Source organism: [Mycobacterium] manitobense (assembly GCF_025821665.1).
In the GTDB taxonomy this organism is placed as follows: Bacteria; Actinomycetota; Actinomycetes; order Mycobacteriales; family Mycobacteriaceae; genus Mycobacterium; species Mycobacterium arseniciresistens.
Window position 1 is genome coordinate 1 of record NZ_JACKSJ010000098.1, and the last position, 88,222, is coordinate 88,222.

81 protein-coding genes and 3 pseudogenes are annotated in these 88,222 nt (G+C 66.9%); 46 read left to right on the forward strand and 38 right to left on the reverse strand.

The genetic code is table 11. The features are described 5' to 3' along the window. Positions 1 to 242 (reverse strand): annotated as a pseudogene (locus H7I41_RS12775) (hypothetical protein); the annotation flags it as partial. A 68-nt stretch (positions 243 to 310) separates the two neighbouring features. Beyond that, a complete protein-coding gene (locus tag H7I41_RS12780; RefSeq protein ID WP_264012958.1) occupies positions 311 to 907 on the reverse strand; it encodes a M15 family metallopeptidase in 597 nt (198 codons plus the stop codon). 191 nt (positions 908 to 1,098) lie between these two features. On the opposite strand from H7I41_RS12780, the gene H7I41_RS12785 reads away from it, so the two are divergent. Beyond that, on the forward strand, positions 1,099 to 2,349 hold the full coding sequence (locus H7I41_RS12785; protein ID WP_264012960.1) for a KasA/KasB family beta-ketoacyl-ACP synthase: 1,251 nt from the start codon (positions 1,099 to 1,101) through the stop codon (positions 2,347 to 2,349). A gap of 38 nt (positions 2,350 to 2,387) precedes the next feature. After that, complete coding sequence (locus H7I41_RS12790) at positions 2,388 to 3,323, forward strand: NAD-dependent epimerase/dehydratase family protein (RefSeq protein WP_264012962.1); 936 nt, start codon at positions 2,388 to 2,390, stop codon at positions 3,321 to 3,323. Here H7I41_RS12790 and H7I41_RS12795 read toward each other — a convergent pair. Both H7I41_RS12795 and H7I41_RS12800 read right to left on the reverse strand, forming a co-directional pair. After that, complete coding sequence (locus H7I41_RS12795; RefSeq protein ID WP_264013039.1) at positions 3,316 to 4,167, reverse strand: cyclopropane mycolic acid synthase family methyltransferase; 852 nt, start codon at positions 4,165 to 4,167, stop codon at positions 3,316 to 3,318. The two genes, H7I41_RS12790 and H7I41_RS12795, sit on opposite strands and share 8 nt — an antisense overlap. A gap of 89 nt (positions 4,168 to 4,256) precedes the next feature. Further along, a complete protein-coding gene (locus H7I41_RS12800; RefSeq protein ID WP_264012963.1) occupies positions 4,257 to 5,189 on the reverse strand; it encodes a cyclopropane mycolic acid synthase family methyltransferase in 933 nt (310 codons plus the stop codon). Between the two features lie 342 nt (positions 5,190 to 5,531). On the opposite strand from H7I41_RS12800, the gene stpK7 reads away from it, so the two are divergent. Next, complete coding sequence (gene stpK7, locus H7I41_RS12805; RefSeq protein ID WP_264012964.1) at positions 5,532 to 7,346, forward strand: serine/threonine protein kinase StpK7; 1,815 nt, start codon at positions 5,532 to 5,534, stop codon at positions 7,344 to 7,346. Between the two features lie 23 nt (positions 7,347 to 7,369). Here stpK7 and H7I41_RS12810 read toward each other — a convergent pair whose 3' ends face one another. The 7 genes from H7I41_RS12810 to H7I41_RS12840 form a co-directional block, all read right to left on the reverse strand. Next, positions 7,370 to 7,507: a hypothetical protein gene (locus tag H7I41_RS12810; RefSeq protein WP_264012965.1), complete on the reverse strand. Its 138-nt coding sequence runs from the start codon at positions 7,505 to 7,507 to the stop codon at positions 7,370 to 7,372. Between the two features lie 91 nt (positions 7,508 to 7,598). Continuing rightward, on the reverse strand, positions 7,599 to 8,834 hold the full coding sequence (locus H7I41_RS12815; RefSeq protein ID WP_264012966.1) for an oxygenase MpaB family protein: 1,236 nt from the start codon (positions 8,832 to 8,834) through the stop codon (positions 7,599 to 7,601). Then, entirely contained in the window at positions 8,831 to 9,238 is a 408-nt protein-coding gene (locus tag H7I41_RS12820) for a DUF2628 domain-containing protein (RefSeq protein ID WP_264012967.1), read from the reverse strand. Before H7I41_RS12820 ends, H7I41_RS12815 begins: the two co-directional genes overlap by 4 nt. A 44-nt stretch (positions 9,239 to 9,282) precedes the next feature. After that, complete coding sequence (locus H7I41_RS12825) at positions 9,283 to 9,648, reverse strand: nuclear transport factor 2 family protein (RefSeq protein ID WP_264012968.1); 366 nt, start codon at positions 9,646 to 9,648, stop codon at positions 9,283 to 9,285. A gap of 34 nt (positions 9,649 to 9,682) precedes the next feature. After that, positions 9,683 to 10,069 carry a DUF2237 family protein gene (locus tag H7I41_RS12830; protein ID WP_264012969.1) on the reverse strand — a complete coding sequence of 129 codons (387 nt, stop codon included), beginning with the start codon at positions 10,067 to 10,069 and terminating at the stop codon, positions 9,683 to 9,685. Position 10,070: 1 nt separating this feature from the next. After that, positions 10,071 to 10,544, reverse strand: a complete 474-nt coding sequence (locus H7I41_RS12835; protein ID WP_264012970.1) for a hypothetical protein — start codon at positions 10,542 to 10,544, stop codon at positions 10,071 to 10,073. Between the two features lie 48 nt (positions 10,545 to 10,592). After that, entirely contained in the window at positions 10,593 to 11,750 is a 1,158-nt protein-coding gene (locus H7I41_RS12840) for a N(5)-(carboxyethyl)ornithine synthase (protein ID WP_264012971.1), read from the reverse strand. Positions 11,751 to 11,998: 248 nt separating this feature from the next. On the opposite strand from H7I41_RS12840, the gene H7I41_RS12845 reads away from it, so the two are divergent. Continuing rightward, on the forward strand, positions 11,999 to 12,196 hold the full coding sequence (locus H7I41_RS12845) for a hypothetical protein (RefSeq protein ID WP_264012973.1): 198 nt from the start codon (positions 11,999 to 12,001) through the stop codon (positions 12,194 to 12,196). 19 nt (positions 12,197 to 12,215) lie between these two features. Here H7I41_RS12845 and H7I41_RS12850 read toward each other — a convergent pair whose 3' ends face one another. Beyond that, positions 12,216 to 12,725 carry a DUF5994 family protein gene (locus H7I41_RS12850; protein WP_264012974.1) on the reverse strand — a complete coding sequence of 170 codons (510 nt, stop codon included), beginning with the start codon at positions 12,723 to 12,725 and terminating at the stop codon, positions 12,216 to 12,218. Between the two features lie 315 nt (positions 12,726 to 13,040). On the opposite strand from H7I41_RS12850, the gene H7I41_RS12855 reads away from it, so the two are divergent. Next, a complete protein-coding gene (locus H7I41_RS12855; RefSeq protein ID WP_264012975.1) occupies positions 13,041 to 13,244 on the forward strand; it encodes a cold-shock protein in 204 nt (67 codons plus the stop codon). A gap of 111 nt (positions 13,245 to 13,355) precedes the next feature. Then, positions 13,356 to 14,285 carry an NAD(P)/FAD-dependent oxidoreductase gene (locus tag H7I41_RS12860; protein WP_264012976.1) on the forward strand — a complete coding sequence of 310 codons (930 nt, stop codon included), beginning with the start codon at positions 13,356 to 13,358 and terminating at the stop codon, positions 14,283 to 14,285. On the opposite strand, the gene H7I41_RS12865 is transcribed toward H7I41_RS12860, so the two are convergent. Next, on the reverse strand, positions 14,282 to 15,064 hold the full coding sequence (locus tag H7I41_RS12865) for an aminoglycoside phosphotransferase family protein (RefSeq protein ID WP_264012977.1): 783 nt from the start codon (positions 15,062 to 15,064) through the stop codon (positions 14,282 to 14,284). The two genes, H7I41_RS12860 and H7I41_RS12865, sit on opposite strands and share 4 nt — an antisense overlap. 78 nt (positions 15,065 to 15,142) lie before the next feature. Between H7I41_RS12865 and H7I41_RS12870 the strand changes: the two genes are divergently transcribed. Next, positions 15,143 to 15,805, forward strand: coding sequence for a protein kinase domain-containing protein (locus H7I41_RS12870; RefSeq protein WP_264012978.1), 663 nt, complete (start codon positions 15,143 to 15,145; stop codon positions 15,803 to 15,805). 76 nt (positions 15,806 to 15,881) lie between these two features. Next, positions 15,882 to 16,760 (forward strand): formylglycine-generating enzyme family protein, encoded by an 879-nt coding sequence (locus H7I41_RS12875; protein WP_264012979.1) that lies wholly within the window; start codon positions 15,882 to 15,884, stop codon positions 16,758 to 16,760. Between the two features lie 38 nt (positions 16,761 to 16,798). Here the strand turns inward: H7I41_RS12875 and H7I41_RS12880 are convergent, their stop codons facing one another. After that, a complete protein-coding gene (locus H7I41_RS12880) occupies positions 16,799 to 17,674 on the reverse strand; it encodes an LLM class F420-dependent oxidoreductase (RefSeq protein ID WP_264012980.1) in 876 nt (291 codons plus the stop codon). Between the two features lie 431 nt (positions 17,675 to 18,105). On the opposite strand from H7I41_RS12880, the gene H7I41_RS12885 reads away from it, so the two are divergent. Beyond that, entirely contained in the window at positions 18,106 to 18,609 is a 504-nt protein-coding gene (locus H7I41_RS12885) for a DUF5994 family protein (RefSeq protein ID WP_264012981.1), read from the forward strand. On the opposite strand, the gene ppk2 is transcribed toward H7I41_RS12885, so the two are convergent. Beyond that, entirely contained in the window at positions 18,606 to 19,490 is an 885-nt protein-coding gene (gene ppk2 / locus H7I41_RS12890; protein ID WP_264012982.1) for a polyphosphate kinase 2, read from the reverse strand. The two genes, H7I41_RS12885 and ppk2, sit on opposite strands and share 4 nt — an antisense overlap. Before the next feature lie 113 nt (positions 19,491 to 19,603). Between ppk2 and H7I41_RS12895 the strand changes: the two genes are divergently transcribed. From H7I41_RS12895 to H7I41_RS12915, 5 genes are all read left to right on the forward strand, one after another. Continuing rightward, complete coding sequence (locus H7I41_RS12895) at positions 19,604 to 19,762, forward strand: DUF6307 family protein (protein WP_264012983.1); 159 nt, start codon at positions 19,604 to 19,606, stop codon at positions 19,760 to 19,762. Positions 19,763 to 19,855: 93 nt separating this feature from the next. Beyond that, the gene (locus H7I41_RS12900; protein ID WP_264012984.1) at positions 19,856 to 20,053 is read left to right on the forward strand and encodes a hypothetical protein; all 198 of its coding nucleotides are present in this window, start codon (positions 19,856 to 19,858) and stop codon (positions 20,051 to 20,053) included. A gap of 294 nt (positions 20,054 to 20,347) precedes the next feature. After that, entirely contained in the window at positions 20,348 to 20,797 is a 450-nt protein-coding gene (locus H7I41_RS12905; RefSeq protein WP_264012985.1) for a DUF5994 family protein, read from the forward strand. 31 nt (positions 20,798 to 20,828) lie between these two features. After that, positions 20,829 to 22,262, forward strand: coding sequence for a wax ester/triacylglycerol synthase domain-containing protein (locus tag H7I41_RS12910; protein ID WP_264012986.1), 1,434 nt, complete (start codon positions 20,829 to 20,831; stop codon positions 22,260 to 22,262). Between the two features lie 15 nt (positions 22,263 to 22,277). Continuing rightward, positions 22,278 to 22,841, forward strand: coding sequence for a YceI family protein (locus H7I41_RS12915; RefSeq protein ID WP_264012987.1), 564 nt, complete (start codon positions 22,278 to 22,280; stop codon positions 22,839 to 22,841). On the opposite strand, the gene H7I41_RS12920 is transcribed toward H7I41_RS12915, so the two are convergent. Continuing rightward, positions 22,801 to 23,760, reverse strand: a complete 960-nt coding sequence (locus H7I41_RS12920; RefSeq protein ID WP_264012988.1) for an alpha/beta fold hydrolase — start codon at positions 23,758 to 23,760, stop codon at positions 22,801 to 22,803. The two genes, H7I41_RS12915 and H7I41_RS12920, sit on opposite strands and share 41 nt — an antisense overlap. Before the next feature lie 106 nt (positions 23,761 to 23,866). Here H7I41_RS12920 and H7I41_RS12925 point away from each other — a divergent pair, with 106 nt between their 5' ends. Further along, entirely contained in the window at positions 23,867 to 25,150 is a 1,284-nt protein-coding gene (locus H7I41_RS12925) for a threonine/serine exporter family protein (RefSeq protein ID WP_264012989.1), read from the forward strand. A gap of 81 nt (positions 25,151 to 25,231) precedes the next feature. Here H7I41_RS12925 and H7I41_RS12930 read toward each other — a convergent pair whose 3' ends face one another. The 4 genes from H7I41_RS12930 to H7I41_RS12945 all read right to left on the reverse strand — a co-directional run bounded on the left by H7I41_RS12930 (position 25,232) and on the right by H7I41_RS12945 (position 29,402). Beyond that, positions 25,232 to 25,558, reverse strand: coding sequence for a contact-dependent growth inhibition system immunity protein (locus H7I41_RS12930; protein WP_264012990.1), 327 nt, complete (start codon positions 25,556 to 25,558; stop codon positions 25,232 to 25,234). Between the two features lie 81 nt (positions 25,559 to 25,639). Beyond that, positions 25,640 to 27,031 (reverse strand): NHL repeat-containing protein, encoded by a 1,392-nt coding sequence (locus tag H7I41_RS12935; RefSeq protein ID WP_264012991.1) that lies wholly within the window; start codon positions 27,029 to 27,031, stop codon positions 25,640 to 25,642. Between the two features lie 11 nt (positions 27,032 to 27,042). Further along, the gene (locus H7I41_RS12940; RefSeq protein WP_264012992.1) at positions 27,043 to 27,699 is read right to left on the reverse strand and encodes an esterase; all 657 of its coding nucleotides are present in this window, start codon (positions 27,697 to 27,699) and stop codon (positions 27,043 to 27,045) included. Between the two features lie 47 nt (positions 27,700 to 27,746). Then, a complete protein-coding gene (locus H7I41_RS12945) occupies positions 27,747 to 29,402 on the reverse strand; it encodes a DUF7937 domain-containing protein (protein ID WP_264012993.1) in 1,656 nt (551 codons plus the stop codon). A gap of 121 nt (positions 29,403 to 29,523) precedes the next feature. On the opposite strand from H7I41_RS12945, the gene H7I41_RS12950 reads away from it, so the two are divergent. Beyond that, positions 29,524 to 31,260 (forward strand): DUF7159 family protein, encoded by a 1,737-nt coding sequence (locus H7I41_RS12950; protein ID WP_264012995.1) that lies wholly within the window; start codon positions 29,524 to 29,526, stop codon positions 31,258 to 31,260. Positions 31,261 to 31,506: 246 nt separating this feature from the next. Here H7I41_RS12950 and H7I41_RS12955 read toward each other — a convergent pair whose 3' ends face one another. Both H7I41_RS12955 and H7I41_RS12960 read right to left on the reverse strand, forming a co-directional pair. Further along, positions 31,507 to 31,953, reverse strand: a complete 447-nt coding sequence (locus tag H7I41_RS12955) for a hypothetical protein (protein ID WP_264012996.1) — start codon at positions 31,951 to 31,953, stop codon at positions 31,507 to 31,509. 141 nt (positions 31,954 to 32,094) lie between these two features. Beyond that, positions 32,095 to 32,509, reverse strand: a pseudogene (locus H7I41_RS12960) (SbcC/MukB-like Walker B domain-containing protein); the annotation flags it as partial. Between the two features lie 650 nt (positions 32,510 to 33,159). On the opposite strand from H7I41_RS12960, the gene H7I41_RS12965 reads away from it, so the two are divergent. From H7I41_RS12965 to H7I41_RS12975, 3 genes are all read left to right on the forward strand, one after another. Continuing rightward, positions 33,160 to 34,545 carry a PIN-like domain-containing protein gene (locus H7I41_RS12965; protein ID WP_264013040.1) on the forward strand — a complete coding sequence of 462 codons (1,386 nt, stop codon included), beginning with the start codon at positions 33,160 to 33,162 and terminating at the stop codon, positions 34,543 to 34,545. Between the two features lie 339 nt (positions 34,546 to 34,884). Beyond that, the gene (locus tag H7I41_RS12970) at positions 34,885 to 36,048 is read left to right on the forward strand and encodes a DNA cytosine methyltransferase (RefSeq protein ID WP_264012997.1); all 1,164 of its coding nucleotides are present in this window, start codon (positions 34,885 to 34,887) and stop codon (positions 36,046 to 36,048) included. 317 nt (positions 36,049 to 36,365) lie between these two features. Further along, positions 36,366 to 37,913: an ATP-binding protein gene (locus H7I41_RS12975; RefSeq protein WP_264012998.1), complete on the forward strand. Its 1,548-nt coding sequence runs from the start codon at positions 36,366 to 36,368 to the stop codon at positions 37,911 to 37,913. Positions 37,914 to 40,224: 2,311 nt separating this feature from the next. On the opposite strand, the gene H7I41_RS12980 is transcribed toward H7I41_RS12975, so the two are convergent. Next, positions 40,225 to 40,455, reverse strand: coding sequence for a hypothetical protein (locus H7I41_RS12980; RefSeq protein WP_264012999.1), 231 nt, complete (start codon positions 40,453 to 40,455; stop codon positions 40,225 to 40,227). Between the two features lie 417 nt (positions 40,456 to 40,872). On the opposite strand from H7I41_RS12980, the gene H7I41_RS12985 reads away from it, so the two are divergent. From H7I41_RS12985 to H7I41_RS12995, 3 genes are all read left to right on the forward strand, one after another. Then, on the forward strand, positions 40,873 to 44,370 hold the full coding sequence (locus H7I41_RS12985) for an ATP-binding protein (protein ID WP_264013000.1): 3,498 nt from the start codon (positions 40,873 to 40,875) through the stop codon (positions 44,368 to 44,370). A gap of 74 nt (positions 44,371 to 44,444) precedes the next feature. Continuing rightward, complete coding sequence (locus H7I41_RS12990; protein ID WP_264013041.1) at positions 44,445 to 44,867, forward strand: very short patch repair endonuclease; 423 nt, start codon at positions 44,445 to 44,447, stop codon at positions 44,865 to 44,867. A gap of 938 nt (positions 44,868 to 45,805) precedes the next feature. Next, complete coding sequence (locus H7I41_RS12995) at positions 45,806 to 48,046, forward strand: P-loop NTPase family protein (RefSeq protein WP_264013001.1); 2,241 nt, start codon at positions 45,806 to 45,808, stop codon at positions 48,044 to 48,046. 1,269 nt (positions 48,047 to 49,315) lie between these two features. Here H7I41_RS12995 and H7I41_RS13000 read toward each other — a convergent pair. Then, entirely contained in the window at positions 49,316 to 50,329 is a 1,014-nt protein-coding gene (locus tag H7I41_RS13000; RefSeq protein ID WP_264013002.1) for a TIGR03617 family F420-dependent LLM class oxidoreductase, read from the reverse strand. 39 nt (positions 50,330 to 50,368) lie between these two features. Here H7I41_RS13000 and H7I41_RS13005 point away from each other — a divergent pair, with 39 nt between their 5' ends. Next, entirely contained in the window at positions 50,369 to 50,698 is a 330-nt protein-coding gene (locus tag H7I41_RS13005) for a hypothetical protein (RefSeq protein ID WP_264013003.1), read from the forward strand. A gap of 65 nt (positions 50,699 to 50,763) precedes the next feature. Here H7I41_RS13005 and H7I41_RS13010 read toward each other — a convergent pair whose 3' ends face one another. Next, positions 50,764 to 51,090 (reverse strand): hypothetical protein, encoded by a 327-nt coding sequence (locus H7I41_RS13010; RefSeq protein WP_264013004.1) that lies wholly within the window; start codon positions 51,088 to 51,090, stop codon positions 50,764 to 50,766. Positions 51,091 to 51,329: 239 nt separating this feature from the next. On the opposite strand from H7I41_RS13010, the gene H7I41_RS13015 reads away from it, so the two are divergent. Beyond that, complete coding sequence (locus tag H7I41_RS13015) at positions 51,330 to 51,668, forward strand: PASTA domain-containing protein (RefSeq protein WP_264013005.1); 339 nt, start codon at positions 51,330 to 51,332, stop codon at positions 51,666 to 51,668. Between the two features lie 82 nt (positions 51,669 to 51,750). Here H7I41_RS13015 and H7I41_RS13020 read toward each other — a convergent pair whose 3' ends face one another. Next, positions 51,751 to 54,081 (reverse strand): AAA family ATPase, encoded by a 2,331-nt coding sequence (locus tag H7I41_RS13020; RefSeq protein ID WP_264013006.1) that lies wholly within the window; start codon positions 54,079 to 54,081, stop codon positions 51,751 to 51,753. A 50-nt stretch (positions 54,082 to 54,131) separates the two neighbouring features. Here H7I41_RS13020 and H7I41_RS13025 point away from each other — a divergent pair, with 50 nt between their 5' ends. The 3 genes from H7I41_RS13025 (at position 54,132) to H7I41_RS13035 (ending at position 55,333) form a co-directional block, all read left to right on the forward strand. Next, positions 54,132 to 54,536 (forward strand): hypothetical protein, encoded by a 405-nt coding sequence (locus tag H7I41_RS13025; protein WP_264013007.1) that lies wholly within the window; start codon positions 54,132 to 54,134, stop codon positions 54,534 to 54,536. Between the two features lie 141 nt (positions 54,537 to 54,677). Then, on the forward strand, positions 54,678 to 54,938 hold the full coding sequence (locus H7I41_RS13030) for a type II toxin-antitoxin system Phd/YefM family antitoxin (protein WP_264013008.1): 261 nt from the start codon (positions 54,678 to 54,680) through the stop codon (positions 54,936 to 54,938). Further along, on the forward strand, positions 54,935 to 55,333 hold the full coding sequence (locus tag H7I41_RS13035; RefSeq protein ID WP_264013009.1) for a type II toxin-antitoxin system VapC family toxin: 399 nt from the start codon (positions 54,935 to 54,937) through the stop codon (positions 55,331 to 55,333). Before H7I41_RS13030 ends, H7I41_RS13035 begins: the two co-directional genes overlap by 4 nt. 34 nt (positions 55,334 to 55,367) lie before the next feature. Here the strand turns inward: H7I41_RS13035 and H7I41_RS13040 are convergent, their stop codons facing one another. The 4 genes from H7I41_RS13040 to H7I41_RS13055 form a co-directional block, all read right to left on the reverse strand. Next, positions 55,368 to 56,966 carry an MFS transporter gene (locus tag H7I41_RS13040; protein ID WP_264013010.1) on the reverse strand — a complete coding sequence of 533 codons (1,599 nt, stop codon included), beginning with the start codon at positions 56,964 to 56,966 and terminating at the stop codon, positions 55,368 to 55,370. Between the two features lie 48 nt (positions 56,967 to 57,014). Then, a complete protein-coding gene (locus H7I41_RS13045) occupies positions 57,015 to 59,876 on the reverse strand; it encodes an MMPL/RND family transporter (protein WP_264013011.1) in 2,862 nt (953 codons plus the stop codon). Next, the gene (locus H7I41_RS13050) at positions 59,873 to 60,319 is read right to left on the reverse strand and encodes an MmpS family transport accessory protein (RefSeq protein WP_264013012.1); all 447 of its coding nucleotides are present in this window, start codon (positions 60,317 to 60,319) and stop codon (positions 59,873 to 59,875) included. Before H7I41_RS13050 ends, H7I41_RS13045 begins: the two co-directional genes overlap by 4 nt. Before the next feature lie 132 nt (positions 60,320 to 60,451). Beyond that, positions 60,452 to 61,024, reverse strand: a complete 573-nt coding sequence (locus H7I41_RS13055; RefSeq protein ID WP_372503737.1) for a TetR/AcrR family transcriptional regulator — start codon at positions 61,022 to 61,024, stop codon at positions 60,452 to 60,454. Between the two features lie 234 nt (positions 61,025 to 61,258). Between H7I41_RS13055 and H7I41_RS13060 the strand changes: the two genes are divergently transcribed. The 3 genes from H7I41_RS13060 to H7I41_RS13070 are packed head-to-tail and all read left to right on the forward strand — an operon-like array spanning position 61,259 to position 62,950. Continuing rightward, the gene (locus tag H7I41_RS13060) at positions 61,259 to 62,266 is read left to right on the forward strand and encodes a hypothetical protein (RefSeq protein WP_264013014.1); all 1,008 of its coding nucleotides are present in this window, start codon (positions 61,259 to 61,261) and stop codon (positions 62,264 to 62,266) included. A gap of 43 nt (positions 62,267 to 62,309) precedes the next feature. Then, positions 62,310 to 62,555 carry a type II toxin-antitoxin system VapB family antitoxin gene (locus H7I41_RS13065; RefSeq protein WP_264013015.1) on the forward strand — a complete coding sequence of 82 codons (246 nt, stop codon included), beginning with the start codon at positions 62,310 to 62,312 and terminating at the stop codon, positions 62,553 to 62,555. Further along, positions 62,552 to 62,950, forward strand: coding sequence for a type II toxin-antitoxin system VapC family toxin (locus H7I41_RS13070; protein WP_264013016.1), 399 nt, complete (start codon positions 62,552 to 62,554; stop codon positions 62,948 to 62,950). The genes H7I41_RS13065 and H7I41_RS13070 overlap by 4 nt, the downstream gene beginning before the upstream one ends. Before the next feature lie 244 nt (positions 62,951 to 63,194). Here the strand turns inward: H7I41_RS13070 and H7I41_RS13075 are convergent, their stop codons facing one another. Together H7I41_RS13075 and H7I41_RS13080 are read right to left on the reverse strand one after the other, a co-directional pair. Then, a complete protein-coding gene (locus tag H7I41_RS13075) occupies positions 63,195 to 64,529 on the reverse strand; it encodes an RNA-dependent RNA polymerase family protein (protein WP_264013017.1) in 1,335 nt (444 codons plus the stop codon). Then, positions 64,519 to 66,594, reverse strand: coding sequence for a hypothetical protein (locus H7I41_RS13080; RefSeq protein WP_264013018.1), 2,076 nt, complete (start codon positions 66,592 to 66,594; stop codon positions 64,519 to 64,521). The genes H7I41_RS13075 and H7I41_RS13080 overlap by 11 nt, the downstream gene beginning before the upstream one ends. A 126-nt stretch (positions 66,595 to 66,720) precedes the next feature. On the opposite strand from H7I41_RS13080, the gene H7I41_RS13085 reads away from it, so the two are divergent. After that, positions 66,721 to 67,482: a ribonuclease T2 family protein gene (locus H7I41_RS13085; RefSeq protein WP_264013019.1), complete on the forward strand. Its 762-nt coding sequence runs from the start codon at positions 66,721 to 66,723 to the stop codon at positions 67,480 to 67,482. A gap of 57 nt (positions 67,483 to 67,539) precedes the next feature. On the opposite strand, the gene H7I41_RS13090 is transcribed toward H7I41_RS13085, so the two are convergent. Further along, on the reverse strand, positions 67,540 to 68,460 hold the full coding sequence (locus tag H7I41_RS13090) for a DMT family transporter (protein WP_264013020.1): 921 nt from the start codon (positions 68,458 to 68,460) through the stop codon (positions 67,540 to 67,542). 87 nt (positions 68,461 to 68,547) lie between these two features. Between H7I41_RS13090 and H7I41_RS13095 the strand changes: the two genes are divergently transcribed. Continuing rightward, complete coding sequence (locus tag H7I41_RS13095) at positions 68,548 to 68,982, forward strand: nitroreductase family deazaflavin-dependent oxidoreductase (protein WP_264013021.1); 435 nt, start codon at positions 68,548 to 68,550, stop codon at positions 68,980 to 68,982. A gap of 85 nt (positions 68,983 to 69,067) precedes the next feature. Here H7I41_RS13095 and H7I41_RS13100 read toward each other — a convergent pair whose 3' ends face one another. Further along, positions 69,068 to 69,589 carry a YdcF family protein gene (locus H7I41_RS13100; protein ID WP_264013042.1) on the reverse strand — a complete coding sequence of 174 codons (522 nt, stop codon included), beginning with the start codon at positions 69,587 to 69,589 and terminating at the stop codon, positions 69,068 to 69,070. Between the two features lie 174 nt (positions 69,590 to 69,763). Here H7I41_RS13100 and H7I41_RS13105 point away from each other — a divergent pair. Then, positions 69,764 to 70,186 (forward strand): annotated as a pseudogene (locus H7I41_RS13105) (pyridoxamine 5'-phosphate oxidase family protein). A 3-nt stretch (positions 70,187 to 70,189) separates the two neighbouring features. Here the strand turns inward: H7I41_RS13105 and H7I41_RS13110 are convergent. Beyond that, positions 70,190 to 70,942: a DUF3060 domain-containing protein gene (locus H7I41_RS13110; RefSeq protein WP_264013022.1), complete on the reverse strand. Its 753-nt coding sequence runs from the start codon at positions 70,940 to 70,942 to the stop codon at positions 70,190 to 70,192. Between the two features lie 151 nt (positions 70,943 to 71,093). Here H7I41_RS13110 and H7I41_RS13115 point away from each other — a divergent pair, with 151 nt between their 5' ends. The 3 genes from H7I41_RS13115 (at position 71,094) to H7I41_RS13125 (ending at position 72,987) form a co-directional block, all read left to right on the forward strand. Further along, a complete protein-coding gene (locus H7I41_RS13115) occupies positions 71,094 to 71,312 on the forward strand; it encodes a hypothetical protein (RefSeq protein ID WP_264013023.1) in 219 nt (72 codons plus the stop codon). A 45-nt stretch (positions 71,313 to 71,357) separates the two neighbouring features. Further along, positions 71,358 to 71,816, forward strand: a complete 459-nt coding sequence (locus H7I41_RS13120) for a carboxymuconolactone decarboxylase family protein (protein ID WP_264013024.1) — start codon at positions 71,358 to 71,360, stop codon at positions 71,814 to 71,816. Between the two features lie 115 nt (positions 71,817 to 71,931). Beyond that, the gene (locus tag H7I41_RS13125; protein WP_264013025.1) at positions 71,932 to 72,987 is read left to right on the forward strand and encodes an LLM class flavin-dependent oxidoreductase; all 1,056 of its coding nucleotides are present in this window, start codon (positions 71,932 to 71,934) and stop codon (positions 72,985 to 72,987) included. On the opposite strand, the gene H7I41_RS13130 is transcribed toward H7I41_RS13125, so the two are convergent. Beyond that, a complete protein-coding gene (locus H7I41_RS13130) occupies positions 72,959 to 74,179 on the reverse strand; it encodes an acetyl-CoA acetyltransferase (RefSeq protein ID WP_264013026.1) in 1,221 nt (406 codons plus the stop codon). The genes H7I41_RS13125 and H7I41_RS13130 overlap by 29 nt on opposite strands. Before the next feature lie 52 nt (positions 74,180 to 74,231). Between H7I41_RS13130 and H7I41_RS13135 the strand changes: the two genes are divergently transcribed. The 3 genes from H7I41_RS13135 to H7I41_RS13145 all read left to right on the forward strand — a co-directional run bounded on the left by H7I41_RS13135 (position 74,232) and on the right by H7I41_RS13145 (position 77,482). After that, positions 74,232 to 75,713 carry a carotenoid oxygenase family protein gene (locus tag H7I41_RS13135; protein ID WP_264013027.1) on the forward strand — a complete coding sequence of 494 codons (1,482 nt, stop codon included), beginning with the start codon at positions 74,232 to 74,234 and terminating at the stop codon, positions 75,711 to 75,713. Further along, positions 75,710 to 76,654, forward strand: coding sequence for a winged helix-turn-helix transcriptional regulator (locus H7I41_RS13140; RefSeq protein ID WP_264013028.1), 945 nt, complete (start codon positions 75,710 to 75,712; stop codon positions 76,652 to 76,654). The genes H7I41_RS13135 and H7I41_RS13140 overlap by 4 nt, the downstream gene beginning before the upstream one ends. Before the next feature lie 72 nt (positions 76,655 to 76,726). Next, entirely contained in the window at positions 76,727 to 77,482 is a 756-nt protein-coding gene (locus H7I41_RS13145) for an SDR family oxidoreductase (RefSeq protein WP_264013029.1), read from the forward strand. A gap of 3 nt (positions 77,483 to 77,485) precedes the next feature. Here H7I41_RS13145 and H7I41_RS13150 read toward each other — a convergent pair whose 3' ends face one another. Both H7I41_RS13150 and H7I41_RS13155 read right to left on the reverse strand, forming a co-directional pair. Beyond that, on the reverse strand, positions 77,486 to 77,914 hold the full coding sequence (locus H7I41_RS13150) for a PPOX class F420-dependent oxidoreductase (protein WP_264013030.1): 429 nt from the start codon (positions 77,912 to 77,914) through the stop codon (positions 77,486 to 77,488). 38 nt (positions 77,915 to 77,952) lie between these two features. After that, a complete protein-coding gene (locus tag H7I41_RS13155; protein ID WP_264013031.1) occupies positions 77,953 to 78,921 on the reverse strand; it encodes a LysR family transcriptional regulator in 969 nt (322 codons plus the stop codon). Positions 78,922 to 79,014: 93 nt separating this feature from the next. Here H7I41_RS13155 and H7I41_RS13160 point away from each other — a divergent pair, with 93 nt between their 5' ends. From H7I41_RS13160 to H7I41_RS13190, 7 genes are all read left to right on the forward strand, one after another. Next, positions 79,015 to 80,352, forward strand: coding sequence for a CitMHS family transporter (locus H7I41_RS13160; protein WP_264013032.1), 1,338 nt, complete (start codon positions 79,015 to 79,017; stop codon positions 80,350 to 80,352). A gap of 19 nt (positions 80,353 to 80,371) precedes the next feature. Beyond that, positions 80,372 to 81,682 carry an acyclic terpene utilization AtuA family protein gene (locus tag H7I41_RS13165; RefSeq protein ID WP_264013033.1) on the forward strand — a complete coding sequence of 437 codons (1,311 nt, stop codon included), beginning with the start codon at positions 80,372 to 80,374 and terminating at the stop codon, positions 81,680 to 81,682. Further along, positions 81,679 to 82,023 carry an AtuA-related protein gene (locus tag H7I41_RS13170; RefSeq protein ID WP_264013034.1) on the forward strand — a complete coding sequence of 115 codons (345 nt, stop codon included), beginning with the start codon at positions 81,679 to 81,681 and terminating at the stop codon, positions 82,021 to 82,023. Before H7I41_RS13165 ends, H7I41_RS13170 begins: the two co-directional genes overlap by 4 nt. A 40-nt stretch (positions 82,024 to 82,063) precedes the next feature. Continuing rightward, on the forward strand, positions 82,064 to 84,847 hold the full coding sequence (locus H7I41_RS13175) for a helix-turn-helix transcriptional regulator (protein WP_264013035.1): 2,784 nt from the start codon (positions 82,064 to 82,066) through the stop codon (positions 84,845 to 84,847). Between the two features lie 8 nt (positions 84,848 to 84,855). Further along, positions 84,856 to 86,289: a purine-cytosine permease family protein gene (locus tag H7I41_RS13180; RefSeq protein WP_264013036.1), complete on the forward strand. Its 1,434-nt coding sequence runs from the start codon at positions 84,856 to 84,858 to the stop codon at positions 86,287 to 86,289. A gap of 54 nt (positions 86,290 to 86,343) precedes the next feature. Continuing rightward, positions 86,344 to 87,009 carry a nitroreductase gene (locus H7I41_RS13185; protein WP_264013037.1) on the forward strand — a complete coding sequence of 222 codons (666 nt, stop codon included), beginning with the start codon at positions 86,344 to 86,346 and terminating at the stop codon, positions 87,007 to 87,009. Positions 87,010 to 87,055: 46 nt separating this feature from the next. Then, on the forward strand, positions 87,056 to 88,222 hold a 1,167-nt coding region (locus tag H7I41_RS13190; RefSeq protein ID WP_264013038.1), incomplete at its 3' end, for an AAA family ATPase.

The window sequence follows — 88,222 nt, forward strand, 5'->3', positions numbered from 1 at the left end:
CCCGCCGCGCCCGCCGGTCCGCCCGGAATGGTGCCCGCGCCCGCCGCGCCCGCCGGTCCGCCCGGAATGGTGCCCGCGGCACCCTGCGGCCCCGCGACTCCGGCCGGTGCGGGTGCCACCGCGCACCCCGTACCCGCCGGGTCATAGCACCCGGGCGGACCGCCGGCCGGGAACATCGAGGTCGCGGAGGCGACGGGGGCGACGGCGATCGCGGCGCCTGCCACGATCACCGGGAGACTCATTTTCAGCTGCGTCAACATGGCGCGGCTGTACCACGTCTGACCCAATTCAAACCCGCAGAGTAGAACTTCTACGGCCGTTCGAAGTGCTGGTAGTCCTTATGGCGTCGCCAGTACCCGCCCCCGGCCCAGCCGCGGTCGGTGAACGCGCGCACCGCCGGGTCGCCGTCGTGCAGCACGCCGGGGTCGGTGCGGCCCCGGTCCCGATAGGCTCCGGCGTTCGCCGGTTCGAACGCGCCGTCGCGGCGGACATACGGGTTGAACAGCGGATTGATGTCGACAGCGCGGCCGTACGCATGCGGCGACCAGCGCCCGGTGCCGGGGATGTCGCGGCAGTTGAACGCCGAGGAATTGTTGTCGGCCATCGACAGCTGATCGTCGGCGCCGGGGTAGCGGGCGGCGGTCTGCATCCGTGCGATCGGGTAGCGCAGCTGCTCGAGTTGTTCGAACACCGCGATGACGTCAGCGACGACGTCCTGATGGACCACCAGCTCACCGCTGTGGATCCGGTCGTCCAACCCGACGAACTTGAGTTCGACCCGCCGCAGAGCCTCGGGCCCGACGGGACACCCCGGCCGCCACGTCGCGCCGAGTTCGGCGGCGGTGACCGGGTGCACGGTGGCCGCCGCGGCCGGTGTCGCGAAGACCAGCGAGACCGCCAGCGACATCGCCGCGGCCGGCGCGGTGAGACGGGTGCGGTGGCGTTCGGCGATCGGACCTGCCCTCCTGATCGGTGGCGTCGAGGCTACCCGCGCACTTCCTGTCAGGCGTTGCAGTGAACGCGTCCATCGATAAAATTGACGGCAGCTCCGCCTCCATGACGCAACGACTCGACATTCGAGCGGGGGGATCAGCAGGCATGGCACCGTTGAGAACCGGCGAGGGACTGCCCGACGTCGTCGTCACCGCCGTCGCCTCCACCACGGCGCTCGCCGCCGACGCGGAGGAGACCTGGAAGCTGCTGCAGCAGAGCGGTAGCGGCATCCGCGCCCTGGACAGCTGGTTCGTCGGCGAGCTCGATTCGCCGGTCCGCATCGGCGGCCAGCTCGTCGAGGACTTCGACGAGCACCTCAATCGCGTCGAACTGCGCCGGCTGTCCTACATGCAGAAGATGTCGACTGTGCTGGGCCGCCGGCTGTGGCAGACCGCAGGATCGCCCGAGGTGGATGTGCGGCGCCTGCTGGTCTCGGTGGGGTTGGCGCTGGGCTCGACCGAGGAGATCCTGCACGCGTACGAGGAGTGGCGGGTCAAGGGCATGCGGGCGGTGTCGCCGCTGGCGGTGCAGATGTTCATGCCCAATGCCCCGGCGGCGGCCGTCGGACTCGACCACAGGGCCAAGGCCGGGATCATCTCGCCGCTGATGGCCGACGCGTCGGGCGCCGGCGCCATCGCCCAGGCGTGGCGGCACATCATCCTCGGCGAGGCCGACGTCGCGATCTGCGGGGGAGTGGAGACGAGGATCGAAGCCGTTCCCGTCGCGGCGTTCGCGTCGGCGGGCATGCTCTCGACCGACAACGACGACCCGGCCGGGGCGTGCCGGCCGTTCGCGAAGAACCGCAACGGCACGGTGCTCGCCGAGGGCGGCGCGCTGCTGCTCATCGAGACCGAGGAGCACGCCAGGGCCCGGGGAGTCACACCGCTGGCCCGGCTGATGGGCGTCGGGATGACGGCGGACAGCTTCGACGCCATCCGTCACGACCCGACCGGCGAGGTCGCCGGTGACGCGATGGCCCGTGCCATCGACCTCGCGGGGCTGGTCCCGTCGGACATCGACCACGTCAACGCCCACGCCTGCGGAACGATCGACGGTGACCTCGCGGAGGCGTGTGCCATCCGGCGCGCGCTCGGCGACCACGCCGCGGCGGTCTACGCGCCGAAGGCCGCGCTGGGCCATTCGCTGGGCGCGGCGGGCGCCGTCGAGGCGGTGCTCACGGTGCAGGCGCTGCGCGACGGGGTCATCCCGCCGACCCGCAACCACGAGCAGATCGACGACGAGATCGGTCTCGACGTCGTCACCGGCGCACCGCGCGAGGGCGACTACCGCTACGCGGTGAGCAACTCGTTCGGTTTCGGCGGCTTCAACACAGCACTGGTGTTCGGCGCGATCTGAGCCGCCGAATCGGGTAGTCCCGATGACATGGTGATCACATGACCGATGAGCAGAGCAGTCCCGTCGTCGTCGTCACCGGCGCAAACGGATTCGTCGGCGCACGCACCTGCGCGGCGCTCGCCGAACGCGGCGCGACCGTACGCGCGGTGGTCCGCCGGGCAGGCGCGGCGCCCGCGATCGACGCGGTCGAGGAACGGGTCGGGGACTTCGGCGACCCCGACTTCGCGGCCGAGGTGGTCACCGGCGCGAGCGCCGTCATCACCACCGTGCACCCGATGGGCACCTCCCGCGAAAACCAGCACCGGGTGGGCGTCGAGGCGACGCCGGTGATCGCCCGGGCGGCCCGTGACGCGGGCGTCGGCCGTCTCGTGCACATGTCGACCGCAGCGGTCTACGACCGGTCCCCGGGCGTCGGCGACGTCGACGAGTCGGCGGCACTGGTCGGCGACGACGCAGGCGACTATCCGGTCACCAAGCGCGACACCGACGCCGCGCTCGCCGAGGTCGACGGCATCACCCGCGTGCTGGTGCGACCACCGGCCATCCTCGGGCCCGGCGAGAGCTCCATCTGGAACACCCTGCGCCCGAACGACATTGCGAAGAACGAGTCCGCGCGCCGCACGGTCCCGGACAAGTCGTTCGCGTGGGTGCACGTCGACGACCTGGCAGATCTGCTCGCCGACCTCGCCACCGGCCGCATCGCGGCCGCCGGCGATCCCGAACGCGGGCCGACCGACGGCGGATGCACGGCGGTCAATGCCGCCGGCGGGCCCGCCACCCAACGCGACTACTTCGGCACCGTCACCGAGGCGCTTGGCGTCGAGCCGGCGTGGCAGGACGGACCCGCGTGGACCGGGCAGATCGTCGCCGACCGGGCCCGCCGATGGGGGTGGACCCAGCGCGTCACGCTGGGGCAGGCCCTCGACGAACTCCGGCGCGGACTAGAGGCCTCGCCACCCGGACCGACTACTTGACGAGCGTGAACTGTCCGACGTAGCTGACGTTGCGGTTGAAGAAGTCCGAGCACCCGAGCAGGTACTTCATGTAGCGGTCGTAGACCTCCTCGGAGGTCACCGCGATCGCCTCGTCACGGTTGGCCTCAAGCGCTTTGGCCCAGGTGTCGAGGGTGCGCACATAGTCGGGTGTCAGGTCGTCGCGCTTCTCCACGGAAAAGCCTGCGGCGCCCGAGTATTCGACGACGTCCTCGTCGCACGGCACCGACCCGCCGGGGAAGATCTCCCTGGCGATGAACTTCATGAACCGCAGATCGCTCATGGTGATCGGGATGCCCATCTCCGGCCACCGCTTGAGCGGGTGTCCCATGATCGTCTGCAGCACCATCCGGCCGTCGGCGGGCATGCTGCGGTAGCACAGGTCGAAGAAGGCTTTGTAGCGCTCCTTCGGGAAGGCCTCGAACGCCTCGATGCTGACGATGCGGTCGACGGGCGCGTCGAACTCCTCCCAGCCGCGCAGCAGTACCTGCCGCGACCGGTCGGTGTCGATCTCGTCGAGGATCTGCTGGCTGAGCGCGCGCTGATTGTGGCTCAGCGTCAGGCCGATGACGTTGACGTCGTGCTTCTCGACGGCGCGCTTCATCATGGCGCCCCAGCCGCTGCCCACGTCGAGCAGCGTCATGCCCGGCTCGAGGCCGAGCTTGCCCAGCGCGAGGTCGATCTTGGCCAGCTGTGCTTCCTCGAGCGTCATGTCCGCACGCTCGAAGTAGGCCGAACTGTACGTCCGTGTGGGGTCCTGCCACAGCCCGAAGAATTCGTTCGAGATGTCGTAGTGCGCCTGGACGTCCTCGTACGCGACCTTCATGTTCGAGCCCCCCGACCCGCTGTTCGTCACTCCGCCGTCCTCCATTCCCGAGATCATGACCTGTGTATAGCCCAACTTGTCTAGATCTGCTAAGCGGGCGCCTTCTCCAGGGTGAACTGAGCGACGTCGGTGTAGCCCTCGCGGAACAGGTCGGCACAGCCGTCGAGGTACTTGAGGAACCGCTCGTAGATCTCTTCGTTGGTGATCGCGATGGCCTCGTCCTTCTTGGACTCGAGGTTGCGCGCCCAGGTGTCGAGGGTCTTCACGTAGTGCGGCTGCAGGTGCTGCTCGCGGGTGACCGTGTAGCCGGCCTTGACCGCGTGCTCCTTGACCATCGACGCCAGCGGCAGACGGCCACCGGGATAGATGTAGTCCATGATGAATTTGATGAACCGCACGCGGGACATCGTCAGCGGCAGGCCCTTGGCCTTGATCTCCTCATCCTCCGGGATGATGATCGTGTGCAGCATCTGCACGCCGTCCTCGGGCAGCCAGTCGTAGGTCTTCTTGAAGTAGTCGTCGTACTTGTTGAAGCCGAAGTGCTCGAACGCGCCGATCGAGACGATCCGGTCCACCGACCCGCTGAAGTCCTCCCACGGCTGCAGGCGGACCTCCATGTTGCGCTTGCTGGTGGAGTTCGCGAACCAGTGGTTCTCGATGTGCTGCTTCTGGTTCTCCGACAGCGTCAGGCCGATGACGTTCACGTCGTACTTCTCGACGGCGCGCATGATCGTCGCACCCCAGCCGCAGCCGATGTCGAGCAGCGTCATGCCGGGCTGCAGGCCCAGCTTGCCCAGCGAGAGGTCGATCTTGGCCATCTGGGCCTGCTCGAGGGTGTAGTCGTCCTTCTCGAAGTAGGCGCAGCTGTAGACCTGGTTGGGGTCCTGCCAGAGCTTGAAGAACTCGTTCGAGATGTCGTAGTGGAACTGCACTTCCTTCTTGTCCGAGCCGCGGGTCTGCGACGCGGACTTGGAGAGCCACTTCGATTCGGCCTTGGGCTTTGCGCTGGTGGTGTCTGCCACGGGTGCGTCCTCTCGGTACTGGTGATTGGTACTCATGGTCGCGATGTCTTCTGCTTCCACACTTGGGTGCGACGATACGCCAGCCCAGGGCGGGTGGTTACGCCTGTCACCAGCGCAGCAGTGCATCCGACTGGGTTGACGCACGGAACAATTGGGCCTCGGAAGGCAATTCGCGCCGCGGCGTGACCGCAGTCCGGCAAGGCCGCCGGGCGTGTCATGGCGGTCGCCCAGCACGCGGTGTGCGCGGGCGGTTTCCCGCGATATTGACGCTCCGGCTCAACACACTGGCAAACGTGCGGTAGGTTCGGTCGACACACCGATTGGACGCTGGGGAGTTGACCGGTGGAAGCAAGACCATTCGGGCACTACCAGCTGCAGAAGCTGATCGGCCGGGGCGGGATGGGCGAGGTCTACCAGGCCTTCGACACCAGGACCGACCGCGTCGTCGCGGTCAAGGTGCTGCCGCCGCATCTGGCCGAGGATGTCACCTTCCAGCAGCGCTTCCGCCGCGAGTCGCAGGCCGCCGCGGGCGTGAACGATCCGCACGTCGTGCCGATCCACGGATTCGGCGAGATCGACGGCCGGTTGTACCTCGACATGCGGCTGATCGACGGCCGCAACCTCGGCACGATGCTGGGCGAGAGCGACAAGCCGCTGGACCCGGCGTTCGCGGTGACGATCGTCGAGCAGGTGGCCTGTGCACTCGACGCCGCGCACTCGTCGGACCTGATTCACCGTGACGTGAAGCCGTCGAACATCCTCATCACCGATCGCGACTTCGTGTACCTGATCGACTTCGGCCTGGCGCGGTCGGCGGGCGAGTCGGGGATGACGACGGCGGGCAGCACGCTGGGCACGCTGGCGTACATGGCGCCCGAGCGGTTCGAGGGCGGCAAGATCGACTCGCGCGTAGACGTGTACGCCCTGGCGTGCGTGCTCTACGAGTGCCTGACGGGTTCGCGGCCCTATCCCGCCGACAGCCTGGAGCAGCAGATCGCCGGGCACATGGTGTCGCCGGTGCCGAAGCCCTCGGCCATCGATCCGCGGCTGGCGGCGTTCGACGACGTGATCGCCAAGGGGATGGCGAAGAAGCCGGCCAAGCGGTTCCAGACCGCCGGTGAGCTGGCTGCGGCGGCGCGCACGGCGCTGAGCGTGCCGGTGCGCACCACGCGGTCGGGCCGGCATGCTGCGCGGAGGCCAGCGGCGGCGCGGCGACCGGTCGTGCCACGGCGCAGCGTGTCCAAACGGGTGCTGGCGGTGGCGAGCGCGCTGGTGCTGGTGGCGGCCGCAGGCACCTTCGGGGTGTGGCAGTGGCGTGGGTCGTCGAACGAGGCGCGGCCGGCCAGCGTCGCCGAGCCGACGGTGCCGCCCGGACCGCAGCTGGGCGCCGTGCCGGAGATCGCGGCGACGGTGCCCGACGACATCAGGTCGACGGGCCGGCTGGTGATCGGCGTGAACACCCCGTACGCGCCGATGGAGTTCAAGAACGCCGACGGGCAGATCGTCGGCTTCGACGTCGACCTGATGAACGCGGTCGCCCGGGTGCTCGGCCTGGTGCCGGACTACCGGGACACCGCGTTCGAGAGCATCATCCCGTCGGTGCACGGCGGCAGCTTCAACGTCGGCATGTCGGCGCTCACCGACACCACCGACCGCGAGCAGATGGTCGACTTCGTGACGTACTTGCAGGCGGGCACGCTGTGGGCGCAGCGGCCGCAGTCGTTCCTCGATCCGACTTCGGCGTGCGGGCTGCGGGTCGCGGTGGCGTTCGGGACGCTGCAGGAGACCAAGGAGATCCCGCGAAAGAGCGACGAGTGTGTCGCGGCGGGGCTCCCTGCCATCGAGAAGGTCGTCTACACCAGCCAGGACGAGGTGACGGCGGCACTGGTGAAGGGCGAGGTCGACGCGATGTCGGCTGACTCGCCGGTGACGGGCTTCGCGATCAAGCTCAGCCGGGGTGACCTCGAGGCGGCCGGTGACGTGTTCGACTCGGCGCCCTACGGCTGGCCGGTCGCGAAGAACTCGAAACTCGGGGAGTCACTGCGATTGGCGCTCGAGCACCTGATCGGCACCGGCGAATACCGCGCCATCGCGACGATCTGGGGTGTCGAGCGGGGGATGATCACCCAGCCGGTGGTCAACGGCGCGAGCGGCTGACCCCCGGGCGGAGACGTCCTGCGTCAGCGCTTCTTGTTGTCGAACAGCGCTTCGGCCGACGAGGCTGAGCGTGCCGCCTTGTCGTGCTTGGCCGCGCGTTTCTCCTTCAGCGACTTTCCGGACTTCTTGGTCATCGACTGTCGGGGTGACTTGTCAGACATGGTCGGCCCTTTGATTGGGGGGCCTGAGTGGTCCCGATGGTTCGACCGTACCCCTAGGAACGGGCCGATGGGGCCGCGGACACGGGTCGGCTCACCGCCGCAGCGGCGCCGCCGCCTCGAACGCGGCGGCCTTGCCCGACGACTGCCAGACCAGCCAGCGCTCCCACCGCCGCAGATTCCAGCGCTGCCACCGCCGATCGAGCGTGGGTGAGACGCGGCGCGCGACCTCGAGGACGACGATCAACGGGAAACGCAACAGCAGCAACGCGATTCCGGGCAGCACTGACGGCAGCCGGTAGCGCAACCGGTTCCACGGCAGCATGTACAGCCCGAGGTATCCGGCCTGCACGCGGTAGTGGTAGTGCGCCCGAATCCGCTGCAGGCCTGTGTGAGTCGGCTTGGGGGCGAATGCCGGGACGAACGACTCGACGAGTTCGGTTCCGTTGTCGGCACTGTCGTAACTACGGGCGGCGTCGGCCATGAACAGTATCCGCCAGGCGTCGGCGACGGTCTCGGGGAAGTAGCCGTCACAGCGCACCCCCACCAGGTGTCCGCAGTACCGGTTGAAGTGCAGCACGGCCCGCATCTCGCCGGGCCTGGTGAGGTGGCCGAGCAGGAACAGCCCGAACGCGGGCGCGACGCTGCCGCCCAGCAGGGTCAGCAGCATCGCCGACTGGCTGATCGGCAGGCCCCAGCGTTCGGCGTCCCACTCGGGATGCTTGCGGACCCTGTCCCGCACGCTGACGTGCATGATGCGCACGTGCAGGGAGATGTTGCGGCCCAACGATCCCGGAGTCAGGATGGCGCCGGGCCGGCACACCTCGATCCACCACCGCGACGTCTCGAGGTAGCGGTGCAGGGCGCGGTCACCGGCGTAGCCGCCCGACAGCGACAACGGCACCGCGAGCCAGCCCTCGGTGTAGGTGTCGTTGGTGCCGGCGTTGCCGAGCGCGCCGAGTGCGTACGCCCAGCGGCGCCACACCGCGGCGCCCTCCTCGACGAGGCCTGGGTCGACCCAGTCGGGGAGCTGCTCGAATTCGTCGAACAGTGCGCGCATCGATGCGGGCGCCTCGGGCACCTGGTCGATGCCGACGCGCTGGGCTCGCTCGACGAGGTCGCGGGCCTTCCTGGCGCCGAGTTCGCCGTGGTAGGTCTCGGCGACGAAGCGTTCGGCGACGGGGTCGCCTTCGTCCAGTCCGGCGATGAACCTGTCGGCCGTCGCATCCGGTGGCAGGAGGTCGAACCCGGTGAGTCGCCGCACGCGGTTCCGCAGCCGGAGCCGGCCGCCGTCGGCAGGCGGGTAGCGGAACGCGCTCGGGCCTGTCATGTTGTGCGGCGGCCCTGACCTTCGAACGGGTTCCACGACTCGCTGTTCCGCGTCACCTGAAGGTAGTAGGCGTAATTCGCGGTGGTCATCGCGATGGCGGGCACGACGAAGTTGATGGCCCGGTCCACCAGCTCCGGCAGCTCGACGCCGTAGGCGAGCACCCCCAACGCCACCCCGATGCCCAGCAGCGTCAGCCCCTTGCGCCACACGCCCTTGACGAAGAAGTAGATCGGCCCGAAGAGGAACGCCAGGACGTTGGTGCCGATGCGCATCTTGGCGCCGAACGGCAACGCGCGGTACGCCTCGCGTCCCTGCGGTGTGGACGTCGGCCCGTAGGCGTGGAAGAACTCGAAGCGTGGCTGCCAGGCGCGCGGCAGGTCGGCGAAGTCGGGCGGGGTGGCCATGGCTGGCAAGTCTATGGCCGCGTCTCGGGTGTCCTGCGCAGCTCTTACTGCTGCGGGGGGATGAGCACCGTGTAGAGGTCGGTGATGACGCCGTCTTTGATCAGTGCGGCGTCGAAGCCGGCCATTGCGACGTTCCCGTCGGCGGTGACCAGTTGCCACGCGAGGTGGCCGAAGCCGGGGAGCGCGTGCACCGGGCCTGCGGCGACGAACTGGAGGTCACCGAGGTTGCTCTGCAGTGCAACGCATTTCGCTTCGAGCGCGTCACGGCCGGTGCTGACGCCGTCCTCGTCGGTCCAGCGGACGTCGGCGGCGTAGGTGCGCTCGATCGCCGCCTGCCGGGTCGTCGCGTCGCGTTCGTTGAAGACCTCGATCAGGTTGGCGACCATCAGCTCGTCGACGGATGAGGGCATGGGGTATCTCCTTCGGGGTCGGGCGGGGTGAGGCTCAGAGGTCGCCGATGTGGTCGGGGACGTCGACGGCGTGCTGCTGCAGGATGTCCAGCGCCACCAGCGCGAGCGTCGACTCGTGCGTCGCGGCCAGCACCACGGGTGCGGCGCAGCCGTCCTGGTGGGCCAGCATCCAGTTGCGTGCGGTGACGCACCAGCGGTCGCCCGGGCTGAGGCCGGGGAACCGGAATTCCGGCCTCGGCGTCGACAGGTCGTTGCCGATGGACATCTGATGGTCGAGGAACTCGCGGCTCATCACCGCGCAGATGGTGTGCACGCCGACGTCTTCGGGTCCGGTGCTGCAGCAGCCGTCCCGGAAGAAACCGGTCATCGGGTCGGTGCTGCATTCCTGCAGCGGGCCGCCGAGCACGTTGCGATCGGTCACGTCAGAGGGCCGGCGTCAGCCGGATGACGGCGATGCCGAGGCGTTGTGCGGCTTCGGTGAACTCCTGCAGCGTCGGGACCGCGTCGCCGGGGAACTTCAAGCCCATGGTGCGCTGTGCCTTCTTCGCGCCGTAGGACTGCGCGGCGCGGTGCACCAGGTCGGCGACGGCGGCGGTGTCGGTGATCAGCTGGCCCTGCATGGCCGTCGTCTTACCGGCATAGGAGACGTCGGCGGGCCTGCCGTCGCGGAAGTTGTGCTTCCAGCCGGCCTCGAGGATCACGTAGAGGTCGCCGTCGATGTGGTGGGCGCTGACCGGGACGGAGAAGCGCCTGCCGGTCTTGCGGCCGGTGAACCCGACGAGCATGAACTCTTTGAGCGCGGCCCCGAGCGGGGAGCGCAGCGCCAGCCGGAGCCCGCGGTTGACGACGTTGAGGACGGCTTGCGGCGGGTGGGCGACGTCGATCGCTTCGGGCATGGAATCACGGTACGACCGATCCGCGCCGGGGGCGATTGTTCGGACGACTCAGCTCGACCGCACCGGGTGCGGGTACTCCTTCTCGCGGTCCTGGAACGCCAGGATCGCGGGGTTCTGCACGACGCCGTCGCGGATCTCGATGGCGCGGCGGATCGTCGCGTTCTCGGCCCAGGCGTCGGGTCCGGCGAGCACCGTCTCCAGGTGTGGCAGCAGGGCCTCGCTGATCTCCCAGGTCGCCGAGTTCCACAGGTAGGACGGGCTGTGGTCGACGGCGTAGTAGAGCAGCCGGTCGCCGATCTCGAGGATTGGATCGGCGAAGGATGTGGGTTGCGCCCAGGAGAACCCCATACCGGTGTCGCAGGAGACGTCGATCAGGAGGGTGCCCGGAGCGAACGACGGCAGGTCGTCCTCGGTGACGAAGATCTGCGGCTTCTCGGGGTTCTGCAGCACGCAGTTGACGACGATGTCGTTGTCGGCGAGGAACCGGGCGACCGGGATCTCGCCGTTCTCGGGGGTGTCGGCCCATATGTGGTCGGGATCGTCCTCGTGTTGACCCATCTGGACGATCTGGGTGCCGGGGATGGGCGAGGCGACCGCGGCGACGTCGCGGGTGGTGAGAACGCGCACGCCGTCAATGCCGTGGGCGTTGAGCGCGGTCACCGCGCCGCGGGCGGTGGCGCCGAAGCCGATGACGGTGGCCTGCAGCCGCCTGCCGTAGGTGCCGGTGACACCGGCGAGCGCCATGGCGTGCAGCACCGAGCAGTAGCCGGCCAGTTCGTTGTTCTTGTGGAAGACGTGCAACCCGAAGCCGCCGTCGGCCTGCCAGTGGTTCATCGCCTCGAAGGCGATCAGCGTCTGCGTGCGGTCGATGGCGATCTGGGTCAGCGCGGTGTCCTGGACGCAGTGCGGCCAGCCGAGGACGATGGCACCGTCGCCGAACTCCGCGAGATCCTCGGCCTGCACCTTGGGCAGCAGGATGATGTCGCATTCAGCGACGATCTCCTCGCGGCTCTTGACGCCGCCAACCAGCTCGGCGAGTTCCGCTTCGGTGGCGCCGAAGTCCTCGCCGTAGCCGCGCTCGAGCACGATGCGGGCTCGCAGTTCGGGTTCGATCCGGCTCAGGTGCGCCGGGTGAAGGGGTAACCGGCGCTCGTCGGGTTTGCGGGAATGGGCCAGTACGCCGAGTGAAAGTTGTTGTTGGCCCATGCCGTTACCCTACCCCGCAGCGGAAACAGGCGTACCGTCGTGGTATCGGGCAGCTCGATCTCGAGCGAATCCGCCCGGCTACGAGAGAAGTCCGATGACTTCGCCCACCGTGTGTCGTGCGACCTGATTCGCCGACGACACGATTCTGAGACTCCGCGTGTGCCTGCTGTTGCGTTGTGCACGTGTGTGATCGATCCATTCCTGCCCGGACGGCCCGTACGCCGCCGGCTGATCCGGAGGTTCACCCCATGACCGTGAAAGTGACGCTGCCAGACGGCGCTACCGACAAGTACATGCGTTTCGGCGACGCGTACGTCAAGCATCACGACGGCACGCTGGACATCTGCCGCACGGGGGCGAAGCCGATGTCGTATGCCGCCGGGGACTGGTCCGACGTGGAGGGCGACGAGCGGACGAGGAAGGTGCGCCGGTTCTGGCGCTCCTGATCAGTCCTTGGTGACTGAGTCAGTCCTTGGTGTCGACGGCCGACGTCTTGGTGCGTCCGGCCAAGGCCCGCTGCGCGCATTCGGCGCGGGCGTTGCGAACCACTTCTTCGGCGGTCCGGCATGCCGAGGTGTCGGCGTGGCCGTACTCGATCGGCAGCGAGGCGGCGTGCCGCAGCACCATCACGGCCAGCGCCCGGGTGGTCCGCGACGGCACGACCAGCAGGTTCGCCCGTCCCTGCTTGCCGGTGATGGTGATGACCCGCTGCTGGCGGATCCGCGCACCGGGCAGCGGGACCTTCCCGCCGAAGGGCATCGGATTCAGGTCCGGTGCGCCCTGCAGCGACGACCAGTTGACGTCGAGGTCGACGATGTCGCCCAGTCGGGTGGTCAGCGCCTCGATGAGGTCGGGCAGTTCGCGGGCGATCGACGCGGTGTAGGGCCACCACGCGCCGTCGAGATAATTGCCGAGCTCCGAGGCGAGGGTGAGCCGGATGGGGTTGTTCGACCCACGCCGGTCAGTCGCGCTCACAACGACGAGTTCAGTTGGCGGACAATGTATTTGTGTGCGTACACCATGGCCGGTGTCCTCGCTTCCAGATCGATCCGGCGCGCGAGAGTTACGGGCGTCGAGATGCGAATCGGTTCGGACGGCGTCACAAACCGTTCACATTCAACGGTACACGGCGGAGTAGTCGCGCGTAACCGGCACGCGGGCGGAATCGCCGGGTGCGCACGAATTTCCTTGATCCGCAGGATAAAGACGATGACAACGCCGGGCGGTGAGCGTGCTACCCTTGTGTTGGGTGTGTTCTGCATCCAGTCAATGAGAGAATGTGAAAAGCGTATGGCACAGGGAACTGTGAAATGGTTCAACGGCGACAAGGGCTTCGGTTTCATCGCCCCGGACGGTGGCGCGGCTGACGTGTTCGTCCACTACTCGGAGATCAGCGGAAGCGGATTCCGGTCGCTCGAAGAGAACCAGCGTGTCCAGTTCGAGATCGAACAGGGCGCCAAGGGACCTCAGGCTGTCGGAGTGACGGCGGTCTAACCGAGCTTCAAGTACGTCGTGGGCTGGTAGGGAGACCTACCAGCCCACTTCTCTTTTTCTGGGGTAGTCCCGGAATGTTCAAACCGCCCGGATGTGGGAATCAATGAGCCCATGAGCTGGGAGTGCGCTGTCGTCGGCGGTGGTGCGGCCGGTTTGAGCGCCGCCCTGGTGCTGGGCCGGGCCCGCAGACGGACGATCGTCGTGGACGGTCAGGACCAGAGCAATCGCGCCTCCCCGGGCATCGGTGGCCTGCTGGGATTCGACCAACGGCCGCCGGACGAGCTGTACGCCACCGGACGCCGGGAGCTGTCCAAGTACCCGAGCGTCGAGTACCGCCGCGGCGTGGTCCGCAGCGGCCGTCGGGTCGACAGTGGCTTCGAGCTGGAGTGCGACGGCGGCGCGAAGATCCAGGCCAAGCGGGTGCTGCTGGCCACCGGCATGTCGTACTGCCCGCCGCAGCTGCCCGGGGTGGCCGAGCTGTGGGGGACGTCGGTGTTCCAGTGCCCGTTCTGCCACGGCTGGGAGATGCGGGACAAGAAGCTGGCCGCGCTCGCCGCAGGTGAGCAGGGCATGCACACGGCGCTGATGCTGCGGGGCTGGACCGACGACGTGGTGCTGCTGACCGACGGACGCTCAGAGCTCAAGCCCGACGACGAACGCGTGCTGCGCGACGCCGGGGTGACCCTCGACGACCGGCGGGTGGTCGAGCTGATCGGAGCCGACGGCTGCCTGAAGGAGATCGCGTTCGCCGACGGTTCGACGCTGGCGCGCGACGGCCTGCTGGTGGAGGCGCCGGTGCGGCAGCGGACGCCGCTGGCCGAGCAACTCGGTGCCGCGTGCACACCGGGGCCGCTGGGCACGGAGCCGCTCAACATCGACGAGATCTACCGGACGAGCACCGGCGGGGTGTTCGCGGCCGGCGACGCCTGCACCGAACAGCCGCATCTGGCCGGCGCCATCGCCTCCGGGGCGCAGGCGGCGATGATCATCGTGCAGAGCCTGCTGGCCGACGAGTTCGGCCTGCCGTACCCGCCCGTCTAATCCTGGACGGCCTTGGCCAGCGTGACCAGCCGGGTCAGCGCGGTGTTGTTGTGCAGCGACCGGGCGGCCTCGCGGACGACGCGGACAATCACCCAGGCGCGGGCGCGGTCCTCGTCGATTCCGGCGGTGTCGATCAGGGCGTAGAAGCGGCGCTGCACGCCGAAGCGGGGGTTACCGGTCAGCTCGTCCCAGCGGTGCCAGAGCATCGGCGCGATCTCGTAGGCCGGATCGCCGTTGACCGGGTCGGGTGAGATGGCGAGCCAGGGGTCCCGGTCGGCGGCGAGGACGTTGCCGTAGTGCAGATTGCCGTGCAGAACGTGATCGGCGGGCTGGGTGGAGAGGTCGCGGCACAGCGTGGTGGCCTGCTCGACCAGCCGGTGCGGAATCGGCGCGCTGCGGGGGAGGGTGGCGAACTCGCCGGCCCAGTCGCCGAGAAGGTCTGTGAGCGAACTCAATTGAGGCATCGCGGCTACGTGGAGGCGACGGTAGAGGTGGGCGACGGCCTCGCAGGCCGCGGTGTCGTCGAGGCCGTCGAGGGACTGCGGGTGTAACCGTTCGAGCAGGACGGCGCGACGGTGCGGGTCGGCGCGGAGCAGACGGGCGGCGCCGTCGCCGTTCCAGCGGCGCAGAACCAAGTGGGCGTGCGCGGAGCCGCCGATCTTGAGGAGGGCGGGGGCGCCGGACGTGCGGACGGGAAGGACGGTGGTGTCGGGCGTGCGAATGGCATCGCCGTCGGGGCGGAGGTTCCATTCGTCGACGAGGTCGTCGAGGTCGGTCACGTCAACAGGATGGCATCGGCGGAAGTGATATCGACTGTCAGATGTTAGCTGTGTCGGCGTGACGGGTACAGTTTCCGCATGCCGCTAGGGGACGGTACGAAGATTGCGGGCTACCTGTCGGGGGACCGCGAATTCGCCGAGCGATCCGTGTCGATGGACGTCGGCGACGGCACCGATTGCGGCCGGCTGCTGCAGGAGAGGCATCCGGACGGGATGCCGGCTTCGGAAGCGCTCGCGATCCTCCGCTCGGTCGCCGACGCGCTCGACACCGCCCACGCGCGTGAGCTCTTCCACTGCGACGTCAGGCCTGCCAACATCCTGCTGACCAACTCCGACGACGATGGACTTCGCATCCTGCTGAGCGACTTCGACGCTCCGCCGTCCGCCGGGGATGACAGCGAAGCCCAGGCGCGACTCGGCGCGGTGACATACGCGGCGCCCGAGCAGCTGACGAGCCGAGCCGTCGACGGCAGGACCGACCAGTACGCGCTCGCGGTGACGGCCTATCACCTGCTGACCGGCGCGCCGCCGTTCCGGCACGAGCAGCCGGCGGTCGTCATCGGCCTGCACCTCAACGCGAAGCCGCCGCGGCTCGCCGACAGCCGACCGGAGTTGGCTGCGTTGGACGCGGCGCTGGCCCGAGCGCTGTCGAAGGACCCCGAGCAGCGATTCGCTACGTGCACGGAATTCGTGCGCGCGCTCGAACACGCGGCGGACGAGGTGCCACCGGCCGGGGATTAGTCGTGGAAGTGGCAGCGGGCGTGAGGGGTGCTCGCTGTCCTTCCGCGTGGACTGGGACACGACCTAGCCTGGCAGGGTGGTGACCGAACTCGTCGACCTGCCGGGTGGCTCGTTCCGCATGGGGTCCGTCGACTTCTATCCGGAAGAGGCCCCGGTTCACAGGGTGTCGGTGGCGCCGTTCGCGATCGAGCGCCACCCCGTCACCAACGCCCAGTTCGCCGCTTTCGTCGCCGACACCGGCTACGTCACCGTCGCCGAACGACCGCTGGATCCGGCCGACTTCCCCGGCGTCCCACCGGCCGACCTCGTCCCCGGCGCGCTGGTGTTCCGATCCACGAGCGGGCCGGTCGATCTGCGCGACTGGCGGCAGTGGTGGACATGGGAGCCCGGCGCCTGCTGGCGTCACCCGTTCGGGGCCGATTCATCCATCGAGGACCGCCTCGACCACCCGGTGGTGCAGGTCGCCTACCCCGACGCCGCGGCGTACGCGGCGTGGGCCGGGCGCCGGCTGCCCACCGAGGCGCAGTGGGAGTACGCGGCCCGGGCCGGCGCGACGACCGCCTACGCCTGGGGCGACGACGTCCAGCCCGAGGGCCGGCTGATGGCCAACACCTGGCAGGGCAGGTTCCCGTACCGCAACAGCGGAGCCCTCGGCTGGGCGGGCACCTCGCCGGTCGGCACCTTCCCGCCCAACGGCTTCGGCCTGGTCGACATGATCGGCAACGTCTGGGAGTGGACCACCACGCCGTACACCCGGCAGCACCGCACCGACCAGCCCTCCGAGGGCTGCTGCCCGCCGCCAGACCCGTCCGGGGACCCGACCATCAACCAGGCGCTCAAAGGCGGGTCACACCTGTGCGCGCCCGAGTACTGCCACCGCTACCGGCCCGCCGCGCGGTCGTCGCAATCCCAGGACAGCGCCACCACCCACATCGGTTTCCGCTGCATCGCTTGAGGGGGCGACTTGGTCGCGCGCCTGAGGGTTGTTGTGGTTCAGCCGAGTTCGGCGAGCCGCGGCACCGCGGGCGCCATCCCGTCGATCCACGCCGCTGGAGTCCCGGTGGTCGGCGTGACGATTGCCGCGTGAACGCCGAGCTTCGCGTATTCGGCCATGCTGCGGACGAATTCGTCGCGTGTTTCGGGCTCGGGTCGCGGATTGTTCGGCAGGATCGTCACGCGGATGTCGCCGAAGTCGCGGCCTACGTCGTCGCAGTGCCGGCGCAACACGTCGATCTTGTGGGCGACGTCGTCGGGCGAGGTGGCGAACAGGTTGCAGGCGTCGCCGTACTTCGCCACGAGCCGCAGGGTCTTGCGCTCCCCGCTCCCGCCGATCAGCACCCTGGGCCGGTTGATCGGCTGCGGCGAACACAGCGTCTCGGCCAGCTGGTAGTGCTTGCCCTCGTAGGAGCCATTGTTCTGCGGATCCCACATCTGCGCGCAGATCTGCAGCGCTTCCTCGAGGCGCTCGAACCGCTCGGCCAGCGCCGGGTAGGGCACGCCGAGGCCGTGGTGTTCACGCTCGAACCACGCGGCGCCGATGCCGAGCCAGGCGCGGCCACCGGACAGCACGTCGACCGTCGTGACGATCTTGGCCAGCAGGCCGGGGTGCCGGTAGGTCACGCCGGTGACGAGCAGCCCGAGGTCGATCCTCGAGGTGTGCGCGGCGAGGAAGCCCAGCGTGGTGTAGCCCTCGAGCATGTTCGACTCCGCGGGCAGACCCGTGGGCTCGATCTGGAAGAAGTGGTCCATGAACGACAGCCAGGTGGCGCCGGACGCTTCCGCGGCCTCACCGACGCGGGCCAGCTCGTCGGCGATCGCGATCGTCCCGCCCTCGATGTCGAAGACTGGCACGTGAAATCCGAGTTCCATGCACCTGTCCAAGTCGCCCGTCCGCGACCCGCATTCCCGGCGATCAGGGTGTTGGCGCGATCCCGCTGGACGAGGAATTACTGCCAGCGGACACGGCGGGTGCACCCGCGCCCGCGCGCCGTTCGCGGGTCGGCTGTAACGTGGAGAGCAGGCCGTTCTCGTCCCTGCGCTGCCGTCCCGGCAAGCGTGGCACTAATAGAGACGATCAGCCTGCGATTCGAATCTCGCTCGCTTCGGCCCGACGTACGGACGCAACGTCCGCTTTCGAAGGATTGATACATGGATTCCTCCAATCTGTTTTCGCACCCTGACCGGCACGAAGTCACGCACACCCTCACGCCGGAACCGGTGAAGTCGCCCGCATTCTCCGACGGCGACTCGCCGACGCCCGATTCGCAATCCTCGTGAACGGCCTGAGCGGGTCGCGGCGATTGGCGCGGCCCGTCAGGCTTGCCCTGGCCAGCCGGTCCGGCGGCCACATCGACGGGGCATGGTGGCCGCACACCGGGTCGGTCGCCCACGAACTGCCGGGACTGATCGAGTGCCTGCACAAGCCACTCGGTGAGATCCTCGACATCGCCATCAACTGGTCGGTCTCCGAAGGGCCGCTCGACCTCGACACCATCGTCAACGGCACCCGCTCGGTGGAGTCGGCGAAGTTCAGGCGACCCCGCCTGATGGTCGTCGACGGCCGCGACGGCTGCCTGAAACTCCTGGTGATCCCGCACATGACGTCACCGACGCTGGGTTCCATCGTGATGCGCTGCGCGGCGGCCAAGCCGGTCCGCGACGAGGACCGGGGCGGCAAGCAGGCCGAGACCGCCGAACTGGTGATGCAGACCGCGGAGGTCGAGAGCGCGAAGTGGACGGCGCTCATGCGCGACGAGAAGGCGGCGGCGAAAAAGCTTGTGCGCAAAGCCAAGAGCGCGGTCTAGTCCTCCAGGGCCCGGCCCACGATCAGCGGGTCCGGCTCGCCGACGACGTCGGCGTCTTTGTCGTCGTAGTCGAACTTCGACAGCAGGAACCGCATCGCGTTGAGGCGGCCGCGCTTCTTGTCGTTGGTCTTGACGACGATCCACGGCGCGTAATCGGTGTCGGTCGCGACGAACATCTGCTCTTTGGCGCGGGTGTAGTTGTCCCACCGCTTCACTGACTCCAGGTCCATGTCGGAGAACTTCCAGTGCCGCAACGGGTCCACGAGCCGGATCGCGAACCGGGTGCGCTGCTCGAGCGGTGACACCGAGAACCAGAACTTGGTCAGGTGGATGCCCTCGTTGGCGATCATCTGCTCGAACAATGGTGCTTGCCGCATGAATTCGCCCTGTTGCGCGGGGGTCGCGAACCCCATCACCTTCTCGACGCCGGCCCGGTTGTACCAGGACCGGTCGAACAGCACCATCTCACCGGCGGTGGGGAAGTGCCGGACGTAGCGCTGGAAGTACCACTGCGTCTTCTCCTCCTCGGTGGGCTTCTCCAGTGCGACGGTGCGAGCGCCGCGCGGGTTGAGGTGCTCCATGAAGCGTTGGATGGTGCCGCCCTTGCCCGCGGCGTCGCGGCCCTCGAAGACGATGACGTGCCGCGCGCCGGTGCGCTTGCTCCACTTCTGCAGCTTGAGCAGCTCGATCTGCAGATTGCGCTTGCACAGCTCGTAATCGCGGCGGGGCATGCGCTCGTCGTAGGGGTAGCGCTCGCGCCACGTCTCGATGGGGTTCCCGTCGCGATCGAGTAGTACGGGATCGTCGTCGTCATCGTCGTTGACGGTGTAGCCGTGCCCGGGCGTCGACAGGGCCTCGAGATCTATTTTCGTCTCGCTCATGACATCCACTCTTAGCAGATTGTCGCGCCCACCTCTTATGTTCAGGGCGTACCGTTGCGGATATCGGGCAGCTCGGTTGCGAGCGAACATGCCTGACTGAAAAGGACAATCTCATGGCGTCGCCGACAACATTCCGCAGTCCCTACGACGTGCGTGTCGAGTTGGTGAAGGACACCATCACCGCTCACTCGAAGCTCAAAGACGATGCCGCCGGTGAACTCGCCGTGCACGTGTTGCACGCGCTGAGTTCGATTCCCGAGCGCGTTCGCTGACGCTCGTCTGAGCCGCAATCCGTTGTAAGACAAAGTTTTCGCTCGCCATCTGCGCTGTCTGCGCGATTGGCGGTATACCCGGAGGTTCAGATCATGACCGTCACAGTGATATTGCCCGATGGCGCAACCGACAAGTACATGCGGTTCGGCGACGCCTATGAGGAGCGCGCCGACGGTGCGCTGGACGTGTCGCGCGGCGGCGCAGAGCCATTCAGATACGCCGCGGGTGAGTGGACCGGTGTCGAAGGTGACCAGCGGAGTCGCAAAGTGCGCCGCTTCTGGCCCTTCTAGGCCGGTCCGCCGTCGCGTCGACGGAGGTGTCGCGGTTCATGGCCGCGACGCGTTGCGCGTCATCGGTGCGAGGGGTGCGCGTGAAGTGGGCCGGTGGGGTGACTCGCCGGTCCACCTCTGTGGAGGCGCGAAATTCAATCGAACACAGGGTTTTTGGATCCCCCATGGCGTCCGTGGTGAGGGCGATCAGGCGTAGTATCGAGCACACCGGTGGTATGTCGCGCGCGACCATCTGAGATTGTGTCGCCGCCGGTTCACACGACTGGCCATAGTGGCCTAGACGGGATCATTCCCATGGCAGTACAAGAAGAGATTCGCGCGGCGTCCGGCGAGGAATCCGAACAGCCCAGGCTGCGGATGAAGGACGCGGCGCTCGCCACCGGATATGTGGACGGCGCCTGGTGGCCGCACAGCGGAGACCTGATCAACGAGCTTCCCGAGTTGCTCGCGGGCCTTTCCGGCCACGTGCATCCGATCGCACGAGTGACATACGGCCTTGCAGAGTGGGCGCCAGTCCCTGCCAAGGTGATCACTGCCGGCGGGGTGGTGCGCATGGACGGCTACGGCCGCCAGCCGTCGAACACCATCGGAGTCTCCGACGGCCGCGGCCACGAGGTCATCCTGCTGGTGGTGCCCGCCAAGACCGAACCGGACCGCGCGCACGCCATCGTGATGGCCGCATCGGGGGCGGGTGACGCGTCGAGTACCGAGCACCTGCTCGCCACGGACGGCAAGGCATTTTGAGCCGGCGCCACACCGCGGTCGCGGGCCGTCGATGACCACTCGACTCGGTCCGGCCGACGCGATGGCGTTGCACACCCAGACCCCAACCACACCGGCGCACACGCTGTCGTTGGTGATTCTCGCAGGTGCGGACGGGCTCAGTCACGACGTGTTGTGCCGACAGCTTGCGAGCGCGGTCCCGCGGCTCGCGCGGTTCCGGAGTCGACTCGTGGGCAAGCCGTTCGGGATGGGGCAGCCTGTCTGGGCGGAGATCGAGCACTACGACGCCGCGCGGCACATTCACCGTGCGACTGTGCCCGCGCCCGGCGGCGTCGGTGAACTCGCCGAGCTGACCACGGCGCTCAGCGGCGGGACGCAGCATTCGCGGCGGCCGCTGTGGGAGGCGTGGACGATCGACGGCCTGGCAGGTGGCCGATGGGCGGTGGCGGTTTGCATGTCGCCGGTGCTCGCGGAGGGCGGCCTCGGCGTGACGGCCTTCTGGGACACCGTGCTGACCGGCACGCCGAAGGCCGAGAACTTCTCCGTGGAGCTCGGGCTGGGCTCCGCGCCGACGACCGGTGCGCTCGTCGCCGACATGCTCAGCGAGATGGTGGAGAACCAGATCACCGGTGCGTGGATGGCGGCCGATGCGGTTGCCGCCACGTTGAATTCAGCACGTGAGCGGTTGCAGGAGGCACACGTGAACGTGCTGCTCGGCCCTGCCGTGGCGTCGATGCGCGGCCCAATTCCGACGACGGTCTTCAACGCGCCGCTGACCCAGCGGCGGACGATCGCGTTCGCGACGGCGCTGCGGGCCGATGTGGAACTGGTCAGCGCCGCGTTCGGCGGAAGTGCCGCGAATGTCCTGCTGGCTGCGTGCACCCTGTCGCTGCGAACTTGGCTGCAGCGCCACGGCGTCGTGCCCGAGGAACCGCTCGTGATCACGGTCGCGGAGGGGCAGGTACGCGTGCCGGTTCAGCTCGACGACCCGGTCCAGGTGCTCACCAACATGCACACCGCGACCGAGAGGGCGAACCTGGCCGACGGCTCCGACGGAACCGTGGGTGAGGCTGATGATTTCGCGAAAGTGGTCGCGATGCTGTGGCCGTGGGCTGCGCACGCGGGCATGCGGGTCTACAGCGAGCTCGGTCTGGCTCAGCGGGGTGCAGCGACCTGCCACGGCAGCATCTCGTTCCTCGGCGGTGGCATCGAGACGCTCTTCTGTGCGGGCGCCGAGGTGGTTGGGATGTACACCGCCGAACCGCTGGTGCAGAGTTGCGGACTGAACATCACCGTGACGACGCACGCCGACTCGATGGATGTGTGCGTGAGCGCCTGCCCGGACAACGTCGCCGACGTCGACGAGATCGCACGCGGCGTCGCGGAGGCGGTCGACGTCTTGGTGGCGGCGGCCGGACGGTCGCCGCGGGGGCGGGGCCGGTCCGTGGTCACCCAGCTGGCGTCACACGGCAGCAGGCGGGGCTGACGCTACATTCGTCCGGTGACGACCACGGAGTGGATTCTGGACGCCTCGCACGGCGAGCTCCTGGTGACGACCGGAGTGGCGGGCCCGGCGGCGAAGATGGGCCACCGGCTGACGATCGCCTTCCGGTCTTGGACGGCCTCGGTGGACTGGGACTCCGATGAACCCGTCGCGGCCGAGGTGACGGTCGAGGTCGACTCACTCGAGGTGCTGCGTGGCGAGGGCGGCGTGAAGGGACTGTCGGGTCCGGAGAAGATGCTGGCGCGCTCGAATGCGCTGGGCGTGTTCGACGCCAAGAAGTTCCCGACGATCACGTTCCGGGCGGACGACGTCGCGTCGATCGACGGCGGCTACTCGCTCACCGGCACGCTGGAGATCCACGGCGTCGCGCGCGAGCGGACGGTCGAGGTGCAGGTGTCGGACGCCGGCGACTCGTGGCGGCTGTCGTGTGACACCGAAGTCCTGCACTCCGACTTCACGATGAAGCCCTATTCGATGGTGTTGGGCGCGATGCGCGTCGAGGACGCCGTGGCGGTGTCGTTCAGCGCGCAGGTTGCGAAGGACCGATCTGCGCGCGGATGAAGTGCAGCACCTCATCGGCGGTCGCGAAGCCGCCGAGGTGGCTCTCCTCGGGCCGCAGCACGAGGGTGGCGTCGGGCAGCATGTCGATGGCCTTCTGCGCGTCGGCCAGCGGGACGATGTGGTCGGAGTCGCCGTGCCACCAGCGCACCGGCGCCTGAACGTCGGCGAGTTTGAAGCCCCAGTCGCGGCCGAAGAGCCGGGCGTCGTCGACAATCGCCTGGAAGCGGCCCTTGGACAGCAGCACCAGGTCGTCGATGAACATGCCCTCCATCTCGGGATCGTGCAGCACGCGTTGATCGCCTTCGGGGGTGGTGGCGGCATAGGCCTGGCAAGCGAAGTGTGCGATCGGCAGCACCGGCGTCAGAAGCGCGGACATCGTCGCGGCCAGCGGCCGGCGCAGGCTGTGCAGAACCGGGGCGAACTTGCGGGCCAGTTCCACGGCGCCCGTCGCCAGCGCGTCGGGTCCGACCGACGGGACGACGCCGCCGAGGACGGCGACTGCCTGGACGCGGCTCGCCAGGGGTGGGACGGCGGCGCAGGCCAGGGCGTAGGGCCCGCCACCGGAGAGGCCGACGACGGAGATCTGCTCGGCGCCGAGGATGTCAACGACGTGGTTGACGTCGGCGACCCAGTCGGCGATGGCCTCGTAGGCGTACGGGTCGGACAGGCCGGAGCCGGGCCGGCCGAGCACGATGACGCGCAGGCCGAGCTCGACGGCGGCGCGGCGGCCGCAGAGCGGGAACTGGCGGCGGCCGCCGGGGGTGCCGTGGAACCACAGCACGGTGTCGCCGTTGGGGTCGCCGAACTCGGCGAAGCCGATGCGGCGGCCGTCGGGCAGGGTGAACCGGCCTTCGGCGCGCGGGTCGTCGACGCGCGGGACGCGGTAGGGGTGGCGGACCAAGTCGTTGAAAGATGTCATCTCGAAGAAAGAATGTAACGGTGAGGTTGCCTCCACGGCGAACTGCGGTGCGACGTGGGGCCCCGGCGGTCGTGTGGCGCTCAGGTCGCACGCGCACAATCGCGGGATGGCTGACTCCCGTCCTCGCCGATCCAGGCGGCTCTTGGACTCCATCCGCAAGGAGATCCCGGAGGCGTTGGCGGCGGGGCAGGATCATGACGACGCGCAGGTCGCGGCCATGCTGCGGGAGCTGGGCATCGCGCTGATCGAATGCGAGCAGCCCGCCCAGATGGTCCAGGCGCGGCTCTTGACGATCGCTGCGCAATACACCGACCAGACGGTCCGGATCGTCGCGCTGCCGACGGCGCTGGTGGTCCAGGTGGGCACCGTCGCCTACGAGGTGGAGACGGTGGTCAGGCCGACGACCCAGCTCGATCTCGCGGGCCGGGTCGACGCGATCGCCGAGCTCGCCGAGGTCGGGGCGATCACCCCGGCCGACGCCGCCCGAGAGGCCGCGCTCGCGCGGTCGATGCCGCCCCGGTTCGGGCCGGTGACCACGGTGGTGGGCTACATGATCACGACGCTGGGCTTCGGCATGGTGATCAACCCGACGTGGGCGTCGCTGTGGGGTTACGTGTTCCTCGGCTTCGTGGTCGGCCTGATCCTTCAACTGGGCCGACCGTTCCCGACCCTGGCCGCGGTGCTGCCGACGCTGGCGGCCGCGGTGGTGACGATGCTCGCGACGTGGTTCGTCGCCGACGCGGCCAACGACGGGCTGCTGCGGGTGATCAGCCCGCCGCTGGTGGCGCTCCTTCCCGGGCTGGCGTTGACGATCGCCGCGATGGAACTGGCGAGCGCGCAGATGATCAGCGGCGCCACCCGGCTCATTTACGGCGCCACCCAGCTGGCGCTGCTGGTGTTCGGGGTCGGGTTGGGAATGCACGTCGCGGGTCAGCTTGCGCCACAGGCCCCTTCGCCGCAGATGGGTTCGTGGTCGCTGTACGTCGCGATCGTGGTGATCGCCGTGGGCATCTACTTCTACCTGTCGGCGCCGAAGGGTTCGCTGCTGTGGCTGGTGCTGGCGGTCGGTGTGGCGCTGGTCGGTCAGCAAGTGGGCGGGCTGTTCCTGTCGCCAACGCATGCGGGCGCGGTCGGCGCGTTCCTCGTGGTGCCGTTCGCGATGCTGGGGGCGCGGGTGAAGACGTCGCCGCCGGCGATCGTCATGATGCTGACCGCGTTCTGGTCGCTGGTGCCGGGTGCATTGAGCTTCGAGTCGCTCGGCGCGGCCGTCACCGGCGAGGGCGATCTCTCGACGCTGGGGACGACGGTCGCCGCGATCTTCTCGATCGCACTGGGCACGCTGATCGGCTGGAGCGTGTTCATGACCATCCGCGGCAGGGCGAGGCGCTGAGGCCGCTCTGGTTTTTGCGTCTACGGCTGTTGTCCAGCCGCGGGCGCGACCCTGGGCGCAAAATCGAGGCTTGGCGCGGCGTTACGACCTCTGGTAGCTGTCGATGCCGGCGGCATGCCTGCGCAGGCGATCCGCAATCTGACCGAGCCATTCCGTGTACGTCAGCGGATCGGGGTCGTAACAGACGCCGGGTGTCCTCAGCAGGAACTGCTTGAGATCCGATTCAGCATGAGTCTCGCGCAGGTCGTCGATCTCATCAGCCAGCTTTCGTAGGGGCCCGACGACGGGAAGGTCGTCGACGTAGCTGTCGACGATGCCTCGCCAGTCGTCGGCTTCCACGACCCAATCTTGATGAAAGTACGCGCCGAAGAACTGGTACAAGTCTTCGGAGATGGTGCCGTCGTTCATTGGTCCGTCCCGACGTTTCGTTCCGCCCAAGTCGACCTCAGCTTCTCGTACTTGGTGTTCCAGCGCGACGAGACTCGCGGATCAGCCCGCCGCCAGCTTGACCAGTTGCCCGAACCCGTTGCCGTCGAGCACGAAGACGTTGCCCGCCCCGTCGACGGTCACGTCGCGCGGACCGCTCAGGCCGCTGATCGGCAGCACGGACTCCTCGCCGGACCCTGCGGCCAGCGTGACCACCTGGCGGCTCGTGGTGTCGACGACGTAGACGTCACCGCCCGCGCCGACGGCGAGTCCGTCCGGTTCGACGTTCTCCGACAGCGGCAGCGCCGTCTGGTCCTTGCTGTTGAACTCCAGCTTCGCCACGCGGTGGTGGGCGCCGTCGTTCGCGTAGACGCTGCCGTCCTTATCGACGGCGATCGCGCGGATCCACGCCAGGTCGGTGAACGGCAACACCGCCTGGAGCTCGAGAGCGGTGGCATAGCCGACCACCCGCTGCCCGTCCGCGACGTACACGTTGCCCATGTCATCGACGGCGAGGTGCTGCGGGTTCTCCAGGCCGGTGAAGGGCAGTACGGTCTGCTCGCCGGTGGCGGCGGTCCACTTCAGGACCTTCTTGTCGTTGGTGACGTAGACGTTGCCATCGGTGTCGACGGCGATCCCGCCGAGCTGGGTGAGCCCGGTGAACGGCACGTCGGACTGGTCGTTCGAGCCGGCTTCGATCTTCAGCACCTTGTTCTGGTCGGCGATGAAGACGTCACCCTTCGGGCTGGTGGCGAGCCCGAAGGGGGACGTGACGCTCTGCAGCGGCACGGTCGACTGGCGCGGATCGGGCGCCGGCGTGGACGACGGAGTCTTCGTCGCGGTGAATGGCAGGTTGGCCTTGCCGATCTCGTTGAGCGGATCCGTCGTCACCGCAACGGCTTCCAGGCCACCCGTGCCGTCGACCATCGAGGGATCCAGCGCGACGCGGTACTTGACCGTCACCTTCTTGCCCTTGGGCAGATCCTGTTCGTTGGTGTAGCCCCCGAGGTAGTCCATGCCGGTGCCCATGGCGGGGTGGTCGAGTGCGATCCAGGTCTGGGTGGCGGGGTCGAAGCGCTCGATGGTGCCCTCCGGAATGGTCAGCGGGTTCGGCGCGCAGCTGCAGTGCTCGAGCACCAGGGTGATACCGACCTTCGGGTAGGCGACCGGTGAGTTGTTGCACAGTGTCACCTCTAGCTCGACGGGCGCCGCGCCGGGTTGCAGGGTGCCGGACGGAATACCGCTCAGCGACAGAGCCACTCGTGCATCGGCGGGCACCGGTTCGTACGGTTCCGCGGTGGGCACCGGCGCGGTCGCCGGATTGACTGTGCAGTCGGAGGTGCCGGCCGCGGGAGTGGTCGAGGTGCCCGGGGTGCTGTCGGTGCTCGGCGAGCAGGCGGCGAGGGTGAGGCAGAGGGTGGTGAGCGCGGCGAGGCGCCGGAGGGCGTAGTTCATGGTGTGTCCAATCAGGCGAGGAGGGAGTCGAGTTCGGTGCGGGGGACGGTGACTTCGAGAGGGCCGTCGACGTGGGGCAGCAGGTCGCCCTGCGGGAAGAAGAACGTCACGGTGTCGTCGGTGAGTGCGAAGGTGCGGTAGTCGTCCAGGGTGAGCTCTTTACGCATGGCATCACGAGCGGTCAACTCGCGCTGGACAATCGGGTTGAGCACCGTCAACGGGTCGGCGTCGGGCCTGAACAGGGTATCGATGGTAATCGGGGTGTGCCGGTCGACGTCGTAGGTGAATGATCTGAACGTCGTGACCGGGCGGACACCGGTGTTGGTGCCGATGGTGAGCACCACGCTCTCGGTGCTGTCGCTCCGGTAGGTGTGCGGGATCATGTCGAGTTCTTTGAGGGCCGGGGCGTCGATCTCGTGGATCCAGTCGACGAAGTCGTCGCGCGACTGGTCGACGTACTCGGCGAGCGGCGCCTCGTCCGGATACCCGGTCGGGTAGGCGATGTCGATGCGGTAGCCGTCGGTGCTCTCGTGGATGCGGCAGGTGCCGGAAGGGTCGACGGCGCCGCCCAGGTCGGCACACGCAGACGTGGCGGCGGCGGTGGGTGCCAACAGCACCGCCGCCAGGACTACGAACGCCGCGGCGGATGCCTTCGTGAACGCTGTCATGACGGCAATGGGACGGCGTCGCGATCGCTACCGATCCCAACTGTGTGTCAGGTGGGCGGCCGCGGATGCACCGTCGTGGGTGGCGCGTCGTCAGGCGGGACGATCGCCTGGGTCGGCGGCTCGGGACGCTTGATGCGCAGCGCCGTGGTCGGCGCGGCGATCTGTTCGGTCGGTGGCGCCGGGATCACCGTCGTCGAATCCTGCGGGCGCCGGGCGATTCTCGGCAGCGGCGGCGCGACGACAGCGGTCGCCGGTTCCGGCTCCGGCAGCGGTGTCGGCGGTGGCGTCGCAGCGGAGGTCTCGCGTCGGCGGGCCAGGAGTCCGGCGAGCGGGCCAGTGAACAGCATGGCGATCAGCACGGTGAGGCTCAGCAGACAGACGACGACGTCGAAGGTGCTGGTGATCTGCTGGGCGAGGTTGTTGCCGTAGACCGCGTCGGGCGAGGGTTCGGCGTAGCGCGGCGCCAGTGCAACGCCGATGGCCAGGTTCGCGACGGTGAACGCGGTGAGTGCCGCGCTGAACGCCGCGATGACGCTCGCCGTGGTGTCGCCGCGGCCGAGCTGGCGGTGCAGCCACCGCGCGATGATGCCGGTGATCAGGTTGAACACCGTCATCGCGACGGTGTCGTACAGCGCACGCGTCAGGTCCAGTGACCACGCGATGAGGAAGTCGACCACTCGGCATGCGGCCGCGGCGAACGCCCAGAAGGCGATGAGCGTCAAGCACTTCTGGGCGGCCGAGCGATAGGCGCCCAGCGTGGGCGGCTGGATCTGGAAGACGGCGTAGAGAGTCGTCGGGGCGACGATCGCCGCGGCCGCCGCCCAGAACAGGTAGCCCTCGTAGCCGACGGCTGCGGTCGACGTGTTCTGCGCGATCCCGTGGAAGGCGTCGATGTCGCGACCGACGGGAAGCAGCCACACCAGCGTGGCGGCCAGCGCCGCCGACCCGCCGAGCGCGGTGGTGGCCAGACGTGCGGCGGCGGACCGCTCGAGCAGCCAGCGCGACGCGATGATGACCGCGATCAATGCGACGGCGCCGTACAGCAGGGTGGTGACGATGACGGCGATGTCCTGGCCGCCGAAGTCGACGTTGGTGACGAACAGGTAGCGCAGCCGCCAGTACAGGTTCCAGGCGACCGACAGCGTCGCCAATGCGATCGACACCGCGCCCAGCGCCCGCGCCACCGAATACCAGCGACGGAACCGGTTCTCCTCGATGGTGACGCTGGTGATCGGCGGCTGCGCGGCCAGCAGCGCGCCGCCGAGTCCGACGATCAGGCCGGGGCCGATGCCGGGCGGCACCAATCCGGTGCCGCCGTCGCGCAGCGTCTCCAGCAGGTGGTAGCCGACGAAGCCGATCGCCACGAGGACATAGGGCAGGCAGACGAGCAGCCGGACCCGGCTGAGCAGGCGGACGTCGAGGTCGGGATTGGTGAGCCGCAACGGGCCGACGCGGGTGTCGACGGTGGCGCTGACGGCGAGGAGTGTCACGGCGATCACGAGCACCCAGAGCGACGTCCGGCCGCCGAACGCGCCGAGGCCGAAGTCGAGGTTCCACGGAAGCAGAAGGCCGAGGATGAGGAGCACGACGGCCTTGATGTCGCGGACCAGGTTGGGACGGGTCGGCACGTAGCCGACGCGGGGCCGGCCGGGGGTGGCGCTCACCGCCTCAGTGGGGGACGCGTCGTAACGCTGATCGGTCACGTAGCGATCCTCTCAGTGATGGCGCCGCGATGTGTCGGCATCTCAGCGTGCTCATTTTCGCCGCTGCTGACAAGCCGGACCGGGGTACTTTGGTGCGGGTTCGAACGAAGGAGTGGGGTCGGTGGACGTAGTCCTCGGGGTGGCGGTCACCGGGCGGGTTGCGCGTCTGGCGATGGTCGGCTCGGCAGCCTCGGGTGGCCAGGTGTTCGACCAGTACGCCCTGGACCTGCCCGACGGCGGGATGACCGACCTGGCCGAGACGATCGTCGGCACGTACCGCGAGGTGGCCGAGTCGGGTAACCGGGTGGCTGCGATCCGGCTCGTCGTGCCGGACCCGTCGCAGGCGGAGACGCTGCGGCAGTCGGTGGTCGGCGCGGGCGTGCCGAACGTCGATGTGGTGGCCGAGACCGAGGCCGCCGCGGCGGTGGCCCGCAGTGCCGGTGCCGATGCGGCGCTGCTGCTGGCCGACGACGACACGGTGTCGCTGGCGAGGATCGGCGAGGACGAGGAGTCCACGTCGGTGCTGGCGTCGCTGCCGATCGGTCTGTCCGGTGCAGCCGTCGCGAGCGCAGCGGTGCTGCAGTCGGTGCCCAGTGGCGAGACGCTGCGGATCGTGCTGGTGGGTCACCGGCTGGATCTGGAGTCGATCGCCGCCGAGCTGGGTTCGACGGTGCCGGTGCAGGTGCCGCCGGATGCCGGGTATGCGATTGCGCGGGGCGCAGCGCAGACGGCGTCGGACGCCGGGTTCCCGGCGGGGGCGTCGACGATGATGGCGCCCGCTATCGGTGGGGCGCCGGCGATGGTGCCCCTGGTGGGTGACGCCACGCAGATGGCACCCGTTGCGGATGCGACGCAGATGGCGCCCGCGGTTGGCGACGCGACGCAGATGGCGCCGGTGGCCGGTGAGGCGACGCAGATGGCGCCGGCCACGGATTCGGCGGCGGTGGGGCCGCAGCTGGCGTACTCCGAGGAGGGGCCGGGCGAATACGAGCTGCCCTACGAGCAGCTCGAGGAGTTCGTTCCGGAGCTCGAGGATGAGCAGGCCTACACGGCGATGATCGCGCCGCCCCCGCCGAAGACGGTGTTGATGGGCAGTGCGTTCGCGTTTGTGGTGGTGGCGTTCGCGACGCTGGCGGCGTCGGTGGCGATCACGATCCGGCCGGTGGCTGATGTGCAGGCGCAGCCGGCGCCGCCCGTGCAGCCGCAGACGGTGCCGGGGCGGTTCCTGCCGGAGGTGCCGCACCAGCCGGACCCGGTGGCGCTGCCAATCGCGGTGGTGTCGCCTGCGCCGTCGGCTCCGGCGGTGAGGGTGCCGGTGAATCGCGGGCCGAACCCGGTCGTGCCTGCGCCGGTGCAGATCCCGGGTCCCGTGCCGGTGCCGGGCGCACCGATCGTCCCGGCGGTGCCGGTTCCGGGTGTGCCGATCGTGCCGTTCAACCCCTTCAACCCGTTCCCGACGATTCCGACGTGGACGACGACGGTGACGACGTCGGTGACGCCGACCACGACGACTCCGACTACTACTAGCCCCACGACGACGAGCCCGACGACGACTACGGAGACGACGACCAAGACGACGACGTCGGAGGAGACGAGCACGCCGACGACCGTTCCGACGGTGCCGCCGGAGCCGGAGCCACCGACGTCGGAGGCACCCGAGCCGGAGATTGAGTACTCGCCCCCGTCGCAGGCGCCGGCGTATTCACCGCCGGCCGTGGCGCCCGAGCCAGCGGCCCCTGTGGCTCCCGAGCCCGTCGCGCCTGAGCCGGCGGCGCCTGAGCCGGTGGAGCCGGAGTTGCCGTCGAGTGGCGGGGGATCTTATGAGGAGCCGGTGCTGACGTTCCCCGAGTCGCCGTAGTCGAGATCCGGGCCCGATACGAAACATCCGTCGCGTCTATTCCCGCGCCTGTCGCCCATCAAGTCATATTGAGCCCGAGTGACGAGCCATGCCTTTCTGTTTTCGCGACGGCATAAGAAGCCGGCATGCGGCAACGTGGGAAATTGGTCCTGCTCGAAACCCGTCACACACAACGGTCAGGTCGAAGGGCTTCAGGGTCGGGCAGGCCCTGGGGGCCTGCAAAGACTTCATCGCTAGCGCCGTCGGTCAACTCGGAAGCCAGCCGAGTTGAACATCACACACCAGTGGTCGGCCGTCCGGAGACTGCGCACCATATTGCTGTTCACTGGCGCACTGGCTGCCGATCTCGCGCTCGCCGATGACCGGTATCGCTCGTATCCACTCCCCGGTGCCGTTGCCTTGATCGGCGCAAATCATCTGTGCGCCCGTTGACGTCTGACCGAACTGGTATCGCATCCAGTTGTAGCAAGCAGCCCCCTCAATTGCACCATCGACGAGGCCGGGTAAACTGTTCTGCTGGGGAATTGATACAGGACACTGCCCTGTGCTGGCTCCTATCGAGTTGATCTCTGCGTTCGATCTCGGGTCGCCTGCGTAATTGATCTGATTTGTGCACCGGTCGTCAGCTTTAGCAGTGCCGGTGCCCGCGAACAAGGAACTGAGTAACGTTGCCCCCGCCACCAGCGCGCCCATTCGCTTACTCCCCATGGCCGGATTCTCGCGCAGTGGTTACCTCCGTGGGACCGTAATCGGGCTAATTGCCGTGCCGCGCGAGCAGAAGCCCCCCCGGACGCCCCAAGCGAGCGCAGAGACGTGTGCTTGAGACCCCGGCAGTCACCCTCTCCGCCGGCGTCTTCCGCACTCCTGCCGCAGTGAGTTGAAGTCGAGATCGTCCCTGTCGCCACGTCGCGATCGGGCGGGTGTTGCGGCCCGTCGCTTCGTCTCCGAAACCATCACCACGCTGTCGATGTAGGCCGAATAACGATGGCGTTCTGCAACGTCGCGACGATCACCAACTGGAAGCCGGACTTGCGGAACGCCGATAGCGCCTGCTGCGCGAACTGCGAGTCCAACTTGCTGAACACCTCGTCGAGCAATAGTTGCGCGAACACCGTTGTTCTGTCGTCACTGTCGCAGTGTCGGGGCTGGCGAGGTCGAAGCTCAGCGCGCCGGCGAGGCAGAACGCCATCAGCTTCTCCTACTCACCACCTGAGTTGTCGCCCGCATTGCTGTGCGTCCGGATGAAGTCGAGCGCACGGCGGGTGTCCTGGGTGACATAGCAGGCGTTGGTCCCGCGACGCTCGTCGACGATGCGGTGCATCGTGGGCAGCCCAGGACTTGATCTGCGGGCGGCCCGACTGGGATCGCCGAGGTCAGTGAGGTGGAGTTCGAGCCGCATGACGAGTTCCGTCTCGGGAATCTAGCCGTCGCTGAGGTTACGCTCCATCAAGTCGCGTAGAGGCAGAGTTTGGTCGTCGCAAGTTGCCGGATGGCGTGGGAGGGCTGCAGGTCCCGGTTGAGAACGAGGGGGTCGATAGCCGACACATTTTCTCTTCGCACCTGTGTGCCGGGTCTCCCTTTTGCATCTGCGAGATTCTCAGGAGCAGTTGAACGGACCGATACCCCAGCGCACGCACTGCGTCGGCCGTGTCTGCTGAGAGGTGCGGCAGCTAGCGACGCGAGCGTCTACCGGGGCCGCGCGCCTTCTGCTAGGTGGCGCGAACTGAAACGCGTGCCACCGAGGAAATCTCGGGCTATCCTCCCTAGAAGTGACAAGGTTCGTTGTCGCAATGCGTCGCGTCCGATGATGAAGGACTGCGTGGCGTCGGGAATCGCTATGGGGGATTTGTGCGTCATTCTTTTACAGAGTGGTACGAGCCGGATGATGCCGACTTGAGGGTGGTGCTCCGGACCGGAACTATCGCCCTTGATACCAATATTTTACTCGACCTATACCGCATTGGCTCAGATCAGCGGGAGCAGATCCTCGACCTGTTTGCACGAGAAGAAGTGCGGTCCCGCATTTGGATACCATACTATGTAGGCTTAGAGTTCCAGCGTCGGCGATTGGATGTAGCGCGACAGCACAAGTCGCAATATCGAAAAGTGCGAGACGATGTTGAAGCTTTACGCAAGTCGTTGAACGCTTCCCTCGAGGGAATTCGAGATAAAGAGGTCCGTAGTGCTCTCGCTACGGTCGTCGACTCCCGCCTCGGCGCCGCCACCGATAGCATCTTGTTAGAGCTGGGCAACCTCGAGCACTTACACGTCATAGATTACGAAGACATCAGAAGCCAGGATCCGATACGGGTCCGACTCGATAGAATACTCAATAATCCAGCACAGATCGGACCAAGACCTTCCGATGAAGTTATCGCTGCCCGTAAAGACGACGCGCTACAAAGATATGAGGCCCAGATTCCACCTGGCTATCTCGATATCAAGAAAAACGACAACGTGGAGGGCGACGCACTGATTTGGTTTGAAATACTAGATCATGCTGCGTCTACTGACCGACCCGTGATCTTTGTAACATCGGACGTCAAAGAAGACTGGTACCGGCGGGAGGCTGGAGAAACTATTGGCCCCAGACCGGAGCTGCGTGTCGAGTTCGCGAGTCGTTCAATTCGGAGGTATCATCAGGTCAATCTCGGCAGCTTCTTGAGGCATGCAAACGCACATTTAAATGCACGTGTTACTCCGACGACACTTGATAGCGTCGATGCACTCGATGACGCACGGAACCGTGACAAAGCCGAGCTTCGTGAAAAGCGACGGCTCAAACGGTTCTTCTCGTCCGAGAACGCGCGCGCAATGTCACGGGCGCTAAGTTTCTTTGACCCTAACTCATCGCAGTATCGGGATCTTATCCAAGGCCTCGAATCGTCGCATGGAGAGGGGGTCCCCGATCCGGCGGTCGTTAGGCGTGCTTTGGCGGCCGTTGACCATGTCGCACTCGAACTGGGCCGCAAACACGTCGAGGGTAGTAGTGGCAGGGGCGAGCTGAACGACGAGATGCGGTCGAGTTGGTTATCTAGACAAGACGCCACCGACGGTGAATCTGTGGATGCAAAGCGTTTAAGGCAGTTCGAGTTCGCACGCGAGTTGCTGGGGCAGACCGTTGAGGTAGTCACGCGAAGCGGGCGGGTGGTGGGGGAGGTGGAGCGAATCAGCGAAGGCGGACACAGCGGGCCGGTGAAAGTAACGTTGGTTACGAAGGACGGATCGACGCTAAGCGTGCCGCTGCAGAGGCTGGTCCGCTTGGTTAACGATCGTGACGAATGACATCGTCCAAGTCGAGGACCGTCGCGTCCCGTCCGAGGCTGTCGCCCTCCTAGTCGAACGTTTTCAAGCTTCACCACGGCAGTGTTCTCTCGCATCTGGTCAGCCTGCCGACACAGGTGTCTAGCCGGTGACCCGCTGCCTGGCGCACCGGCGGGCTTGTTCAACAAACGAACAATCCGCCCTGCAGAACGACCGAGCGGCGTGCCGAATGGCTGATCTGTCGGCCGGTGTCGATACCGTGATCCACATGCCGACGATGTGTCTCAACGCTGGGCCAGATTTCTTCTGCGCGCCGGCTAGCCGCACTGGAATTGATGTCCGTAGGGAGGAATCGCTCTGATGGCGCCAACGCCGAAGCGCTACGCCGCAGTGTCCCTGTTCTCAGGCTGTGGTGGCATGGACTTGGGCGCGGAGCTATCCGACCGGGTAAAGGTGGTGTGGGCTATCGATCAAGATCGCTGGGCGGTAGAGACCTACAAGCGGAATCTCGGGCGTCACATCGTCGAGGGAGACGTAACCAAGACTCCTGTCCCTAACGTGCCCTGTGATATTTTGCTGGCCGGCCCGCCATGCCAGGACTACTCGACCCTGTGGAATCACGACGGCTTGATCACCGCTCGGGGTAACTTGTTTCGCGAAGTAGCGCGTTTTCTTGACCATCTCCGGCCTGCGGCTTTCATTCTCGAAAACGTACCGGGTCTTTTATCGGCGAACCGTGGCGCTGCCTGGACTTTGGTGCGGCACGCGCTCAAGTCACCAAGCAGCTTCTCCGGTCGCGGTGCGGGAAAAAAGTCTGTGGCCGGCGTCCATTACGACATAAGTGCACAGTTAATCGACATGGCAGATCTAGGCATTGCGCAGCATCGCGAGCGACTCATCGTGATCGGTGTGCGACGAGATCTCGGCATACGGCCTCCGGTCGTGCCGACGCCGTTCGCGGGCGCGCCACTCACAGTCCGCGACGTGCTCGACAAGAATCCTCTACCGACCGGGGCGCCCAATCACGAGCTGGGACAGGACTCGTCAGATGTGATCGAACGACTAAAGCTCATTCCGCCGGGTGGCAATTTCGAAGCGGTGCCCGCGGGGCACCGATTGGCTGTCAAGGGACTTATCAGCCACGTGTACCGGCGACTCGACCCCGATAAGCCTTCCTACACCATTATCGCTGGCGGAGGGGGAGGAACGCACGGCTACCACCATGTCGAGCCGCGACGGCTCTCAAATCGCGAGAAGGCGCGACTGCAGGGGTTCCCCGACGATTTCATCTTCCACTACGGCACGGGCCCGCGAGACGACCGGTCGGCATATCCACGTGTTCGCCGACAGATCGGCAACGCTGTACCGCCACCAGCTGCGCACCTCATCGCGAGTGAGGTTGCTAACGCACTGCTAGCTGCGGGCGTGCGCCCGCGAACTGGGGGGGAACTTTCTGCCGCGAGACGCGGTGGTCCCTCTCTGGCCAGTGTCAGCCAATCGAAGCAGGAAGCGGTGAACTCATGACTGAAAGTCCGCAAGCTGATTTGGTAGTAGGCCCGCCGGCGGTGTCAGCTCTTCGTTCCTTGTCTGTTTTCAGCGCTGAGCAGGCCGGCGCTTACAGGGAACACTTCGCCGAGTTCGGTGCAGCTTTGGGGCCTGACGTGGACACCAAATTGAGTCGTTTCGTGCGAGAGTGGGCGACATCCGGTGAGTTTGGTTCGGTTGTCCTGACAGGAAACGCGGGGACTGGCAAAACCGCTGTTGCGGAGGCGTACTGTCGGGCCGCCGGGGGGAGTCTCCCGAGAAACGACGCGCTACTCGAAATTACGTCTAATCGGTGGGTGATTAAGGACCTTTCGGGACTACCTGACGCGGCAACCCGTGCTGTGGCGCTTGGCCAGGCGTTGGATGCAAGGCGCCAAACCCTCGTCTGCGCCAACGAGGGGGTTCTTCGCGATGCGCTCGAAGACATTGGCAACATCGAAGCGACAAAGACGCTCGAAGACGCGCTCAGACAGGGAGCGGCGAGATCAGATGGCCTCACGATAGTCAACGTGAATCGCCAGCGTCCGACCGGCGACTACATATGGCAACAGTTGCTCGACTATGTCAGTCGCGAAGAGCTTTGGGTCGAGTGCAAAAACTGTGCAGCAGAGGCAAGCTGCCCGATGTACACCAACGCCGAGCATCTCCGTGACAACGAAGTGCGTGAACAACTTCGCACGCTGGTGCGACTCGGCAGTGGCGAAGCTGTGCCGACGCTCCGTGAAGTTCTCGCAATTCTGTCGTGGGCAATCGTGGGTGACCACGCCTGCGAAGAGATTCGGCGGGCAACTCGTGACAGGGGAGCAAGCGCGTTCATCGCAACAGACAGCTATTTCAACAGAGTCCTCGGTGGCGGATTGCCGGCTGGCGTTGCCGAACGGTCACCTCTCCTAACCGCCATCCGCAGGGCCGGCCTGGGAACCGTTAGTGACCTTGAGGTTGACGGATGGCTGCGAGATGCGAGTGGCGCCCCTGAGAAGATTCGGCGAATAGCAGGTGATCCCAGCGTGACTCGGCCCGACTTGGTGGCGCCGGGACGCCTGCCGGGACTCGTCGGTTCTTTATCGCCCCTTGACCGTGTGCGTACCAATCAAGGTGCGATGACCTTCTACGCGCTGGGCGAGATGGTCAGCACCGATGAAGATCCAATACGAGTGGAAGATGGCCTCCGCGCGCTGGTACTCGGCGACGGCGTCTCAAATGCCCCTGCAGAAACGTTATGGCGACAACGATTATTCTTCGAGGCGTCAGAGGAACTTGGCGGGCGGGCGTCCGCCACGCGTCGTCTACTCGACTACCGCTACATCGCCGATCTCATTGAATTGGCGCATAAGGCTGCGTCGCTGAACGACACCGTGATCGAACTGAAGGAGATCGTGCGAGGACTCAACTTTCTAGTTACAGGTTTCTCGAGTCCAAACGAGGGCCTAATCATTCCTGACCCTGCCTGCCTATTCGCCAGAGATCCAGGTTCTTTTAGGCCAGCCCGCCCGTCTCTCGTACATAGCCAAGTGCAGATTGACGGATTGTCTCTGCAGGTGCCAGACCGTGGACTTGTGGAGGACCTCGTCGATGTTGACCATATTGAGATTGAGCTAATTGCGCAGAGCGATGAGAACCTGAAGCTACGAATAACACCACGCATGTACGAAGCGATCCGGGAGGCGGCTGAGTTCCAAGGACCGGTTGGGCAGGGTGTGGCGGAGATGAATGACCTTCGGGGCTTCTACGGAAACTTGGCCGCGAACGTGCCTTCCGACTCATCACTCAAAGTCGCTGACCCTGACTCTTCGCCGCCTTCGATAGTGACCATTTCCCTCCCCTACTTCGTAGGAGGTCGCTGATGGCCTCGAACCGGAAACCCTATCGTTTGAGTCCCGGCGCAATTGCCGAGGAGCTATTCTGCTTGGCTCCCGACCGCGACGAGCGCGCGCCCCAACTGTGTGCGGAGACGCTGCTGACACTCGCACAGAATGACTACAGTCAACCGTCCAGCGCAGAAAATCTTCGCACGCCGAAGCGTCAACGATTCGCGCTCCGTAGCCTAGCGCTCGGCGAGAACTTCCTTGGAGGGCGTCAGAAGGGAAGGGCCGGCGATGACGCCACTACTCCTGAAGAGTACGGCGCGAAATTGGCTCTTGGTTCTCAAGTCCGCGGATCTGCCAACCTGCAACTCGCGCAGCAGACGCTGCAAGGCCTTATTGACCCCGAGACGCAACGGGGACAAGCCGGTGCGTCCTTATTGAGGCCGTTTCATGAGTCCCTGTTGTGGTATGACGCGCGGAAGCCAAGTCCCCGTAGTACCGAATACACGGTGCGAAAGGTGTACATGCGTGGCGGGGGAATCACGCTCGCACGGTTGATCGTCGATCCCCCCGACGAGCGAGATAAGGCTCTGGGGTCGGCAGCAGTAGCAGCTATACGAGATGCTCTCACCGGCGACACTCCGCTCGCTCAGATCAGCGAGGTTCTAGAGAGCGCTCTGCCGAAGGATGAGCCGTGGAGTACCAGGGTGCTGCCACTCGAGGAAGACGAGGTGATGGCTTGGCGACGAGGGGAGGACCCTCGGCTTGCAGAACTTGGCAGTCAGCTGTGCCGCCACGTCGAGGGCGTGATGCTGCAGGGTCATGCGAGTGGCCCGGCCCGACTGTGGCAGCTTCGATGCGTCCTAGCGCTTGACTTCGCCATGCATATCCTTCGCACGGCCTGGAGCACTGTCGGTACGCCAGGACAGGAGAGGTTCCTCCTGCTCACCTTCAGCGATATGCCACGGTCCCAGGACCCTGTCAGACAGCGCTCGGAGGAGTCGTACCGTCGTGCTCGCATCCGGCTAAACGAGGCCACTGTTCGCACCCTTGCGCGATGCATGCGTCATTTGCGAGAAGTAGAAAACGTGACGGCATTCGCTTCCGAATTTCGGGATCCTACGCTAGCAGACGATAAGGCAACAAGCGTGAGCAGCCAATTGGCCGCGATTGAAACATCCGCAGGAGACGACGACTACCTGCGACTAGCTCGGCTCGCGGTAGAGACAGCGAACTATAGTCGGAGCTCGGAGGATGGCTTCCGTGTACTTCTTGAATCAGTCGGAATGTTGGCGGGCACAGGAAGTTACCGCTATCTCACAGCTAGCCCAGACTTGATCGCGGCCATGGTGGGGGCGTTGTCAGCCCAAATGCCGATGTCGAGTCGTGAGTTCATTATGGCTGTTCGCAAGGAATGGGGAATCGTGATCAATCAGGAGTCGGCAGCAGGAACGGCTCTCGCGACTCAGCTTGACGGCGCAGCCCTCGCACAGAACGCGCGTCGCGCCGAGCGCCTAATGAGTGACGCGGGACTAGCACTCGGACTGTCGGACAGAACGACGATGGTCGGCGAGCGGGCAGTCAGGAGCCGAGTATGAGTCGCCGTCTTGGTTCGGCATTGGCGGAATACCTGCGTCGGCATCCTAGCGTCAGATCGGGCGGGCGGAGTTTCTTCATAATCGAGGGTGTTCCGACCTCTGTTGCGGAGGGTCTCGCTTCGCAGTGGAACGACGAGCTGCCGCAACTGTCCATCGTTTCTCCGTCTCCCGCCCTCTTTCCCAAGTTCGCGATGCGTGACGTTTCAGGGACCCAGTTACGCAATCAGCGAAACGGCCGTGGAGTGGTTCTGGTGCTGTGCGACGGGGAGCAAGTTCCAGACCGGCAATCGCTAAACCTATTTGAGTCGGTTTCACCAAGTGTTTTGCTTGAATCCGCCGAGAACATGGGAATTTTAAGTCAGCAAGCGCCGGCGGTCGACCTTGACGGCCCGGCCCGAGCTGTACGGGAGGCAATCAACCAGGCAAGCGTCGCGACGCGTCCAAGCGCAGCATCAGTTGCGGACTACCTCGACCGGGTCGCCACCGGAGATGACCCATTGCATGCGTTGCCCATCCTGGGGGCTTTCATTGACCATGCGGGGCCAGGAGAACGTGTTGACTCCGTCCGTATCGCGGACAATCTGGCCCTAGCTGCTCGGCGGACGAGCGACGACTTTCTTCGGCCTTCGGCCTACGCCGACTTGCGAAAGCGCGCTGAGACTGTTCTTCGGCGCCGCCCTGGCGTAGGCCACGCTGGGGCGCCGGCAGCTGCTGACGAGGTCATGACGCGATTGCAGGGGGGCAGCCCCGAACTACTCAGGACGCTGCGCTTCGACGAAGCGCGCGAGATAATGGAACAGCGCCCGCAAGATCTGGCCGACATAGTTCGCGAAGAAATCGGACTTTTTCGAGCAGGACTTCCAGTCGGAAGCCAGGCGGAGGCCCTCCCTTGGCGCACGTATGAGCAGCGTGCTGACGACCTTCGTCGGAGCGCGCAGCGGCGCGTGGCCGCGAGAGAACTCTGCGAACTGGACGACGCACAACAAAATCGACTTTTCTCCCGGCCGACCCGAACGAAGTTAGAGCGTCTCCTTCGAGATAGATCTGTTAACGGTAGCAATCCTTCGTGTCCCGAAGCTGCGATCGTTCAAGCTGCGCAACAGCTCGGTGGACTCGTCGAGCGAGTACAAGTCTTGTCTCCGCCACTGCCTACTGCCGCGTCCGCGGCAAATAGGACCGGCGCTGGCCGAATAATTACCCTGGCCTGCGCGCGCCTGCGGTTAGGTGCACTTCTGCATGCTTGGAACAGCACGGGCGGCGACGTAGATGGGCTACTCCTTAAGGCCGCCGACGATGACGATCTTGGCGACGTTTTGGCCGCCTACGGGGATGCTGGACTGAGTGGCGGAGCACCGCTGCCTCTGCTCCAACTACGGCTTCACAGTGGCGATGGCAGCACCGTGCAAGTCGACTGGAGACCGGATCTTGACGACGCCGCAATGCTCCGGTCTGCGATCTTATTTTCCGAAGCACCGGCGTTGACGCTGATCCTTCGGGACGAACCGACTCTTCACGCTTTCTGCGGTCCGGTGAATGCTGTAGCCAAGCCGGTTCCCGAGCGATTACTCCCACTGGCAAAACGGTTGCAAGCAGTCGCTCGTCGCTCGCTCGACGGGGGGCTCGATCCCAACGAACTGAAGAGGTTCGTCACTCACTGGTCTGACACCTGCGCCGCTTTCGAAGCCGACTCCGACCAAACGGACGCTGAGAACCTGGCCCTTTCGGGCGCTGTTCGTGGTGGCGAGAGCGCCACCGCCCTGACCCCATTCTCGCCTATGAAAGCGGAGTGGCTCGCTCAGTACCTGGAGGCCCTTTGGAAGCTCGTGAGAGGAGCGGAGGAGCCGGGCACCGTCGCGGAACCAACCGATGCCGTCGCTACCGCTAACGGTATAGCGCGTACAACCGCTGCACATCATCCGGCGCATCTTCGCATCTCGACACAGGATCGCGCGCTCCTGCCAACAAGCGAAGGACGAATCTGGAGCCTTTTTGGTGGAAGCTCGACACGCGACGAGAGCGGGTTCGCGGGTGATGCGCTCAGCACACTAGTAATCCAACTGCTCGAGTTGCAGCCAGAAGCTGCAGGGCACTTGCGTTGCTTGGCGTGGGGGCCGGGGGCCGCCGATCTTCTCGTCAGTGAGGCAGTGAAACTCATTGGGCGCCGGGCTGGGAACGCGCTGATCAGACGCATCGAGATTTTCTGTGTCGGCACAACAGATGTGGATCGCCCGGACCCCGCCACGCTCGCCGTCGCTGACGATTCGCTTCGCGATAGTCGAGACGTACTCGAACTGCGATATATCGACGATCTGGACCGAGCTCAGAAGCTCCTGCGGCCCGGCTCGCCAGCCCCTGCCGTACACCTCGCACTGGTAACCGGGTTAACGGAAGGTGGAAACCGGCTGCAGATCGAGTCCCGCGAAGTCAACGCGCCGGCAGAAGATGCCGAGGTTCTATTCGCGCCACGAGTGTGGCAGCGCCCGAAGCAGGATCGCCGCACTCTCCTTATGCCCCCGGCAGCGTCCCGTACTGGCCAACTGTGGTTACGACTTCAGAATGCGATTGAAGATGCGTGGCCCGAACCTGACCAACCTTTGCAAGTCCCGGAAGTTCGTACTGGCACGCTGGACATCGCAACGAAACTCCAACAAGTGCATGACCTCGCCCTCTGGGTGGCTACGCTCGATCGTTACGCCACAAGGGACAGCCTCGAACAAGCGCTAGGCCCCGAAGGTGTTGCCATCCTCCATCAACAGCGCCGGCTAAGTGGAGATAGTCCCCTCTCCCTCGTCATCAGTCAAAAATCGGGCGGCCCAGCGGATCGCGCGATCGGGCGCAGCCTGCGTGCGGCTGGAATTATCTCAGAACCTGATGTAGCGCTTTCGATCGGGACGAAGCTGCGGCAAGTGGCGAGCCAGGGCTACGGAATCTTAGCCCTGCAAGCGGCCACAAGTGGCGCAGGGATCAACGAGCTCGTTGGACACGTTGTTGCGTTCAGCTTATTGGCGACGACTACGACGCCCTGGCCACTGCCGCCGGGCTGTCGCGTGCTGCTCGTGAGCCTCGATGAGTATCGGCATTGGTTTCCTGGCAAGCGGGCTGACCTGCTTGCGATTGCACTCGACGCGAAAGACGAGGGTGTCCATGTCGCCACCATTGAAGTAAAAGCGCGCCGAAGCGATGAGAATGATGCGGCCGCGGGTGCTCTCGATCAACTTAATCAGACTTTGGCAGTTACGAAGTGGGCGGCTTATCCTGAAGCGGGTAGCATCCATAGTCGTTTGTGGCTGAACCGCATTGCCGAAGCTGCGTATGCCGTTGCTCGCGAGTCCCGCTTCAAGCTGGATTTGGACGAGTTGCGGGCGTTGGAGGCATTCAGACTAGGTCGTGGCAGCCTCGAATGGGCGGGCGTTGGCCTCGTCTTCGGCCCAAAGGTCGAGTCCTTGAATCGAACGTACCGTGCGAACCTCGCGAACGATATTGTGCCCGTTGTCTTACGGAGTATCCCACTGACGCGGGAATTGTTGCGGGCAGCGACGGACACCAACCTCACCAAACTGCGTACCGTTGAATCCGACGCTCCGCGACTGCAGAGCACGCGGACGAAGAGGCGACCGGAATCGCAACCGAGCGGGGCAGAAGCGAAGGGTAACCCCCCGGAAGATTCCGAAACGAAGGTGACTACTGACACCGCGCGCGAACGCCAGGCGACTGGTTCGGGCGGCGAGTCGCAGAGGTCAGATAAGGCATTCGAAAGGGACGTTACGACACCTAACTGGGAGGAGTCTTCGTCCGGTGGAGCGGGCGCTTCGACGCTATCGACCATTGAGTTCCGGGCTCCGCTCCTTGGTTGGGATGCACAGACCAACGAAAAAGTCCGATGGCATCCCGCTGGTTCCGAACAAACGGTTCTCCAGAACGGACACACCGAAATCTGGGGATCCTCGGGAATGGGTAAAACCCAGTTCGCGATGAGTCTGCTTGGACAACTTGCGAGACTCAGCGGAAGTCAATTTGGAATAGCTGACTTCAAGAACGACTATAGCGACGACAACGGCTTTCCGAAGTTTGCGAACGCTGAATTTATCGACCTGTGGAACGGGGGGGCGCCATACAACCCCCTGGCGCTCGACGATGACGGCGGAAGAGCGATCCAGAGCGCCGTAATCGAGCTTCGGGATACGGTTGATGAAGCAGTTAGATCTGTCGGCGCAAAGCTGGGTGTTCGGCAACGCGCCAAGCTGGAGAAGGCTCTGCTTGAAGCGTTTTCGGTGGCTCGCTCAGAGAACCGCTGGCCTACTCTCAGAACACTTGATGACCAACTCGACGAAGATCTGTCCGGCGTTATAGGAGACCTGACGCGCAATGACCTCTTTAAGTCCGGTGAACCGTTAGGCAACGTTGTCGACCGCAATGTTGTGTTCGGGCTGTCGAAAATCCCGGGCAACGGCCAAACGACCGTGTTAGCCGCCGGATTCATATTCTCAGCGCTGTTGCTGCGGGTGCAGAATATGTTGCCCGTGCCTAACACAATCCGATACGTCCTAGTGGTCGACGAGGCGCACAGGGTGGCGCCGTTTCGTGCAATCCAGACAATGATCCGGGAAGGCCGATCTAAAGGGCTTGCTGTGTTGCTCGCGACGCAGGGTCCCCTTGATCTCCCCGATGTTGTAGCAGCGAACGCGCAAACCAAAATTTGTTTTGGCTTGCCCGACGCGACCGTCGCCACGATGGCTGCTCGCAAATTGCAACCCAACAACCCGCGGTTGCCAGAGCAGATCCGAACACTCGGGAAGGGCGAAGCCTTCGTCAGCTTCGCAGGCGAGGAACCGCGTCTACTGCGGATGACACAGGCCTACCGAGACGCAGAGGAACTTGGACTGCCAACTCTCGATTAGGCAGAATTGGCCCGGTGGGCCGACGAGCAGACGCGCGACCGGCGACCGCGAAGCGCACGCTGAGACCTGAAGTCGTGCCTTCCTGGGCCAGTTCTCCGGATGTCCGTACCCGCATGCAGCGCCAACAGACTAGAGACACGGCTCCCGAGCTAGCTGTACGTCGGTTGATTCACGCGGCTGGTCTACGGTACCGCGTAGACGTCGCTCCGCTCACCGCGATGCGCCGACGCGCCGACGTTGTATTCGGTCCCGCCAGAGTCGCGTTGTTCGTCGACGGATGCTTCTGGCACGGCTGCCCAGTCCACGGATCGCGCCGCACAACGGCTAATTCCGACTACTGGGCGGAGAAGATTGAGCGAAATCAACGCCGAGACCGCGATACGGACCAGCAGCTCCGCGCTGCGGGCTGGTTGCCACTCCGATTCTGGGAGCATGAGGTGCCCGAGGACGTGGCTGCAGCGGTTGTTGCTGCAGTAAGGCGACGCGTCAGGTTGTAGCCCGACGCGCGACGTTACCGAGCAATTCCCTATGCGCCCATAGTCGTCTGCATTGAACAGAACGACACGCTAGTCGGAGTGTTTGGCCCACTCGTCGCGACCTCGCTACGCCACGGGGACGGTCAGATACAATGGCGTTGATTGAGGTCGTCTCCGTCGCCTGCTGTGGTGCTTCTAGTCGTCGTCACCAACAACTATATTCGGGAACGTGCGATGAATAAGCACCATGAGCTTTGACGCCATGGCTTCGTCGAGTTCTATGATTTGGCTTGGCTTCGGCTGTAGCATTCGTTGGTCAGACCCTAGTGTCGCTAAACGCAATAACTTTCTGCCGGACTTCGTGTGCACTGTCGTGTGAAGGCAATCGACTTCAGTGCGAGGAGGCCTTGCAACGTGCTTGTCCTCTCGTAGCGATCGGATGAGAGCCATGTGAAAATGCTACGGAGATCCCAAGCGTCTGTCGCGATTTCGCTATGAACTGCTTCTAGGGGATCTCGACCTCGGTTTAGCGCGGGTAGTGCCGGTATGGGCGGCCAAGCGGGTGGCGTGTGGCGCAGGCCCGTGCGCCTCAGTCTCGGCGTTTGCCTCTCAGGGGAGTACCTGCCGAGAAGCCACGGCTGCTGCTGGACGCGCCGATCGAGCCCTACGACCTCTGAGTCTTCACAGTCGCTTGTTCGGGCTCCGGTCAGCGTCTGCGGAATGTATCACCGGTCCAAGGCGGCAGGCTGGTTGGTGGCGTTCGGATTCCGTAGTGACCTTCGAGCGACATCAATGAAGTGGTACGACGAAGTTTGCCCCCTCGTCGAGGCGAGCGCCGGATCTGCAACCGTTCCCTGGGCTGCAGCCCGTTGTTCCGCCGTTGTTCCCTGACGCTTGACAAGAGGCGCCCACCGGCGAATGATCAACTCGGAACAACGGGGGAACAACAAGGGGGAGTCGTGCCGAAGTTCTACACAGCTACAAAAAGCCGCTCGCAGGGGCGGGAAGCCTGGGCAGTCATCTTCCGCCATCCATTGCGGGCGGATGCCGACGGGAAGCCGGGTCGTCGTGTACGCCGTGGGCTCGGGACCAGCGATGAGAGTCAAGCAGCCCTTCTGGTTGAACAGCTCAACGAGCTGCTGAGCAACCCGGAGGTCTGGGAGCCGTCGTCCCGAGACGCTTTGGCCTCTCGCTACGACGACCGTGTGCTTGACATCTTCTTTGACGGTGTGAATCCCTCTGTCTCTGACCCGTTGGCGCTGCGTGACGAACTTCTTGTGCTTCCGGGGCTCCAGGACGGGTACCGGTCAGTCCTCATGCTCGGAACCACCGGCGCGGGCAAGACAACACTGGTTCGACAGCTTCTGGGCACGGACCCCGAGACCGAACGCTTCCCGTCGACTTCCACGGCCAAGACCACGATCGCCGACACAGAATTGATTTTCGTCGACGACGACCTTTATCGCGCTGTTGTTACATTCGTCGGAAGAGACGAGGTCGTCGATTATTTGAGTGAATGTGTATCTGAAGCAGCACTTGCCATTCACCGTGGAGCCCCGGAGGCCGAACAACGTCGACGATTACTGGACCACCCCAACCAACGCTTCCGGTTCAGTTACATTCTTGGACGCTTTAGTGGCGGAGTGGCCGACGATGAAGATGACGATGACGATGACGCCACTGAGATGGTCGCTGCGGGGGACGCCCCGTTCGATCTTCAGGCCACCGCGGAGACCGTCGAAGGTGCGCTCTGCGTCCTGCGAGACCTGGTTAGTGCGCATCAAGAAGAGGCGTGGCAGCTGGCACGCGACACGGATGACGAGCGAGTGGTCGAGGAGCTGATCGAGGACACGCTCGACTTTGCGCTCCGCAGCGACGAAAGCTTTCACTCTGTTGTCGACGGACTGTTCGACGAAGTCGAGAAGCGGTTCGGCATCCTGGCGGAAGGTCGACTGACGAAGAACCGTCAGGGCTGGCCGGTGTCCTGGAGCTGGGAGACCGACAGTCGCGCGGCACTTCTCGATGCCGTCGCGCGATTCTCGAGTAATCATGCCAAGCTGTTCGGAACTTTGCTTACCCCGCTCGTCAACGGTATTCGCGTTGCGGGACGATTCGTGCCAGCTTGGTCTGAAAGTGCACCCCCACGCTTAGTTCTCATTGACGGCGAGGGACTTGGCCATACGCCCAACTCCGCAGCTGCCCTCTCCACGGCCGTGTCGAAACGGATTGAGGATGTGGATGCTGTGCTCTTAGTTGACAACTCCGCGCAGCCGATGCAAGCCGCACCGGCGGCAGCTATGAAGGCCGTCGTGACCTCGGGCAACGCCAGCAAGTTGGTGGTGACGTTTAGTCACTTCGACATGGTCAAGGGCGATAACATACCGCTCGTGAGCGACAGGCAAGCTCACGTTAAGGCGTCGGTGGACAACGTGCTCAGGGCGATTGGCGAAGATCTTGGTCCGTTCGCCGAACGAAGCTTGAGGCAGCGCATTGATAAGGCCTGCTTCTTTGTCGGTGGAATCGACAGGCGCCTAGACCCCTACAAGAAGGCGGACCGACGGACGATCGACCAGCTGAATCTGCTCTTGCGGACAGTCGATCACATCGACGACATCCCGGACACGACGGACACCCGTCCTGTGTACGACAGAGTAAATGTAGTTCTCGCCGTCCGCGAAGCTGCCGCGGGTTTTCAGGCTCGGTGGTCGGGATTGCTGGGCCTCGAATCTGTAACCGGACATCCCAAAGAGCACTGGACCCGGATTAAGGCCTTATCGCGTCGCCTGGCGGGTTCAGAGGACGAGTACGACACGCTGAAGCCGGTGGGCGAGTTGAAGCGTGAGCTCGACGAGCAGATTTATCGGATGCTGCAGCAGCCCGTCCGTTGGGAGGGGCGCGAACCGTCCGACGATGACAAGCAGGCGGTGTTCAACCTTCTTGTGAATGAAATCTCCAAAGAGGTAACGCTTCTCTGCATCCGAAGGATCAAACTGGACCGCACGAAGGCTTGGCAACACGCCTACGCTGAGCACGGAACAGGCTCTACGTTCCGCCGAGCACAAATGATTGCCAGCGATATCTACGACCGTGCGGCGCCGATACCGACTGTTACGCCGTCGCTAGACCAGAACAGCTTCTTGCACGAAGTCACGGCGATTGTCGACGTCGTTGCCGAGGCTAACGGCGTCAAGCTGCTGTAGGACACTAGTGAATAAGGCGCCTGGGCGGGTGCCTCATTTGAGTCGCGTATGGGTTTGTCACACCGGGCGACCGATCATGCGGACCCGCCCGTCGCCTTTAAGGCGGTAGTTGGTGCTCGCTCGCCCCGATGTTTCGATGGCCCCCTGTCTGTCAGCGAAAGCTCTGTCGCATCTCGGTTACGCGAAATGATCCATTCCAGTTCACCGGTGTTCCCCGCGTGGTGATGGGGACCCTTCATCAGTGGCCGGCCGAACCGATCCGTGGGGGATAAAGAGTGGGCTAATTTGCGAGCGCAGGTGGCCTCAAGCTCGCGAAGTTTATCAACACCTTTCACCTCCGATGTACGTCGCCAGATTATCTAAACGGCTCGCGTACTGGTTTGGCACAGAGACGTTTCGGACCCTCCGGGACGCTCGAGGAATCGCTCGCAGTAGTCCATCAGCTGTCGGGCCGTGTGCACGACGCCGTCCGCGTCGGCGGTGTTCTCACACCCTGGGGCGCCGAAGACACCAACGAACGCCATTGGGACCATACGCCTACCCCCCAGCACGCGAGCTATAACAACGTCGTCAGCTGCGCTGGCGGGTATGCGCCTGCAGCGACCCGCAGCACGTCATCCGGTTCGAGCGCGCCGTCGAGTCTCGGTAGTGGTGCGATGGCGCACATCGACCTCCGCCCCCGCCGGTCCGCACACGCCACGGTGTAGCTAGGCAGCGTCAACCAGTGCTGCGGGTCTGCGCGTCGAGCGGGCGCGGGGCGTCGCGCTCCTCCGCCTCCAACTGACGGCGCTCCGTCGCACGATGGGCCGCACCGCGAAGATCGCGTCGACAAGCGTCGCCGCACCCACGATCCCCTAGGCCAACTTGTTATCCCGCCCAGCCCGATCGGCAGCAAGAAGAGCGCTGTGAATCCCGAGTCCCCACCGGACGTCTCGCCCCAATGATCCACACCATAGGAACGGGGTCCGACAGTTCACGCTCGGCGACACCGGCCCATGCGAGTTGGGATACTCGGGCGGCAGCTCGCCCCAATGGTCCAAGCCGCATGCACCGTAGAACCACTCATAGCTGAACTCCGGATGGCGCCGTTTCATCCGATCGGCCAGCCGCCGCGCCGACGCCGCCGTCCGTTCGCGATCTTCCTGGCTCAGGTCGAGGTCCATGATCCGACGCCGGAACGTGGCCGCGACAATGAACGGGGTCTTCCGGACCACGGCCTCTCCTCTCACTCCGGAAGCCGCATCCTGCCACCCGCCACCGACACGCTCGTCACACAGACAGCCGCCGCGCAACCTCGCCGTACCGCTCGAACCGCTCCGGATCCGCCGCCGCGTTGTACAGCACGATCCGCGACGCCACGCCGCCATACTTCTCCTGCAACGCACCGGCCAGCCCGTCCCACGTCGCCTCGGTCGCGAACGTCGCGATGTGCTCGTCGGTGATGCACGCCGCCATCCCCGCGTAGTCGCCGGCCTTCTGCCTCTCCCGTGTTCGCGCCGTCGTTCCCTCGAACCCCGCCTCGTCCCAGATGAACGCGTAGTTCGGCGTGCTGCCGTAGAAGCTCATGCTCGCCCGCACCAGCTCGCGCTCGCGGTGTTGCTCCTCGTCAGTGTCGCCGACGATCGTCATCACCGGCACGATCAGCGCGACCTCGTCCGCCGACCGGCCCGACTTCGCCGCGCCCTCCGCCACTTTCGGCACCACATGCCTGGCGATATAGCCCGGCTCGCCGAGCGGATGCACGTGCACGCCGTCGGCCACCTCGCCGGCCATCCGCAGCATCCACGGGTTCACCGCCGCGACGTCGACCTTCGGGTCCGGCGCGTCGATCGGCCCCGCACTCCACTGCGGGGTGATGAAGTCCAGGTCGTAGAACTCGCCGTGATGATCTAGCTTCCCCGTCCGGAACGCCGCAAAGCACGCCTTCACCGCCAGCATGTAATCCCGCAGCCGCGGGCCCGGATGCTCGAACTCCGCCCCGTACCGCCGCACCACATGCGTGCGCACCTGCGTCCCCAGCCCCAGCCGGAATCGGCCGCCCGACGCCTCCTGCAGCTCCCACGCCGTCGCCGCGGTCACGAACGGACTGCGCGGGAACGCCACCGCCACCCCCGTCGACAGTTCCAGCCCCGGTGCCGCCTGCGACGCCACCGCCGCGTTGAGATACGCCGTCCGGCCCGTCTCGGTGAACAACAACCCGGAGAAACCCGCCGCCCGCGTCCGCCGCGCCAGCTCCGAGATCTGCGCCAGCGGCTGCGGGGTCGTCATCACGTCGACGCGCATCAGCCGAACCCTACGCCGACGTCACGCCACCCGGCTCACGTGCGCGGCCGTTTCGTGGAGATCATCGCCGCCGACTCGCACGTCCACCGCATCGCCACCGTGGACGCCAGCGCCGTCCCGGGTCTCGTGGAACACCGGGCGGACATTCTGGACCAGATCGCCTCTCTCATCGTCGAACTCGCCCCCGAGGTGCTCAGCGCCGAAACCCCTGATGCGGACGCACTACGGCGTGGGGCGTTGTCTATGGTCGGCGGCGCCAACCAGCTCATCGAGGCGTGGCTCAGCGATCCGAAGGAGACGCCTGCCGAACTCGCGGCGATCGCCGCCAACCTGTGCGTCGCCGTGGTCGACGGCATGGCCACCGGATAGGCGGCAAGTCAGCGGCTCGCAAGCCAGGGGTAGTGATCGTCGCGGGAGGAGCGTGCGCGGCACGGCTATCGCGGCGGCTTGTCGTCCTCCGGAGGATCGGGCTGCCGGTCGTCGCGCGAGGCCGCGAAGATGATGCCTCCGATCTTGATGTGTGGAGACCTGAAGAATGCGGTGATCACCGACATGGCGACGCAGAACCCCGCGATGGTCAGGCCGCGGTGTGCATCGTGGCCGGCGGCGAGCACCATGAGCACGCCACCTGCCAACCAGCAGATCCAGTACGCCCGCCGCCGGTCGCGCCTCGTGGACAGGAAGGCGCCGCCGACCATACCGATGGCGATGACACCGAATCCCGCCCAGAAGGCAACGTCCGCCGATGACCACGTATCCACTCATCGAGCCTAAGTCGATCGCGGCTACATGAGACGCGACAATCGTCGGCGCCGGATTCACAGGAAACCGCTGAAACGCACAGCCGCTCGGCAGCATGTTGCCATGAGAGAACCCTGGTATTGGCAGGGTTGTGACAGGCATTCTCTGCTCATCGCGGGCCCTACGGCGCTGTAGCACTGCGACGCGCGACCCGACTGCCCACGGTCTGCGCCACTGTCGAGCAACAACAGGAGCCCTCATGAAGATGCACGTATTCCGCGCCGCAGGCGCTCTCGCGCTGATTGCCCCCGCTGCCATCGGACTGGCCGGCCCGGCACAGGCCGACGGGCCGACGTTCGTCATGCCGTCGGTCGAGAAGATGAGCCTCCAGAAAGCCACCAAAACCATCGACAAGCTCGACCCCAACACGACATTCGTCATCAAGTCTCACAACATCGACGGCCCGACAAAGCAGAAGCAGATCGACTTGATGTACTGGGAGGTCTGCTCGCAATCTCCCGCCGCCGGAGCCGAATTCACTCCGAGCGAGGACATCGAAATGTCCGTGTCCCGCTTCTTCGACGGCTGCGACGGCTAGACACCGACGCGAGCGAGAAGCCACGGTCGTGATCGGCCGCCGTTGACGACCATGGCTGCGCTTTCGCGTGCAGGACAACCGATCAGCGCGTTGCCAGCCAGGCGAAGAAGTCGTCTGCGCAGAACACCGGCTTTCCGTACTCCTGCGCCTTGCGCGCCTTGCCCGACTGCGTGCCCACCTCGGCGGTCACCAGCACGTCGCAGCGGGTCTTCGACACCGTCTTGACCGGCGTCAGACCTGCCTCGGCGGCCAGCCGCTCCATCTCGGGGCGCTCGACGATCCGGCCGGACCTGTCCTGCGCGGTGCCGGTGAAGCAGATCCGCATCCCCGGGGTGAGCGTTGCCGCGATGTCCTCTCCGCCGCCGCACAGCGCGTCCGTGTCGATGTCCACGCCGAGCAGCCGTGACGCCTCCTCGAGCCGTGCCGCCACCTCCTTCGGCAGCTGCACCCGCGCCGCCGCCGCCCGCAATTGGTCGGCCACCGACTGCCGCGCCGCAGCATCCGCCGGCGCGTCGAGATCCCGAGGTACCGACGCGCCCAGCAGCACGGCGCTGACATCGCGGCTGATCCGCAGCAGAGCCGACAGCCCGGGGAGGTGGTCCGCGACCGGTGTGGGTGCGTCGAGGTCACGGCTCACCAGCAGGCCGGACGACTCGACGGCGTCAGGTTCCTCGAACGGTGACGACCCGTCCTCGGCAGGCATGCCGCCGTGGGCGCTCAGGGCCGAGCGGGCCCGCTCCAGCGCCGTGCGCCCGGAGATCCGCGTACCGCGCAGCTCGACGCCCAGCGGCATCGCCGTCACGAAGCCAAGGCGTTTGAGCTCGAAGTCGATTAGGCCGAGCTGATCGTCGACGTCGACCCCGACGGGCGTGCAGCCGGCCAGCATGGGAGCGATCACCGCCCACGCCTCGCGCAGCGTCGGCGCCAGCAGCACATCGGACACGGTGATACCGAACGCCGTTCGCGCGTCGGCGAGGTCGCGCTGCGGGTTGATCAGCGTCGAGAGTGCGGTGCCGTCGTCGAACGCCACCGCCAGCTCGACCGGCCGCGGCCGCGACATCCGCCCCTCGTCGCCGACGGTGAGCATGCCGATCGCGCAGTACCGCCGCGCGCCCACGCCGCCGTTCGCGGTGCGCAGAAAGCGGGCGATGCGACGGTCGGTCTTCAGGTCCTTCGGCAGCACAGGGCGTTTCAGCACCAGTCCGGCCAGCGACGTGCAGCGGCTCAGCGCGACGTAGAGCTGGCCGGTGGAGAACATGCCGCCGGTGAGGTCGACGATCACCCGGTCGAGCGTCTGGCCCTGGCTCTTGTGGATCGTGATCGCCCACGCCGGCTTGAACGGCAGCTGGGTGTAGGAGCCGATGATCTCGCGGCCCAGCGACGAGCCGGACACCACCGGCCGGGTGGCCTCCCACGTGTAGGGCGCGACGTCGGCGACGGAGCCGTCGGGGAACTCCACCTCGACGACGGCGCCGTAGCGGTCGTAGCCGACCCCGACGATGCGGCCGATGCTGCCGTTGACCCAGCGGTCGCCCTGGTCGTTGTTGAGCATCATCATCTGCGCGCCGACCTTGAACCGCAGCGTCTCCTCGACCGGCGGATCGAACAGCGACAGATCACCGGACGCGCGCGCCTGGTGGAACAGTTCGTCGCCGGGCAGCCGTTCGAGGTGCTGGCGGTTGCGTGCGGTGACGAGCCGGTTGGTCGGTGCCAGGGTGAGCCAGAACTCGTCGTCGGGCGGCACGAAGTCGGCGTCGGCGCGGGCGTTGAGCTGCTGCTGCGCGTGGCCGAGTAGCACGCCCTCGCGGATCTCGTTGAGGATGGCGGTCATTCGGTCGTCGCCGAGCTGCCGGAACACCGTCGTCAACGAGATGGTGGGGAAGTCGTCGCGGTCGAAACTGCGGGCGGAGAAGAAGTACGGCGTCTCGTAGGCGGTGGTGAAGAAGCCGGCCTCGTGCTCGCTGACCACGGGCGGCAGTTGGTAGAGGTCGCCGACGAGAACGATCTGCACACCGCCGAAGGGTGCGCCGGGAGCGGGGCCGAACCGCTCGAGCGCCGCGGCCACCATGTCGAAGACGTCGGCGCGGACCATCGAGGCCTCGTCGATGATGAGCGTCTGCAGCGATGCCAGGGTCTTGGTGAACCGTCCCGGGCGGTATGCGCCGGAGCGGATGTCGTCGAGGGTAGTGGTGGTGCGGAAACCGAAGAGCCGGTGGATGGTGTAGCCGTCGACGTTGAGCGCGGCGATCCCGGTGGGCGCGACCACCACGACATTGCGGTCGATGTCCGCCATGAACAACCGGATGAGCGTGGACTTGCCGGTGCCCGCCTTGCCGGTCAGGAAGAGGTGGCGGCCGCCGGCCAAGAGGTCCAGCGCGTGACGGAACTCGTCGGTGAGGACGATGCCTGCCATGGCCGCACTGTAGTCCGGCGATGTCACCGGTCGGGAGTAGCTTCCGCGCCATGGCTGATCACACAATCGTCGTGTTGTCCCAGGCCGAGGGAGAACCGCTGTCGCTCATGCGTGCTGCCGGTGTGATCCGTTGGCTGCGAGGGACACGCGACCCCGCGAACCTTCAGATCGGTGCACGCCTGACCGAGGGGTCGACAGTGTTCACCGTTTCTGGTCACAGCGTCGTCGTCGAGAGCTGGCTCGCCGAACGGTGCAAGGACAGATGGGCCGGCCCCGGCAGCAGGATGGTGCTCGATGACAACGCGGTCCTTGTCGTCAAACGCTGTGTCATCGCGCCGCAGCCACCACAGGCGCGACAGACCGCAACCCTCTCGTCGAGCTCCGAGTCCGACGACTTCGGTTGGATGATGGACGTGGTCAACAAGATGGCGGCGCTGTCCATCAGCTCCTCCTAGGCGACAAAAAGCCGAGCTTGGTTCCACCGTCCGAGTCCACCGGGCGGTGCGCAAAACGCACGTCCTCGGAGGCCGCGATGTGACGCCGACCCCAGGTAGAGGTGCGAGCCGTGAGTGCTACACAAGTGCTACGGTCGTAGCATGAGCGAAGTGGCCTCCCGCGAACTGCGCAACGAGACGGCGGGATTACTCCGCAGGGTTCAGGCGGGCGAGGACATCACCGTCACGCTCAACGGCCGGCCCGTCGCCCGCCTCGTCCCCTTCGAGCCCGCGCGACGACGCTGGCTCAGCAGAGAAGAGTTCGTCAGCCGGATGCGCCGTGCACAGGCTGACCCCGGCCTGCGCAACGACCTCGCCGCCTTGGCCGGAGAAACTACCGACGACCTCGAGCCGCTGCGGTGACAGCGGCCGGCGTGCTCGACACGTCGGTGTTCATCGCCCACGAAAGCGGTCGTTCACTGGATGCTTCGCGCATTCCGGACGAAGTCGCGACAACCGTGATCGCCTTGGCCGAACTCAACACCGGAGTCCTCGCTGCCGCGGACGCCGACACCCGAGCGCAGCGATTGACCACACTCGACGCCGTCTCCGACCTGGCCGCGTTGCCCGTTGACGAGGATGCTGCGCGAATGTGGGCGCGGATGCGTGTCTATCTCGCCGAGGCCGGTCGTCGGGTGCGCATCAACGATCTGTGGATCGCGGCCATTGCGGCGTCGCGGGGCCTCGCCGTCGTAACCCAGGACGGGGACTTCGATGCCCTCGACGGTGTCGCCGGGCTGACCGTCATCCGGGTGTGAATTCCAGCCCTCGCGAAATCGCGTCCGGTCCAATTCATTTCCTGTCGCGCACCGCCAGGTAGTGCTCTGACACCGCCGGGCCGTCGAGGTAACGCTCGACGGCCTCCTCGATCAACCGGTCCTGGCCGGTGAGGCGGACGTAGTGCTGATGCATGTGCTCGCCCCACGACCGCACGACGAACGACTCCACGAACGTCGACTCGTGCTCGACGCTGCGGAAGAGTCGCCACTCCGAGGCCCCGGTGCGCTGGCGGGAACGGCCCAGCACGGCCATCGCGGATAGGAAGCCTTCCTCGTCCGATGCCGCGACGCGATACGCGGTCAACACCATGACCGGCCCGTCCAGCGGTTCGGGCTCGAAGGTCAGCGTCGGTTCGGGCCAGTGCGCGGACGGCGTCAGGTCGAGATTGCCGGTGTTCGCGTGCAGCGGCCACCACAACGACGACAGCCCGCACACCACCAGCAGCGCCGCGCTCACCAGCAGGCTGATCGAACTGGTGGTGGTCCCCGCGAGCACTCCCCACACCACCGAACCCAACGCCTGCCCACCCATGAAGATCAGCTGGTACACCGACAATCCGCGGGCCCGCACCCACGCGGGCAGGTTCAGCTGCATCGACGCATTCAGCGTCGACAGCGACAGCAGCCATGATGCGCCACCGACGACCAGGGCCAGGAACACCACCGTGAAGTTCGGCACCAGCGCCAGCACCGCGGTGGCCACCGCGAAGCCCGCCGCACCGAGCGTCAGCATGGTGTTCTGGCCGAACCGCGCCCGCAGCCGCGACAGCATGAATGCGCCGAGCACCGCACCCGCGCCGAGCGCCCCCAGCAGCAACCCATACCCCGCGGACGACAACCCCAGCCGGTCGCTCGCGATCACCGGCAGCAGACCCCAGATCGCGCTTCCGGGGGCGATGAACAACGCCGCCCGCAACAGGATTCGTCGCACGATGGGGGAGCTGCGGATGAACCGTCCGCCCGCGCTCAGCGCCGCCAGCGCCCGCTCCGGGGGATAGCCGCTCTCGACGGCGGGGCGGCGCCACGCGACGAGGACGAACACGATGCCCACGAACGAGACGGCGTTGAGCGCGAACACCAGGGTCGGTCCGGACAACGACACCAGCACCCCGGCGATCGCAGGCCCGATCGCCCGAGCGCCGTTGATGCTCATGCTGCCCAACGCCGCCGCGGCCGGAATCTGCTCGGCCGGAACAAGATCAGGCTGTATCGCCTGCCACGCCGGCGCGGTCAACGCCTGCCCACACCCGATGACGAACAACAGCGTTAGCAGCACCGCCGGCGTGGTCAGCCCGAATCCGGTCAGCGTGGCGAGCAGTCCCACTCCCGCGGCCATCGCCCCCTGGGTGGCGATGAGGAGCCGGCGCCGGTCGATCAGATCGGCGAGGACACCCGACGGCAGCGCCAGCAGCATCACCGGCAGCGTCGTGGCGGTCTGCACCAGCGGGACCAGGACGGCCGCCCGGGGATCGCCGACGAGCATCCACTGCGCGCCCACCGTCTGCATCCAGGTGCCGAGGTTGGAGACGAGCTGCGCGATCCACAGCGCGCGGTAGACCGGTGAGCGGAGCGGAGCCCACGTCGACGTCGCCGCTGTGCTCACCGATGCCATTCCGCCCCCTGTCTGGACCTCTGGTCACTGTAGGGGTGGGTTCCAGCGCTAGAACAGTGAGAGCTGCTTCGTGTCCTCGTCGCCGAACTTCTGCGGCACCGGCCGCTGGCGCACCTTCACCGGCCACCAGAACCACCGCCCGAGCAGCGCGGCGATCGACGGCGTCATGAACGACCGCACGATCAGCGTGTCGAACAGCAGGCCGAGCGCGATCGTCGTGCCGATCTGCCCCAGCACCAGCAGGTCGCTGAAGATGAACGACGCCATCGTGAACGCGAACACCAGGCCTGCCGCCGTCACCACCGAGCCACTGCCCGCCATCGACCGGATGATGCCCGTGTTGATGCCGGCGTGGATCTCCTCCTTGAACCGCGACACCAGCAGCAGGTTGTAGTCGGACCCCACCGCCAGGAGCAGGATCACCGCCAACGGCAGGATCACCCAGTACATCTGGATGCCGAGGATGTGCTGCCACACCAGCACCGACACCCCGAACGACGCACCCAGTGACAGCGCCACCGTGCCCACGATCACCAGCGCGGCGACGATGCTGCGGGTGATGAACATCATGATCAGCAGGATCAGGGTCAGCGACGCGATACCGGCGATGATCAGGTCGTAGTGCGCCATCTCCTGGATGTCCTGGTAGGTGGACGCCGTCCCGCCGATGTAGATGCTCGACCCCGCCAACGGCGTGCCCTTGACCGCCGCCTTTGCGGCGTCGCGCATAGCGTTGATGTGCGAGATGCCCTCCGGTGTCGCCGGATCGCCCTCGTGCGTCACGATCATTCGCGCCGCCTTGCCGTCCGGTGAGAGAAACAGCTTCAGCCCGCGGATGAACTCCGAGTTGCTGAACACCTCCGGCGGCAGATAGAACGAGTCGTCGGTCTTCGACGCGTCGTACGCCTTGCCCAGCGCCGTCGAATTCTCCAGCGCCTTCTGCGTCTGATCGTAGATCCCTGACGTCGTCGCGTAATTCGTCATCGTCAGGTCGCGGTTGGTCTCCTGCACCGCGATCTGCGGCGGTATCAACGCCAGCAATTTCGGTTGCAGCTCATCGAGTTTGGCAATGCTCCCCGACACACTGGCCAGCTGATCGGTCAGCTCACCGATGCCGTCCAGCGCGTCGAACAACGACCGGAACGCCCAGCAGATCGGGATGTCGTAGCAGTGCGGTTCCCAGTAGAAGTAGTTGCGGATGGGCCGAAAGAAGTCGTCGAAGTTGGCGATCTTGTCCCGCAGCTCCGCGGCGATCGCCACCGTGTTCTGGAACGCCTCACTCTGCTCGTGGGTGATCTCGCCGGACTGCTGCTGCAGCGCATACTGCTGCCGCAGGGTGTCGATCGACGTGTTGATCTCGCTGACCTGCTTGAGCAAGTCCTGCGCCCTGGCCTGTTGATACGGCAGGTTGTTGATCTGCGCGGCGCTGTTGGCGCTGATCTGGAACGGGATCGACGTGTGGTCCAGCGGCGTGCCCAGCGGCCGCGTGATCGACTGCACCTGCGCGATGCCCTCGGTGTGGAACACGGCCTTGGCCACCCGCTCCAGCAGGATCATGTCCGTCGGGTTGCGCAGGTCGTGATCGGTCTCGATCATCAGCAGTTCGGGGTTGAGCCGCGCCTTCGAGAAGTGCCGCTCGGCGGCCGCATATCCGACGTTCGACGGGGCGTCATCGGGCATGTACGGGCTGACGTCGTAGCTCACCTTGTATCCGCCCAGCGCCCCGAGTCCGACGAGCGCCAGCGCCATCGTCGCGATCAGGATCGGCCCCGGCCACCGTACGATCGCGGTGCCGATCCGCCGCCAACCACGCTTAGCCGTCTTGCGTTTGGGGTCGAGCAGGCCGAAGCGGCTGCCGATCACCAGCACGGCGGGCGCCAGCGTCAGCGAGGCCGCCAGCGCGACGAGCACACCGATGGCCGCCGGGATGCCGAGGCTCTGGAAGTAGGGCAGACGGGTGAAGTGCAGGCACGCAACGGCACCCGCGATGGTCAGCCCCGAGCCCAGGACGACGTGCGCGGTCCCGCGGTACGCGTCGAGGTAGGCGGCCCCGCGGTCCATGCCCTCGTTGCGCCGCTCCTGATAGCGGCCGAGCCAGAAGATCATGTAATCCGTACCGGCGGCGATCACCAGCAACGTCAGGATGTTCGTCGAATACGTCGACAGGCCGATGAATCCGGAATCAGCCAGGAATGAGACGATTCCGCGGGCCGCCGACATCATGATGAGCACCGTGACGAGGGCGAGGATCATCGTCACCGGTGAGCGGTAGACGATCAGCAGCATCACCGCGATCACGCCGACGGTCAGCAGCGTGACGAGCACCGTGCTCTCGTTACCGACCTCGAACTGGTCGGCGATCTGGGCGGCCGAGCCGGCGACATAGGCGTTGATGCCCGGCGGTGCAGGCGTATCGGCGATGATCTGCCGCAGCGCGTCGACCGATTCCAGTGATAGCGCCTCGCCCTGATTGCCGGCGAGGAACACCTGGACGTAGGCGGCCTTGCCGTCCGGGCTCTGCGAACCCGCGGCCGTCAGCGGGTCGCCCCAGAAGTCCTGGACGTGCTGGACGTGCGTGGTGTCGTCCTCGAACCGCTTGACGAGTTCGTCGTAGTAGGTGTGCGCTTCGGCGCCGAGCGGTTGTTCGCCTTCGAGCACCACCATGGCCGCGCTGTCGGAGTCGAACTCGTCGAACTTCTCGCCGATCCGTTGAAAGGCTTGCAGCGACGGTGAATCGGGTGAGCTCAACGCCACGTTCTGTGCTTCGCCGACCACTTCGAGCTGCGGCACCAGCACGTTGGTCAGGGCGGCGATCGCGATCCACACCAGCACGATCGGCAGGGCCAGCCGGCGGATCCACGTGGCGACGCGGTCGGTCTTCGCCGGGCGCTCGGCGAGGTGCTGGCTCATCCGGACTTGTCCAGGCAGAAGGTATAGGCGTTCAACTGGGTGACCGTTCTCTCGTCCTTGACGACGTCGTCGATCGTGATCCGGCAGCCGAGGGAATCGCCGTCACCCTGTGCGGAGACGTTGACGAAGACCGCGGGCTGGGTGGTGGTGGTGTCGTACGTCCACGGCAGGGTCGCGCCGTCGACGCGCTGCGGCTGGGCGTCGATGTCGGTGTAGGTGATGGTCGCGACGGTGCCCGGTGGGCCGAACACCTCCATGAGGACGCGCTTGGGGTTGAACGGGACGATCTCGTTCGCGGCGCCGCTGGGGGTGGACGTGACATCTTTGGATCCGAAGATGCCGTTCAGCCGGTACACCGCGAAGCCCGCGATGGCGATGACGACGATCGCCACCAGGATCATCCACTGCCGCAGAAGGCGGCCACCGAGTGAAACCCGCTGCATACGTGACCCTTTCGACGGGCGGCGGCACGTTGGCAGGGCTCGGCGACCGGCCACCGGCCGGCTCGAGTCATATCAACTTCGTTGACAGTACGGTACGGGACCGTACTGCTCAACCCTTTGCTCGCGTCAAGATCATCGATTGTTGTGACGGGTGAGGCTGGGGATGAGCACGTTGTCCACGAGGTCGGTGACGGTGCGACGGGACGGCGCTCGGCCGTTCAGGAGGGTGCGGAAGATGAGGTAGCCCGGCAGCACGTCCCAAAGGTCCTCGGTGACGGCGGTCGACGCGATCTCGCCGCGGTCGACGGCCCGCGCGAGAACATGGGATATCAGCGCTTTCCGCTGGTCGAGGAACCGCTCCTGCATCGTGGTGGCGAGTTCCGAGCTGCGTGAGATCTCGACGAGCACCGCGCGAATGGTGCCCGCATGGGTGTTGACGTGGGCGCGGATCTGCTCGCCGAGCTTGAGCAGGTCGCCGCGAAGCGTGCCGGTATCCGGGTCGACGGCGACGTGCCGGGTGCCCTCGACGAAGGCGGCCAGCACCAGTTCGGCCTTGGTCGGCCACCGCTTGTACAGCGTTGCCTTGCTCGCGCGCGCGGTGGTGGCGACGGCGTCGACGGACAGCCGGTCGTAGCCGTGCTCCTGAAGCAACTCCAGGGTCACCGCCAAGAGTTCGCACTCCCGCGGCGACCACGGGGTGTCCACGTCTTCGACGCTTCGGGTCACGCGACTCCAATCGGCATGTGCGGACGAGTATCCGGCATTGTGCTCCACAGCGGACAAGATCGCACCAGTGCCGTCGAAGGCGGTGCCGGCGGGCCGACGAGCGTGATCCCGGAAGTTATCCACAGTCGCAGGCCGTACCAACCCGTTCACGCCTCGAGTTGTCCGACCCTCGATCGACACTTGCCTCAACGACGTCGTCGGCGTGACCGCGTCATGAGGATCGGGGAAGCGATGGGCAACAGGGCGAACTTCGTCATCGTGGAAGACGGTGATTGGCAGCTCTACTACTCCCACTGGGGAGGCTGCCGCATGCTCGACGCGCTGATCGGCGGACCGCAACTCGCGCTGCGATATGCAGCTTCGCTGCGGCGATGCGAGAAGGACGAATGGTGCGACCCGATGTGGGCCGACGGCGGCGCGGTGGTGGATCTCGACCGTTGCAGGGTCCTGTTCTTCGGCGAACCATTGATGGTGGAGATGAGCGAGCGCCGTGCATTGATGAGCGTGCTCGCCACCGTGTGGCCCGGGTACGAGATCGGCTGGGCGTACGACGGCACCGAGGAGCTGGCGGACTACGTCGGGGTCCAGTTGCGAACCGTCGAATGGGACCGTCAGCCGACGTTGAAGCTCGCTCGCGGTCGAAAGCACCTGTGCCATTTGATTTCAGTGGTGGATGGTGACGGCAAGTTGCGTTTCTGGCCGCTGTGGTGGCACCTCAGCAAGGCGTGGCACGGGCCGGCGTTGCTGGACAAGCTGCCCGGCCCGGGTATCGGCCGAATAAGACTCGGCAAGATCCCTGAAGGCGGGGCTCACATCGACGTGCAACGAAAGACGCTGGGGGCCTGGCAGACCGCCGACACGATGGGTTTCTTTCGGGCACTGCCCGAGCTCTGGGCCGGGTGGCACACCGAGGTCTGGGAGGATCGCTACGAGAAGCAGGTCAGCCAATGCGGCGGCGCTTTGCGCCTACCCGAAGTGGACCCGATCGCGGGCATCGATACAGCGGAGACGTGGCTCCGAGAGAGGGTTTTCGAGAGCTTCGAGGACAGCCCGGCCGGGCATATCGCCCAGCTCGCGGGTTTACTGGCCCCTCTTGCGCCGGGATTCGTTGTCAGCTCCGACGCCCTCGACGACTGCGGCGTACGACCGACCGCGAGCGAATGGGCTCGCTTCCGCGAGGCGTGCAACCAGGTGCGATGCGCCGATGCTCAGCCCGCGTAGCGTGTCTCGCAAATGGTACCATTCGGCAGGTAGAAAGGTACCCATGGCACTGAACATCAAAGACGCCGCGGTGCACGACGCGGTCAAGAGGATAAGTGCGATGACCGGGGAGTCTCAGGCACAGGCCGTTGCGACGGCTGTGCGCGAGCGGCTGGCCAGGCTGGAGGAAGACCAACTCGCCGCCCGTCTTTTGGCGATCGGCCGCAAGAGCGCGAGCCGCATGAGTGTCGATGCGAAGACACTCGACCACGGCGCCTTGCTCTACGACGAGCGGGGACTGCCCTCATGATCGTGGATACGTCTGCCATCGTCGCCATCCTCACCGATGAAGAAGACGCAGCGACCTACGCTCATGCCATCGCCGCAGCACGTGTGAGACGACTGTCGGCTGCGAGCTACCTCGAGTGCGGGATCGTGATCGATCAGCACCGAGATCCGGTGATCAGCAGAAGCTTGGACGAATTACTCGCGGAGGCGGAGTTCTTCATCGAGCCGGTGACCGAGCACCACGCCCGGCTGGCCCGACAGGCTTATTCGGACTTCGGCAGGGGAAGCGGCCATCCTGCCGGCTTGAACTTCGGCGACTGCCTTTCGTACGCGCTGGCACTCGAAACACGTGAGCCGCTGCTATGGAAGGGCAACGATTTCGGGCACACGGGCATAGCGTCCGCGCTCGAGCAGTAGACGGAGCCGAGCAGCCCTTTGTGGCGTCCCCGAGGCCAGTGAACACCCGCGGGCGTCAACATAAGTTGACGACTGCGGGCGTTGACCGTGGGCCAGTCGGCCGCACGACAAGTAGGGGGCGCGGGAAAAAACGCCGAAAAAGAGAGACCGAAAGCCGCAACCTCTGTGGTCTCTCGGGATGTCCGCACACGTGCGGGATCCGCGCCATCCTCAAGCTAGCCGCGCGCCGACGCCTTCCGCAAGGTCATCGCGCATTGCGCAGCGCCACCAGCGACACCAGGCCCAGCTCGCGATACAGCACCTCCGGTGGGAGCTGCCGGAAGCCCCGAACCCCAGGGATGCCCGTCGCGGCCTGCGCGATCTTGCGGGCGATCCGGTAGTCGACGTCCTTCAGCGAGCCCCGGTCGGTGACCGCGTCGAGCAGCGCCGACAACCCGGCCACCGCGAACGGGCTCGTCGTGTCCAGCATGACGTTGGTGGCCGCCACCAGGTGGCGGGCGCGCTCACGCACCGTCATCTGCGCCAGCGTCGGCGCGGCCCCGTCGATCCGCGCCGCGATGCGGGCGACGAAGCGCCGCAACCGATGCGGGCCCAGCGTGACCGTGCCGGCCGACGTCACCGACATGCCGAGGCAGTCGATCCGGTCCCGGCCGCCATACGCCGGGTCAACCGTGCACGGGCGGCCGTTCCCGCTGAGCGCCGTGCGGATCTCCTTGCTCAGCTTCCGCTTCACCCCCAGCTCCGCGACCAGCGCGTCGATGCGGACGTCCGCCTCCTGGATCACCGCCAGGTCGGGGTGGGCGATCATGAAGTCGTCGTTGTAGCGGGCGTAGAACACGCCGTCGAGGTCGCTGAGCGCCCGGTCCATCGGCACGACGGCGAGGTTACCCAGCAGGGGAACCAGGGGAGTGCCCATCGCGACGCCGTTGAGGCGGGTGAACTCGGAGCCGTCCTCGTCGCGCACCACCGGACGCACCAGCGTGGTGATCAGATCCCAGGCAGCACTGCCGATCTCACCGCGAGAACTACCCAGTGACGCCACCTCTCGCAACGTGTGCCACAGCGCGGCGTCCGGGCCGACCGGCAGGTTGTCGCCATACTTCTCGAAGTCGGACTGCAGCACGTACAGCGGCCCGCCCCTCGGCCCGACCCGCTCGCGGTGAGCACGGATGAACGCGGCGAACGCCCGCATCGCCCCGACGTTCGTCAAGCCCGGCAGGTAAGACCAGACACCCGGCAGCCCGTAGCAGCGGGCGTTGTTCGACAACACCTTGAACAGCGCCGAACCGACGACGTGGTCGACGAAGCCCGCCAGGTGGGCGGTGCGGCGCTTGCCGCCGGTTGCGAGGAACCACAGGTCGACGGGCTGGGGCCGGTAGGTGCCGTCGGCGATGCTGGTGGCGATGGCGCGGGACAGCTTCTTGCGGTCCGTCGCTGCGTCGAAATAGCTGACGCCAGAGGACACCTCGTTGAAGCCGAGGCCCTGCTCGTTGCGCTTGGCGTAGATGCGGAGGATCGTGGACTCGTACGTCGCAGGGTCGACCAGGCAGCGGTCGATGTCGACGGGTTCAAGCGCCATGGCCGGCGCCGTCCCACTGGCCGAGTCGCCACGCCCGCAGTGTCCGCAGCCAGCGCTGGAACGGCGCCGGCTCGGGGTCCGGCGGCAGCAGGAAGATCATCCGCACCTTGTTCTCGTGGAAGATCGGCGACAGCCAGCGGCCCGCCACCGACACCACCAACGCGTCGTCGTCGAGGCTCTTCATGGCCGACGGCAGGATCGCCGGGACCAGGTCCTCGTCGAGCGTCCGCATGATCCGGGCGCCCGCGCGGGTGTCCAGGTCGGCGACCGTCCCGTCGGGAAAGATGTCGAGGAACTCCGGCCCGAGGTGGTCCGGGCTCTGCGGTGCGCGCGGCACTCCCGCAATGGGTTTGATCCACTGGGCGGTGACGATGCGGTCGAGTGCGTCACGCCCGTCAGCTGCCGGGTCCTGCCAGTACCGGCCCCTGTTCGCGGCGCCACCGGTGACGGTCTGCACCTCGAGATGGGGTTGCCGGTCCGGGTCGATCGCCGACTCACGCTGGTAGAAGACCAGAGACGTCGGCGAGTAAAACGCAAGACACCCACTGCCCGTCAACGTGTTTCGCATCGTATCGGCCGCGGCTGACCGCTGCCGCTGCGGAATCCACTCCGGAACGGTAATGGTTCCGGCACGCACCGGCCCCGACTCGGCGGCCAGTGCGCGGATCCAGTCGCCGAGCGGCAGCTGGGTGGCCGGCGGTGGCCTGCGGTCCTCGAGGTGCTGGACATTGAGGTGCACGATCAGCAGGACGATCATCGCCGCGGTCAACTCGAGGAGGTCGGAGGCGGGATTCACGTCGATCCACACGAGCACGAACAGCAATCCGGAGAACACGATGGTCAGGTTGAGTGCGTGGAACCGGCCCTCGGCGAACAGCCGGATCTGATAGGTGCCGATGAAGCTGCGCACGATGAACAGCGGCAGCAGCGCCAGCAGGAACCCGAACGGGATGCCGGGCAGCACGAACAGCCCCAACATCAAGGCCAGCCCCCAGAAGTACAGCGTGACCACTGGCGTGACGAGCAGGAGCCGGTGGAAGAAGAACAACCGGTACTCCCGCAGCGCCGGAATGCGCCGCAGCCGAACGAAATCGAAGTAGAACACGGCCGTGGCCTCGTAAGCGCCGCGCAACAGCGGGAGCACCAGGTAGAAGAACTGAAAGGCGTCGATGTCGCGCCATGCCTCGAATCCGGCCGTCAGATCGAACGAGCGCGTACTGGTGCCGTAGATCCCGGCGATCGCGAGCACGGCGATGGCGTCCAGCCGCAGGCCGAGCCCCGCCAGCGTGGTGTCCAGGCCCTGCCGGAACGGGATCGAGGGCAGGCGCGCACGCAGCGGCCGTGCCGCCCGGTGACTCGGCGTGACGCCGTTGAGCCGGTACAGCCGCAACGTGTAGTGGACGGTGATCCAGATGGAGAGCGCATTGGAGGCGATGATCGCGACCACCACCGCGGCTGTCGGATAGAACAACGCCCCGGCGCCGATCACGACGACCTGCACGACGGTCGGGGCGAACAGCGACCACAGCGGCCGCCAGATCCGCCGGGTGGCGAACATGCCGGAGTGCAGTACCCGCACCGGCATTCGCAGCGCGAGCTCGATGACGACCAGGAACGCGTAGAGCATTCCCATCGGGTCGCCGTCGGAGGGCAGCAGCGACAGCACCACCACCGCGCCGGCGACGGCCACGGTGGTCGCCGCGATCACCGACAGCACCAGCCAGCTGCCGATCTCGCGTTCGACGGCGTCGCGGTCGCGGGTCAGGGAGAACGCGCGCAGACGTTCGCGCATCACCTCCAGCAGCCCCCACCAGGCGCCGCTGACGATGAGGCTGCCGACGCGCAGGATCATCACCGTGAACGCCGCCAGCCCACCGAGTGCGGTGAGGATGATCAGGAACTCGGCGACGTGGACGACGAACGCGATGCCGTCCACCACCAGCGCGTAGCGCAGGCGATAGCGGAAGTACTCGAACATCCTGCCGGTCAGCAGGCAGGCGTACAGCGAGACCGTGCGTTGCCTGCGGCGGCCGGTGCGGTCGAACCACCGGTCGATGTCGTTCACCCGTTGTTCCTCCACGACGGCGACACGTCCGCACACCTTTCGTCGACGATCGCGCAACGACGAGGCGTTGCCGTGGGAGGCTGGTGCCTCGGGTGACCTGCTTTTCCCTGCCTAGAAGGGTGCGCCATGCGGCGGAGTGACGCAGCCGTATTGTCGATTTCCGCGGCGCTGGCCGCGGTCGTCGTCGCCGCCGTCACCTACAGCGTGACCGTGCTCGACCGGACGCCGAACCCGTCGGCGCTGGTGACCGACGAGAGTGCCGCGAGTTGGCTGGTGCTCACCTGGGCGCCCAGCTTCTGCACCGTCGAACCGCAGAACGATGCGTGCGAATCCGGCGAGGTCGACACGGTGGGCCGGACGCTGGTGCTGCACGGCCTGTGGCCGCAGCCGCGCGACCGTCAGTACTGCGGATTGCCAGAGCAGTTGCGGGACAGGGAGTCCGAGCTGCCGCCCGTGCAGTTGTCGGAACAGACCCGGGACCGGCTGCGGTCGACGACGGTCGACACGGCGTCGCTGGTGCACCATGAGTGGTACACCCACGGGACGTGCGCGGGGGTCTCGCCGGACTCCTACTTCGGTGATGCGACGACGCTCACCGACGAGGCGCGCGAGGTCCTCGACCCGGTGCTGCGCGACGCGCCGGGCGGGCGGCTGACACTGGCCGCGGTCCGTGCGCGTGTCGATGACACCTTCGGCGCGGGGACCGGTGAGCGGGTCGGGCTGGACTGCCGGAACGCGGCCGGCGCGGGAGCCGTCGTCGTCGAGGTGCGGCTGTCCCTGCCGCCGGTGGTCGCGCTGCGGGACTCCGACGGAGCCGTGTCCTTGGCGGAGTCGCTGCGCGAGGGTCCGCCGATGCCCGCGCAGTGCAGGCACGGCAGCGTGTTGTGAGACTGCGTCCGTCAACACATGTTGACGCGCGCGGGACGTTTGTGTGCCGAGATCTGCTCAGCGACCGGCGGACTCGTCAATCGACTCGTGCTTGAGTGATGGCGCGGGCCGTCGGCGGGTGAGTGCGACACCGGCCAACGCCAGCGCCCCACCGACCAGTGCCAGCGCGGTGGGGATCTCCCGGAGGAACACCCACGAGACGGCGATGGCCACCGCCGGGACCGCCAGCGTCGTCGCGGCCATCGCCCCGGCGTTCGTGCGGCTCAGCGCGAAGGCCCACGTCGTGAATGCCACCGCGGTCGGCCCGATGCCGAGGTACACCGCACCCGCCACGGCGCCGGCGGAGGCCGCCCGCATCTCGTCGATCGCCTGCGGGGCGAAGGGAAGCGTCGCCACCATGCCCACGACACAGCCGAGCCAGGTCGCGGTCATCGCGTCGACCGTGCGCAGCGTGACCTTCTGCAGCAGCACACCCGCCGCGTACAGCACCGCGGCGAGTAGGCCGAGAACCACGCCCAGCCAGTCGTTCTCGGCGCCACCCGAACCCGACACCGCGATCAGCGCGACACCGAGGAACGCGATGACGATGCCCGCGATCAGTTGCCGCGGGAACCCCTCGCCGAGGAACAGTCCCGCGAGGACCGCGACGATGACGGGGGCGAAGTTGACCAGCAGGGCGGCGGTTCCGGCGTCGAGATGCTGTTCTGCCCAGTTCAATACCACTATGTACCCGGCGAACCACAGCAGCCCGTAGCCGGCGATCAGCGCCAGGGCGCGGCCGCGGGGAATCGACACCCGGCGGTACGCGAGCGCGATGCCGACCAGCAGGACGGCGCCGACGACGAGGCGCACGAACGCGAGCGGCCCCGGCGACAACTCCGTGCCGACCGCCCGGATGACGACGAAGGCAGATCCCCACAGCAGGACGGTGACGACGGCGGCAGCGATCGCGAGCCGGTCGGCGGTGTCGGAGCGCACGGCCAACTCCACCACGGGCGGTGACGACGCGACAAACGGTTTTATGCGCACTGGTATGCGCCAAGCGCGCCGTGCCACCATCGAGGGATGGCCGACGACGACATGCAGTCCGAGCGCGAGTTCAACCGACAGAACATCGAGGAGTTCCGCAACAACGGTGGCAAGGTGGGCGGCCAGTTCGAGGGCTTTCCGCTGATCATCATGACCTCGACCGGCGCCAAGTCCGGCACCGAGCGGGAAAGCCTGATCGCCTACTTCGACGTCGACGACAAGCTCTACGTCGTCGGCTCCGCCGCCGGCCGCGACGCCAGCCCGGGTTGGGTGTTCAACCTGCGCGCGAACCCCGCCGTCACCGTCGAGATCGGCGACAAGCCGCGCAGGCCTTACACCGCCCACGAGCTGGCGCGGGACGAGCGCGACCGGGTGTGGGAGATCGTCAAGGAGCGCGCGCCGGGCTTCGCCGAGTACGAGAAGCGCACTGACCGCGTCATCCCGATCTTCGAGCTCGCGCCCGTCGCTTAGCGGGCGGCCAGCCATTGACTTTGCTTCCAGGGCGCCCGCTACTCGTACTTCGGCGCCCTCAGTGCAAAGTCAACGCACGGGGGCGCTAACTGATGCCGATGAACGGACTGATCGCGTCGCGTGCGAACTGGAAGACGTTGGTCTGCGGGCTGCCGTCCGGGTAGCTCACCGTGGCGAGCACGTTGCCCCCGGCGTCGATGAAGTTCGTGTCCGCACGATCCTGATGCGTCGACGACGTCACCAGGATGATTCCCGTCGCTCCGGCGTTCTTGGCAAGCGGCACGGAGAACCGGGCGTTCTGGACCGTGCTGTTCGCCCGGTCCTCGACGATGATCCGGTTCGGCGGCAGTCCGAGCATCGTCAGCATCTGCCGCATCTGCGCGGCTTCGGTCACGCCGTTGCGCGGATTGCCACCGGTGACGATCACCGGCGACTGCGGAAAGAACTGCGCCACCGTCAAACCCGTCAACACCCGGCGCCGCAGGATCGTGCGCATCGACCCGTCCGGGTTCAGCCCGTATCCGAGGATGACGATCGCCGGCTTCCTGAAGTCCTTCGTCGCCGCCGCGGGCTGCGCCTGCGCGACGGGCGCCGAGACGCCACCCATCACCGCGGCAGCCGCCAGTGCGACCGCACCCAAGGCGGCCTTCCACCCGTTCCGCACCCCGACCTCCCCGACACGCCGACCCGATGATCTTGACAGTTACTGATGTTGTGATCGTGCCTCGAGGGGCTGTTGTTACACAGGAATGAGACCGGCGCCACATTCGTTGGCACCGGCATGGCGAAGATGACGAGCGACGAGCGCGAGACCTACCTGTCCGAACTGCACGTGGGAGTGATCGGCGTCGAGCGGCCCGACCGCGCTCCACTGGTCGTGCCCATCTGGTACTGGTACGAGCCGGGCGGCGAAGTCGTGCTCTGGACCGAGGCGGAGTCCGTCAAGCTCAAGCTCATTCGCGACGCGGGCCGCTTCGCGATCACCGCCCAGGACGAGCAGCCGCCCTACCGCTACGTCACCGCAGAGGGCGACGTCACCGCCATCGAGTCCGCCACCGACGAGGCCGTGCGCAAGATCGCCATCCGCTACCTCGGCGAAGAAGAAGGCAACTAGTTCACCGACCAGAACCTCACCGACACATCGGTCCTCATCCGGATGCGGCCCACGCGCTGGCTCAGCACCGACTACACCAAGGAGGGGTGAGCGTCAGCCCTGCCTGATGACATTCGAGTCGGTCGCGAAGCCGATTTCCGGCGACCCCGACTTGTAGATGATCGTGTTGTCGAAGCCCGAGGCACTGATCTGCGCCGACGAGTCGACCGTGATCTCGTTGTTGACGCCCGACGCGATCACTGCCGCGCATTCGCCCGTGATCGTCACGACGTTCGCCACGCCGCTGACGTTCACGGTGCCGTCGTCGCAGTTGACCGTCGTGACGGTCTGAACCCCGGACACGTTCACCGACTCGCCCGGGCCCGCCTCGAGCGTCTCGCTGGTTCCCGGCATCCCCGGTAGCCCGGTCGGCATGCCGGGGATCCCGCTCGGCAGCACCGGCATCGACGGGATCTGCGGCACCTGCGGCTCATCGAGCAGACCGCCGCCGCCGGCCACCGTCGGGTTGCCGGACGAGGGCCCGTCGGCGGGGCGCATCGCGAAGTAGATGAGTGCGCCGGCACCGGCGATCACCAGCATGACCACGACCGCCGCGAAGACGGCCCACCCCGCCTTCGAACTCGAATGCGACACCGTCGGCGCCATCGGATACGGGGCCGGGTAGCCGGGCGGGGGAGGCGGGGGCGGGTAGTACTGCTGCTGGGTGGTGTACGGCTGGGTGGTGTACGGGTCGGTCGGGTACGGCGTCGAGTAGGACTGTGTGCCCAGTTCGGAGTTCTGCGCGCGGTCGGCCAACGGACGCTCGAGGTCGCGAATCCGGGCTTCCGGGTCGTCGTTCGGGTCCATAACCGCAGATGTTCCCACATCTAGATCAACGGCGGGGCTGAAGCGCTTGGCGGACTGTTCATTCCGGCGGCAACATCGTTAGATGATCTAGTTGTGATCCTGATCACGAACACGTTTAATTGTGTTCGCCACCACAACGGAAAGGCCGCTGATGGACGCCCTGAACCACGGGTCACTCTCCTCGCACTCAGTTGCTGCGCATGACCGTGCCCCGCTGGATCCGCGCTGGGTGTTCGGCTTCGTTCTGGCGATCATCGGTGTCGTCGCCGCGATCTCCGGCGTCGTGGTCGCCGTCATGATGGGCCAGACCACCGTCGCGATCATCATCGGCATTGTCGCCGGCGCGTTCTTCGCCCGCATCGCGGTTTAGCCACGCTCGCCTTCGCGGCGGGCAACTCTGCGTAGCATCGGCGCGGTGGACACCGCGCACCTGCACATCGACAAGCAGACACCCGAGGCCTACAAGGCGCTGATCGGTGTCGCGACCAGCGTCACCTCCGCGGCCAAGGACGCAGGCATGTCGCGCGGCCTCATCGAACTCATCAACGTGCGGGTGTCGCAGATCAACGGCTGCCCGTCCTGCCTCGAGGTGCACGTCCGACGCGCGAGTGGCGCCGGCGTGAGCGTCAAACAGCTTGCGACACTGTCGGTCTGGCGTGACACCGAACTGTTCGACGACCGCGAGCGGGCCGCGCTCCGCCTCGCCGAGATCACCACCACACTGCCCGACCACGACACCGCCGAGCGTGAATACGCCCGCGCGCGCGAGGTTCTCGACGACGACGAACTCTCCGCCGTCATCTGGGTCGCCACCGCCATGAACGCGTTCAACCGGGTGTCGATCCTCAGCCGTCACCCCGTCAAGCCCGACTAGGCCGCCGACCGGCCGGCGCCGGGAGGAATACCGAACCGCGCCTGTCGTTGCAGATACCAGCGACGACACGGCAGTCGTCGGCTGCGCGACCCGCAGACGCGAAAGGACGGTTCCGGTGACCCCGCTGACGGCAATGGAGCTAGGCGTGTGGACGGACTTCCGGCCGGAACCCGGCGACCGGGAAGGCCGGCGACGATACGGCGAGGCGCTCGCCGAGGCTCGGCTCGCCGATCAGTTGGGCTTCAGTTCGTTCGCCACCACCGAACAGCACGGCGTCGACGACGGCTATCTGCCCGCACAACTGCCGGTGCTCGCCGCACTCGGCGTGGCGACCGAGCGGATCCGGTTGATGACGAATGCGCTGCTGCTCCCCCTGCATCCGTGGCGCCACGTCGTCGAGCAGTCGATCGTCGCCGATCTGCTCAGCGGTGGACGCCTGTCGCTCGGGGTGGCCGCCGGTGGTTACTCGCGCGAGTTCGACCTGTTCGGCGTGGACTTCGGCAGCCGTGGCGACATGATGGAGCGCGGGCTGCGATTCCTGCGTCAGGGGTTCGCGGACGGGACGCTGCCCGACGGGCCGGGCGGGACCGACGTGCCCGTGTTGCCGCGGCCGGTGCAGGAGCGGATTCCGGTGTACCTGGGCGGCGGCGCGCGGCGGGTCTTCGACCGGGCCGCACGGTTGGCCGACGGCGTCATCCCGGTGGACTTCTTCGACCCCGATCACGCATTCGCGGAGCTGTGGTCGGACCGGTTGGCGCCGGCGATGCAGCAGCACGGCCGCACCCTCGACGACTTCCGATTCACGATCAATGTGCCGCTTTGGGCGTCCGAGGATCCTGAGCGGGACTGGGAGACGTTCTACCGCAGCGCGATCGAGTATCAGTACCGCCAGTACGAGAACTGGGCGGGCGACCCGTCGAAAGTCGGTGTCAAAGCAGACTCGGACACGCCGTGGCGCCGGGAGTCCATGCTCGTCGACACCCCCGAGAACATTGCACGCCGCCTCCGCGAGATACGCGCCGCGGCTCCGTTCCATGAGGTGGTGTTCTGGTACCGGATACCGCGGATCGGACACGACCGCGCCATGCGACACCTGGAGTTGGTGGCGCAGGAGGTGCTGCCCCGGATTCGCGAGGCGGAACTCAGCCCGGCGCCCCCACCACGAAGCTGATCGTCGTCGCCGTGCTGCCGCCGAAGTTCAACGTGGCGAATGTCCGGGCGCCCTCGACCTGATACTCGCCCGCCGTCCCGCTCACCTGCCTGGCGGCGTCCACCAGCATCCGCACTCCGGTCGCACCGACCGGATGGCCGCCACCGATCAGCCCGCCGCCCGGATTGATCGGCAACCGCCCGCCGAGTGCGATGTCGCCGTTCTCGATCGCCTTCCACGACTCGCCCGGGCCCGTCAGCCCGATGTGGTCGATCGCCATGTACTCACTCGGCGTAAAGCAGTCGTGCACCTCGAAGCCGTCGACGTCGTCGAGACGCACCTGCGCCCGGCCGAACGCATCCTGCACCGTGGCGTGCACGTGCGGCATCACGTACGGGGACTCCGGATCCCGTCCCAGCTTCTGCGTCAGGCCCAACCCGACCGTGCGGTGACCCCACCCCCTGATCCGCGCCAGCGGCCGCACCGCCGGGTTCGTCCGCAGATAGGTGTCGGTCACCAGCACCACGCCCGCGCCGCCGTCGGTCAACTGCGTGCAGTCCGACCGCCGCAGCCGTCCCTCGACCCTGGGATTCGCCTCGTCGTCGTCACCGTCCACCGTCAGGTCCGGCAGCGACCACACCCGCGTCTGTGCATTCGGATTGCGCTTGGCGGCAGCGAAGTTCGTCGAAGCGATCGCATGCAGGTGTGCGTGGTCGAGCCCCCACCGCCGGTCGTACTCGTCGGCCACCCTCGAGAACACATACGCCCACATGTTGTCCGCGTCGACGCTCTCGTGTCCCGTCCACGCCGCCGCCCCCAGGTACTGCGCGCCGACCCGGCCGGGCACCGTCTTCTCCAGCTCCAGGCCGACGACGAGCGCCACCTCGTGGAAGCCCGCCCGCAACTCCGCGACCGCGCCGAGCACCGCCGCGCTGCCCGACGCGCACGCCGCCTCGTGCCGCGACGCGGGCACACCCCACAACTGGTCGTTCACCGTCGCCGGCATCGCCCCGAGATGCCCTTGCGCGCTGAACATCTCGCCGAAGGCGTTGCCTACGTGCACCGTCCCGACGTCCCGACCGCTCAGGCCGGACGACGCCAGCGTCCCGTCGACCACCTCCCGCGCGAGGTCGGCGTAGTCACGGCCCTCGCGCGTCAGGTTGCGGGCGAAATCGCTCTGGTACGCCCCGACGATCCAGATGTCCTCAGCCATACCCCTATGGTTCAGTTGACAGAGTGACTCTGTCAACCATAGTTTGAGTCTCATGCGGGTCGAACTGCTCAACACCTACGCGTCGACGCTGCCCGCGGACGACGCCCACCGCTACCGCACCGGGCCGTGGCGCCCTCAGCTCAACGAGTGGCGCGCCGACGACCTCGACGTCGTCCAGGGCGAGATCCCCGCCAACCTCGACGGTGTCTACCTGCGCAACACCGAGAACCCGCTGCACCCGCCGATCGAGAACTATCACCCCTTCGACGGCGACGGCATGATCCACCTCGTCGAGTTCCACAACGGAACGGCCAACTACCGCAACAGGTTCGTCCGCACCGACGGCTTCCTCGCCGAACAGGACGCCGGCGAATCGCTGTGGGCCGGTTTCCTCGAGATGCCGGGATCGGCCAGGCGGGACGACGGCTGGGGCGCCCGCACCCGGATGAAGGACGCCTCGAGCACCGACATCGTGGTGCACCGCGGCATGGCGCTGTCGAGCTTCTACATGTGCGGCGACCTCTACCGGGTCGACCCGTTCACCGCCGACACCGCGGGCAAGGAGGACTGGGTCCCCGAGTGGGGCGTCTCGGCGCACCCGAAGGTCGACCCCGTCACGGGCGAACTGCTGTTCTTCAGCTACAGCAAGGAGGAGCCGTACCTGCGCTACGGCGCCGTCGACAAGGACGGCAACCTGCTGCACACCACCGACGTCCCGCTGCCCGGCCCGCGCATGCCGCACGACATGGCCTACACCGAGAACTACGTGATACTCAACGACTTCCCGCTGTTCTGGTCGCCCGAACTGCTCAAGCACGACGTGCATGCCCCGGCATGGCACCCCGACCTGCCGTCGCGCTTCGCCGTCGTTCCGCGCCGCGGCGACCAGTCGAAGGTGATGTGGTTCGAGACCGACCCCACCTACGTGCTGCACTTCACCAACGCCTACGAGGACGGCGACGAGATCGTCCTCGACGGCTTTTTCCAGGGCAACCCGTCGCCGTCCACCAAAGGCGCGAAGTCCCTGGAGGACGCCGCCTACCGGTACCTCGCGCTCGACGCCTTCGAGTCCCGGCTGCACCGCTGGCGGTTCAATGTGACGACCGGCACGGCCACCGAGGAGCGCCTCGGCGACCACCTCACCGAATTCGGGATGATCAACGGCGACTACCAGACCCGCGACTACCGCTACGTCTACGCCGCCACCGGCAAGCCCGGCTGGTTCCTCTTCGACGGCCTGGTCAAACACGACCTGCGGGCCGGCACCGAGGAGCGGATCACGTTCGGCGACGGCGTGTTCGGCAGTGAGACCGCCGTGGCGCCGCGGGTCGGCTCGACCGGCGAGGACGACGGCTACCTGATCACCCTCACCATGGACATGAACGACGACGCCTCCTACTGCGTGGTCTACGACGCTGCCCGCGTCGGCGACGGCCCGGTCTGCACGCTGCGGCTGCCCGAACGCGTCTGCAGCGGCACCCACTCCACCTGGGTGGCCGGAGCCGAGCTGCGGCAGTGGCACACCATGCGATGAGCTCGCCCTTCGAGCTGCAGGCCGGCGACACCAACGCCATCGGGCGGGCACTCGCCCTGCTCGGCGACGAGTGGACCCTGCTGCTGGTGCGCGAATCACTGCTAGGGGCAACTCGATTCAGCGACTTCGCGGTACTGCCGATCTCCAACGCCGTGCTCACGAGCCGGCTGCAGGCCATGGTCCGCGACGGGCTGCTGCAGCGCGAGATCTACCAGCAGCAGCCACTGCGCGCGGGATACGTCGCCACGCCGGAGGGCCGCGCGCTGTGGCCGATGCTCGTCGCCATCTGGCAGTGGGAACGCACGTGGTCCGACCACCGCATTGACGCGCTGCCCGACATGCACCACCGCGACTGTGGCCACGACTTCTCACCCGTCCTGCACTGTGCGCACTGCGGTGAGACCGTCGAGTCACAGGACATCGCCGGGCAGTGGGGGCCGAGCGGCGGCTGGCAGCGCTCGGTGCCGCGGGCCGCCACCCGGCGGCGCACAGGCAGCGACCCCGCCGGCCTGTTCCCCGACACGATGGCCATCGTCGGCAACCGGTGGTCCTCGGCGGTGATCGGCGCCGCGTTCCTGGGCACCAGACGGTTCAGCGACTTCCAGAACCGACTCGAGGCGCCCGGTGCGCTGATCGCCGACCGGCTGCGGGTGTTCTGCGACATCGGCGTGCTGCAGGCCGCCGCCCACCCGAAGCGCGCCGACTGGTCGGAGTACCACCTGACGCCCAAGGGGCGGGCGTTCTTCCCCGTCGTCGCGACGGCGATCCACTGGGCGCAGGCCCATTACTCGTCACCCGAGGGGCCGGCGCTGCTGATGACCCACGACGGCCACCACTTCACGCCGCAGCTGGCGTGCGACCAGTGCTCGGCGGCGCTGACGGGCGACGGCATCGAGGTGCATCCGGTCGACGGTGACGCCGTCGACCTCGGCTCTGCCTGAGTCGGGATGAATCCGCGAGCGGCCATCCGTTCTGGCGGTCGAGAAGGACGCCACAGCGGAAGGAACGCCATCATGAAGATCGTCGTCATCGGAGGAACCGGCCTCATCGGCCGCAAAGTCGTGCAGGAACTGACCGAACACGGCCACGACGCCATCTCCGCCTCGCCGAGCAGCGGCGTGAACACCGTGACCGGGGAGGGCCTCGCCGACGTCTTCACCGGCGCCGACGTCGTCGTCGACGTCTCCAACTCACCGACCCTCGACGACGCGGCAATGGACTTCTTCACCGCCGCGACCACCAACGTGCTCGCCGCCGAGGCTGCGGCCGGCGTCAAGCACCACGTGGTGCTTTCGGTGGTGGGCACCGACCGGCTGGCCCCGCAGAGCGGCTACTTCAAGGCCAAGCTCGCCCAGGAGAAGCTCATCGCCTCCGGCGCAACGCCTTACACGATCGTGCATGCCACCCAGTTCTTCGAGTTCGTCGGCACCATCGCCGACTCGGCGACCGAGGGCGACACGGTCCGGCTGCCGAACGCGAAGTGGCAGCCGATGGCGTCGGCCGATGTCGCCGAGGCCGTCGCGATCGCCGCCGTGGGTGAGCCGCAGAACCGCATCGTCGAGATCGGCGGGCCCGAGCGATTCGGCCTCGACGAGCTCGTCCGCACCGCGCTGGCCGCCAAGGGTGACCCGCGCACGGTCGTCACCGACCCGGCGGCGCGCTACTGGGGTGTGGACATCGAGGACGACACCCTGGTGCCCGGCGACGGCGCGACCCTGTTCGACACCCGCTTCGCCGACTGGGTCCGCGAGACGGTCGCCTCCCGGTAGCCGTCAGTCGGCGACGTCGAACGCCGCGATCACCTTGGTCGGGGCGATCCGGACGACGAGCTCACCGGGGACGCCGTTGCGGGCTCCGTACTGCGGACCGAGTTCCTCGCCCATGTAGCGCGTCGCGATCCGCGTCGCGATGTCGCGGATGTCGGGATCGTCGTCGGTGAGCGCCGCGGTGCCCTGGACCTGGACGAAGGAGAACGGCGGCCGTTCGTCGTCGACGAGGAGCACCACTCGCGGATCACGTTGCAGCGCACGGCCCTTCGCGGTGCTCTTCCCGGTGTTGATCACTAGCTGCCCGCCTTCGACGAGGAACCAGACGGGTGCGATGAGGGGCCTGCCGTCGGCCGCGACATAGCCGAGCTTGCCGGTGCGGGTGCCCTCGGACAGGAACGCAATGACCTCTTCGCTCAACGAATCGGATGCCATCTGGCCATGATGCCCGAGAGGCGCACCGCTGTCCCCGATCAGTCGCGGCGACCCGTTGGGATGGTCCAGTACGCGCCGACCGGAAGCTCGATCTCCGCCGCCACGCCGTCGACGATGTCCAGGAAATGACGGGTGGGCGGCGCCGGTCGTCGCCGGGTGTCGCGCAGCACCCCGATCCGGCGGGTCACGGGTTCGCCGGCCATCGGTCGGGTGGTCACCCCCGGGACTGTCATCAGAGGAAGGACGAAGCCGGGCGCCGCGGACACCCCGAGGCCCGCGGCGCAGAGGCCGGCGATCGAGGTGACGTTGCGCGCGCTGATCAGGCGTGCCGGCGTGACGCCGCGGCTTACGAGCGCCTGGTCCACGATCCGGCGTACCGAACTCGTTTCGTCGAAGGCGATGAAGGCCTCGCCGTTGAGGTCGGTCCAGTCGATGGTCGGCCGGTCGAGCAGGCGGTGGCCGTCGGACAGCACGCAGTAGAAGTGGTCGACGGCGATGGCGTCGAAGCGGATCCCGGCCGCCAGCATGGCGGCGCGTAGCGACTCCGGTGGTTCGGCGGTGACCGCCAGATCGACCGCGCCGCTGCGTACGTCGTCGAGCACCTGCCCGGCGAGCACGTCCTCGACCTCCACCATGATGTCGGGGTGCCGGGCCCTGAACCGGGTGATCATCGGCGGCAGGAGCGAGACGGCGAGCGACGGCAACGCAGCGAGGCGGAGGACGCCCTTCGTGCCGGACAGGAACGCCGCGAAGTCTGCGGTCTCCTTCGCGTAGCTGTGCAGCACTGCGCGTGCCATCCGGACGAAGTGCTCGCCTTCGCCGGTCAGCTCGAGTTGCCGCGTGGTGCGCTCGAACAGCCGGACCCCGCAGATCCGTTCGACCTGTGCGACGGTCCGGCTCAGCGACGACTGGGTCATCAGCCGGACCTCGGCCGCCCGCGTGAAACTGCGTTCCTCGGCCACGGCGACTATGGCCTCGAGCTGGCTCAACGTCACGTCTATGCGCACAGCTCATGAATCTATGCCGTATTCATGTTGGACGCGAGTAGGTCGACCGTCCCATACTCGCTACGAAATGTGATCGGCATTACAGGAGCAGAGATGACGGCGACGCTCGGATTCTTGACGATAGGCACGTTCCTCGCGCTGACGTTGTGGACGCGGGCCTCGGTGCTGGTCTGTCTGGTGCTGGTGCCCATCGTCTTCGCCCTCATCGGTGGCCACGGCGGACAGCTCGGCGAGTTCATCGGCGAAGGGGTGCTCAAGGTCGCGCCCGTCGCCGTGATGATCGCCTTCGCGGTGCTCTACTTCAGCCTGATGGTGGACCTGGGGCTGTTCGACCCAGTGATCAAGCGGGTCGTCTCGTGGGCCGGCGGCGACCCCATGAAGATCACCGTCGGCACGGCGCTCGTCACCCTGCTCGTGGCACTCGACGGCGACGGCGCGTCGACCTTCCTGATCACGGTCTCGGCGTTCCTGCCCATCTACAAGCGGATCGGGATGCGGCCGCTGGTGCTCACCGGCGTGGTGGCGCTGGCAGCGGGTGTGATGAACATGATCCCGTGGGGTGGGCCGACGGTGCGCGCCATGGCCTCGCTCGACTTGTCCAACGCCGACCTGTTCATCCCGGTCCTGCCTGCGATGGGCGCAGGCATCGCGTGGGTCCTGCTCGCCGCCTACCTGATCGGGCGCCGCGAGCGGTCCAAAATCGGGGTCTGCGACATCGAGGACGCGGCGGCCGATCTGCCGTCGACCAAGCCGGCCGGCGGCCCGGGAACAGTGCATGAGGACGACCTCTCCACCCGGCGGCGGGTGATCGAGCGGGTGAGGCAGGTCTTCAACGTCGTGCTGACCCTTGCCCTGGTCGTCGTGCTGCTTTTCCAGCTGATGCCGCTGGAGGTGGCGTTCGTCATCGCGTTCGCTCTCGCGGTGGCAGTGAATGTGCCGAACTGGCAACAACAGCGAGAGCTGTTCGAGCGGCACGGCGGCAATGTCGTGCTGGTGGTGTCGATGATCTTCGCGGCCGGTGTGCTGACCGGCATCCTCGCCGGAACCGGGATGATCGAGGCGATGGCGCAGGCACTGGTGGGCATCGTGCCCGACAGCTCGGCCGGCCTGCTGCCCGTGATCACGGCCATCGTGTCGATGCCGCTGAGCCTCGTCTTCACCCCCGACGCTTTCTACTTCGGCGTCCTGCCCGTACTCGCCGAGACCACGGCGTCCTTCGGCGGGGATCCTGCGGAGATCGGCCGCGCCGCGATCCTCGGTCAGATGACGACGGGCTTCCCGCTCAGCCCATTGACGGCATCCACCTTCATCCTCGTCGGCATGGCGCAGGTGGAGTTGGGTAAGCACCAGCGCTACATCTTCCTGTGGGCCTTCGCCACAACGCTCGTCATGACCGCGGTGGCCCTGCTCACCGGCGCGCTGAGCCTGTAGAGACGAGAGGACGACGTCAGTGAGCGACACCGTTCGGATCGGATCAGGTGCGGGGTTCGCCGGGGACCGCATCGACGCGGCGGTCGACCTGGTGCGCGACGGCGCGTTGAACGACCTCGTGCTGGAATGCCTGGCCGAACGCACCATCGCGCTCGCCCACTCACGGCGGCGCGTCGACCCCTCGCGTGGCTACGATCTGCACGCGGAGCAGCGATTCCGGGCGCTGCTGCCCGAGGCGATTCCGCGCGGGGTCCGGATCCTGAGCAACCTGGGTGCGGCCAATCCGCCTGCGGCTGGCCGGCTGGCTCTGCGGGTGGCCGAGGAGTACGGGCTGCGCTGCCGGGTCGCCGTCGTCACCGGCGACGACGTGCTCGACCTCATCGATCACGAGGCGCCTGCCCTCGAGGACGGCAAACCACTGTCGTCGCACGGCGAAATCGTATCGGCCAACGCCTATCTGGGCGCCGACAGCCTGCTGGCGGGACTGCGGGCGGGCGCCGACGTGGTGATCACTGGCCGGGTGGCCGATCCGTCGCTCTTCGTCGCGGCGCTCATCGACAGGTTCGGGTGGGACATCGACGATGAGGACATGATGGCCGCCGCCACCCTGGCCGGGCATCTGCTGGAATGTGGAACTCAGGTCAGCGGCGGTTATTTCGCCGACCCCGGCTACAAATCGGTCCCCGGGCTGGACGTCCTCGGGCTGCCCTTCGCGGACATCGCCCGTGACGGCACGATGACGATCGGCAAGCTCGACGGCACCGGCGGCCTGATCGACCGGAGAACCGTACGCGAGCAACTGCTCTACGAACTCGGCGATCCCGGGGCGTACAAGACCCCGGACGTCACCCTCGACGTCTACGGCGTCGCACTGAAGGAAGTGGCACCGGACCGCGTGCATGTCGGCGGCGCGGTAGGGCGGCGCCGGCCTGAGGAATTGAAGGTCAGCGTCGGGTATCGAGCCGGCTTCCGTGGCGAAGCGGAGATCTCCTATGCCGGACTCGGCTGCGTCGACCGCGCCCGTCTGGCGGGTGACATTGCGGCGGCACGGATTCGGCGCAGCGGAATCGACCCGCGCATCGACCTGATCGGCACCCTGGACACCCCGAACTCGATGTCGAACGGCGAATGCCGGCTACGGGTCGCCGCCATGACCGACTCTTCCGATCACGCCGAACACGTGACCCGCGAAGTCGAGTCGCTCTATCTCAACGGGCCCGCCGGCGGCGGGGGAGTCCGGACCACGGTCACCGACGTCATCGGCATCCTGTCTACGTTCATCGACAGAAACGACGTCGTCTCGCACACAGAAGTTCTGGAGACAACATGACCACTGTGCACCTCCGCGAGATCGCCCATGCGCGCGCGGGCGACAAGGGCGACACCGCCATCCTGTCGGTGTTTCCCCTCGACGACGAGCACTACCGGTGGCTGGCCGCTCACGTGACCGCCGACCGAGTCCGCGGCCACCTCGCGGATCACATCACCGGCAACGTCGTCCGCTACGAAGTCCCCTCGATCTGCGGATTGCAGTTCGTCTGCAGCCATGCACTCGGCGGGGGCGTCACCACATCGCTGGCCCTCGACAGTCACGGCAAATCACTCAGCTCCCGGCTACTGGGCATGCGGATCCCCGCACCGCCGACCGGGGCTGACGCCGACGTGGGATAGGCGTACGGTTATCCGCGAAACGAAACCAACGATAGCGCGGATGGCAAACACGGGTCGGGGTCGAGGGCTGCGCGGGCGTGGCGACGAGTGCGAGGAACTTCGTCGCCTGCTGTCGAGCGCGCGGTCGGGCAGCGGCCAGGTGTTGGTGCTGCGTGGCGAGGCCGGCGCGGGCAAAACCGCACTTCTCGGTTACCTGATCGATGAGGCCCGCGGCTTCAGCATCACGCATGTCGCGGGCGTGGAGTCCGACATGGAACTCGCGTTCGCCAGCCTCCAGCAACTCTGCGCCTCGCTGATGTCGCACGTCGAGGGGCTGCCCGAGCCCCAGCGCGACGCGCTCGCGGTGGCGTTCGGCCGCGGCGTCGGGCCGGTGCCCGACCGCTACCTCGTCGGCCTCGCGGTGCTCAGCCTGCTGGCGGCTGCTGCCGAAGACCAGCCGCTGCTGTGCGTCGTCGACGACGCGCAGTGGCTCGACCAGGTTTCGACACAGGTGCTCGGATTCGTCGCGCGTCGGCTGCTCGCCGAACCGGTGGCGCTGGTGTTCGCGGCGCGTGAGCACGGCGCCGAGGTGCTGCACGGACTGCCTGAACTCGAGGTCGGCGGCCTCCCTGACAGCGACGCCCGTGATCTGCTCGACAGCGTGGTCATCGGACGCATCGACGAGCGGGTGCGTGACCGCATCATCGCCGAGACCCGCGGCATCCCGCTGGCCGTGCTCGAGGTGCCCCGCAACGTCTCCGCGGCCGAACTCGTCGGCGGCTTCGGCACATCGATCACGCGGCCGTCCGCCGGACACGTCGAGGAGAGCTTCCTACGCCGCATCATGTTGCTTCCCCGCGACACCCGGCTGCTGGTGCTCGCGGCGGCCGCGGAACCCGTCGGCGACGCCGGATTGCTGCTGCGTGCCGCCGCCGCGCTGAACATCTCGGTCGACGCGCTGGCACCTGCCGAGGCGGCCGGCATTCTGGAGTTCGGTCCAACCATCCGGTTCCACCACCCGCTGGTGCGGTCCGCCGCCTACCGTGCGGCGGACCTGACCGATCGCAGGGCGGTACACCGCGCGCTCGCCGAGGTGACCGACCCGCACCTCGACCCGGACCGGCGGGCGTGGCACGCGGCCAACGCCGCCGTCGGCCCCGACGACGACATCGCCGCTGAACTCGAGGCCTCGGCCGGCCGGGCGCAGAGCCGCGGCGGGATCGCGGCGGCGGCGACCTTCCTCGAGCGTGCCGTGGCCCTCAGCGCCGACCCCCGGCTGCGCGGAGCAAGGGCCGTCGCCGCCGCCAGGGCGAAACGCGACGCGGCGGCATATGAAGCGGCATACGAATTGCTCGCGATCGCCGAGTCCAGTCCGCTGAGCGAGTCGCTGAGCGCCGAGATGGCCTGGCTGCGCGCTCAGATGGAGTTCACCCGCGGTCGGGGTGGCGCTCCCGGAGCGCCCCAGCTCGCCGCGGCGGCCGCCCAATTGCTCGACGCCGCGCGGCAATTGGAGACGCTCGATGACGAATCGGCACGCGAGGCGCACCTCGAGGCGCTGGCGGCGGCGATGTACGCGTCGCAGTGCGCCCCGCCAGGGGCGCTCGTCGTGGCCGCCGAGTCGGCCCGGCGCGCGGTCGGCCGCGTGGCCGACCCGCACCGCCCCACCGATCTCCTGCTCGGCGGGATGGCCGACCTGATCATCGACGGCCTGACCGCTGGCGCCGACCGGCTGCGCACCGCACTCGAATCGTGGTGCACCCACGCGCAGCGCAACGACGGCGAGGCGCTGCGCTGGCTGTCGCTGGCGTTCCCGATCGTCCAGGAATCCGCTGCGGGCGAGCTGTGGGACGACGAGGTGATGCATCGCCTCGCGACCGCCATGGTCCGCAACGTGCGCGACGCGGGCGCGCTCGCCATCCTGCCGTCCGCCCTCGCGTTCCGTGCGGGCATGCATGTGCTGACCGGTGAATTCGAGCACGCCGCAACCCTTCTCGAAGAGGCCGAGGCGATATCCACCGCGACGAACCACAAACCCGTCAAGTACCACCGGCTGCACCTGTCGGCGTGGCGTGGCGATCCGGAGGAGACGGCGGCGCTGATCGACGTCGCCACCGGCATGGCCACGGCCAAGGGGGAGGGCCGGCTGCGCGGGCTCACCGGGTACACCGCCGCGATCCTGGCCAACGGACTCGGCCGCTACGAGGAGGCGTTTGCCGGCGCGCGCCGGGCCTGTGAGAGTGACGACCTCGGTTTCTCCGGCTGGTGCCTGCTGGAGCTGACCGAGGCCGCCGCCCACCTCGGCGAGCAGGATGCCGCCGAGGAGGCGGTGCAGCGGCTCGAGCGGCGCGCCGGTGACAGCGGCACCGAGTGGGGGCTGGGCGCGCTGGCCGGGGCACAGGCGCTGCTCGCCGACAACGACGACGCCGACGCGCTGTTCAACGAGGCCATCGATCGCCTGTCGGGCACCAGGGTGGTCGTGCAACTCGCCCGTTCCCACCTGCGCTACGGCGAGTGGCTGCGCCGCGGAAATCACCGATCGGATGCGCGAAAGCACCTCGGTGACGCGCACGAGATGTTCAGCCGGATGGGGGCGCAGGCGTTCGCGGAACGGGCCCGGCGCGAGCTGCTGGCCGCCGGTGAGAAGGTGCGCAAGCAGCCGTTGCGCTCGGGCGACGAGCTCACGGCACAGGAGTCGCAGATCGCGCGGCTGGCCGCCGACGGTCTGACCAACCAGGAGATCGGCGCCCAGCTGTTCCTCAGTACCCACACCGTGGAGTGGCACCTGCGCAAGGTGTTCGTCAAGCTCGGCATCAGCTCGCGCAGACAGCTGCGCACGATGGCGTAGTTCAGGCAATGCGCCCCGGCGGGCAGGATCTGAACCCGAGGAGACCGAATCCTCTGGCCCGCCGCGTGTTCAGCGGGCACCGGCCCACGGCCGCCGGTGACCTGTCGGTCGAGACGCAGGGCATCGCACCCATCCCCGTCGGCGCACGCTACGGCACACCCCGTCGGCTGTTCACCGTGTGGTTCGCGCCGCAAGTCAACATGGCCGGCCTGTTCACCGGCACGCTCGCGATCGCGCTCGGCCTCGGCTTCTGGCTCGGCCTGCTGGCCATGGCGATCGGCACGGTGCTCGGCGCGGCGCTGGTGGCCTACCTCTCCACCTGGGGACCACGTACCGGCACGGCCCAGCTGCCCATGTCGCGGATGGCGTTCGGCGGCGGTGTCGCACTGCCGGCGTCGCTGCAGTGGCTGTCGTCGATCGCGTGGGACGCGCTGGTGGGACTGTTCGGTGCGGAGGCGCTCTCGGCGCTGCTCGGTCTGCCGTTCTGGCTGGCGGCGCTGCTCGTGCTCGGCGCGCAGGGCGTCATCGGTTACATCGGCTACGAACTGATCCACCGCGTGCAGGCAGTGCTGACGGTGGTGCTGTTCGCCACCTTCGTGGCATTCGCGGCGAAACTCGTCACCGGCCACGAGATCATCACGCCCACAACGGTATCGGGTGCCGACCTCACCGGTGCGTTCGTCCTCGAGGTGACCATCGCGTTCAGTCTCGCGGTGTCGTGGACGACCTACGCCGCCGACTTCTCCCGCTACCTGCCCGCGGAGTCCTCGCCCACCCGCGTGTTCGGCTTCGTGTTCGGCGCGATCGTGTCGGCCTACATCTTCGTCCAGGGCATTGGCATCGCCGCGGGAAACGTGCTGCCCGACCACACTGCCGAAGGTGTGCGCGCGGTGATGGGCGGCGGCGTGCTCGGCGGCGTCGCGCTGCTCGTCATCGCGTTGGCGTCCATCGGGTCAGGGGTGATGACCGACTACGGCGGATCGCTGGCTCTGCAGACCCTGGGCGTGCGGGTGCGAAGACCGGTCTCGGCCGTCATCGTTGCGGCGCTCGCCTTCGCGTTGATCCTGTGGCTGCACGCGGCGCACACGGCCAGCCGGTTCCAGGACGTGCTGTTGATGGTCGGCTACTGGGTACCGGCGTTCGTCGCGGTGGTGATCGTCGACTGGCTGATCAGGGCCCGGGGACAACGGGCGACGATCGACCCGGCCGAGGAGTCCCCGGACCGCCGGAACGCACTGGTCGCGGTGGCGGTGTTCGTGCTCGCCTACGTCGCCGCGATCCCGTTCATGTACACCTCGCTGATCGAGGGACCGGTCGCGCGGGCCTGGCACGGCGCTGACATCGCCTATCTGGTCAATTTCCTGGTCGCCGCCGTCCTGTACGGCGGCTACCGCCTCCTGAGCGGGCGAGCCGAGGTCACCGCGGGCGCAAGTCCAGGGTGACGACCACGAACTTTCCGGGGTCCCCTCGACCGCCGCGGAGACCACGCTTGATGCATGGACGTCTACGAGGCAGTGACCACCCGCCGCGCGGTCCGCGGATTCACCGACCGCCCAGTGCCGATGGAGACCCTGGAGAAGGTGTTGTCGGCGGCGGCGTGGGCCCCGTCGGGATCGAACATCCAGCCGTGGCACATCTACGTGCTGACCGGTGAACCGCTGGCCCGGCTCAAGAAGATCGCCGTCGAACGGGTGGCCGCGGGTGACCCATGGGACGAGCGCGAGTACGTGATGTACCCGCCCGACATGACGTCCCCCTACGCCGATCGGCGGGCCGCATTCGGCAAGGAGCGCTACGCCGCGCTGGGTATCGAGCGCGGGGACTGGGAGGCCCGCATCCGCGCCGCGATCGGAAACTGGGACTGCTTCGGCGCCCCGGCCGCCCTGTTCTGCTACATCGACCGCGGGCTCGGGGTGGCCCAGTGGTCGGACCTCGGGATGTACCTGCAGACAGTGATGCTGCTGCTGCGCGCCGAAGGTCTGCACAGCTGCCCGCAGATGGCGTGGTCACAGGTGCGACGGACGGTCGCCGACGCCATCTCGCCGCCCGAGCACCTGATGCTGTTCTGCGGCATGTCGATCGGCTACGAGGACGTCACCAAGGCGCTTCCCCGCACCGGCCGCGCACCGCTCGAGGAGACCGTCACCTTCATCACAGACTGACGGCCGGCCGAGCCTTGCCGGTAGGGTCGTCGCCACGGTGGAGGCGATGGCAGGCAGAGGCCGAGGGCAACGGTTACGCGGACGCTCCGGCGAATCCGAAGCGCTGCGCGCACTGCTGGCGGCGGCGCGGTCCGGCAGTGGCCAGGCCCTGGTGCTGCGCGGCGAGGCCGGCGTGGGCAAGACGGCCCTGCTCGAACAGCTCGTCGAGAGCGCCGCCGGATTCCACATCGCCCGCGTCGGCGGCGTGGAATCCGACATGGAACTCGCCTTCGCAGGCCTTCAGCAACTGTGCGCGCCGCTGCTCGGGCAGCTCGACTCGCTGCCCGAACCCCAACGCGAGGCACTCAACGTCGCCTTCGGCCGCGGTGCGGGCCCGACCCCCGACCGGTTCCTCGTCGGGCTCGCGGTGTTGAGCCTGATGGCCGCCGCCGCCGACGACCAACCCCTGCTGTGCATCGTCGACGACGCCCAGTGGCTCGACGAGGTGTCGGTGCAGACGCTGGCGTTCGTCGCCCGCCGGCTACTCGCCGAGCCGGTCGCCATCGTGTGCGCGGCGCGCGACGAGGGCGCGGAGGCGCTGGCCGGCCTGCCCACACTGGCCGTCGGCGGCCTGTCCGACAGCGACGCCCGCGAGCTGCTCGACTCCGTGATGGTGGGCCGCATCGACCCGCGGGTGCGCGACCGCGTGGTCGCCGAGACCCGGGGCAACCCGCTGGCCCTGCTGGAAGTGCCGCGCAACAACCCGTCGTCCGAACTCGGCGGCGGCTACTTCGCCGTCGGCGCCGGCCGGTCAGCGGGCCAGATCGAAGAGGGCTTCATCCGCCGCATCGAGGCGCTGCCGCACGACACCCGCAAACTGCTGCTGCTCGCGGCCGCCGAACCCGTCGGCGACGCCGCCGTGTTCCTGGGCGCCGCAACTCATCTCGGGATTCCGGTCGGCGCGCTCGGCCCCGCCGAGGCCGAAGAGCTGATCGAGTTCGCGGGCCGGATCCGGTTCCGCCACCCGCTGGTGCGCTCGGCCGTCTACCGCGCGGCCGACCTCTCCGAACGCCGCGCCGTGCATCAGGCGCTGGCCGACGCCACCGACCCGGAGCTCGACCCCGACCGTCGGGCCTGGCACGCCGCCACCGCGGCCACCGGACCCGACGACGCCGTCGCCGCCGAACTCGAAGCCTCGGCCGATCGTGCGCAGAGCCGCGGCGGCATCGCGGCC

Excerpts from the sequence above, each read along its gene's own strand:
- H7I41_RS12780 (WP_264012958.1), bottom strand. The coding sequence starts at position 907 with ATGTCGCTGGCGGTCTCGCTGGTCTTCGCGACACCGGCCGCGGCGGCC.
- H7I41_RS12785 (WP_264012960.1), top strand. The coding sequence starts at position 1,099 with ATGGCACCGTTGAGAACCGGCGAGGGACTGCCCGACGTCGTCGTCACC.
- H7I41_RS12790 (WP_264012962.1), top strand. The coding sequence starts at position 2,388 with ATGACCGATGAGCAGAGCAGTCCCGTCGTCGTCGTCACCGGCGCAAAC.
- H7I41_RS12795 (WP_264013039.1), bottom strand. The coding sequence starts at position 4,167 with ATGAAGGTCGCGTACGAGGACGTCCAGGCGCACTACGACATCTCGAAC.
- H7I41_RS12810 (WP_264012965.1), bottom strand. The coding sequence starts at position 7,507 with ATGTCTGACAAGTCACCCCGACAGTCGATGACCAAGAAGTCCGGAAAG.
- H7I41_RS12815 (WP_264012966.1), bottom strand. The coding sequence starts at position 8,834 with ATGACAGGCCCGAGCGCGTTCCGCTACCCGCCTGCCGACGGCGGCCGG.
- H7I41_RS12820 (WP_264012967.1), bottom strand. The coding sequence starts at position 9,238 with ATGGCCACCCCGCCCGACTTCGCCGACCTGCCGCGCGCCTGGCAGCCA.
- H7I41_RS12825 (WP_264012968.1), bottom strand. The coding sequence starts at position 9,648 with ATGCCCTCATCCGTCGACGAGCTGATGGTCGCCAACCTGATCGAGGTC.
- H7I41_RS12835 (WP_264012970.1), bottom strand. The coding sequence starts at position 10,544 with ATGCCCGAAGCGATCGACGTCGCCCACCCGCCGCAAGCCGTCCTCAAC.
- H7I41_RS12840 (WP_264012971.1), bottom strand. The coding sequence starts at position 11,750 with ATGGGCCAACAACAACTTTCACTCGGCGTACTGGCCCATTCCCGCAAA.
- H7I41_RS12845 (WP_264012973.1), top strand. The coding sequence starts at position 11,999 with ATGACCGTGAAAGTGACGCTGCCAGACGGCGCTACCGACAAGTACATG.
- H7I41_RS12855 (WP_264012975.1), top strand. The coding sequence starts at position 13,041 with ATGGCACAGGGAACTGTGAAATGGTTCAACGGCGACAAGGGCTTCGGT.
- H7I41_RS12860 (WP_264012976.1), top strand. The coding sequence starts at position 13,356 with ATGAGCTGGGAGTGCGCTGTCGTCGGCGGTGGTGCGGCCGGTTTGAGC.
- H7I41_RS12870 (WP_264012978.1), top strand. The coding sequence starts at position 15,143 with ATGCCGCTAGGGGACGGTACGAAGATTGCGGGCTACCTGTCGGGGGAC.
- H7I41_RS12880 (WP_264012980.1), bottom strand. The coding sequence starts at position 17,674 with ATGGAACTCGGATTTCACGTGCCAGTCTTCGACATCGAGGGCGGGACG.
- ppk2 (WP_264012982.1), bottom strand. The coding sequence starts at position 19,490 with ATGAGCGAGACGAAAATAGATCTCGAGGCCCTGTCGACGCCCGGGCAC.
- H7I41_RS12895 (WP_264012983.1), top strand. The coding sequence starts at position 19,604 with ATGGCGTCGCCGACAACATTCCGCAGTCCCTACGACGTGCGTGTCGAG.
- H7I41_RS12900 (WP_264012984.1), top strand. The coding sequence starts at position 19,856 with ATGACCGTCACAGTGATATTGCCCGATGGCGCAACCGACAAGTACATG.
- H7I41_RS12905 (WP_264012985.1), top strand. The coding sequence starts at position 20,348 with ATGGCAGTACAAGAAGAGATTCGCGCGGCGTCCGGCGAGGAATCCGAA.
- H7I41_RS12910 (WP_264012986.1), top strand. The coding sequence starts at position 20,829 with ATGACCACTCGACTCGGTCCGGCCGACGCGATGGCGTTGCACACCCAG.
- H7I41_RS12920 (WP_264012988.1), bottom strand. The coding sequence starts at position 23,760 with ATGACATCTTTCAACGACTTGGTCCGCCACCCCTACCGCGTCCCGCGC.
- H7I41_RS12925 (WP_264012989.1), top strand. The coding sequence starts at position 23,867 with ATGGCTGACTCCCGTCCTCGCCGATCCAGGCGGCTCTTGGACTCCATC.
- H7I41_RS12930 (WP_264012990.1), bottom strand. The coding sequence starts at position 25,558 with ATGAACGACGGCACCATCTCCGAAGACTTGTACCAGTTCTTCGGCGCG.
- H7I41_RS12935 (WP_264012991.1), bottom strand. The coding sequence starts at position 27,031 with ATGAACTACGCCCTCCGGCGCCTCGCCGCGCTCACCACCCTCTGCCTC.
- H7I41_RS12940 (WP_264012992.1), bottom strand. The coding sequence starts at position 27,699 with ATGACAGCGTTCACGAAGGCATCCGCCGCGGCGTTCGTAGTCCTGGCG.
- H7I41_RS12955 (WP_264012996.1), bottom strand. The coding sequence starts at position 31,953 with ATGGGCGCGCTGGTGGCGGGGGCAACGTTACTCAGTTCCTTGTTCGCG.
- H7I41_RS12970 (WP_264012997.1), top strand. The coding sequence starts at position 34,885 with ATGGCGCCAACGCCGAAGCGCTACGCCGCAGTGTCCCTGTTCTCAGGC.
- H7I41_RS13000 (WP_264013002.1), bottom strand. The coding sequence starts at position 50,329 with ATGCGCGTCGACGTGATGACGACCCCGCAGCCGCTGGCGCAGATCTCG.
- H7I41_RS13015 (WP_264013005.1), top strand. The coding sequence starts at position 51,330 with ATGAAGATGCACGTATTCCGCGCCGCAGGCGCTCTCGCGCTGATTGCC.
- H7I41_RS13020 (WP_264013006.1), bottom strand. The coding sequence starts at position 54,081 with ATGGCAGGCATCGTCCTCACCGACGAGTTCCGTCACGCGCTGGACCTC.
- H7I41_RS13025 (WP_264013007.1), top strand. The coding sequence starts at position 54,132 with ATGGCTGATCACACAATCGTCGTGTTGTCCCAGGCCGAGGGAGAACCG.
- H7I41_RS13030 (WP_264013008.1), top strand. The coding sequence starts at position 54,678 with ATGAGCGAAGTGGCCTCCCGCGAACTGCGCAACGAGACGGCGGGATTA.
- H7I41_RS13040 (WP_264013010.1), bottom strand. The coding sequence starts at position 56,966 with ATGGCATCGGTGAGCACAGCGGCGACGTCGACGTGGGCTCCGCTCCGC.
- H7I41_RS13045 (WP_264013011.1), bottom strand. The coding sequence starts at position 59,876 with ATGAGCCAGCACCTCGCCGAGCGCCCGGCGAAGACCGACCGCGTCGCC.
- H7I41_RS13050 (WP_264013012.1), bottom strand. The coding sequence starts at position 60,319 with ATGCAGCGGGTTTCACTCGGTGGCCGCCTTCTGCGGCAGTGGATGATC.
- H7I41_RS13060 (WP_264013014.1), top strand. The coding sequence starts at position 61,259 with ATGAGGATCGGGGAAGCGATGGGCAACAGGGCGAACTTCGTCATCGTG.
- H7I41_RS13065 (WP_264013015.1), top strand. The coding sequence starts at position 62,310 with ATGGCACTGAACATCAAAGACGCCGCGGTGCACGACGCGGTCAAGAGG.
- H7I41_RS13070 (WP_264013016.1), top strand. The coding sequence starts at position 62,552 with ATGATCGTGGATACGTCTGCCATCGTCGCCATCCTCACCGATGAAGAA.
- H7I41_RS13075 (WP_264013017.1), bottom strand. The coding sequence starts at position 64,529 with ATGGCGCTTGAACCCGTCGACATCGACCGCTGCCTGGTCGACCCTGCG.
- H7I41_RS13085 (WP_264013019.1), top strand. The coding sequence starts at position 66,721 with ATGCGGCGGAGTGACGCAGCCGTATTGTCGATTTCCGCGGCGCTGGCC.
- H7I41_RS13095 (WP_264013021.1), top strand. The coding sequence starts at position 68,548 with ATGGCCGACGACGACATGCAGTCCGAGCGCGAGTTCAACCGACAGAAC.
- H7I41_RS13100 (WP_264013042.1), bottom strand. The coding sequence starts at position 69,589 with ATGGGTGGCGTCTCGGCGCCCGTCGCGCAGGCGCAGCCCGCGGCGGCG.
- H7I41_RS13110 (WP_264013022.1), bottom strand. The coding sequence starts at position 70,942 with ATGGACCCGAACGACGACCCGGAAGCCCGGATTCGCGACCTCGAGCGT.
- H7I41_RS13115 (WP_264013023.1), top strand. The coding sequence starts at position 71,094 with ATGGACGCCCTGAACCACGGGTCACTCTCCTCGCACTCAGTTGCTGCG.
- H7I41_RS13130 (WP_264013026.1), bottom strand. The coding sequence starts at position 74,179 with ATGGCTGAGGACATCTGGATCGTCGGGGCGTACCAGAGCGATTTCGCC.
- H7I41_RS13135 (WP_264013027.1), top strand. The coding sequence starts at position 74,232 with ATGCGGGTCGAACTGCTCAACACCTACGCGTCGACGCTGCCCGCGGAC.
- H7I41_RS13140 (WP_264013028.1), top strand. The coding sequence starts at position 75,710 with ATGAGCTCGCCCTTCGAGCTGCAGGCCGGCGACACCAACGCCATCGGG.
- H7I41_RS13145 (WP_264013029.1), top strand. The coding sequence starts at position 76,727 with ATGAAGATCGTCGTCATCGGAGGAACCGGCCTCATCGGCCGCAAAGTC.
- H7I41_RS13150 (WP_264013030.1), bottom strand. The coding sequence starts at position 77,914 with ATGGCATCCGATTCGTTGAGCGAAGAGGTCATTGCGTTCCTGTCCGAG.
- H7I41_RS13160 (WP_264013032.1), top strand. The coding sequence starts at position 79,015 with ATGACGGCGACGCTCGGATTCTTGACGATAGGCACGTTCCTCGCGCTG.
- H7I41_RS13170 (WP_264013034.1), top strand. The coding sequence starts at position 81,679 with ATGACCACTGTGCACCTCCGCGAGATCGCCCATGCGCGCGCGGGCGAC.
- H7I41_RS13175 (WP_264013035.1), top strand. The coding sequence starts at position 82,064 with ATGGCAAACACGGGTCGGGGTCGAGGGCTGCGCGGGCGTGGCGACGAG.
- H7I41_RS13180 (WP_264013036.1), top strand. The coding sequence starts at position 84,856 with ATGCGCCCCGGCGGGCAGGATCTGAACCCGAGGAGACCGAATCCTCTG.
- H7I41_RS13185 (WP_264013037.1), top strand. The coding sequence starts at position 86,344 with ATGGACGTCTACGAGGCAGTGACCACCCGCCGCGCGGTCCGCGGATTC.